General features: G+C 64.0%; 108 protein-coding genes (2 of these 108 running past the window's edge). 59 read left to right on the top strand and 49 right to left on the bottom strand.

Annotated features, from left to right (window positions below; translation table 11 throughout):
- From AC5RWO_RS01210 to AC5RWO_RS01225, 4 genes are all read left to right on the top strand, one after another.
- Positions 1-52 carry the 3' end of a M1 family aminopeptidase gene (locus tag AC5RWO_RS01210; RefSeq protein ID WP_498728750.1) on the top strand. The gene continues 2,048 nt to the left of window position 1, outside the view, so 52 of the gene's 2,100 nt are visible here — the last part of the coding sequence; its start codon lies off the left edge, out of view; it ends in the stop codon at positions 50-52.
- A 115-nt stretch (positions 53-167) separates the two neighbouring features.
- Entirely contained in the window at positions 168-377 is a 210-nt protein-coding gene (locus AC5RWO_RS01215; RefSeq protein WP_498728751.1) for a helix-turn-helix domain-containing protein, read from the top strand.
- A gap of 74 nt (positions 378-451) precedes the next feature.
- Entirely contained in the window at positions 452-952 is a 501-nt protein-coding gene (locus AC5RWO_RS01220) for a DUF2505 domain-containing protein (protein ID WP_498728753.1), read from the top strand.
- 13 nt (positions 953-965) lie between these two features.
- Positions 966-1,187: an SCO4848 family membrane protein gene (locus AC5RWO_RS01225; protein ID WP_498728754.1), complete on the top strand. Its 222-nt coding sequence runs from the start codon at positions 966-968 to the stop codon at positions 1,185-1,187.
- Between the two features lie 175 nt (positions 1,188-1,362).
- Here AC5RWO_RS01225 and AC5RWO_RS01230 read toward each other — a convergent pair whose 3' ends face one another.
- Complete coding sequence (locus AC5RWO_RS01230) at positions 1,363-2,022, bottom strand: TMEM175 family protein (protein WP_498728756.1); 660 nt, start codon at positions 2,020-2,022, stop codon at positions 1,363-1,365.
- Positions 2,023-2,067: 45 nt separating this feature from the next.
- Positions 2,068-3,327: a S8 family peptidase gene (locus AC5RWO_RS01235; RefSeq protein WP_498728757.1), complete on the bottom strand. Its 1,260-nt coding sequence runs from the start codon at positions 3,325-3,327 to the stop codon at positions 2,068-2,070.
- A gap of 384 nt (positions 3,328-3,711) precedes the next feature.
- On the opposite strand from AC5RWO_RS01235, the gene AC5RWO_RS01240 reads away from it, so the two are divergent.
- Both AC5RWO_RS01240 and AC5RWO_RS01245 read left to right on the top strand, forming a co-directional pair.
- Complete coding sequence (locus AC5RWO_RS01240) at positions 3,712-4,002, top strand: DUF1540 domain-containing protein (protein WP_498728758.1); 291 nt, start codon at positions 3,712-3,714, stop codon at positions 4,000-4,002.
- Between the two features lie 420 nt (positions 4,003-4,422).
- On the top strand, positions 4,423-4,893 hold the full coding sequence (locus AC5RWO_RS01245) for a DUF4383 domain-containing protein (protein ID WP_498728759.1): 471 nt from the start codon (positions 4,423-4,425) through the stop codon (positions 4,891-4,893).
- Positions 4,894-4,950: 57 nt separating this feature from the next.
- Here AC5RWO_RS01245 and AC5RWO_RS01250 read toward each other — a convergent pair whose 3' ends face one another.
- The 4 genes from AC5RWO_RS01250 to AC5RWO_RS01265 all read right to left on the bottom strand — a co-directional run bounded on the left by AC5RWO_RS01250 (position 4,951) and on the right by AC5RWO_RS01265 (position 11,339).
- Complete coding sequence (locus AC5RWO_RS01250) at positions 4,951-6,603, bottom strand: LpqB family beta-propeller domain-containing protein (protein WP_498728760.1); 1,653 nt, start codon at positions 6,601-6,603, stop codon at positions 4,951-4,953.
- Between the two features lie 288 nt (positions 6,604-6,891).
- Positions 6,892-7,740, bottom strand: coding sequence for an LssY C-terminal domain-containing protein (locus tag AC5RWO_RS01255; protein ID WP_498728761.1), 849 nt, complete (start codon positions 7,738-7,740; stop codon positions 6,892-6,894).
- Between the two features lie 7 nt (positions 7,741-7,747).
- Positions 7,748-8,230, bottom strand: a complete 483-nt coding sequence (locus tag AC5RWO_RS01260; protein WP_498728762.1) for an SRPBCC family protein — start codon at positions 8,228-8,230, stop codon at positions 7,748-7,750.
- Positions 8,231-8,408: 178 nt separating this feature from the next.
- Entirely contained in the window at positions 8,409-11,339 is a 2,931-nt protein-coding gene (locus AC5RWO_RS01265) for a GH25 family lysozyme (protein ID WP_498728764.1), read from the bottom strand.
- A gap of 236 nt (positions 11,340-11,575) precedes the next feature.
- Between AC5RWO_RS01265 and AC5RWO_RS01270 the strand changes: the two genes are divergently transcribed.
- Entirely contained in the window at positions 11,576-11,821 is a 246-nt protein-coding gene (locus tag AC5RWO_RS01270) for a hypothetical protein (protein ID WP_498728766.1), read from the top strand.
- A 67-nt stretch (positions 11,822-11,888) separates the two neighbouring features.
- Complete coding sequence (locus tag AC5RWO_RS01275) at positions 11,889-12,926, top strand: matrixin family metalloprotease (RefSeq protein ID WP_498728767.1); 1,038 nt, start codon at positions 11,889-11,891, stop codon at positions 12,924-12,926.
- Positions 12,927-12,995: 69 nt separating this feature from the next.
- Here AC5RWO_RS01275 and AC5RWO_RS01280 read toward each other — a convergent pair whose 3' ends face one another.
- The gene (locus tag AC5RWO_RS01280) at positions 12,996-14,429 is read right to left on the bottom strand and encodes an SLC13 family permease (RefSeq protein WP_498728769.1); all 1,434 of its coding nucleotides are present in this window, start codon (positions 14,427-14,429) and stop codon (positions 12,996-12,998) included.
- A 322-nt stretch (positions 14,430-14,751) separates the two neighbouring features.
- Positions 14,752-14,892 carry a hypothetical protein gene (locus AC5RWO_RS01285; RefSeq protein WP_498728770.1) on the bottom strand — a complete coding sequence of 47 codons (141 nt, stop codon included), beginning with the start codon at positions 14,890-14,892 and terminating at the stop codon, positions 14,752-14,754.
- A gap of 410 nt (positions 14,893-15,302) precedes the next feature.
- Here AC5RWO_RS01285 and AC5RWO_RS01290 point away from each other — a divergent pair, with 410 nt between their 5' ends.
- Positions 15,303-15,728: a hypothetical protein gene (locus AC5RWO_RS01290; protein WP_498728772.1), complete on the top strand. Its 426-nt coding sequence runs from the start codon at positions 15,303-15,305 to the stop codon at positions 15,726-15,728.
- Here AC5RWO_RS01290 and AC5RWO_RS01295 read toward each other — a convergent pair.
- The 3 genes from AC5RWO_RS01295 to AC5RWO_RS01305 all read right to left on the bottom strand — a co-directional run bounded on the left by AC5RWO_RS01295 (position 15,725) and on the right by AC5RWO_RS01305 (position 19,863).
- Positions 15,725-17,815 (bottom strand): transglycosylase domain-containing protein, encoded by a 2,091-nt coding sequence (locus AC5RWO_RS01295; protein WP_498728773.1) that lies wholly within the window; start codon positions 17,813-17,815, stop codon positions 15,725-15,727. The genes AC5RWO_RS01290 and AC5RWO_RS01295 overlap by 4 nt on opposite strands.
- 86 nt (positions 17,816-17,901) lie before the next feature.
- Entirely contained in the window at positions 17,902-19,272 is a 1,371-nt protein-coding gene (locus tag AC5RWO_RS01300) for a DUF2254 domain-containing protein (RefSeq protein ID WP_498728775.1), read from the bottom strand.
- Between the two features lie 36 nt (positions 19,273-19,308).
- A complete protein-coding gene (locus AC5RWO_RS01305) occupies positions 19,309-19,863 on the bottom strand; it encodes a hypothetical protein (protein WP_498728777.1) in 555 nt (184 codons plus the stop codon).
- A 233-nt stretch (positions 19,864-20,096) separates the two neighbouring features.
- On the opposite strand from AC5RWO_RS01305, the gene AC5RWO_RS01310 reads away from it, so the two are divergent.
- Positions 20,097-20,588, top strand: coding sequence for a hypothetical protein (locus AC5RWO_RS01310; RefSeq protein WP_498728779.1), 492 nt, complete (start codon positions 20,097-20,099; stop codon positions 20,586-20,588).
- 31 nt (positions 20,589-20,619) lie between these two features.
- Here the strand turns inward: AC5RWO_RS01310 and AC5RWO_RS01315 are convergent, their stop codons facing one another.
- Both AC5RWO_RS01315 and AC5RWO_RS01320 read right to left on the bottom strand, forming a co-directional pair.
- Positions 20,620-20,970, bottom strand: coding sequence for a hypothetical protein (locus tag AC5RWO_RS01315; RefSeq protein ID WP_498728780.1), 351 nt, complete (start codon positions 20,968-20,970; stop codon positions 20,620-20,622).
- A 241-nt stretch (positions 20,971-21,211) separates the two neighbouring features.
- Entirely contained in the window at positions 21,212-21,469 is a 258-nt protein-coding gene (locus AC5RWO_RS01320) for a hypothetical protein (RefSeq protein ID WP_498728781.1), read from the bottom strand.
- Positions 21,470-21,848: 379 nt separating this feature from the next.
- Here AC5RWO_RS01320 and AC5RWO_RS01325 point away from each other — a divergent pair, with 379 nt between their 5' ends.
- A complete protein-coding gene (locus AC5RWO_RS01325) occupies positions 21,849-23,423 on the top strand; it encodes a GAF domain-containing sensor histidine kinase (RefSeq protein ID WP_498728783.1) in 1,575 nt (524 codons plus the stop codon).
- A 65-nt stretch (positions 23,424-23,488) separates the two neighbouring features.
- Here AC5RWO_RS01325 and AC5RWO_RS01330 read toward each other — a convergent pair whose 3' ends face one another.
- On the bottom strand, positions 23,489-24,226 hold the full coding sequence (locus AC5RWO_RS01330; protein WP_498728784.1) for a response regulator: 738 nt from the start codon (positions 24,224-24,226) through the stop codon (positions 23,489-23,491).
- Between the two features lie 179 nt (positions 24,227-24,405).
- Here AC5RWO_RS01330 and AC5RWO_RS01335 point away from each other — a divergent pair, with 179 nt between their 5' ends.
- On the top strand, positions 24,406-24,753 hold the full coding sequence (locus AC5RWO_RS01335) for a hypothetical protein (RefSeq protein WP_498728785.1): 348 nt from the start codon (positions 24,406-24,408) through the stop codon (positions 24,751-24,753).
- Positions 24,754-24,779: 26 nt separating this feature from the next.
- On the opposite strand, the gene AC5RWO_RS01340 is transcribed toward AC5RWO_RS01335, so the two are convergent.
- The gene (locus tag AC5RWO_RS01340; RefSeq protein WP_498728786.1) at positions 24,780-25,334 is read right to left on the bottom strand and encodes a hypothetical protein; all 555 of its coding nucleotides are present in this window, start codon (positions 25,332-25,334) and stop codon (positions 24,780-24,782) included.
- Positions 25,335-25,407: 73 nt separating this feature from the next.
- Positions 25,408-25,869, bottom strand: a complete 462-nt coding sequence (locus tag AC5RWO_RS01345) for a MarR family winged helix-turn-helix transcriptional regulator (RefSeq protein WP_498728787.1) — start codon at positions 25,867-25,869, stop codon at positions 25,408-25,410.
- 125 nt (positions 25,870-25,994) lie between these two features.
- On the opposite strand from AC5RWO_RS01345, the gene AC5RWO_RS01350 reads away from it, so the two are divergent.
- The 4 genes from AC5RWO_RS01350 to AC5RWO_RS01365 all read left to right on the top strand — a co-directional run bounded on the left by AC5RWO_RS01350 (position 25,995) and on the right by AC5RWO_RS01365 (position 30,456).
- Entirely contained in the window at positions 25,995-27,821 is a 1,827-nt protein-coding gene (locus AC5RWO_RS01350; RefSeq protein WP_498728788.1) for an ABC transporter ATP-binding protein, read from the top strand.
- A 36-nt stretch (positions 27,822-27,857) separates the two neighbouring features.
- Complete coding sequence (locus AC5RWO_RS01355; protein WP_170064961.1) at positions 27,858-28,010, top strand: hypothetical protein; 153 nt, start codon at positions 27,858-27,860, stop codon at positions 28,008-28,010.
- 92 nt (positions 28,011-28,102) lie between these two features.
- Positions 28,103-28,543: an Hsp20/alpha crystallin family protein gene (locus AC5RWO_RS01360; protein ID WP_498728790.1), complete on the top strand. Its 441-nt coding sequence runs from the start codon at positions 28,103-28,105 to the stop codon at positions 28,541-28,543.
- A gap of 257 nt (positions 28,544-28,800) precedes the next feature.
- Positions 28,801-30,456, top strand: coding sequence for a RecQ family ATP-dependent DNA helicase (locus AC5RWO_RS01365; RefSeq protein WP_498728792.1), 1,656 nt, complete (start codon positions 28,801-28,803; stop codon positions 30,454-30,456).
- Positions 30,457-30,512: 56 nt separating this feature from the next.
- Here the strand turns inward: AC5RWO_RS01365 and AC5RWO_RS01370 are convergent, their stop codons facing one another.
- Positions 30,513-31,832, bottom strand: a complete 1,320-nt coding sequence (locus tag AC5RWO_RS01370) for an alanine racemase (protein ID WP_498728794.1) — start codon at positions 31,830-31,832, stop codon at positions 30,513-30,515.
- 48 nt (positions 31,833-31,880) lie between these two features.
- Positions 31,881-32,816: a polyphosphate kinase 2 gene (ppk2, locus tag AC5RWO_RS01375; RefSeq protein ID WP_498728796.1), complete on the bottom strand. Its 936-nt coding sequence runs from the start codon at positions 32,814-32,816 to the stop codon at positions 31,881-31,883.
- 119 nt (positions 32,817-32,935) lie between these two features.
- Between ppk2 and AC5RWO_RS01380 the strand changes: the two genes are divergently transcribed.
- The 4 genes from AC5RWO_RS01380 (at position 32,936) to AC5RWO_RS01395 (ending at position 36,120) form a co-directional block, all read left to right on the top strand.
- Entirely contained in the window at positions 32,936-33,400 is a 465-nt protein-coding gene (locus AC5RWO_RS01380) for a GNAT family N-acetyltransferase (RefSeq protein ID WP_498728797.1), read from the top strand.
- Between the two features lie 15 nt (positions 33,401-33,415).
- Positions 33,416-34,060, top strand: a complete 645-nt coding sequence (locus tag AC5RWO_RS01385) for a DUF998 domain-containing protein (protein WP_498728799.1) — start codon at positions 33,416-33,418, stop codon at positions 34,058-34,060.
- Positions 34,061-34,122: 62 nt separating this feature from the next.
- On the top strand, positions 34,123-35,187 hold the full coding sequence (locus tag AC5RWO_RS01390) for an ROK family glucokinase (protein WP_498728800.1): 1,065 nt from the start codon (positions 34,123-34,125) through the stop codon (positions 35,185-35,187).
- A 69-nt stretch (positions 35,188-35,256) separates the two neighbouring features.
- Positions 35,257-36,120 carry a potassium channel family protein gene (locus AC5RWO_RS01395; protein WP_498728802.1) on the top strand — a complete coding sequence of 288 codons (864 nt, stop codon included), beginning with the start codon at positions 35,257-35,259 and terminating at the stop codon, positions 36,118-36,120.
- A gap of 54 nt (positions 36,121-36,174) precedes the next feature.
- On the opposite strand, the gene AC5RWO_RS01400 is transcribed toward AC5RWO_RS01395, so the two are convergent.
- Positions 36,175-36,972, bottom strand: a complete 798-nt coding sequence (locus AC5RWO_RS01400) for an alpha/beta fold hydrolase (protein WP_498728804.1) — start codon at positions 36,970-36,972, stop codon at positions 36,175-36,177.
- Between the two features lie 140 nt (positions 36,973-37,112).
- Between AC5RWO_RS01400 and AC5RWO_RS01405 the strand changes: the two genes are divergently transcribed.
- The gene (locus AC5RWO_RS01405) at positions 37,113-37,844 is read left to right on the top strand and encodes a GAF and ANTAR domain-containing protein (protein WP_498728806.1); all 732 of its coding nucleotides are present in this window, start codon (positions 37,113-37,115) and stop codon (positions 37,842-37,844) included.
- Positions 37,845-37,868: 24 nt separating this feature from the next.
- On the opposite strand, the gene AC5RWO_RS01410 is transcribed toward AC5RWO_RS01405, so the two are convergent.
- From AC5RWO_RS01410 to AC5RWO_RS01425, 4 genes are all read right to left on the bottom strand, one after another.
- A complete protein-coding gene (locus AC5RWO_RS01410) occupies positions 37,869-38,192 on the bottom strand; it encodes a hypothetical protein (protein WP_498728808.1) in 324 nt (107 codons plus the stop codon).
- Between the two features lie 53 nt (positions 38,193-38,245).
- Complete coding sequence (surE, locus tag AC5RWO_RS01415) at positions 38,246-39,031, bottom strand: 5'/3'-nucleotidase SurE (RefSeq protein WP_498728810.1); 786 nt, start codon at positions 39,029-39,031, stop codon at positions 38,246-38,248.
- A complete protein-coding gene (locus tag AC5RWO_RS01420) occupies positions 39,028-40,014 on the bottom strand; it encodes a 1-phosphofructokinase family hexose kinase (protein ID WP_498728812.1) in 987 nt (328 codons plus the stop codon). The genes surE and AC5RWO_RS01420 overlap by 4 nt, the downstream gene beginning before the upstream one ends.
- Before the next feature lie 155 nt (positions 40,015-40,169).
- Positions 40,170-40,823 (bottom strand): DUF2278 family protein, encoded by a 654-nt coding sequence (locus AC5RWO_RS01425; RefSeq protein ID WP_498728815.1) that lies wholly within the window; start codon positions 40,821-40,823, stop codon positions 40,170-40,172.
- 652 nt (positions 40,824-41,475) lie between these two features.
- On the opposite strand from AC5RWO_RS01425, the gene AC5RWO_RS01430 reads away from it, so the two are divergent.
- A complete protein-coding gene (locus AC5RWO_RS01430) occupies positions 41,476-42,474 on the top strand; it encodes a S1C family serine protease (protein ID WP_498728817.1) in 999 nt (332 codons plus the stop codon).
- A gap of 21 nt (positions 42,475-42,495) precedes the next feature.
- On the opposite strand, the gene AC5RWO_RS01435 is transcribed toward AC5RWO_RS01430, so the two are convergent.
- The 3 genes from AC5RWO_RS01435 to AC5RWO_RS01445 all read right to left on the bottom strand — a co-directional run bounded on the left by AC5RWO_RS01435 (position 42,496) and on the right by AC5RWO_RS01445 (position 47,575).
- Entirely contained in the window at positions 42,496-42,627 is a 132-nt protein-coding gene (locus AC5RWO_RS01435) for a hypothetical protein (protein ID WP_498728818.1), read from the bottom strand.
- Between the two features lie 347 nt (positions 42,628-42,974).
- Positions 42,975-45,842: a S8 family serine peptidase gene (locus AC5RWO_RS01440; protein WP_498728819.1), complete on the bottom strand. Its 2,868-nt coding sequence runs from the start codon at positions 45,840-45,842 to the stop codon at positions 42,975-42,977.
- Positions 45,843-46,072: 230 nt separating this feature from the next.
- On the bottom strand, positions 46,073-47,575 hold the full coding sequence (locus AC5RWO_RS01445) for an amino acid permease (RefSeq protein WP_498728821.1): 1,503 nt from the start codon (positions 47,573-47,575) through the stop codon (positions 46,073-46,075).
- Positions 47,576-47,867: 292 nt separating this feature from the next.
- On the opposite strand from AC5RWO_RS01445, the gene AC5RWO_RS01450 reads away from it, so the two are divergent.
- Complete coding sequence (locus AC5RWO_RS01450) at positions 47,868-49,238, top strand: DUF6421 family protein (protein WP_498729310.1); 1,371 nt, start codon at positions 47,868-47,870, stop codon at positions 49,236-49,238.
- Between the two features lie 317 nt (positions 49,239-49,555).
- On the opposite strand, the gene AC5RWO_RS01455 is transcribed toward AC5RWO_RS01450, so the two are convergent.
- Entirely contained in the window at positions 49,556-50,152 is a 597-nt protein-coding gene (locus AC5RWO_RS01455) for a hypothetical protein (protein ID WP_498728823.1), read from the bottom strand.
- Between the two features lie 180 nt (positions 50,153-50,332).
- Between AC5RWO_RS01455 and AC5RWO_RS01460 the strand changes: the two genes are divergently transcribed.
- From AC5RWO_RS01460 to AC5RWO_RS01480, 5 genes are all read left to right on the top strand, one after another.
- Entirely contained in the window at positions 50,333-52,153 is a 1,821-nt protein-coding gene (locus AC5RWO_RS01460; RefSeq protein WP_498728824.1) for a calcineurin-like phosphoesterase C-terminal domain-containing protein, read from the top strand.
- 88 nt (positions 52,154-52,241) lie between these two features.
- Entirely contained in the window at positions 52,242-54,068 is a 1,827-nt protein-coding gene (locus AC5RWO_RS01465) for a calcineurin-like phosphoesterase C-terminal domain-containing protein (protein WP_498728826.1), read from the top strand.
- Positions 54,069-54,220: 152 nt separating this feature from the next.
- The gene (locus AC5RWO_RS01470; RefSeq protein WP_498728828.1) at positions 54,221-55,573 is read left to right on the top strand and encodes a hypothetical protein; all 1,353 of its coding nucleotides are present in this window, start codon (positions 54,221-54,223) and stop codon (positions 55,571-55,573) included.
- Between the two features lie 93 nt (positions 55,574-55,666).
- On the top strand, positions 55,667-55,948 hold the full coding sequence (locus AC5RWO_RS01475) for a type II toxin-antitoxin system RelE/ParE family toxin (protein WP_498728829.1): 282 nt from the start codon (positions 55,667-55,669) through the stop codon (positions 55,946-55,948).
- A gap of 13 nt (positions 55,949-55,961) precedes the next feature.
- Positions 55,962-56,258, top strand: a complete 297-nt coding sequence (locus AC5RWO_RS01480; protein WP_264668202.1) for a HigA family addiction module antitoxin — start codon at positions 55,962-55,964, stop codon at positions 56,256-56,258.
- A 70-nt stretch (positions 56,259-56,328) separates the two neighbouring features.
- On the opposite strand, the gene AC5RWO_RS01485 is transcribed toward AC5RWO_RS01480, so the two are convergent.
- Both AC5RWO_RS01485 and AC5RWO_RS01490 read right to left on the bottom strand, forming a co-directional pair.
- A complete protein-coding gene (locus tag AC5RWO_RS01485) occupies positions 56,329-56,808 on the bottom strand; it encodes a universal stress protein (protein ID WP_498728831.1) in 480 nt (159 codons plus the stop codon).
- Between the two features lie 178 nt (positions 56,809-56,986).
- Complete coding sequence (locus AC5RWO_RS01490; RefSeq protein WP_498728833.1) at positions 56,987-59,803, bottom strand: hypothetical protein; 2,817 nt, start codon at positions 59,801-59,803, stop codon at positions 56,987-56,989.
- 279 nt (positions 59,804-60,082) lie between these two features.
- Between AC5RWO_RS01490 and AC5RWO_RS01495 the strand changes: the two genes are divergently transcribed.
- Entirely contained in the window at positions 60,083-60,892 is an 810-nt protein-coding gene (locus tag AC5RWO_RS01495) for a hypothetical protein (protein ID WP_498728834.1), read from the top strand.
- Between the two features lie 196 nt (positions 60,893-61,088).
- Here AC5RWO_RS01495 and AC5RWO_RS01500 read toward each other — a convergent pair whose 3' ends face one another.
- On the bottom strand, positions 61,089-61,433 hold the full coding sequence (locus AC5RWO_RS01500) for a hypothetical protein (RefSeq protein WP_498728836.1): 345 nt from the start codon (positions 61,431-61,433) through the stop codon (positions 61,089-61,091).
- A gap of 275 nt (positions 61,434-61,708) precedes the next feature.
- Between AC5RWO_RS01500 and AC5RWO_RS01505 the strand changes: the two genes are divergently transcribed.
- Entirely contained in the window at positions 61,709-63,130 is a 1,422-nt protein-coding gene (locus AC5RWO_RS01505) for an alpha/beta hydrolase family protein (protein ID WP_498728838.1), read from the top strand.
- Positions 63,131-63,209: 79 nt separating this feature from the next.
- On the opposite strand, the gene AC5RWO_RS01510 is transcribed toward AC5RWO_RS01505, so the two are convergent.
- The 6 genes from AC5RWO_RS01510 to AC5RWO_RS01535 form a co-directional block, all read right to left on the bottom strand.
- Complete coding sequence (locus tag AC5RWO_RS01510; RefSeq protein WP_498728840.1) at positions 63,210-64,553, bottom strand: mannitol dehydrogenase family protein; 1,344 nt, start codon at positions 64,551-64,553, stop codon at positions 63,210-63,212.
- Positions 64,554-64,770: 217 nt separating this feature from the next.
- On the bottom strand, positions 64,771-65,646 hold the full coding sequence (locus AC5RWO_RS01515; protein ID WP_498728841.1) for an ABC transporter permease: 876 nt from the start codon (positions 65,644-65,646) through the stop codon (positions 64,771-64,773).
- On the bottom strand, positions 65,646-66,572 hold the full coding sequence (locus AC5RWO_RS01520) for an ABC transporter permease (protein ID WP_498728842.1): 927 nt from the start codon (positions 66,570-66,572) through the stop codon (positions 65,646-65,648). Before AC5RWO_RS01520 ends, AC5RWO_RS01515 begins: the two co-directional genes overlap by 1 nt.
- Positions 66,569-67,702 carry an ABC transporter ATP-binding protein gene (locus AC5RWO_RS01525; protein ID WP_498728844.1) on the bottom strand — a complete coding sequence of 378 codons (1,134 nt, stop codon included), beginning with the start codon at positions 67,700-67,702 and terminating at the stop codon, positions 66,569-66,571. Before AC5RWO_RS01525 ends, AC5RWO_RS01520 begins: the two co-directional genes overlap by 4 nt.
- The gene (locus AC5RWO_RS01530; protein WP_498728846.1) at positions 67,699-68,925 is read right to left on the bottom strand and encodes an extracellular solute-binding protein; all 1,227 of its coding nucleotides are present in this window, start codon (positions 68,923-68,925) and stop codon (positions 67,699-67,701) included. The genes AC5RWO_RS01525 and AC5RWO_RS01530 overlap by 4 nt, the downstream gene beginning before the upstream one ends.
- A 2-nt stretch (positions 68,926-68,927) precedes the next feature.
- Complete coding sequence (locus tag AC5RWO_RS01535) at positions 68,928-69,968, bottom strand: LacI family DNA-binding transcriptional regulator (RefSeq protein WP_498728848.1); 1,041 nt, start codon at positions 69,966-69,968, stop codon at positions 68,928-68,930.
- Between the two features lie 240 nt (positions 69,969-70,208).
- Here AC5RWO_RS01535 and uxaC point away from each other — a divergent pair, with 240 nt between their 5' ends.
- From uxaC to AC5RWO_RS01560, 5 genes are read left to right on the top strand one after another with little or no spacing between them, the layout of a single operon-like run.
- Positions 70,209-71,633 carry a glucuronate isomerase gene (gene uxaC, locus AC5RWO_RS01540; RefSeq protein WP_498728850.1) on the top strand — a complete coding sequence of 475 codons (1,425 nt, stop codon included), beginning with the start codon at positions 70,209-70,211 and terminating at the stop codon, positions 71,631-71,633.
- A 40-nt stretch (positions 71,634-71,673) separates the two neighbouring features.
- On the top strand, positions 71,674-72,900 hold the full coding sequence (gene manD / locus AC5RWO_RS01545) for a D-mannonate dehydratase ManD (protein WP_498728852.1): 1,227 nt from the start codon (positions 71,674-71,676) through the stop codon (positions 72,898-72,900).
- The gene (locus AC5RWO_RS01550; protein WP_498728854.1) at positions 72,897-74,441 is read left to right on the top strand and encodes a UxaA family hydrolase; all 1,545 of its coding nucleotides are present in this window, start codon (positions 72,897-72,899) and stop codon (positions 74,439-74,441) included. The genes manD and AC5RWO_RS01550 overlap by 4 nt, the downstream gene beginning before the upstream one ends.
- On the top strand, positions 74,438-75,109 hold the full coding sequence (locus AC5RWO_RS01555) for a bifunctional 4-hydroxy-2-oxoglutarate aldolase/2-dehydro-3-deoxy-phosphogluconate aldolase (protein WP_498728856.1): 672 nt from the start codon (positions 74,438-74,440) through the stop codon (positions 75,107-75,109). Before AC5RWO_RS01550 ends, AC5RWO_RS01555 begins: the two co-directional genes overlap by 4 nt.
- A complete protein-coding gene (locus AC5RWO_RS01560; RefSeq protein WP_498728857.1) occupies positions 75,106-76,074 on the top strand; it encodes a sugar kinase in 969 nt (322 codons plus the stop codon). Before AC5RWO_RS01555 ends, AC5RWO_RS01560 begins: the two co-directional genes overlap by 4 nt.
- A gap of 111 nt (positions 76,075-76,185) precedes the next feature.
- Here the strand turns inward: AC5RWO_RS01560 and AC5RWO_RS01565 are convergent, their stop codons facing one another.
- Positions 76,186-76,482, bottom strand: a complete 297-nt coding sequence (locus AC5RWO_RS01565; protein WP_139006189.1) for a hypothetical protein — start codon at positions 76,480-76,482, stop codon at positions 76,186-76,188.
- Between the two features lie 343 nt (positions 76,483-76,825).
- Here AC5RWO_RS01565 and AC5RWO_RS01570 point away from each other — a divergent pair, with 343 nt between their 5' ends.
- From AC5RWO_RS01570 to AC5RWO_RS01580, 3 genes are all read left to right on the top strand, one after another.
- Positions 76,826-77,440 (top strand): TetR/AcrR family transcriptional regulator C-terminal domain-containing protein, encoded by a 615-nt coding sequence (locus AC5RWO_RS01570; protein ID WP_498728859.1) that lies wholly within the window; start codon positions 76,826-76,828, stop codon positions 77,438-77,440.
- Positions 77,441-77,549: 109 nt separating this feature from the next.
- Positions 77,550-78,791 (top strand): MFS transporter, encoded by a 1,242-nt coding sequence (locus AC5RWO_RS01575; protein WP_498728861.1) that lies wholly within the window; start codon positions 77,550-77,552, stop codon positions 78,789-78,791.
- A gap of 32 nt (positions 78,792-78,823) precedes the next feature.
- Positions 78,824-80,467, top strand: coding sequence for an amidohydrolase (locus AC5RWO_RS01580; RefSeq protein ID WP_498728863.1), 1,644 nt, complete (start codon positions 78,824-78,826; stop codon positions 80,465-80,467).
- 93 nt (positions 80,468-80,560) lie between these two features.
- Here the strand turns inward: AC5RWO_RS01580 and AC5RWO_RS01585 are convergent, their stop codons facing one another.
- Together AC5RWO_RS01585 and AC5RWO_RS01590 are read right to left on the bottom strand one after the other, a co-directional pair.
- Complete coding sequence (locus tag AC5RWO_RS01585; protein WP_498728865.1) at positions 80,561-81,520, bottom strand: 2-hydroxyacid dehydrogenase; 960 nt, start codon at positions 81,518-81,520, stop codon at positions 80,561-80,563.
- Positions 81,521-81,571: 51 nt separating this feature from the next.
- Positions 81,572-82,312 carry a GntR family transcriptional regulator gene (locus AC5RWO_RS01590; RefSeq protein ID WP_498728866.1) on the bottom strand — a complete coding sequence of 247 codons (741 nt, stop codon included), beginning with the start codon at positions 82,310-82,312 and terminating at the stop codon, positions 81,572-81,574.
- A gap of 146 nt (positions 82,313-82,458) precedes the next feature.
- Here AC5RWO_RS01590 and AC5RWO_RS01595 point away from each other — a divergent pair, with 146 nt between their 5' ends.
- The 11 genes from AC5RWO_RS01595 to AC5RWO_RS01645 all read left to right on the top strand — a co-directional run bounded on the left by AC5RWO_RS01595 (position 82,459) and on the right by AC5RWO_RS01645 (position 93,478).
- Complete coding sequence (locus AC5RWO_RS01595) at positions 82,459-83,523, top strand: Ldh family oxidoreductase (RefSeq protein WP_498728868.1); 1,065 nt, start codon at positions 82,459-82,461, stop codon at positions 83,521-83,523.
- Positions 83,524-83,571: 48 nt separating this feature from the next.
- Positions 83,572-84,636, top strand: coding sequence for a sialic acid TRAP transporter substrate-binding protein SiaP (locus AC5RWO_RS01600; RefSeq protein ID WP_498728869.1), 1,065 nt, complete (start codon positions 83,572-83,574; stop codon positions 84,634-84,636).
- Complete coding sequence (locus AC5RWO_RS01605) at positions 84,633-85,184, top strand: TRAP transporter small permease (RefSeq protein ID WP_498728871.1); 552 nt, start codon at positions 84,633-84,635, stop codon at positions 85,182-85,184. Before AC5RWO_RS01600 ends, AC5RWO_RS01605 begins: the two co-directional genes overlap by 4 nt.
- A 10-nt stretch (positions 85,185-85,194) precedes the next feature.
- On the top strand, positions 85,195-86,475 hold the full coding sequence (locus AC5RWO_RS01610; protein WP_498728873.1) for a TRAP transporter large permease: 1,281 nt from the start codon (positions 85,195-85,197) through the stop codon (positions 86,473-86,475).
- A gap of 23 nt (positions 86,476-86,498) precedes the next feature.
- Entirely contained in the window at positions 86,499-87,827 is a 1,329-nt protein-coding gene (locus AC5RWO_RS01615; RefSeq protein WP_498728874.1) for an enolase C-terminal domain-like protein, read from the top strand.
- Positions 87,824-89,293, top strand: a complete 1,470-nt coding sequence (locus AC5RWO_RS01620) for an aldehyde dehydrogenase (NADP(+)) (RefSeq protein ID WP_498728875.1) — start codon at positions 87,824-87,826, stop codon at positions 89,291-89,293. Before AC5RWO_RS01615 ends, AC5RWO_RS01620 begins: the two co-directional genes overlap by 4 nt.
- Before the next feature lies 1 nt (position 89,294).
- A complete protein-coding gene (locus AC5RWO_RS01625) occupies positions 89,295-90,491 on the top strand; it encodes a fumarylacetoacetate hydrolase family protein (RefSeq protein WP_498728877.1) in 1,197 nt (398 codons plus the stop codon).
- Entirely contained in the window at positions 90,488-91,348 is an 861-nt protein-coding gene (locus AC5RWO_RS01630) for a fumarylacetoacetate hydrolase family protein (RefSeq protein WP_498728878.1), read from the top strand. Before AC5RWO_RS01625 ends, AC5RWO_RS01630 begins: the two co-directional genes overlap by 4 nt.
- A 26-nt stretch (positions 91,349-91,374) precedes the next feature.
- Positions 91,375-92,130 (top strand): SDR family NAD(P)-dependent oxidoreductase, encoded by a 756-nt coding sequence (locus AC5RWO_RS01635; protein ID WP_498728880.1) that lies wholly within the window; start codon positions 91,375-91,377, stop codon positions 92,128-92,130.
- 72 nt (positions 92,131-92,202) lie between these two features.
- Complete coding sequence (locus AC5RWO_RS01640) at positions 92,203-92,481, top strand: PfkB family carbohydrate kinase (protein ID WP_498728882.1); 279 nt, start codon at positions 92,203-92,205, stop codon at positions 92,479-92,481.
- A 355-nt stretch (positions 92,482-92,836) separates the two neighbouring features.
- The gene (locus AC5RWO_RS01645; protein WP_498728883.1) at positions 92,837-93,478 is read left to right on the top strand and encodes a hypothetical protein; all 642 of its coding nucleotides are present in this window, start codon (positions 92,837-92,839) and stop codon (positions 93,476-93,478) included.
- Position 93,479: 1 nt separating this feature from the next.
- On the opposite strand, the gene AC5RWO_RS01650 is transcribed toward AC5RWO_RS01645, so the two are convergent.
- A complete protein-coding gene (locus tag AC5RWO_RS01650; protein WP_498728885.1) occupies positions 93,480-94,727 on the bottom strand; it encodes a cytochrome P450 family protein in 1,248 nt (415 codons plus the stop codon).
- 113 nt (positions 94,728-94,840) lie between these two features.
- On the opposite strand from AC5RWO_RS01650, the gene AC5RWO_RS01655 reads away from it, so the two are divergent.
- Together AC5RWO_RS01655 and AC5RWO_RS01660 are read left to right on the top strand one after the other, a co-directional pair.
- On the top strand, positions 94,841-95,236 hold the full coding sequence (locus AC5RWO_RS01655) for a DMT family transporter (protein WP_498728887.1): 396 nt from the start codon (positions 94,841-94,843) through the stop codon (positions 95,234-95,236).
- A complete protein-coding gene (locus AC5RWO_RS01660; RefSeq protein ID WP_498728888.1) occupies positions 95,236-95,559 on the top strand; it encodes a DMT family transporter in 324 nt (107 codons plus the stop codon). The genes AC5RWO_RS01655 and AC5RWO_RS01660 overlap by 1 nt, the downstream gene beginning before the upstream one ends.
- 24 nt (positions 95,560-95,583) lie before the next feature.
- Here AC5RWO_RS01660 and AC5RWO_RS01665 read toward each other — a convergent pair whose 3' ends face one another.
- Genes AC5RWO_RS01665 through AC5RWO_RS01695 form a run of 7 tightly spaced genes read right to left on the bottom strand, consistent with a single transcriptional unit; the run spans position 95,584 to position 101,746 of the window.
- Positions 95,584-96,558: a LysR family transcriptional regulator gene (locus tag AC5RWO_RS01665; RefSeq protein WP_498728889.1), complete on the bottom strand. Its 975-nt coding sequence runs from the start codon at positions 96,556-96,558 to the stop codon at positions 95,584-95,586.
- Between the two features lie 29 nt (positions 96,559-96,587).
- Positions 96,588-97,244, bottom strand: coding sequence for an aspartate/glutamate racemase family protein (locus AC5RWO_RS01670; RefSeq protein ID WP_498728891.1), 657 nt, complete (start codon positions 97,242-97,244; stop codon positions 96,588-96,590).
- A gap of 3 nt (positions 97,245-97,247) precedes the next feature.
- Positions 97,248-98,726, bottom strand: coding sequence for a TRAP transporter large permease subunit (locus tag AC5RWO_RS01675; protein WP_498728893.1), 1,479 nt, complete (start codon positions 98,724-98,726; stop codon positions 97,248-97,250).
- A gap of 26 nt (positions 98,727-98,752) precedes the next feature.
- The gene (locus AC5RWO_RS01680; RefSeq protein WP_498728895.1) at positions 98,753-99,925 is read right to left on the bottom strand and encodes an NAD(P)/FAD-dependent oxidoreductase; all 1,173 of its coding nucleotides are present in this window, start codon (positions 99,923-99,925) and stop codon (positions 98,753-98,755) included.
- Positions 99,922-101,145, bottom strand: a complete 1,224-nt coding sequence (locus AC5RWO_RS01685) for an NAD(P)/FAD-dependent oxidoreductase (protein ID WP_498728898.1) — start codon at positions 101,143-101,145, stop codon at positions 99,922-99,924. The genes AC5RWO_RS01680 and AC5RWO_RS01685 overlap by 4 nt, the downstream gene beginning before the upstream one ends.
- Positions 101,142-101,456 carry a (2Fe-2S)-binding protein gene (locus AC5RWO_RS01690; protein WP_498728900.1) on the bottom strand — a complete coding sequence of 105 codons (315 nt, stop codon included), beginning with the start codon at positions 101,454-101,456 and terminating at the stop codon, positions 101,142-101,144. Before AC5RWO_RS01690 ends, AC5RWO_RS01685 begins: the two co-directional genes overlap by 4 nt.
- Positions 101,453-101,746 carry a (2Fe-2S)-binding protein gene (locus tag AC5RWO_RS01695; protein WP_498728902.1) on the bottom strand — a complete coding sequence of 98 codons (294 nt, stop codon included), beginning with the start codon at positions 101,744-101,746 and terminating at the stop codon, positions 101,453-101,455. The genes AC5RWO_RS01690 and AC5RWO_RS01695 overlap by 4 nt, the downstream gene beginning before the upstream one ends.
- A 203-nt stretch (positions 101,747-101,949) precedes the next feature.
- Between AC5RWO_RS01695 and AC5RWO_RS01700 the strand changes: the two genes are divergently transcribed.
- Positions 101,950-102,546 carry a flavin reductase family protein gene (locus tag AC5RWO_RS01700; RefSeq protein ID WP_498728904.1) on the top strand — a complete coding sequence of 199 codons (597 nt, stop codon included), beginning with the start codon at positions 101,950-101,952 and terminating at the stop codon, positions 102,544-102,546.
- Between the two features lie 63 nt (positions 102,547-102,609).
- On the opposite strand, the gene AC5RWO_RS01705 is transcribed toward AC5RWO_RS01700, so the two are convergent.
- A complete protein-coding gene (locus AC5RWO_RS01705; RefSeq protein WP_498728906.1) occupies positions 102,610-103,533 on the bottom strand; it encodes an Lrp/AsnC family transcriptional regulator in 924 nt (307 codons plus the stop codon).
- 235 nt (positions 103,534-103,768) lie between these two features.
- Here AC5RWO_RS01705 and AC5RWO_RS01710 point away from each other — a divergent pair, with 235 nt between their 5' ends.
- Genes AC5RWO_RS01710 through AC5RWO_RS01740 form a run of 7 tightly spaced genes read left to right on the top strand, consistent with a single transcriptional unit; the run spans position 103,769 to position 112,275 of the window.
- Complete coding sequence (locus AC5RWO_RS01710) at positions 103,769-104,617, top strand: ABC transporter substrate-binding protein (protein WP_498728908.1); 849 nt, start codon at positions 103,769-103,771, stop codon at positions 104,615-104,617.
- Positions 104,618-104,677: 60 nt separating this feature from the next.
- A complete protein-coding gene (locus AC5RWO_RS01715) occupies positions 104,678-105,409 on the top strand; it encodes an amino acid ABC transporter permease (RefSeq protein ID WP_498728910.1) in 732 nt (243 codons plus the stop codon).
- Complete coding sequence (locus tag AC5RWO_RS01720; RefSeq protein WP_498728912.1) at positions 105,409-106,212, top strand: amino acid ABC transporter ATP-binding protein; 804 nt, start codon at positions 105,409-105,411, stop codon at positions 106,210-106,212. Before AC5RWO_RS01715 ends, AC5RWO_RS01720 begins: the two co-directional genes overlap by 1 nt.
- Positions 106,202-107,215 carry a C-terminal binding protein gene (locus AC5RWO_RS01725; RefSeq protein WP_498728914.1) on the top strand — a complete coding sequence of 338 codons (1,014 nt, stop codon included), beginning with the start codon at positions 106,202-106,204 and terminating at the stop codon, positions 107,213-107,215. The genes AC5RWO_RS01720 and AC5RWO_RS01725 overlap by 11 nt, the downstream gene beginning before the upstream one ends.
- Before the next feature lie 33 nt (positions 107,216-107,248).
- Entirely contained in the window at positions 107,249-108,979 is a 1,731-nt protein-coding gene (locus AC5RWO_RS01730) for an amidohydrolase (RefSeq protein WP_498728916.1), read from the top strand.
- Between the two features lie 12 nt (positions 108,980-108,991).
- Positions 108,992-110,635, top strand: a complete 1,644-nt coding sequence (locus AC5RWO_RS01735) for a thiamine pyrophosphate-binding protein (RefSeq protein WP_498728918.1) — start codon at positions 108,992-108,994, stop codon at positions 110,633-110,635.
- A 23-nt stretch (positions 110,636-110,658) separates the two neighbouring features.
- Positions 110,659-112,275, top strand: a complete 1,617-nt coding sequence (locus tag AC5RWO_RS01740; protein ID WP_498728920.1) for a zinc-binding metallopeptidase family protein — start codon at positions 110,659-110,661, stop codon at positions 112,273-112,275.
- Between the two features lie 71 nt (positions 112,276-112,346).
- On the opposite strand, the gene AC5RWO_RS01745 is transcribed toward AC5RWO_RS01740, so the two are convergent.
- A protein-coding gene (locus tag AC5RWO_RS01745; RefSeq protein WP_498728922.1) for a M20 family metallopeptidase crosses the window boundary here: on the bottom strand, positions 112,347-113,326 show its 3' portion. Its footprint extends 196 nt past the window's final position; 980 of the gene's 1,176 nt are visible here — the last part of the coding sequence; the start codon falls outside the window, past its right edge; its stop codon occupies positions 112,347-112,349.

Raw genomic sequence — 113,326 nt, forward strand, 5'->3', positions numbered from 1 at the left:
GGAGCTGTTCGACACCTGGCTCTTCACTCCGGGGAAGCCCGGCGCCCTGTGACGCGATCAGGTAACGGCGGGCCACCCGCGGTATCGAAACGACAACACCAGCGTGTTTCCGCCACCCACGCCACGGCCGAGGCCTACAGTGGCTTTACCTTTCCTGGGGAGGAAAAATGTCACGTGAACAGAATCTGGACATCGGCAACTTCCTGACAGTTTCGGACGTCGCAGCCCGGCTCAATGTCAGCAAGATGACCGTGTACCGCCTGGTGCATTCCGGCGAGATGCCAGCCGTGCACATCGGCCACTCGTTCCGGATCAACGAGACGGCGGTCGCGGACTATCTGGCGGAGGCCGCGGTGGAGGCGGATCCGTCGAGCTGACGCGGGGGCGCCGCATCCGTACAAGACAGTAGGATGGACTCTGATCCCAACCGACCGATCTTTGGAGTCCACCTATGGCCTTGAGCGCCTCCACCAACCTGTCCCACCCCGTTGCCCAGGTCACCGAGACCTTTGTCAGCGCGGACTTCCTCCGCCACATCAGCGAGATGGTCGGCGGCAGCCTGGTCTCCGTGGAGCAGGAGGGCGACGTCGATGGTCCCTTCACCCTGACTGTGGTCCGGAACATTCCCACCACCCGGCTCCCGGACATTGCACGCAAGATGCTGGGCGAGTTCCTGAACGTGACGCAGACCGAGCAGTGGCAGGCCCCGGAGGCCGATGGCTCCCGTACCGTCAACGTCGGCGTCAAGATCGCCGGTGCGCCGGTTGACGTGGCGGCCGTGCAGAAGCTGGTTTCCGAGGGCGGTTCCACCCGCGTGGATCTAGAAGGCGAAGTTTCCTCCGGCATCCCGTTCCTCGGCGGCAAGATCGCTTCGGCGGCCGAGCCCATGCTGGGCAAGGCGCTGAGGATCCAGGCGGAGCAGGCCGAAGCCTGGATCGCCGGCCGGGCATAGGGGCTTACCGACTGTGAACGTACCTGCTGCCCTGGCCTGGATCCTGGTCTTCGCCGGCTTCTGGAGCGTCATCGCCTGGGTGCCGTTCCTGCTCCAAGTCTGGAAGGACCCGCGGTCCAAGGACGACAAGGGCAATATGACCAGTTACCTCAACACGCGGTTTATGCTGATCACCACGTCGATGATCCTCGGGATTGCCACGCTGGTGATCGGTTTCCGGCTGATGGCGGGCTAGCTTCAGTCGCTGGCGGCTAGCTTCAGCCCGCTGGCGGGCTAGCTTCTGCCCTCTCCGCCGTGGTTTTTTCGCGACATCGTCCCTGCCGCACCAGATCGTCCCTCCCACGAGGTGTCTGTACCGGCAGGGACGATCTCGCGTTTTCAAGGGGCGGGTTGCGTTTGCAAGGGGCGGGTTATGGGGACTCAGCCCCTTTCCGGCCAATTCTCCGGGTGATCACCACGGCGGGGATGATGAGCAGCCACATATACATGGCGGCATCCGTGTGGAAGAACGCCACCGGGATGCTCAGCACGAAAACCAGCGGCACCGGCAGGATGGACCAGAACACGTACCGGTACATGGCCCGGTCCACGTCCTTGGTCATCAACTGTGCCCGCCACGCATGCATCCAGATCAGGTTCAGCATCACGAAGACAGCCGCCGTCACGCTCGCGTAGAGCACTGCGGGCCACGGCGAAATTTCCCCGCCATAGTTGCTCAGGAAACTGGTAGGCATCGGCAGGACCGCAATGAAGAACAGCAGCAGCAGGTTCAGCCACTGCAGACGGGCGTCGTAGCGCCGGATGACAATGAATTTCCGGTGGTGGTTCATCCACGCAGTGCTGATCACGGCGAAGCTCACGGCATAGGCAAAGAACTCCAGCATCGCCGCCAGCAGGGCAGCGCCCAGATGCTCCTGGTCCAGCCCTTCGGGAATGATGATCTCCAGGACCAACAGCGTCATGGCAATGGCAAAGACGGCGTCGCTGAAAAAGACGAGCCGCTCGAGCGAGGCACCGGAGCCGAAGAGCCTCCGATGCCGTTCCCGCAATCCCTCGTGGCGCTCCGGCACTCCCTCCTGCCCGGCGCCGGCGCCCTCCGTCAAAGCCGGACTAGGTTAGAACAGCGAACCGCGGATGAGGTGGCCGTAGTAGATCGAGCCCGGCCGCTGGGGATCCCCCTCGTAGCCGTGGTCCGAGTTGTCGTTGTTGTACTGCTCGGTCGCCTCCACAAAGCTGTCCACCACATCCGCCACGGATCCGGTGCAGGTGCCCTGGTTCAGGCAAAGCGCCACGGTTCCGGCCACTGCAGGCGAGGCGAAGCTGGTGCCGTGAGGGGAGGCTGTTCCACCGCCGCGGGCTGTCGTTTCAACGCAGACGCCCGGTCCCGCGACGGTGTGCTCCTGGTCGTCGCCCTGTGTGGCGAAGTTGGAGAAGCTCGCGGGCCTGTCGTCGTTGGCGTAGGCACTCACGTCCTGGCCCAGGCACACCGGCGATGCCTCTCCGCCGGGCCTTCCGTCGAAGTCGCCGATCGCCGTCGCGGTCAGCACCTCGTCGTAGGCGGCAGGAACCACGCCGGCCACATCGGTCGCGCCATTGCCGGCCGCCACCACGTAAGTCACGCCGGCTTCCACCGAACGGCAGATCGCCGCATGCATGGGGTCCCCGCTCTGGCTGCCGCAGGCGCCGTCGTCGGTCCCGGGTCCGGCGATGCTCACGTTGGCGACCGCGATGTCGTTGTCCGCATTGTTATCGGTCCGCGTCCCGGTCACCCAGTCATACGCACAGATCAGGCTGGACTCCGAGATTGTCCCGGCGTCGCTCAGCACCCGCACGGACCAGATCGGTGCGCCGGGAGCCATGCCCACCACGCCAAGATCATTGTCGCGGGCCGCCGCCACACCGGCCACCGACGTTCCGTGGCCCATCACGTCCACGGGCGCCGGTACGTTTACCGCGGAGCCGCTGCTGCAGTCGACGCCGCCGCGGACGTTGAGGTCCGGATGCGTAGCATCCACGCCGGTGTCGATGACGGCAATGTTCACGTCGACGGAACCCGCTCCGTCACCGGCTTTGGCGCTGGACTGATCGGCCCCGGTGCGCGTCACGCTGACCGGCGTCTTCTGCGCTGCCAAGGTGAATTGCCGGTCCAGGGCGACATACGCCACCGCCGGATCATTGCCCAGTTGCTCGGCGTTGGTCGCGGTCATGCTCGCGGCGTAGCCGGAGATGGCCTCGCTGTACGTCGAGGTTTCGTCGACGTCGAATTCCTCCTGATGGTCCGCCGCGATGTCCTCTACATCGGCAGCGGAGTCCTTTAGCACGACGATGTAGTCGTCTTCGGTCTCGGCCAGTGCCGGCGATCCGAGAAAAGCCATTCCGGCCGTAGCGGTTGCTGATGCAGCCACAATGGCTAGCAAACGGCGTGCTGCTGGATGCAGACTCCCCATGATTTCCTCCGAAGCAGGTTCGATCCCAATATCCCCAAAATCGATATGCGGCCACCTGCCCCAAGCGCTTCACCATATCGTTATAAACCCCTTTGGAATCACAGTATGGACCTCGGAGGAAGAAGCGTCCATAGCTGAGGCAAAATCATGTGCCGCATTACGAAACCGCCAGTAATCGGGCCCTAATTCCTCCAGTTTGTTCGGGCAGCGGGAAATAGGGCATTAAATCAGCACTAATTATTCAGCTCCATCCGGGCTTACCGTGGAAAGAGGTGTCGTCCGTCCCGGACGACCTGACATGGAGGTTCTGTCGTGACTGTTACCACCAGTGTTGCCGACTGCAGCGTGACCCGCTGCGGGTTCAATGATCATGAAGGCTGTACCGCGGTTGCCATTACCGTTGGCGGGGGCGAGGACCACGCCGAGTGTGCAACCTTTGTAGACATCGGAAAGCATGGCGGCTTGCCCAAGGTCCTCGCCCAAGTGGGTGCCTGCCAGCGGGCGGAGTGCGTCCACAACGACCATCTGCTCTGCAACGCATCCGAAGTCCACGTCGGCCCCGGCGCGGACAACGCGGACTGTCTGACCTACTCACACAAGTAGTAGCGAGCCCGCCCGATCACGGGCTTCCGGCACCGCAACGCTCATAGCCTTGCCCTTGCGCTGGAGCGGTTCTCCGACCGCTCCAGCGCATTGTCGTGCCGAAAATCAGCGGACGATCACGATTCCGCCCGGGAAACGATGCATCGGAAGCCTGCGCGGCGGATGGAGTCACAGGTGGATAACATGCGTTGCAGCCGCTCTGCGCCGTCCGTAACGTGAAAAAACAGGGCATTAAAAGACGGCCGGCCCGGGATGGAGGAATCCGCCACAACATGCTGCCGAACCCGCCCGATACTGACGTGCCGACGAGGAGGCACCATGACAGGTGAAGTCGGAACCGGCCGGGTAAACAACGGATAGTGGGGCTGGTCAACAGACAGAAGCACGGCCTTGCCGGTCGCCATCCGAGGGGAGAAGGAAATGGTCAACATCAACAAACCGCGTCCGGACGAGCGGCGGGCCCACGCAACGCCGGTGCAGAAAACCGCGCGGATCGTCGCGATAGTCCTGGGCCTCTTGGGAATCCTTGGCTTCATCCCGGGCATTACCACCGAGTACGGCCAGCTGGAGGTAACAGGTATCGGCACCGATGCCCTCCTCTTCGGGCTGGTGCCGGTCACCATTACGCACAATGTTCTGCTGCTGCTGTTCGCTGCCGGCATTTTTGCTTCTGCCCAGCGCAGCGCCGGTGCTGCTAAAGCCACCCTGATCGGGCTGGGGTTGTTCAATGTCGCTTGCGCGGCCTACGGACTCATCAATGTCAGGTACGGGTCTACCTTGTGGGTGCCCGCGGGCGAAGGGGACAACTGGTTCCATCTGGTGCTCGGCGCGCTGCTGATCGGTCTCGGCCTGATCAGAGGTCCGAAGAACCTGGACCGCGAAAGGCCGTGATTCCGGCGCCCTTGAGCGTGGGCAGCTGCCCCTGGCCCTGACGCTGGCCGCTCCCGCTTAGCCGGGGAAGGCCGGATCCAGGACCACCGGGGGTGGCTGCGCCGCCCAGCTGTGTCCCACGCGCGAGTAGACCGCATCGGAGGTCTGGAGGAAGATGTCGTCCGGCCCGTTCCCTGCACTGATTTCTGCCATGCCGTCCAGCTCCCCCAGTTCCTCGGAGCTGCCGTCGAGCCGGAGCATGGCTGTCTCGCTTCCGCCGGAGTCCAGGACCGCTACGGTAGTCTCGTCTGCCCAGGCTGCGCTGTCGGCGGCGACGGGGGAACGCAGTTCGTTAGCCTCGCCCAGCCGGAGCGGGGCTCCGTCCCCGTCCCGGACGATGCCCGCCACCAGTACCTTGCTGTCCCCGCCCTCCTGCGTGATCAGCAGGGCACGGGTTCCGTCGCGCGAAATCCTCAAGTCCGTCACTTCCGCACCTGCCAGCCACTCCGCAGCAACAGGCACCGCAGGCCCGCCGCTCCGGTCCAGCGGAACCGCCGACACCGTGCCGCCGTGACCGGAGGCGGTCCAGACCCAGCCGAACGGCCCGATGCTCGGACCGGTCAGTTCCGTGCTGGCAACCACGTTCTTTACTGTTCCGTCCGCACCGATTGTGAACAGTCCACCGTCGCCGAGGAAGGCTGCTTCGTCCCCGTAGGGAGCCAGCGCCGGTTCGCGCGGATGCAGCTGCGCAACCTCCGGCAGCTGCGTCTCCGGCACGACAGCCGATCCTTCATAGAAGACCAGCTCGCCGTCGCGCACGGCAATCTGCCTGCTGCCGACCGCCGGATCCTTCACCGCCGGTTCGAATCCGGACGCGGCCCGGTCGCCGATTTCAACATCACGCTGGCCCACCGACATCCTGATGCTGCTCACCGTGTTCAGCGGACCAAGGGTCAGTTCCAGTTGCTGCTGCATCCGCTGCCGGTCCAGGAAGGTCGTGCCGTCAAGGGCATCAGACGTCAGGTCCACGCCGGCCACACCCGATTCGACCGGCACCGCTTGTTGCGCGAGCCGGGTGCCTTCGGGGAAGGCGCTCACCACGGCCTCGGCTAAGTACGGCGCGGGACCTTCGAGCATCAACGTTGCCAGGCTCGCCGCGACTCCCTGGCGGCTGGCTAGCCACCGGATGTCGGGTACCGCATAGCTGTAGGTGGGGTCGAAGAAATACGCGGTATACCCCTCGAACAGCGAGGGGAAGTCCGAGGCGGAGACCATCGTCCCGTGCGGAATACCGGAAATGCGCCACTGGCCGTCCACCTGTTCGAGCTGCACGGGCACGGAACGCGTGGTGCCGGGATCCGCGATTACCCTGATGCCGCTTGCGTCGATGACGGAGGCAACCTCGAAGTTCAGGACATAAGCGTTCTCCCCGGCCGCCTTGGTGATCTTCACCCCGCCGTCGTAGACCAGCGTCCGCTCGGTGGGCCACCATGCGCCCGCGAGCTTCGGGGCGAGGAATTGCCGGGCCGTACCGTAATCATCCTGGGTCGCGGTACCCGCCAGCAGGAAGCCTTCGATGACCTGCTCCGGTCCGGCACCAGGTTCGGGTCCCGGCGGATTGAACGTGTACTCCCCGACCGGAGCCCCTTCGGTCGGCGGTTCGACCTTATCCACCGGCCCCATTTCCGGAATGGAAGAACATCCCGCGAGGGCCAGTCCAAACAGCAACACGGCAGCCAGTGTCCTGAACGCTGAACGCAAAACGATAGGGTCCTTCCAACAACGACGTCGGCCGCTCGCCTTGGCAGCGGAAGCTCACCTTCCACGCGGGTAATCGTCCGGCAGTGGCCGGTCATCACCCTAGGCGGTCAAACTTCGGGCGCGCTCCATACATGCTGGGAGGCGGCTGTGCGCCTGCACCGTTCTTTCGACAGATTCGTCTGGCCGCTCAGCGCCGTCGGCACTGTGGTCGAATTCGAGCAGGAGCTGGTTGTCGTCGCCGACGAGGTCCAGGAAACCTTAGCCAGTCAAGGTGATGATGGGCAGGTCGCCGTCCGTTTCGATGGCATCTCCTCCGCCGTTCCTGCTGTGGTACCCGGTGGAGAAGTGCCTGACTGTGTGGACGGCGGCACCGGCTGATTGCAGCGCGGACGTAATCAGATCCCGCTCGTTGTCCGTGTTCTCTGCGATCTTATGGGTGATCTGGAAGGTGAACAGGGACAGCCCCACCCGGCGGTCGAATGTGGCTGCGCCCACCAGATCAACCTTGAAGCCGCCGGGCAGCCGCCATCCCGGCGGACAGTTCCAGAACCGGACATGGTGGCGTTCCGCCGGGCTGCCTGCTACCTCCCGTTCAAACACCAGCGTTTGCTTGTGCCCGAAAACAAACAACGGGCTGACGGGTGCAGCGGGATAGCTGCGCCGCAACAGGGAGGCCCGGACAATATGCCAGCCCGTTCGCCAGGTCAGCGGATCCGCTTCCGGCCACCCGGCGGACAGCATGGCGGTCCGTAGCTGCGTGGCAGTGCCGATGACCGCTAGGTTCACCGGATCACCGAGCAAGCCGTCCGCGGTGCGTGTCCGGCCGATGAAATAGCTGGGCACGTAGATCCTCGTCAGTAACCGGTTCAGTCGTGGCAACAGCACGTAAGCCGCCAGCACCCAGATGGGCAGGAACAGCCAAAACCGGCGCCCGCCGTCGTCAATTTCCTCAAGCAGCAGTTCGTAAACAGCCCATCCTGCCAGCGCAGTGGTGAGGAAAAAGAACGACCGCTGCAGCCAGAGCAGGGCAGTTGCCTCTATCCGGCGGTACCAGCGCAGGTCTGAAATCAGGTGGTTCGGTTCCCGGTCCCCGCCCTGCGTATTCATCGTCCGGTCAGCGCGGCTGGCCTTCGACCAGTGCCTTGAGCCGCTGGAGGCTTTGGGCCATGCCTGCGTGCATGACCGCCCGCCGGTTCTTGTTTTCCTTGCTGCCGGACTCGATGATCCACCAGCCGATCCGCGTGATCGGACGCACCACTTCGTAGAATTCGGTCACCCGGGTTCCTGATCCTTCCGGCTCGAACCGGTAGCGCCAGACCAGGGTCCCGGCGAACGGTTCGGTCCGGGCGAACGCGAACTCCCGGCCCGGCTCCGCCGTGGTGATCACCGGCTTATTGTGCCAACTGGCCCGGCCGACGGTGTTGCGGGCCTTGAACCTCGCACCGACCTCGGCCCCTGAAGCGCCGTCAAGCCAGACGCATTCGGCCACCTCCGGGCTGTATTCAGGTGTCCTGGTGACGTCCGCGACGATGGCGTACACGGCCTCGGGCGCAGCGTCGATATAGGTGGTGAGCTCGTCCCGGTCCAGGGTCTGCACAGCAAAGCTCCTCCATTGAACTTCCGCACCCCGGACGGGGCACTAGTGAAGTTCAGCATCCGCCTGCCGGGCGGTGCGGTCAAGGATTCCGGCAGCACAAAGCGGCGGCCCCGGGCCCAATGCCCGGAACCGCCGCCTGGTGTTGCCGCTGGCTGCTGCCGAATCCTGCGAGGGACTCTTACAGCGTGCCCTTGAGCACCCCTGGCTTCACGCCGTTGTTCGTGAAGCGCGTGCCGGCGTAGTAGTACAGGGCGCCCGTCGGCCGGGTGGCCAGCAGATCCGGCTTGTTGTCCGTGCCGGCGTCTCCGGGCCCGAGGATACGGTTGTACTGGGACCAGCCGCTGTTGCCGATCTTGCGTTCCGCCGCGAACCAACCGCCCGAGGAGGCCGCTGTGCGTCCGGCCAGCAGCCACAGTGTGCCGTCAGGCTTGCGGGCCGTCAGGTCGCCGGTCCCGCCGTCGTCGTAATCGCCGACGGCGGTGAGGTGGTCGTATTTGTTCCAGCCGGTGGCGATCCGGCTGCGCGCGGAAACCTTGCCCGTCCCGGTTCCCGGATAGAGCCACGCCGTTCCGTCCGGGCGCACGCCGATCAGGTCCTTCTTGCCGTCCCGGTTCACGTCGCCGGCGCCCAGCAGCGAGTTGAACTGGTTCCAGCCGCTGGCGCCGATGCGAATCCGGGGCATGTAGCCTTCGCTGATGGAGTTGACCCGGCCTGTGCCCTTGTAGAGCCACAGCGAGCCGTCTGACTCGCGGGCCAGCAGGTCGTTGGCGCCGTCCCGGTTGAAGTCGCCCACGCCGACCAGTGCGGTGTAGATCTGCCAGCCGGTGCCGATGCGTACCGCTGCGGCGTGCCCGCCCCTGCCGTTGCCGGCGGCGAACCACAAGGTGCCGTTGGACTTGCTGGCCACCAGGTCGGCCCTGCCGTCGCCGTTGAAATCGCCCGGCGTTGCCACCAGGTTGTAGGCGTTCCAGCCCGTTCCGGCGGCCACGCGCGGCAGCATGCCGGACGTGTCCTGCATCTGGGTGCCGGCGTAGAAACGCAGCGACTTGTCGGGGTAGATGCCCAGCAGGTCCGGCTTCCTGTCGCCGTTGTTGTCGCCCGCGCCGAGGACCTGGCTGAACTTCTGCCAGCCGCTGGAGCCGACCTTCTGCGGCACGCCGAACGAGGCATTCAGAGCCGCTTTCCGGCCGGTCCCCCGGTACAGCCATAGCGTGCCGTCGGACTTGACCGCGAGGACGTCGGCCTTGCCGTCGCCGGAATAGTCGCCCGGCGCAGCAAGCTTGGTGTACTGCCAGCCCGAGGCCACTTGGACCCGGGAGCCGGTCTTCCCGGTGCCCAGGCCCGGGTAGAACCACACGGTCCCGTCCGGGCGCGTGGCCAGCACGTCCGCCCGGCGGTCCCCGTTCAGATCGCCGGCGGCGATGACCTCGGTGAACTGGTTCCAGCCGCTCGAGCCGACCTGGACTCTGGGCATGAAGGCCTTGGCGCCGACGGCGCCGGTGCCCTTGTAGAGCCAGAGCGAGCCGTCCCGGTGGCGGGCCAGCAGGTCAGGGTAAGCATCGCCGTCGTAATTTCCTGCGCCGATCAGCTTGTTGTAGATGTGCCAGCCGCCGCCGATCTTCACGGCCGTGCCGTAGCCGCCTGCCCCGTTACCAGGGTAGTACCAGAGGCTGCCGTCGGTGCGGCGCGAGACCATGTCGGTCTTGCCGTCCCGGTTCAGGTCGCCGGGGACCGCGCTGGTGACCGTGTAGTCACCGGCCGGCGCCGGCGCCACGGCGGGCGCCGGCGCGCTCACGCCGTTGGGGTACTTGGCGAAAGCGACGAGCTCCGCCTGCGTGCCGCGCCAAACGTTGGAGTCGCCGAGGAAGGGACCGGATTCGCTGTACTGCCAGATGTCGTAGCGGGTCCAGCCGGCGGGCAGCCACGGGTAGGTGACGTTGCCGGTAGAAAAGTGCGCGACGTGCAGCGGGTGGTCCTTGAAGGCGCTGCTGTAGCCCAGGCACTGGTTCCACCAGCTGCCGTTGGTGTAGATGGCCGGCACGCGGCCGGTCCGGGCCTTGATCTGGTTGGAGAAGTCGCGTACCCAGTTGACCAGCTGCGAGGGGCTCATGTTGTAGCAGGTGTTGCCCAGCTCGGGGTACGGGTTGAACTCGATGTCCAGCAGTGGCGGCAGCGTCCTGCCGTCGGCGGACCAGCCGCCGCCGTTGTTGACGAAGTAATCCGCCTGGACCTTGCCGCTGGTGACGTTTGGAATCGCGAAGTGGTACGCACCGCGGATCATGCCCACGTTGTAGGAGCCGGCGTACTGGCTGCCGAAACTGGGGTTCTTGTAGCTGGTCGCCTCGGTGGCCTTCACATAGGCGAAGCGGGCGCCGAGGTTCCACTCGGTCTGCCAGTTCACGCTCGGCTGCCAGCCGGAGACGTCCATGCCCTGGACTCCCTTTGGCCGCCAGTGGCTGCGGTTGGTGGCCGCGGCGATGGTGACGGCCGCCGTCCGCTCGATCTCGAGGACGTCGAGCGTTTCGGCGAGTTCCTCCTGCGCGTCTTCCTGCTTGAGTTCGGCTTCGCGCTCCTGACGCATCTCCAGGCCCTTGCCCATCTCGGCGCCGTGTTCGCCCTGCAGCTCTTCCAGCAGGGCCAACTTCTGCGCCTGGGTCAGCTTGTCCACGTCCACCTCGACGGGGGTATCCGACGCCGACGTGCCCGTATCTTCGGCGGGTTCGGTGACGGTTTGGCCCGGCTCGAGGACCTCCGGCGCTTCAATGGCCGGCGCACCTGACGGCTCATCGGCGGGATCGGCGGCGGGTTTTTCCGCCGGTGCGGCGTCTTCCACCGGTTCCGCGGACTCGAGCACGTCCGGCAGCGTTTGTGGTTCGGCCAAGCCGGTGTCAACCGACGACGGCGGCGCCTGGGTTTCGGTTGGTTCCGTCACCGTGACGGCCGGAGCGGGGAGGGATTCGGCCGCGGCTGCCGGCTGCATGATGAGCACTCCGGCAACGCTAATGGTCAGGGCGGTGGCGCCGGAGACAGCGCGCTGCCAGGCCTTCCGCGAGGTCAATCGTTTATATAAGGGGCCGCAGGAAGGCCGGCGCGAATGAACTATGTTCACAGGTAACTCCAGGTAGCGAGACTTGGTGCACCGCCCCAATCCGAGACACGCGGCGCCGAATAAGAGTAACCGATTCACCACGTGCTTGGGTTACGGTTTGGTCACGCTCGCGCGCCTCACTGGCGCCCGGAAGTGTTGTGGCTTGTCAGGGGCTGCAAGGTATTTCCAAGGTGACCCAAGTAACTTTTCACCTGACCACTGCAACCTATGCCGGTCGCCGGCTGAAAGACAGGTTCATGAGCTACGCGACAAACACCTTGGCTTATCCGCGCCGCCGCGACATCCGCCTCGGTACCGCCGATCCCGTTCCGCCCACGGCAATGATGGCCGCCGTCCCGCTGGTCAAGGTACCCTCCGGCGCCCCGCTGCCGATGCGACGGGACCTGCGGACGGGCCCCCGGCTGCGGCAGGTCCGGACAATTACGGCAGCATTCGCCGTCGCCGCGTGTGTAGGGGCCCTTTGGTTGCTGCTGGGCCGGTAGCTGCCGGCCGCGGAAATGTCCTGGCCCCGGGCTAGGCTGGGGTGAATCAGGCAGTTGGGGGAAACAAATGCCGCAAAGCTGTGGGGATGGACCGTACCCTCCGCCCGCCGAAAACGTCAGCCGCAGGATCACCGGTACACCGGAGACCCTGCGCCGTTCCGCGTCCGGTCGCATCCCGCAATGGGCGCTGGACGAGGCCCTCGGTCAGGCACCGGCGGGCTGGGGGACTCCCCCGGTTCCCGCTGCTTCCCCGGTTTCCCGGCGCAATCAACGCCGCGCCCGACGCCGCAGGAACCAGGGTGGCCTCCACCGGAACCGCCGGTACCCTCTCTGGCTGACCACCGCAGTGTCCATCACTGTCGTCGGCGCCCTGCTGCTTGCCCCGACCATGGGGAGCCGGGTGCTCAACGCCCTACCGGGGTTTTTAGCGGCAGCCGAGATGCCGCCGTCGGGCGTTGAAGCTGCGGATGCGCCGCTGGGCACGCCGCCGGCCGCCACCGGCTCGGACCAGTACCGGTTCCTCGAATTCGATGGGCTGGACCAGCCCTTCGTCGCCTTCGACCCCTGCCGGCCGATCCACTATGTTGTCCGCGCGGAGGGCGCGCCGGCAGGCGGAGCGGAAATGATCGAGGAGGCCGTCGGCATTGTCTCCAAGGCTTCCGGACTGCAGTTCATTAACGACGGCGAAACCACCGAAGCGCCTCAGGCCCGCCGGCCGAAGTACCAACCGGACCGCTACGGTGAGCGCTGGGCGCCGGTACTCATAGCCTGGTCAACGCCCGCGGACAATCCGGATCTGGACGGCGACACCATCGGCCTGGGCGGCAGCTCCCCGGTCGGCCTCGAGGGCGAAACGATGGTTTATGTCACCGGGCAGGTGGAGCTGGACGGCCCGCAGATGCGCGAGGTGCTGCAGTACCCCGGCGGCTGGGAAGGTGCGCGGTCTGTTGTCGTGCATGAACTGGGCCATGTCCTCGGGCTGGACCATGTGGATGATCCGGGCCAGCTGATGTACGCGGGCGGCAACTCCCGAACACAACTCGCCGACGGGGACCGTGCCGGCCTTGCCCTCCTCGGCCAAGGCGAGTGCGTTCCCGAGCTTTGACGCAAACACCGACGGCGGCGCCTCCCTTATGCGGGAAGCGCCGCCGTCGGCTTCATTCAGCGGGAGTTGTTAAAGGCCCACGCCGAACACGAATGGCACGAGAGTCATCAGGACGACCGGAATCATGACGATGCTGACGATATTCAGCCAGATGCCGCCCCGAACCATGCTCTTGATCGAAACACCGCCGGCGGCGAAAGCCACAGCGTTGGATGGCGTACCAACTGGAAGCATGTAAGCGCCGGAAACTGCGAGGGTGACCGTGATGGCCATAACCAGCGGGTCAATACCCACTCCGACGCCCACGGAGGCCATGATCGGCATGAAGGCCGCGGCGGTTGCCGTGTTGCTGGTCATCTCCGTGATCGCCAGCAGGATAATGACGATGATCAGAATCAAGATGATGGGCGGTACGTCCGCCAAGCCCGACACACTGTTACCGATCCATTCGCTCAGTCCCGTGGCTGTTACTTGTGCGGACAGGGACAATCCACCACCGAAGAGCAGCAGTAGGCCCCAGGGAACTTCCTTCGTCGCGGACCACTCGAGCAAGGGGCCGTTCTTGGGCTTATCGCCAGGAACCACAAAGACGAGCAGAGCGGCGAGAACAGCGATGGAGGTGTCATTGAAGTTCGCCGCAAAAGGAACCACGTCAGCAATCGCCGGGACTTTGGCGATGAACGGCAGGAAGATCCAGCAGAAAGCAGCCCCGGCAAAGATGGCGATGACGCGCTTCTCCTGGCTGGTCAGCCCGCCCAGTTTGCGCAGTTCCTCACGCATGATTTCCTTGCCGCCGGGAATTTCGTCGACCTCGGACCGGAAAACGATCTTGGTCAGCACAAGCCACGCCGTGGCCAGCATGAATGCCGCAAAAGGCACGCCGACCAGCATCCATTGGCCGAAACCGACGGTGATCTCGTAATTATCAGCCAGGTATGCCTTCATCAGAGCCATGGGAGGCTGGCCAATCAAGGTTCCCATGGAACCAATCGTCACTGCATACGCAATGCCTAACAGCATGGAGGCCGCAAGCTTGGGCGTCACTTTGGAATTTTCCAGAGAGTTGATCAATGCCAGGATGGCGCCGCCAATGGGAACCATGATGACGGCTGTGGCGGTATTGCTCACCCACATCGTGATCATGGCACTGGCGAGCATCAAACCGAAGACAATCTGGCTCGGTCTCGTACCCACCGCCAGAATGATCAGCAGGGCCACACGGCGATGCAGGTTCCATCGTTGGGTCGCGAGCCCCAGGATCACACCACCCAGAACCAGGTAGATGACGTTGTTCGCATAAGGAGCAGCCGCCGCTCCGATGTCTGCAACTCCTGTAATCGGAAACAAGACCAGCGGCAACAGCGACGTGACTTCCAGCGGAACGGCTTCAGTCATCCACCAAGCGGCCATCAGAATTCCGATTGCGGCAACACCGCGGGCCTGCACAGACAGGTTGTCCGGTAACAGGAAGAATGCTGCCACGGCCAGAATCAGGCCGGCCACAACAATCGGCCACTTGATCTTCGTAACCTTTGCGGCGGGCGGCGAGACTGGCGCCTCTACCGCATCATGTTCTCTTACTGTGGTCATACTTCGCTCCTTGGGGGAAGCCCCTTGAAATCTGTCGCTAGGACAGTAGGAGCTCAAGAAAGATGGAGCGCCGGCTACTGCGGCGCAAGTCACATCGATCTACCGTAGAGGAAGGATTGCCTGCTGAGAAATACCTAAAACGCCGTGATTGGTAGGCACCAGATATAACTCATAGTGGATCGGGGTAATGTCGCGAGCCTGCTGGGAAATAAAAACGCGGATACTCTGCCTAAGTTCAGTCCGTTTCCGGACCTTCGCAGTAGGGGCAGCGGCCGGAGCCGAAACCGCAGGCGTCCGGAAACGCGTCTGCGGCAATGCCGTCGGTTGAATCGAGGGTGATCTCGGTCGGTTTGTCTTCCAGAACAGTGTGGGTCATTGCCAGTCCTTAATGCGGCTTCTCATCCTGCAGCCGGGAGGGTCAGATGCGGTGCCACGGCAGGGTTTGCTGCCGCGGCACCGTTCGGTTCCAGGACTTCAGGGCAAGAGGTCGGTCGAGGCCCTGGACCTGCACTCCCGGACGGAGTGCGGACCGGTCTTCCGGTTGAGGATTGCGGTCTTGGTCACAGACTATGGGAGGCAGTGGCACTCCGTCAGTGTGCAAGTGCATAGCATCAGGGAGGAGGCTATGTGCTGCTGACAAGGACTTTTCCTCCCCCTCGCCGGGGGCGGAACGGACGGATAAAATGGCGGAACAAGTGGCACACTGCGCTCCGGCTCAGCGGAACCATGCCTTCTTAGGCGACCTCCCCAAATTCCCGCTCTTTTGTCGCATCGGACTTCCCCATCATGAAAACCCTGTCACGCGCTTTGGCTGCGGCCGGAGCCGCCGCACTCCTGACCGCCTTTTCCGTCGCCGCACCCGCGAGCGCAGCCGGCACCATCACCGCTCCCGACGAGGGCGAACTTCTCGGTGACGGCGCGGCTGTCACCTTGTCCATCACCTATGAGTGCGACACCGGGCAGAATGCGAACGTCTTCGCCGAAATCGCCCAAGCCATCGATGATGACCGTGTCGCCACCGGCAACGGATTCGCCGCTCCGGTCGACTGCACCGGCGCAGAGCAAAGCGTCGAGGTGTCCGTGCTGGCGTCCGGCGGCTTCTTCGCGTTCACCGAAGGAACCGCCGTCGCCCGCATCTTCCTGGCCACCTGCACCGTGGGTGCCTGCGAGCAGGTGACGGCCACCGCGGAGCTGGAACTGGTGGATGATTAGCGCATGCTGAAGGGAATCTCGCCGAAGTCCCCGGTCTCGTAGAGCGGAGCCACTTCGCGCATGTACTCGGTCCACTGCGCCCCGGCGATGGTGGAACCGTCCACATAATCGCGGACCACGCCGTTGATCGGGACGTAGTTCAGCGACGAGTAGGACGTCCAGTTGCCCACCCAGGACGCGGTGGAAATGCCCTTGGTGTAGCCAACGGTCCAGGTCTGCTCGGAGAGGTCGGTGGTGCCGGTCTTCGCTGCGGCCGGCACCCCGATGGGCGTGATGTTGCCCGGCATCTCCTGCACCAGGTCCTGCAGCGGCCTACTTATGGCTGCCGCGACACCCGGTGCCAGAACCTGCTCGCACGCCGGTTCCGGGATCTCGTAGCTCTTGCCTTCAGAGTCAGTGACCTCGGTCAGGGCGATCGGTTCGCAGTACTCTCCCCCGCTGGCGAAGGTGGCGAACGCGGCGGCCATGGTCAGCGGGGAAACTTCCTGCCCGCCGATCACGAAGGACGGATTGTTCACGACCATCGGCTCACCGTCCACCGCGCGGTGGACGCCCAGCTTGGTATACACATCACGGATTTCGCACAGGTCCAGCATGGCTGCCTGGGCCGCGGTCGCCGAGTTGACCGACGAGGTCAGCCCCTCGCTCACGGTCATCGGACGGTCGTAGCCGGGCAGCGCGTTCTTGAAATCCCACTCGCTGAAGTACGCGGTAGCCGGCAGGCAGCTGGCCGTCCAGTTGTACCCGCCGGGATAGTAGGTGCGGCTGGCGTCCACCACGTCGCTCAACGCGTTCCCGGCCTCGAGCCAGGCAACGGTGGTGAACGGCTTCACGGTCGAGCCCGGCTGAAAGCCGTACGGCGTTCCGCCCATATCCGGGTCCACGTTGAAGTTCAGCTCGGTGTTGCCCTCGCCTGCTTCGGGCGTGTAGTTGGTGTTCTGCGCCATCGCGAGGATCTTCCCTGTACCCGGTTCAACCGAGACCATGGCCGAGCCGGCGCCGGACGCGTCGCCCACGGGCACCTGCTCCTCGATCTGCTCCTGAGCTTCCTCCTGCAGACGCGAATCCAGCGTGGTCTGGATCTTGAGGCCGCCGCGGGCCAGCAGCTTGGCGCGCTCTGCGGCATCTTCGCCGAAGGCGTCGGACTGCATCACCAGATTTTCCACGTAGTTGCAGAAGTAGGCGGCGGACTCGGCCCCCACGCAGCCCGACTGCACCGTTTGCAGGTCAATCTCCAGATCCGAGGCGACGGCGTCGTCGTACTCTTTCTGGGTGATCTTCCCGTTGCGCAGCATCGCCCCCAGCACCGTGTCCCGGCGCTCCTTGGTGGCCTCCGGATTGGTGACCGGGTTGAAGTAGTTCGGCGACTGCACCATGCCGGCGAGCATGGCGGACTGCGCGATGTTCAGCTCGGCGGCCGGAATCCCGAAGTAGGTCTGCGCGGCGGCCTCCACACCGTAGGTCTGGCCGCTGAACAGCACAATGTTCAGGTAGCCCTGCAGGATTTCCTCTTTCGAGTACTCCCGTTCGACGGCGATAGCCAGCTTGGCCTCCCGCAGTTTGTCCGTGATGTTCTTGGTGCCGCTGATGGTCAGCTCATCGACACTCTTTCCCGCTTCCACGCCGTTGTCGATCAGCACGTTGTTCACGTACTGCATGGTCAGTGTGGACGCTCCCTGCAGGCTGCCGCCGGCGAGGTTGCTGGCCGCGGCGCGCATGATGCCCTGCAGGTCCACGCCGTTGTGCTCGTAGTACCGCGTGTCCTCGATGGAGATGATGGCATCCTGCATGTGCTGCGACACCTCGTCCAGCGTCACGGGCACCCGGTTCTCCGCATAGAAGGTGGCAATGAGCTCGCCGTCCGCAGAATAGATGGTGGAAGGCTCATCCATGGGACTGGTCTCGAGATCGCTTGGCAGCTGATCGAAAATGTCCACCGAAGTGTTGGCTCCCGCGGCGGCCACGGCGACGGACGGGACCAGGAGCCCGGCCGCCAGGACGCCGCACAGCACGCTCACCCCGAAGAAGAGGGCCAGTTTGCCCAGCTTCGTCGAGCTGTCCAGCAAAGGAGTTTTGTGAATGCGCATGGTTTTAACTGTAAGGTGCAACCCTGACCGTTTGCTTCGAGTAAGCAACCACTGTGAATTACAATCCGAGAACGAGGACGGGACGCTCAGTCTGCGAGCAGCGCGGCAGTTTCGTTCGCCGCCTGCATAAGGCGGTTGCGCTCGGCGTCCTCCAACGAGGCCGCTTCGACAGCGCTGCGCAACTGGTCCAACTGCAGTGCGAGGGCGTCACGGTAGCGCCGGTCTTTGTCGCACCAGGCTACTTCCCGCAGCAGCTCGATCAGCCGCGCGGCCACCATCGGGTCCTTGGCGCCGTACAGGCGCGGTTGGCTGACGGCCAGGTCCAGCAGCTCCTCGAGATCCGGCAGCGCAAGCACCACGCGGACCCGGCCGCCGTCGTCGTTGTTGTGGCCGTCGCCTTTGCCACGGCCGCCGTCGTCGTCGTCAGTCATCATGCGCGGTCCCGGATTCCGGTCCACCAGGGTGCACAGCAGGCTGGACAGGTGGCCCAGCACATGGATCGCCGTGGTCGGGTCATTGATCCCCGGCGACAGCGCGCGTGCCGCCACGTCCACCAGCTGACGGAAGCCGAACGCCACATCCTGCACATTGGTGCGCTCGAAGCCGGTGGCCACCGCCTCGTTCACCAGCTTCTCCAGCTCAGCGGCTTCCTCGGCACCAGGTGCGCCGCCGGAACCGCTCTTCCAAGCGCGGGCAAAGGGCACGCCTTGGATCAGCGAGCTGCCCGGATCCCGGTCGATCCGCACCACAGTCCCGGTCTCCCGCGCCGCCTCCAGCAGCGCTTCTTCGTCGATGCTGGTCAGGAATCCCGAGCGGGCGGAGACGATGGGAATGCTGCCCGGACCCGGTTCGGGCTCCTGCGGTTGGGGCGGGGCGCCGGCGGGAAAGATCCGGTCAATGGTGACTTTGGTTTCCTCGTGCACGTTGCGCATCATCGTTTCTACCCGGATTTCGCGCGTCAGGTGCGCCAGGAACAGGACGAGGCCCATCACGCTGGCCAGCGACAGCACAAATGAAACCGTGACGGAGATTTCCGGGACGAACGGCCCGTCCTCGTCCTGCTGGGTCCGCACACTCCGCAGCACGGTCAGCGCGAAGACGAACGTGGCCAGGAACAAAGCAAGCGTCACGTGCACAAACCTGTCCCGCGTGAACGTACGGAGCAGCCGCGGGGAGAACTGGCTGCTGGCCAGCTGCAGCGTGACCACTGTGAGGGAAAAGGTCAGCGAGGTAACCGTGATCAGGGACCCGGAAATGGCCTCCAGCACCGAACGCGCGGCCTCAGGCCCGCCGCCGAACAGCAGAGCCGTCACTGTCGGCGGCAGGTCGTCGTCGACAGCTGAATCGAGGCGGGGAAGGAAAACGCCAAGTCCCACCGAGAGAACGACGGCGACCGCCGGCACCGGCCAAAGCTGGGTCCGCAGGGCGTCCCGGATGCGTTCGCTGCGCCTCTTCATGCCCTCATTCTGCCCCAGCCGGGGCTGCTGTCAGTCTCAGGGGCTCATATCCACATTGACTGCCATGATGTACGGTTCCTGGTCCCATGCGGCGTAGAGGGGGTCGTCGAGGTCCGCGCCGAGATCGTCTTCGACGTACGGCAGGTCCAGCACCGTGTGGACCACGCCTTTGACCTGCACAGGTTCGCCTGGCTCAAGGTCGGCCAGATCGCCGTCGTAAATCACCAGCAGCGGCTCAACCGCCGTATCCTCGGTCCCGGCGATGGTGAAGGCCTCCGGCGCCACCATCTCGTTCACGTCGGCCGAGACCGTGACGGTCTGGCCTTCGAGCGAGTCCAGCTCGTCAACGAACTTCTGGTCATACAGTCCCTCATAGGGGCGGCCGGGCACCAACGGCGGCGCCGAGCGCGGCGCCTCGGCGCCCAAGGGATCGTCGGCAGCCTCCTGGACGTCCTCAACGTCGACCCCGCTCTCGGGTCCTGACGTTGAGCAGCCGGCCAGGCCAAGTGACGCGAAAACGACGGCGCCAGGAAGCCCCAGGCGAACCATCCAGCTCCCGACGTGTTCACTCTTGGAATGATGAATCGACATGGCCCTGCTCCTTCGGTGTGCAGTTGTTTCAGCTGTTTCACCGTAGAAACTCTCCCGAAGAGCGGTCAACGGACGTGACGGAACCGGAACCAGGGAACACGCGGCGTTATCTCCCCGTTCTGCGTCCGCGCCAGGCCGGTTACGATCCGGTCAATTCCGTTGTCCGGATTGATCAGTGTGCTTATGTTGGGCATATACGTACCTGTTGGACGACCAGCGTTAGGACCCCCGTCATGAGAAAACCAGGCACCGCCCTGCGGCATCTGATCGCCGTGCTGGCCGCTCTCGCCATGGCCTTCACGCTCTCAAGCTGCGCAGAAACGGACGTGGAAGAAACAGATCCGGTAGCCAACGGGGTCAATGCGGACATTGGACCCATGCAGGTGCGGAGCCTGCTGATCGTCGCCGCGGCCGAAGGTCAGCCGGGCCGCCTGCTGGGCACGCTCTCCAACACGGCCGACGAGCCCACCGGGGTCACCATCAAGGATGCCAACAGTGAAGTGACGGTGACAGTCGACGGCGGCACCGACTACGGCTTCGACACGAACCCCCACCAGCTCTCGACTGTCGCCGAACCCCCGGGCTCGCGCGTGCCGGTCACCGTCACGGTCGGCTCCGAGAGTACCGAACTGCTGGTCCCGGTCTTCGACGGCACATTGGAACCCTACCGCCAGTACCTGCCGCCGGGCGCTCCGTCCCCCAATGCCTCGGAGACGGCCTCTTAGATCGGCCGTCGTCCTGCCGCCCGGCGGATATCTAAGCTGCCAGGGGCTCCAGCACCTGCAGCCGGCATTCGGAATGCAGCGGGTCGGATTTCTCCGGCAGGCAGCCGCGCTCTACCGCGGTCTGCAGATCCGCCAGTGCTTCGGCACCGGCGTGGGCCTTGGACAGATCAACAACTATTTCCATGCCGGGCACCAGCGCGTTGGTGCGCCGGGCAATGGCGTAGAGCGCCTTGAGGTTTTGGACCGTCACCGTTCCGCCCACCTGGATCCGAGCGGACTGCATCGTGGTGTCCAGGCGCACCAGCACCTTGAGTTTCCGGCTGGCAGCGCCGGCGAATCCGGTCTGGCCCGAAGCGTTCCGTACTAGCTGTGTGGTTGTCATACCCGTCCTTCTGAGATCTCCGGGGAACTGCTGATGGCTGCCGTGGACCGCCGATAGCCTAGGCGGTCCACGGCTGCATTTCCGTGCTGGGACCCCGGGCGCCTTTGCTCGGGACCGGTACGGAATCGGGATTGCCACTTACGTGGTGCGGCCAGTCCCCCCTGCTGGCTCCCGAGATGCACCTCCTACAGACTCCCGTGCCCCGCCCATTGCCAATAGGGCCCAAAGTCCCGCCTTCGGGTCAGGCGTACCAGAACCACCCCGGCGGTTCCCAGTCCGAGGGCACATCGTGACCGCTGAATTGCCCGCATTTGAGACAGCTGTAGCTGGCTTCGGCTGACGTAAGGCCGGTCCCGGGCTGCAGCCGGGGCGGAACGAACTCCTCAATAATCAGATACTGGTCCGAGCGGCAGGTCTCGCAGAAGGGCAGTTCCGGCCCGGTCCCGATCGTGGGGACCGCTGTTGCCGCTTCGTCATCTTGCCAGGCGGGTAGAACCATAGGGGGTTTCCTCCGGTCTTGCTCAAGCCTTGTGCCGGACGTCATTGTTCCGGCGCAGCAGCCGTCAGAGGCCGCATGACCAAGAGTCTGCCTTAGCCACCTTGGAAAGAGGAGGGCCTTTCGTCCCCCAATTGTTATAAGGGTGCAAATAGTCCCTGATTGAACCATTCAGCACGTACGACGGCGGGTGGTTGCCGCATACCGGACGTCTCTGTATAAGGACGACGGCATGATCCGGTGCCGTAAGAGCTTGACGGGTGTTGCCCCGGCAACTTAGATAACAGTCCAGAGCTTTAGCGCAACAGCCGGGCTGCAGAGTACGAACATCGGTTGGGGGACGTATGGGGATTCCCGATTCGCCGGTTGAAGGTAGGACCGGATGAAGCACCTCCTCGCGGCCGTGATGGCGGTTGCCGAAGACCTGAGTCTGGAAACCGTCCTGCGGAGGGTGGTGGAATCGGCGTGCCAGCTCGTGGACGCCCAGTACGGCGCCCTGGGCGTTGCCGCTGAAGACGGCACGTCGCTGAGCCACTTCATTACGGTTGGTCTCGATGAGGAAGAACACCGCCGCATCGGAGACCTGCCAACCGGGCACGGCGTGCTCGGGCTGCTGCTGCGCGAACCCGTGGCGTTGCGGCTCAACCCGCTCAGCGGACACGCGGACGCCCATGGCTTTCCACCCAACCATCCGCCGATGCAGTCTTTTCTCGGAGTGCCGATACGCGTCCGCGGCGCCGTCTTTGGCAGCCTGTACCTGACGGAGAAGAGAGGTGGCGGCAGCTTCACCGAGCGGGACGAAGAATTCGTCTCCACCCTGGCCGCGGCGGCAGGCGTGGCGATCCAGAATGCCCGCCTGTTCGAGGCCCTGCGCCGCCGTGAGCGGTGGCTGCAGGCCTCGATGGAATTGAGCATGAGGCTGCCTTCCAAGTCGCAGGACCCGCGCGACCTGATCGTTGACCACGCGCTGGCACCGTCCGGAGCTGCGCTCGCGGTGTTCGCGACTCCAGCCCAGGACGGGATGATCGCCCGGTGCGAAGCTGCCGCGGGCGAGCGAGCGGGGGAAATTGTCCGCCAGAGTGTCCCGGTCTCGCTCACCGTTCTCCACTCCGTGCTGGAGACCGGAAAGCCCGTGCTGTGTGAAGCGGCAGATCTGGTGGATCCGGAAAAAGCGGAGGGGCTGGGGGCTGCGCTGGTGGCCAGACTGTCCCCGCGCGGCGGCGAACCCAGCCTGCTGGTGCTCTGCAGAGAGGCCGGTGCCGACGGTTTCCACCCCGTTGATCTGGGTATGGCCGAAATCTTCTGCACGCATGCTTCGCTCACCATGGAGCTGGCGCAGGGCCAGCGGCTGCGTGAACAGTTGGTACTCTTTGCCGACCGGGACCGCATTGCCAGGGACTTGCATGACGTCGTCATCCAGCGTTTGTTCGCCGCCGGCCTGAACCTGCAAAGCCTGCGCCGCTACGCCATGGAGGACAGCGCCCAGGAGCGGATCTCCGACGTCACCCGGGAACTCGACGAAGCCATTCGCGAGCTGCGCGACACCATCTACTCCCTGCGTGCCGATACCCAGGAGGAAGTCCTCAGCAGCAGGATTGTCCGGGCTGTCCAGGAAGGCACCCGCGCATCAGCCTTCACGCCCCGGCTCGAAATTTCCGGTCCCATCGACTCGGACGTGCCGGACAAGGTGGCCGAACACCTGCTGGCGGTGATCCGGGAAGGGCTCAGCAATGCGGTGCGGCATTCGGATGCCGACCATATCGAGGTCTCAGTGGCAGCTATCGACAACCGCATCCGGCTGGCCATCGAGGACAACGGCCGCGGCTTCACTAATCCCCTGCGCCGCAGCGGTCTGGCCAACCTGGAGCAGCGAGCGGAGGAACTTCACGGAACGCTGGAAATAATGAGCGCGCCGGGCAAGGGAACAAGCGTGGTCTGGACGGCACCGCTGGCATAGCCGCCAATGACAAGGTCGGAAGTCATCCGGCGACCGCCACCCGGGTGCTACTTTCCCGCCTGCAGCTACTGCCCGGCCCCCTCCGGCTGCGCTTCGCCGGCGGCCTTCGCCACGAACACCGCCGCCTGCGTCCGTCGTTCAAACCCAAGTTTGGCCAGGATGGAGGACACATAGTTCTTGACCGTCTTCTCGGCCAGGAACAGCTGGTCGCCGATCTGCCGGTTGGTCAGGCCCTCGCCGATCAGCGCCAGGATGCGCAGCTCCTGCGGGCTCAGCGCTTCCAGCCGCGGGTCCGCCGCCTCGGGCCGGGCCAGGCCCTGCAGGATCCGGGCCTTCAGATCCGGCTCGAAAAGCGACTCCCCGCTGGCGGCCTTGCGCAGCTCCGCCACGAGATCAGTCCCAACGATCTGCTTGAGCACATAGCCCAGCGCTCCGGCGATGACCGCGCTGCGCAGGGAGCGTTCGTCGTCGTAACTTGTCAGAATCACGCACCGCAGCGACGGATCCACCGAGAGCACGTCCCGGCAGACCTCGATCCCGGTACCGTCCGGCAGCCGAGCATCGAGAATGGACACGTCCGGACGCAGGACCGGAATCAGGCCGGTCGCCTCCCGCGCCGAGCCCGACTGGCCGATGACTTCGAAGCCCTCGCCCTCCAGCAGGTCCTGGAGGCCGCGCCTAACCAGCTCGTGGTCATCGAGAATAAAAACCTTGATGGTGCGGTCCGCCGAATCCGGCTGAGCGCGCGCTGCCTCGTCCACCTGTTCCCCAATCACGATGGCACCCCCCATGTGCTCCGTCATACGGTCCGGTCCCCTAGTTCATTCTTACCGGATCCACCGGATTCTCCAAGTGGCGAAGGTCCTCTATGCAAATGTGATCGAAACGCTATCTGGCTAGGGCATTTGAGGTGGGCCCGGCCCATAGGATGGAGAAAACACTCCCATCCGACGTCCGGCTTGCCCGGCTGAAAGTCGAGTTGATGACTCCCCCGGCTGAAAACGCCCCTTACCCCCGCCGGCGCGACATCCGCAGCGGTGCTGCCGATCCGGTACCCCCAACCGGCATGATCCCCGTGGTCCCCTTGCCGGCCAAGCTATCCGTACCGGCCCAGCCTGCCCTGCCCGCCCGCAAGGAACTGCGGACCGGAATGATCCAGATCGTCCCGCCCGCGCAAGGCCAGCCCTCCTCGGCAACGCGCTATGTACCGGCGCCAAAACCTGAAACAACGACGGCGGAGCCGGCCTCGCGCCGCAAACCGCTCTGGATCGCCGGCGGCGCGGCCGTGGTGGTGGGGCTGGTCGCCGCGACGTTCCTCTTCTGGCTCTGACGCTCCTGGCGGCACCCCCCTAGTTGCTAGGGCAGGGTCCGCCGGGGCCTGGACCTTCTCACGAAGCGCGCGATGGCCACGGCAAACAGCGTCGCCAGGATGGGGATGAGGACAAGCGGACCGACTCCTGCCAGTCCGTTGCCGGCGGCCAGCAGACCCATCATGCCGATCCAGCAGAGCACTGCCGCGTAGGCTGCGACCACCGCAAGGCCGTTGAAGAAGCGGGGGTGGCTGGCCGGGTACCGGCCGAGTTTCGTCGTCGGACCGGACTGCCGGTGCTGCTGCCGCCCCGCAATCTTCCGGTGTTGGCCCTGCGGAGGCTTCCGGTGCCGCCCGTCTGCAGAAACGTCAACCGGCTCTCTCAGCCAGAGCCGCCAGGCTGCGTATAGCCCTGAACTGAACAGCACGGGGAAGAACAATAGATGCGGTATCGCATAGACAAGTCCGGGCACTGTGAACAGCAGTGCAATGGCCCCGAACCAGCACAGGCCTACGCCGTACACGCCGATGACCAGAAGGGTTTTCTTGGCGCCCTGGCTGAGTGCCGGAAGCTTTACGGGGATGAGTTCCTGGCTGGACATATCCGCTCCGCTGCGAGACTGGGACGATCTGGAGTCATTCCATCACAGCACGGATAGCCCGCATTGGCGAGACCTACTGGCCGCGGTTCTCGGACGCCCGATCGGCGGCCAGGGCGGCGTCTTCTTCGGCCCGCAGGAGCCGGCCAAGGGTGGCCGCGAGCTCTGCGCGCTCCTCGTGGGCCAGGACCGCGAAGAACTTCTCGGCCTGCTCCAGCTGGGCCGCACGAATGGCCTCGGACAGCTCGCGGCCGGCGTCGGTCAGGGTGACAACGGTGGCACGGCGGTCGGCGGGGTCCGGCTGGCGCACGCACCAGCCGCGCTCCTGCAGTCCGTCCACGACTTCGGTGGCGGAGCGCGGAACAATGTGAAGCCGTTCGGAGAGTTCCCCCAGCCGCAGCTGGCCGTGGCGCCTGAGCATGCCCAGCGCCCGTGACTGTGATGGGGCAACATCCCAAGGCGCCAGCGCGTCCCGGGAGAGGTGCCGCAGCCGCCGGGCTACGGCCCAAAAAGAATCCAGCAGGTTTTCATCAGCCACGGGAATAGACTATCAGCGGTAGCGGTTGTACCCTCATAGTGAGGTTACCTCAGCAATTCTGCTGGTTCCTCAGTCATCAACCGGCCGTCCATCAGAACGGCCTGGCACCCCTCGAGAGAAACGGGGTGGTTCCCACGGAATCCATCAATACCATCAGCTTCGGCCCCGGCGGCGGCCGAGGCGGCGGACCGGGCCGCGCGCCCACTGCTACCGAACGCGACCAGGCGCAGCACGTTTCGCTGCGGCGCATCGCGGCGCTGTTCCGCCCCTACCGCTGGCAGCTCACGCTGGTCACCGCCATCATCATCGCGTCCTCCGTGGTCTCGATGGCCTCGCCCTTCCTGCTGCGCGCCGTCATCGACACCGCGCTGCCCGAGCAGGACGTCCGGCTGCTGGTTTTCCTGACCGCCGGAATGCTGGCCGTCGCCGTCATCACGGCCGCCTTCGGTGTGGTCCAGACCTGGATCAGCACCCGGATCGGGCAGCAGGTCATGCATCGGCTGCGCTCTGACGTGTTCGCGCACCTGCAGCGCCAGTCGATCGGCTTCTTCACCCGGACCCGCGGCGGCGAAGTGCAGTCCCGCATCACCAACGACATCGGCGGCATGCAGACGGTTGTCACCTCCACGGCCACAAGCATCGCGGCGAACCTGACCACCGTGGTGGCCACCGCCGTCGCCATGGTAGCCCTGTCCTGGCAGCTGAGCCTGATCTCGCTGCTGGTGATGCCGCCGGCCGTGATCCTCACCCGCAAGGTCGCCACCATGCGGCGCGAAATCACCGCCCGCAAGCAGCGCGAGCTGGCGAACATGAACGTCACCATCGAAGAGTCGCTCTCCGTCAGCGGCATCCAGCTCAGCAAGACCCTGGGTACCGGAGCGGCGCTGTCCGCCCGGTTCACCGAGTCCTCCGGGCGGCTCACGGACCTGGAACTGCGCTCCGAACTTGCCGGCCGCTGGCGGATGGCCACCATGAGCATCATCTTCGCGGCTGTTCCCGCCGTCATCTACCTCGCCGCCGGCCTGCCTGCCACCGCCGGGAACATGACCATCGGTACCGTGGTGGCGTTCACCGCGCTGCAGAGCGGACTGTTCCGGCCCCTGATGGGACTGCTGAACGTCGGCATCACGCTGACCAGCTCGCTGGCCCTGTTCGCGCGCATCTTCGAGTACCTCGACCTGCCGGTGGAGATCAAGGATCCGGCCTCCCCCGCCGTCGTTGTTCCTGCCGAACTCAAGGGCCATGTCCGTTTCGAGGACGTCAGCTTCAGCTACCCGGGCAGCGAACTTCCCGCGATCGACGGCGTCAGCCTGGACGTCCCGGCCGGCACTACCCTGGCGCTGGTGGGGCAGACCGGTTCGGGCAAGAGCACGCTCGCTTCCATGGCCGCCCGCCTGCACGATCCCGGTGCCGGCCGCATCACCATCGACGGGGTGGATATCCGCACCATGGCGCTGGCGGACCTGGCCTCCGTGGTCGGCATGGTCAGCCAGGACACCTACCTGCTGCACACCACCGTGCGCGAAAATCTGCGCTATGCCAAGCCGGACGCCACCGATGCACAGATCGAACAGGCCGCCCGCGATGCGCAGATCCACGAGCACATCATGGCGCTGCCGGACGGCTACGACACCATGGTCGGCTCCCGCGGCCACCGCTTCTCCGGCGGCGAAAAGCAGCGCATCGCGATCGCCCGGACGCTGCTGCGCAACCCGCAGGTGCTCATCCTCGACGAGGCCACCAGCGCGCTGGACACCCGGACCGAACGAGCCGTGCAGGAAGCCTTCGACCGGCTGGCGCAGGGCCGGACCACCATCACCATCGCGCACCGGCTCTCCACCGTCCGCAAAGCTGATCAGATTGCAGTGCTCGACGGCGGACGGATCGTTGAGACCGGGACGCACCATACGCTGGTGGAAGAAAACGGCCGCTACGCCGCGCTGGCTGCCTGAGCGGCCCGGCGCGATGGGCTGCGGCATACTGGGACCATGAAGCAATTGCTGACCGTCCTCCTGATTGCGGCCATCGTCCTGCTGGTGCTGGGCATCGCCGTCCAGGCCGTGAAGTTCCTGCTCTACGTTGGCTTGGCCGTGCTGGTGGTCTCCGGCGCCGTCCTCCTGCTCACCCGCGAACAGGACTGACGGCCGGGCCCGTATCACGGTCGGGAGCTTGTCCTTGTCACCGCATGCCTCCGGTGGGAATCTAGAAGAAACCCCGTTGAAAGGACACGGCCATGGCTGAGCAGCACAAGAGGCTTCCGTTCGACCCCCGCAGGTCCCCCGGCGAACTGCTGGAACCGCTCCGCCGCCTGTTCGATACGGAAATGGAATCCTCTTCCGGCATCCGGGTCGAGGAGTTCGTGGACGGGCAGACCATGGTGGTGCGCGCCGAACTGCCGGGCATCGACCCGGACCAGGACGTGGACGTTTCCGTCTCGGACGGCGTCCTGCACATCAGGGCCGAGCGCAGGGAACAGACCGAGCACCGGGACAAGGACACTTACCGCTCGGAGTTCAGGTACGGCTCGTTCACCCGCGATGTCACGCTGCCGGATGGCGTGAACCCGGATGACATCAACGCCACCTACCGCGACGGCGTACTGGAAGTCCGGACGCCGATGCCGCCCAAGCCGGCTGGAACTCCGCCGCGCAAGGTGCAGATCAACCGCGGGTGAGTTAAGAAGCGAAGACCCCCGCCAGTCTCGGAGCGGGGGCCTTCGGGGCGTCCCGGCCGGATGAATGGGGGAAAGCATCCGGTCCGGAAGCGGCCAATATCTCGGGGGAAGATAATCGCGGCCAGCTGTGCCTCGTACAGTCTGCCAATTCACCGCACACAATGGTGAATCGTTTGTTACAAATGACGTAATGTTGCGCGCTTGGCCAATATCGCCCTATTCCCCCATCCCGGTCGGTCACGGGAGAAGATCGAGAAGTGGCAAACGTAGATCAAAAAACTTCAGAACAGCCGACGGCGGAGCAGCTGCGGGACATCGCCGAGCACTCCTTCGGCATCGAGACCCTCCGCGAGGGCCAGCTCGAAGCCATGGAGGCAGCCGCCGGCGGCAGGGACGTTCTCGCCGTCATGCCCACCGGGCATGGAAAGTCGGCCGTGTATCAGGTGCCGGGCGTGGCGATGCCGGGCACCGCCGTCGTTGTTTCGCCGCTTTTGGCACTCCAGCGCGACCAGGTGCAGGCCATCAACGCGGACCTGCAGGCGGAGCGGGCCTTCGCGATCAACTCGCAGGTGCGGGCCAAGGCCGAGCGGGCGGCGTGGGAGGCACTGGAGAACGGGGAGGCGAAGTTCATTTTCCTGGCGCCGGAGCAGCTGGCGCGCGAGGAGACCATGGCGCGGCTCGCCAAGCAGGACATCAGCCTGTTTGTGGTGGACGAGGCGCACTGCATCTCGTCGTGGGGCCACGATTTCCGGCCGGACTACCTCACCCTGACCGCGGTGGTGAAGCGGCTGGGCCATCCGCCGGTGATCGCGCTGACCGCCACCGCCTCGCCGCAGACGCGCAACGAGATTGTGGACCGGCTGGGCATGCGCGATCCGCACACCTTTGTGCACAGTTTCGACCGGCCAAACCTGAACCTGAGCGTGCAGCGGCACCACGAGGAACGCGGCAAGCAGGACGCCGTGCTGGACCAGCTCGCAGAGCTCCAGGGACCGGGGCTGCTCTACGCCGCCACGCGCAAGGACACCGAGTTCTACGCCGCGGAGCTCGCCGAGCGCGGACTGCGGACGGACGCCTACCACGCCGGCCGCAAAGCCTCGGAGCGGAAGGCCATCCACAAGCGTTTCCACGCGAACGAGGTTGATGTCGTAGTGGCCACTACCGCGTTCGGCATGGGGATCGACAAACCGGACGTGCGGTTTGTGGTGCACGCGGACATCACCGACTCGCTGGACAGCTACTACCAGGAGATCGGCCGGGCCGGGCGGGACGGCGAGCCCGCCCGCGCCGTGCTGCACTACCGCTCCGAGGACCTGGGGATGCAGCAGTTCTTTGTCGGCGGCACCCCGGCCGAAGAGGATCTGGCCGCAGTGTTCGAGGCCGTCCGGGACCACTCCCCCATCCGCGCCGCCGGGCTGCGCGAGCACATCGGGCTAACGCCGCGGAAACAGACGCGGGTGCTGAACCTGCTCGAGCACAGCGGCAGCATCGCGGTGAACCGCAGGGGCTACCGCGCCGTCGGCTCCGTCAGTACCGAGGAAGCGGTGGAGAAGGCACTGGCCGAATCCGAATCGCGCCGGCTGATCGACAAGTCGCGCATCGAAATGGCGCGCGGCTACGCCGAGACGGACACCTGCCGGCGGGACTGGCTGCTCAACTACTTCGGCGAGGAGACGGACGGCTACTGCGGCAACTGCGACAACTGCGAAGAGGGCTCCAGGGCCGAGGCGGAGGCGCACGAGGCCGCCATGCCGGAGGGCTACGAGATCCAGCGGCCGGTGACGCACCGCGAATGGGGCCACGGCATTGTCATGGGCACCCAGCCGGACCGCATCACCGTGCTCTTCGACTCCGTGGGCTACCGGGATCTGGCCTTGAAGGCCATCGAGGAAGATGAGGGGCTGTTGACATAGGACGGCGGCGGCGCGGCTTAGTCCCGCGGGTCCCGTTCCGCAGCTGCCCGCCCTGCTTAGAAGAACGTCTCGATCAGGCGGGTGACCTTGGCACTGGCTCCGGGTGTGAAGGTCTCAACCGCGGGGATGAGCCGCCATTTGTCGAACATGGTGCACGGGTGCGACAGCCCCAGCACCACCAGATCCCCCACGGCGGGCTCGGCGCCGTCGGCCGTCCGCAGGAACGAGTGCTGGTCATTCATCCCGCTCACTGTGGCCCCGCGCAGGTCGGAAGTCTGACCCGTTGTCCGGGACACGGCAGTCAGCGGGATCGGAAAACCCTCGTCGTAGGGAAAATCCCGCTTGCCGCCGTCAAGCAGGGCAAGGCCGGGCTCCGGCTGGGACAGCACCCGGCAGACGGCGCGGGCAGCCGGCACTAGAGTCTCATCACCAGTGGACGCGCGGTCCGGGTCGAAGGGCGACAGCGCATGGTAGATCCCGTGGTCATGGGTGATGTACGCGCCGGACCGCAGGACGTACCGCGCCGTGTCGGACTTCCGCGCCTGCGCGAACAGTTCGCTGACGACGTCGGGATAGTTGCTGCCACCGCACGTCACCAGCACGTCGCCGTCGTCGTACAGATGGCCGACCCGCCGGTGCAGCTCCAACAGATCCGAAACGTAGCGGTGGAGGAAGTCCAGCGTCGCCTTGTCCCGGTCGTGCCCGAGCGCTCCCTCGTAGCCGGCCACCCCAGCCAGCCGCAGGACCGGTGAGGCGTTCACCGCTTCGGCTAGCGCAACCGCCTCGTCCACACTGCGGCAGCCGGTCCGTCCTCCCGGCGCGCCGAGCTCCACCAGCACGGACAGCGGCCGGGCCAGCGTGACCCCGGCCAGGGCTTCTTCGGCAACGCCGATGGCAGCGGGATTATCCAGCCAGGACCAGATGGAGCACTCGGGATCCTGAAGCTCGCCGGCGACCCAGCGGATGGCGTTCGGGTCCGTGAGCTGGTTGGCCAGCAGGAGCGCGTTGAAGGAACGGGCCCGCCCCACCCGCAGCTGGCTCGGATTGGCCACGGTGATGCCCGTGGCGCCCGCATCGAGCTGCTGCTGCCACAGCTGCGGCGCCATGGTGGTCTTGCCGTGCGGCATCAGTTCCAGGTCCCGCTCGCCCAACCAGCCGGCCATGAACGCGACGTTGTGCGCCAGGGCTTCCTCATCCAGCACCAGCAAGGGAGTCCAGAAATCCGCCAGATCCGGACCGGCCGCAATGTACTCCTCAACCGTCCGGCCGGCCGCGTCTCCCGGCAACCCCTTGTCGTCCGCGCTGATCATCCGGGCCTGCTGTACCTGCTGCTGTGGGTTCAACGTCGCCCCGCCTTTCGTCGTCGTCGTTGGCATTTGTCTCCAGCGTAGTGGGCCAACGACGGCGGGGCTCACCTTTGCGGGTCAGTCGCCAACTGACTCGCGGCCGCGGCGCACAATCAGCGGATCCGGCTCGTAAACTACAGAGCTGTCCTTGTCCTCGTAGTCGAACTGGTTGAGGAAAAAGCGCATCGCGTTGACCCGCGCCCGCTTCTTGTCATTGGACTTGATGGTGATCCACGGCGCGTGGTCCGAATCGGTGCGCAGGAATGTGTCTTCCTTCGCCTGGGTGTAGTCCTCCCAGCGGTCCAGGGACGCAAGGTCCATCGGCGAGAGCTTCCAGCGGCGCACCGGGTCGATCTGGCGGATCGCGAAACGGGTACGTTGTTCGTGCCGCGTCACCGAGAACCAGAACTTGGTGAGGTGGATTCCGGAGTCCACCAGCATCCGTTCGAAGACCGGCGCCTGGTCCATGAAGGTCTCGTATTCCTCCGCACTGCAGAACTCCATCACACGCTCCACGTTGGCCCGGTTGTACCAGGAGCGGTCGAACAGCACGATCTCGCCGGCCGTGGGCAGATAGTGGATGTAGCGCTGGAAATACCACTGGCCCTGTTCGCGGTCCGAGGGTTTTCCCAGCGCCACCGTCCGGGCGGCCCGAGGATTCAGATGCTCGGCGAAGCGCTTGATCGTCCCGCCCTTGCCCGCCGCGTCGCGGCCTTCGAACGCGATCACGTGCTTGAGGTCATGGTCCTGGCTCCAGTACTGGAACTTCAGCAGTTCCACCTGCAGCCGGTATTTCTCCAGCTCGTATTCTTCCCGGGACATCCGTTCGTCGTACGGGTAGTCATCCCGCCACGTCTCCACCGCCGAACCACCGGGATCAATAAGCTCCGGGTCCTCGCCCTGCCCGCCCCTGACCGAGTAGCCCAGCTTCACCAGCTGGTCGATGGCCTCGCGCAGGTTCTCCCTGACCCAGCCTTGATTCTCAATCGACCAATGTTTGCCGTCCTGAGTCATCCCACCACCCCTTCCGGCTCGCGAATTCACGGCACTCTAACAACGCCGGGTGAACGGTTGGTGAACTCGCTCCGCCTGCGACGACGACCGGCGGCCGCAGGGCGTGATGGAATCAGGGGATGGAGATCCGCCCCTACGCCGAAACCGATGCCGCAGCGACGCTGGGCGTATTCCTGGCGGCGGTGACGGAGACGGCTTCAGTGCACTACTCAAGGGAGCAGATCGCGGCATGGGCGCGGCCAGCTGAACGGGATGCCGTCCAATGGAACTTGGCGAGGAAGGCACGCAATACCTACGTGGCCACGATCGGAGGCGAGGTCGCCGGATTCTCCGACGTCGGAGACGATGGCTACATCGACATGATGTTTGTCGCCCCCAAGTTCAGTCGGCGCGGTGTCGCCGGCGCCCTCCTGACGCATCTCCACGGCATTGCGGTAGGAGCCGGCGCATCCGAGCTGTATACCAATGCGAGCATCACGGCGCGGCCGTTCTTCGAGCAGCATGGCTTCGCCGTCGTCGCAGAGCAGCACCCCGTCACACACGGCGTAGCGATGACCAACTACAAGATGGTGCTCCCGCTTTAATGGAATGCTGGGCCTATGACAACGCAGCCGCTCACTGCAGGCCGACGCCGATACGCGGCGGCTGCGATGGCCGGCGCCGTGATCTACGCCGTGGTGGATATTGTCCTTCACCTGCTGCCGCCGCACTACAACCCGATCAGCGACGCCGAGAGCAACCTCGCGGTGGGCCCGTTCGGCTGGGTCATGAACCTCAATTTCCTCGGCCGCGCCGCCATGACTTTCTGCGTGATTGCGGCCATCGGCAGTATGGGGCAGGCGACGGGACTGCGGCGTACCGGTTCCTGGCTCCTGACAGTCGGAGGCGTGTGCTCGGCTGTTCTGGCGTTCTTTTCGGCCGATGTCGATGCTGCCGGCGCATCCGGCCTGCGGGTTTCCACTGTCGAAGGCACCATCCACCTTTACGTCGCGAGTCTCGGGTTCCTCGCCGCGTTGGCGGCCTTCGTCCTGCTGACACTGTGGATCCGGAACAGTCCGCAACTGCGCAGCGCCTATCCGGCAGCACTGGCCTTCACACTGCTGGCCGGCGCCGGACTCGCGTCTCTTGGCATGACCATTAGCTTTGCTCCGGACCTGCTCGGCTTGGCGGAGCGGATCTGTTTGGTCGGCATCCTCGGCTGGGCTTTCGCCGTCGCCGCCGCTATCCGCCGGTCCGACCCCTGACCTGTTGGATCGCCCCGCCCGGCTCCCGCGTCGCCCAGCCGCGTACCCCTAATATGGGACAAATGAGAGCTGATCCGGACCGACCGAGCACCCTCAGGGTACATTCCGGTGCCCTGCGTCGCGACCGGGTTCCGCGTGCACGCCCCCAGCTCCGGCTGCCCAGCAGACTGACCCGCCGGGGCCTTTCCATCGGGATCGATATCGGGGGCACCAAAGTCGCCGCCGGCGTGGTCGATGCGGACGGCCGCATCCTCGCCGAAGAAATCCGTGCCACCCCGGGGCACGATCCCCGCGAAGTCGAGCACGTCATCGTCTCCCTTGTCCGCTCCTTGTCCGCTAACCACCGCATCCTGTCGGTCGGCATCGGCGCCGCCGGCTGGATGGACCGCAGCGGCAGCACCGTGCTGTTTAGCCCGCATCTGGCCTGGCGCAACGAGCCCGTCCGCACCAACCTAGAAAAGCTGCTGCACCGCAGGGTTTCGCTGGCCAACGACGCCGATGCCGCAGCCTGGGCGGAATGCCGTTTCGGCGCGGGCAGCGGCCAGAGCCGGCTGGTCTGCATCACGCTGGGAACCGGTATCGGAGGTTCCATCGTCATCGACGGGCGGCTCGAACGGGGCAACTGGGGCGTGGCCGGCGAGTTCGGCCACCAGGTCATCGTTCCGCACGGCCACCGCTGTGAATGCGGGAACCGCGGCTGCTGGGAACAATACGCCTCAGGCAACGCCCTCGGCCGCGAGGCGCGGGAACTTGCTCGCGCCAACTCCCCGGTTGCCCATGAGTGGCTCCGCGCAGTGGATGGCCGCGCGGAGGAGATTACGGGCGCCGTCGTTACTTCCCTGGCCCGCGAGGGCGATCCGGCCAGCATCCAGTTGATCGAAGACATCGGCGAGTGGCTCGGCCTGGGCCTGGCCAACCTTGCGGCGGCCCTGGACCCCGGGATGTTCGTGATCGGTGGCGGACTCTCCGAAGCAGGCGAGCTGCTGCTGGAACCGACCCGCCGTGCATTCGGACGCAACCTCACCGGCCGCGGTTTCCGTCCAGCAGCGCCCATCGACCTGGCGGCACTGGGACCGAAGGCGGGACTGATCGGCGCCGCCGACATTGCCCGCTTCTCCTGGCGTTGAACCCCTGAGACAGAGCGCCCGCTCCGCCGATCTGCCCCACCCGCAGGAACGGCGTGCTAGACAGTAGAGATGATGTGGCTCTTCACTTTGCTGGGCGTCGTTCTGATTGTTGCCGGGCTGAACGACGTTTTCCACACCCTGCTCCGGCCAACGGGGCGGGGACATTTGAGCCACTTCGTGGTCCAAGCAATGTGGCGGCTGTTCAGAGGCAAAGAAGCGAGCCGGAAGTATGCCGGCCCGGTGGCGATCGTCTCCGTGATCCTTTCGTGGACCGCGCTGCAGGCGGTGGGCTGGGCGCTCATCTACTACCCGCACTTTCCCGACGGGTTCTCCTATTCACCCGGACTTGATGAATCCAGGTATTCGAATGTCGCCGAAGCAATGTACGTGTCGGTCATGACGCTGTCCACGCTCGGCTACGGCGACGTCGTTCCCATCGACAACTGGATCCGCTGGGCCTCTCCCCTTCAGGCAGTCACCGGATTCGGGCTGCTCACTGCAGCGGTTTCGTGGTTCATGCAGATTTATCCTTCCCTTTCGCGCCGCCGGACGCTGGCACTGAAGCTGTCCTCGATGAGCAAGAGCGGGTACAAGGACAAACTGTTGCAGCTGGAACCTGCCGTGGTCTGCAGCGCGCTGGAATCTGTCGCGGAGAGCATTTCCGAAGCCCGCATTGACCTCAGCCAGACCACTGAGACCTATTACTTCCGCGACACCCCTGATGCCTCTCTTGCCGTTTCCCTCACCTATGCACTGGAGCTTTCCGCGGCCGGACAGGAGTCTCCCAGCAAGGATGTCAGCCTCACCGCCGAGGTGCTGGAGACTTCGCTGACAGAGCTGGCAGGGTACCTGCGGGATGAATTTGCCCTGGAGGGCGCGACCACACGGGAAGTTTTCCTGGCGTTCGCGGCAGACCACGGCCACCGGGACTGATGCATCTCCCCTCAACCCAAATTCCTGGTTCAGCGCCGACAGAGCTGACCTGGCCTAGCGCCCTTCGCTACCTGCCAGTTGCCCGTCGAGAAACGCCAGCACTTCGGCGGAAGCCGGATTGATGAGATGCCCGCCCTCCACGACCTCGTGGCCTGCCCCGGGGATCAGGTCGGCCAGAACATTGTCGACGGCGCGGAAGACCGGCGGCGACGCGGCACCGGAAACAATCAGCACGGGCTTTCGCACGTGGGCCAACTGCTCGTGGTCCGGCCTGGAGGACCCGCCCTTCAGTTCGGCCATAACGGCAGGAGCGTTATCGAGCACCATGCGCCGCCAAGCATCGGGCAAGTGCGTCCAGCCCTCGTCGCCGAGGATCTCGCGGTAGAAACAGTCCGCCCCGGCCTCCGGTCCACCGGTTGCGGCAGCCGCGGCGACGTTTGCCTCCAGGGCACCCTCCCACGCATGGGCTTCCGCCGTCATGGTCACGATGGCCGGCTCCAGCAGGACCAGTGCGCGGACCAGTCCCGGGTAGCGTTGCACCAGGTCAACGGCGATCTCGCCGCCGTAACTGCGTCCAATAACGACGGCGGGGGTCGCCTTGAGTGCGTGCAGCAGCGCCGCGGCGTCCTCGGCATGTTCGCCCACCGAGGTCATCGTGTACGGTTCCGGCCGCTCGCTGCGGGTGCAGCCGCGCCGGTCGTAGATGATCGTCCGTCCGCGCTTGGCAAGCTCGTCCACCGCCTCACCCCAGACTTTCGCCGAGCTGCCGGTGCCGTGGATGCACAGGATCGGAACGCCGTCGCCATGTTCCTCGTAGTAGAGGGACACCCCGTTCACACGGATCTCGCTCATAGATACAACGCTACGCGCATCCCAAACCGCCCGTCCATGGCCCCGACAGGGCGAGGAACGCGGAGAACCCCGCGGCGACCGAGCCGACCCCGGCACAAAAGGCCCGTTCTTTTCAGGTCCGTGCACTTTAGACTTGAGCGATGACCAAGAACTACGCGGAGACTCCAGTCGCGGAACAACTCCAGGACCTGATCCTCAGCAGCGAGGATGTTGACGACTTCCTCGAGGATCTGGCCGTCTTTTCCTCCGACATCCTTGGCGGGGGCGTCGAGGTGCACTGCGGAGTGACTTTGAAGCGGGACAAGCGTGCCATCACGGTAGCCAGCAGCAGTGCCCAGGCCAAGCTGCTGGACGAGGTCCAGTACGGTTTCGGCGACGGGCCTTGCCTGCACGCCATTGCCACCGAACACACAACGGTCATATCCGATGTGCGCACGGATAACCGGTGGCCGGACTACTTCGCCGCCGTTGCCGAGTTCGGCTTCTACTCAATGATGGGAGTGCCGCTGATCCTGGGTCAAAGCGGCGGTGCCGCGTTGAACTTCTATGCGCGGGAACCGGACACGTTCGGGCCGGATGCAGTCCGGATTGCAGAAGGCTATGCCGCGCAGGCGTCGCGGGCGCTGCAGCTGGCTCTGCGTCTCGCCCACAGGTCCGAAACTGCTGACCACCTGAAGCGGGCCATGGACTCGCGGACCACTATCGATCTGGCCGTCGGTATCATCATGGGCCAGAACCGCTGCAGCCAGGACGAAGCGTTCCGCATCCTGAAGAACGCCTCCAGCAGCCGGAACGTCAAGCTCCGCGAGATCGCAGCGGGAATCGTGTCCTCAATAGGCCAGGGACCGGCCCAAACAGTCTTCGATGACTAAACCGGGCACTGGCTAAAGCGGATCCTAGTAGCCGCTCCCCAACGAGGTGCACAAAGGCGTCTCGGCCAGCGCAGTTTCGTTCTGGCAACGCTCCTCCACATACCTGCTGGGAAGCGTATTGCCCAGAACGCCCTGATGCGCCTCGGACGCTGCCTCGAACTCGCTCAAATTGGAGCACGCGGTGAAAGCCGGCTCCAGGAACTTATCGGTGTCCTGCAGCTCCCGTTCCTTGTCGGCGGCGGCGAAGGCCTCCATGCAACCGGCGGACTCGTTGCCGGTGCTCTCGCCGCAGGCCGTCAGAGCCAGCGCGGCCACGGCGATGAGCGCCAATCCACGAGGAATGTCCATGGGCCGAGCATACGCCCGCCACCATCGCGGCGGGCGTAAACGGGCAAGAAAAGTCAGGTCCCCGCTGGCTTCGGCAGGCTCCGCTCCAGATCCGGAAGCTTGCTTTCGGTCACCGGCTGGACGCTGGTCACGGTGGCGTAGCCGGCTGCCAGCAGCGCGAAGTCGCTCTCCGGCGGCGCCTCCTCCTTGCTGTCCGCAATGGCCAGGCGAAGATGCTGCTGCCCGCGTTCGGCCATGGTGGTCTGGACGATACCGAATTCGGCAAGCGTGGCCGTCCGGTATTCGGGCAGTTCAGGCGAGTCCGTGTTGGGCACATTGAGGTTCAGCACCGTGCCGGCCTCCTGCTCCAGCAGGAACGGCAGCAGCCCGATCGCCAGCCGCGCGGCGTTGTCCCAGTACAGGTGCGCGGGATGCATGCCGGTATCCAACGACACTGCCATCCCGTGGCCGCCGTTGATGCCCGCGGTCAGCGCTGCACCAACCGTGCCGGAGTGCAGGATCACGCGTCCGACATTCGCGCCGCGGTTCACTCCGGAAAGTACGACGTCGGGCGGGTCGCCGAAGGCGCCGTGGGTAGCAATCATGGCAATGAAGCCTGGCGCACCGTGGACCGCGAACGCCGGAACACCGTCGAGGCCTTCCAGCTTCCGCTCTTCGATGCGGATGCGGCCCTCGTCCTCCCGGGCGGTGATGGAAGCGCTGCTACCGCTGGCTTCCACCACCGGTGCGGCAACCGTGACGTTGAGCCCGGCCTCAACCGCACCGGCAGCCAAAGCATGCAGCCCCGGGGAGTCTATGCCGTCGTCGTTCGTGATCAGGACCATTTTCGGCTTGTTCATTGTTTCCGTATCTTCTGCGCGAGCTCGTCCGGACTAATTTGCTGCGACTGGTCTGCTTCGGCCTCGCCCTCGAAGGGGACCACCTTCACTAGGCTGCTCAGCTTGTGGATCGCCGCGGCCTCGCCGGTGCCCAGGCCGTGCCGGGTCACGTTCAGCGCGCCGGCAGCGGTTCCCAGCACCACTGCTTCGTGCATGGAGCCGCCGTCGGACAGCGTTGCCGCGACGCCGGCGGTCAGGGAATCGCCGGCTCCGCTGGTGTCCACGCTCTGCATCTCCGGCATGTGTATCTCGCTGACTTCGCCCTCGTCCAGCAGCAGCGACGGCAGGTGGGCGCGGGTGACGATCACCGTTTCCGCGCCTTCCTCGTTCAGCTTGCGCATCGCCTCGACAATGTCAGCCGGACTGGAGCTGGCGGCGCGGCCGGACTCAACGAGCTCGTCGTCGGCGATCTTGACCACGGCCAGGCCGCCGGCCAACGAAGCTGACAACCGCTCCCCCGTCAGGTCGGTAATGACCCTACACCCCGCGGTACGGAGGTCCGCCGCCAGCCGCCGGTACACGTCGGCCGGCACTGCGTCTTCCCGAGCGGCACCGCTCAGGATCACCGTGCCTGCGTCCATTCCCGCCTTGAGCGTCAGGCCGTACAACTCGTCGAGCTCGTGGCGGGAGAGCTTGTCGCCCGGAGATTCGGCGACAACTTTCCGGCCACCGTCCCGCCGGTCGTGGATGTAGGCGCCGCCGTTGCCTTGGCTCTCTACCGAGAGCACATGCACGCCTTCGTCAGCGATCAGATGGTGCACTATGCGGCCGGTCTCCCCGGAAAACACCCCGCACATCGTGACCGAAGCCCCCAGGGCGGTGAGCATTCGCGCCTGCCACACGCCCTGGCCGCCGGCGTGGAGGTGGATGTCGGCAGTCCCTTCGACATCCTCCACCGTCACGGTCAGCACCGGCGACGGAGCAAATATCACTACGGAGCCCATCGCAGGCTCCTCTCAGTCCGGCGTTCAGCCATGCCAGCCTCCTTGCCTCGGGCAGCCGCGCAACGACGCCCGCCCGATATTGATTGCGGTCACGGATGGAATGGATCCTGCTTCCGACACTAACCCCGCTTCAAGGACCGGACAATGGGGGTTCGCTATTTCCGCGGCTTGCCGTGCTCGTCCGTCCGGACCGACTGGGTGACGAACTTGTTGCAGAACATCGCAAACGAGCCGTCCTGCCGCTGCACCAGGGTGGCACCGTCCTGCCAGATGCCGTTTTCCGCCGACCACTGCGAATCGAGCGGATCGCCTTGGTTCTGGTGGATGTTGTGCACGCCAAGCCCGTTCTGGAACGGTTCGCCGAACACCCAGATCCGCTGCGAAACCTCAAGCAGCGGCTCGAGGTCGGCGAGCGCCTCGGTGCTCACGCCCGACTTCCACCGCACGGGAAAATGCACCCGGAACACCGCGGCAAGCAGGCCCGGAATACAGCCCAGGTGGTGCCGCCAGCTCAGGTCCTTGTTGCGGATGAAGTCCAGTGCACCGGAATCCGGTGTGGACTCCAGCCGATGCCAGCCGTCGGCAAGCTTGTCCACGCCCTGGAGCATTGAGGGCCGCAGCTCGATGACCCGCCACTGCACGCCGTTCGGGACGGCCTTGCTATCGACGTCGATCGCACAGCGGTAGACGCCCGCCGGCGTGCGCAGCCGCAGGTTCCCGTGGAAGTACTGCCCGTAGTCGTTCGGTGGATCCCGGAAGTAGTCCTCCTTGACTCCCGCGACCACCCCGTACCCATGATTCAGTGCCATAGGAACCACCTCACCTGCCCGACGCTGGGCTGTTCCTCACATCCTAGGCACGGATCCCGGCCTCCCGCCAGAACCTATCCCACACCGGACCTTGCCCCTGAGCAGGAAAAACAGTCAAAGCACGACGGCGGGTGGCTGGCTTATGCACACGCGCCTATACACACTGACTCCGAAAGTCGCCAATCTCCTACTGAAACCTAAAGCTCAGGCAAATACCTTTGGGGGGTGCCTGGCTCAACGTCACGGCCTCGTTCTGTAACGCTTCCGTCACGCGAAAATAACGCCGTATAAGCTACGTTTCCCGAGCGGCGAAGTTGCGCAAGTCTACGTACCCATCCAGGTTTGGACATTGACGTCCCCGATGAAGGAGTGCGCGATGATCTCCAAGAAAGCTTGTTCGAGCGCAGGCGGGGCTACAGCGGGTGTCCTGATTGTCTCGCTAGCTTCGGCATGCGCACCGGCGCAACAAAGTGAACCGGCCCCCGCTCCCGTCACCGTGACCCAGACGGTGGAGGCTCCGCAGGCGCCGGCCGCTCCTCCACCAACAACAGCGGCTCTTCACTCCACGGCCGCGGCTCCTGCCTCCACAGCCGCTTCGACTCCCGAGCAAGCGCAGGGCTGGCCGGAAATAGTGGAAGAAGTAAGTTCCGGGGTGGCCAGAATCAGCACCACCACATGCGAGGGCGACTTTACCGGTTCAGGCTTCCTCATTGACGAGGACCTGGTGGTCACGGCTGCCCACGTCGTCGAAGGGGCAACGGCAATCAACGTCGCTCTCGACGACCAACTGGTCGGGGCACAGGTCCTCGGTATCAACGAAGCAGCGGAGCTGGCCCTCGTGCGCACCAACAGCGATGTGGAGGGCTACCACTTCACTTTCAACGAGACCGAACCGGCGCTGGGCACAGATGTGGCGGCCCTTGGGTTCCCGCTCAACGCGGAACTGACCCTTACTAAGGGATCCGTCAGCGGCCTCGATCGCGAAATAGATCTCGGCGCTGGACCCATTGCCAATATGATCCAGACCGATGCTGCCATCAATCCCGGCAACAGCGGAGGTCCTTTGCTGACCGTCGACGGCCGCGTCGCCGGTGTGGTCAGCGCGATTCGACAGTTCTCGGATTCTGCGGGTACGCGGGCCGAGGGTACGGCCTTTGCCGTCACTGCACCACGGGCGGCCGCGGCAGCAGAAGAATGGCAGGCTCGGGCAACTCCAGTTCCCCCGGTCGACTGCGGCGCAGCTCCGGCTCCGGGCTTCGGTGACATCGTGTCCACGGTGCTCTCAGACCACGACCAGGCGTCCAATATCGCGCAGAGTCTCCTCGTCCATGGACAGGGCATCAACCGCGCCGCCTATGATGCGGCTTACGAGGTTTTCACTCCCGAAATGCAGGCGGAGTTCGGCGGCGTGGAGGCGTGGAGCAGCGGTCTCAGTTCCTCTTACTGGACGGACCTGACTGTCTTGGCTGTCAGCGGCGAAGAGGATACTCTGCTGGCCGACGTCGACCTGCGCACTATTCAGGATGCGGCCGACGGACCCCAGGGGCAGACCTGCTCGGACTGGAAAATCCAGTACACCATGCAGTGGGACGGCTTGTCATGGCGGATAGCCGGCTCGTCCTTGCCCCTCGGGGCCCCGACCGCGTGCTGAACGAACGGGCGCGCTGTGCGGTCACAGGGTGATGGAGTAGACTCCGGCGGCCAGGACCATCATGCCCAGGACCGCTACGGTTGCGTTCGCAATGCCGCGCTTCGCTTCGGGTTTCATCCGGCGCCATTTGCGCCGCAAACGTCGTATATTCATGCAGTTCCCCAACTGTCTGTTGCATCTTCCCAACGGGAGCACAATCAGTCTGAAGAGCCGGGCACGCGCTGACCCGATTTCGGGGGATCAAGTGAAGCACGTGCCCGGCAGTAACAGAACTGAGAGCCTCCCAGTACTTACACGCACTAGGGCACGGCAAGGAAATATCTATCCCCAACAGGAAGTATCGTTCCCCAACGCCCCAACTGCGCCGGCAGATGAAGGAAGCTGCACCAACATTTTCCTTCACTGCTGACAATAAACTACAGCATCGTGATACCCGCGCGAAAGATGCGGGATTAAACGTTAGCGTTCCGTGTCGCGGGAGCCGCCGTCGTTCTTCGGTTCTACTGCGCGGCCACGGTGTAGCTCGACCAGCCGGTACCGATGAGGTCCCGCTCGGCCCAGCTGCCCTTGTTGGCCTGGTAGTACCAGAGCCTGCCATCGCTGTCCCTGGCGATCAGCCCGGCGGTCCCCTCCCCTGCGTAGCCGTTGGAGGTGACGATGTTGCTCATCGAGTTCCAGCCGGAGCTGCCCACAATCTGGCGGTTCTCGCTGATGAACTTTCCGGAGCCGTTGCCGCGGTAGAGCTTGAGCTGCCCCGCCGGAGTCTTGGCGACGACGTCCTTCTGCCCGTCCCGGTCCCAGTCCATCGCGGTCAGCGTGTAGTCGCTCCAACCGCTGCTGCCCAGCACGTACCGCGGGGAAAGCCAGGTGCCGGAGTCGTTGGGGTACACGTAGAGCTTTCCGGTGGAACTGTTCTTGGCGATCACCACGGGGTACGTATCCCCCGTCCGCCACTTGGTGACAGTCAGGTCGTATGGTGCCCAGCCGCTGCTGCCGATGGTGTGGCGGGTGAAGTCGCCGTCGCGCTTGGCCTGGTAGTAGTAGAGCCTGCCGGACTTTGACTGGGCGATGATGTCGATGTACCCGTCGGCATTCCAGTCCACCGTGTGGATCTCATCCATGGTTGTCCAGCCGGACGCACCGATCATGACCCGGGTGGATCCGGTTCCACTGTGCCCGTAGTTCCAGAGCTGGCCGGAGGAATCGAAGGCCACGATCTCGCCCTGCGACGTGATCGAGGGGCTCGCCTCCGGCGCGGCATCGGCCGTGACCTCTACGCTGCCCAGGTTACGGAAGTCCCCGGACGAGTTGCCCAAGGTATCCCGCAACGGATACAGCGTCACGTCCCACGTGCCGGCAGCCGCTCCCTCGGGAAGCGTCATGGCCCGCTCCCAGGTGCCGTTCTTGACGTCGCCGGAGACCAGTTTCATCTCGCCGAAGCCCACGGTTTCACCGGCCCCCTGGTGCTCCAGTTGGACCGACGGCGGCACCGCACCGGTTGCGTCCGTCACTTGGACCTTCACGGTGACCGTGTTCGTACCGTCCGCGAGGTTCAGCGATTCCGGCGTCACGGTTGAGCCGGCCAGTGCCGGTGAGGCGGTGTCCACCTGGATGGCAGACGCGCTGAAGGAATGGGACCATTCCGTGGTGGAGCCTTCCCGCAGGGTGTACCCCGGCTGCGCAGCCGCGGTGACCACCACTGTGCCGCTGCCCGGGTGGCTGCCGGCAGCGACCGTCTTGCCGTTGGCCTGGTAGCGGACCCCCTCGACCGACGGAATCGTGTAGCTATCGGCGGCGGTGCCGTCTTTGTCGGCGAAGACCACGTCTTTCGGCACCACCTCAACGACCGGTGGCTCCGGGGTCGGCGACGGGGCAGACCCCAGCGCCGCGGCGGCATCCACCAGCCCCGCACCGCAACCCTGCGTGCAAGCACCCGGCAGCGGCCGCGCGGTATCCTTGAGCCGCTTTTCCACGGCGGCCGGCGTCATGGTTCCGCCGGAGCCGGCGATCATCAGCGCAGCCACCCCGGCCACATGCGGTGCCGCCATCGACGTGCCCTGCGAGTAGAAGTACGATTCGGTGCCGGGCGTGGTGGCGCCGTCGTTCAGTGTGGAGGCGATCCCGCTGCTGACATCCGTACTCATGTCCCCGCCCGGAGCGGTCACGTCCACCACCGAGCCGTAGTTCGAGTATTCGGCGCGGTTGCCCTCGCGGCCGCTGGCGCCCACGGTGATCACGTGTTCGCAGTTCGCCGGGGTCGCGTTCAGGGCGTCCCGGCTCTCGTTGCCGGCGGCGACCACCACGGCCGCTCCGGCGTTGTAGGCGTAGTCGATCGCGGCCTGCGAGGTGTTGGAGCAGATTCCGCTGCCGCCCAGGGACATGTTGACCACATCCGCCGGGGTCGGGTTGGCCGGCACACCGGGCACCGTGCCGCCGGCGGCCCAGATGATGCCGTCGGCGATGTCGGACATGTAGCCGCCGCACGCACCGAGCGCGCGGACCGGGAGGACCTTGGCGCCGGGGGCCACGCCGGCCACGCCCTTGCCGTTGCCGGTCACCGCGGCCACGATTCCGGCCACGTGGGTGCCGTGCCAGGACGAGCCAGCGCTGCCGGTGTTGGAGCCGCATTCGTAGGCACCGTACCAGTCCCCCGCGTCACGCGCGTCGGGGTCGCGGCCGTTGCCATCACGGGACATGGCGGGATCGGAGATCATGTCGTAGCCCGGCAGCACGTTCGCGTTCAGATCGCTGTGGTTCGTGATGCCGGTATCGACCACGGCGACCACGGCGCCCTCGCCGCGGCCGGCATCCCACGCGCCGGGCAAGCGCAGTCCGGCCCGCTCTTCCCAAAAGTTCCACTGCAGTTCATACAGCGGGTCATTCGGCGCCGCCGCTGCCGGCTGCAGCAGCGGGTCCGGCTCCACGTAGGCAACGTCGGGATTGGCCTCCAGCCCGGCCACGAGGTCCTCGGATGCGGTGGAGTCCAGCGTGGCGGCGGTTTCGATCACCTGTGCTCCGGTGGCGGTGGTCCGCACTTCCTTGACGGAGATGCCCAGGTCTTTGGCAGTCTTCCCGTAGGCATGGGCACGGCCGGCGGAACTGCGCCCGGCCTTCTCCTTGAACTTCACCACGTACCGGCCCGACGCCGGCACATCTTCCCGCTCGAGACCGGCTTCCGGCGCTACCGGAAGGGGTTCTTCGCCGTCGCCGGGGAGCAGCTTTTCAGCTGCGGCTCGCGGCTCTTCGGCGGCCGGGGCCGGTTTTTCGGCGGCGGCTGCCGCGGCGGGAAACAGCAGGCCGCCCAGCAGCGCCGCCGCGCAGAACGAGGCGGTTCCAGAAGTGAGCCGGCGGGGACGGAGCTGAGACATAGGCATCCTGTCAATGGTGCACCGCTGGGGAGACGGCGCAAAAAAAGCACTTCAAACGGAAGCGCCGCGAACACTTCCGGTATTGATTGTACGTTTTATCTCCGGCTTCGCACCATGGAGGAGCCAAATAATGGGGACCGAGATTACGACGTCGGGTGCCCGGCTTCCGCTGGCCGGGCACCCGACGTCGTAATCAAGACATTGGGCTACTTCAAGACGTCAGTGCTGGATCAGGAATCCCGCGCCTCTGTCCGCTCCCTGTGCAGGGGTTGTCCGGCCTTGCGCCGGCCGTACTTCACGTAGAAGAAGGCATAGCAGGCGCCGACAAACGGGATGCCGAAGTAGAGCGCACTGACTTGGTTGGGGTCGAATGCGAGGCCGATCAGGGAGACGACGCAGAGGCTGAAGGCCAGGATCGGCACCAGGGGGAACAGCGGTGCCCGGTAGGCCAGCGTGCCTACGTCGCCGCCGTTCCTGATGAACGCCCGCCGGTTGAAGAAGTGCGCTGCAGTGATGGACATCCACACGCCCACGGTCGCGAAGCCGGCTATCGAGACCAGCACAAGGAACACCGTGGAGGGTGCTACGAAACCGCTGACCAGGGAGGCAAGCCCGCCGAGCATGCTCACGCAGAGGGCTACCAGCGGGATCCCGCGCTTGGTCAGTTTCTTGAACACCTTGGGCGCATGGCCTTCGTCGGAGAGCGAAAAGAGCATGCGGGCGCAGGAGAACAGCCCGCAGTTTCCGGCAGACAGCAGGGCGGTGATGATCACAAAATTCATCAGATCCGCGGCGTACGGAATGCCGATTGTGGCGAAGACCGTCACGAACGGGCTTTCGTTCAGCGTCACCTGGTCGTACGGGATGGTCGCCGCGACCACGATGATCGCCCCGACAAAGAACACGGCCAGGCGGATGACGGTGGTCCGCATGGCTTTGGGAATGTTGGTGCCCGGATCGGCCGTCTCGCCGGCCGCGACGCCGATGAGTTCGGAGCCGGAAAAGGCATAGAACACCACCAGGCACGTCACCAGCACGCCCGTGAAGCCGTTGGGAAAGAGCCCTTCGGCCGTGTCGAAGTTCTCCGCCAGGAACGGATAGTTGCCTTCGGCCAGCGGATGGAAACCGAACAGCGCGGCCCCGCCCAGCACGATCAGCCCGATAACCGCGCTGACCTTGATCAGAGCGAACCAGAACTCCGATTCGCCGAAGACCCGCGACGAGATCGCGTTGAGGGTAAATAGCACGGTGGCGAAGACCAGGCACCAGATCCAGACATCCACGTCCGGGAACCAGCGCTGCATCAGCAGGCCGGCGGCCGTGAACTCCGAGCCGAGCGCCACGGCCCAGCACAGCCAGTAGAGCCAGGCCGTGGCAAAGCCGGTGGCCGGACCGATGGCGCGGGCAGCGTAGATGTGGAAGGCGCCGGAGACCGGGTAGATCACCGCGAGCTCGCCCAGGCAGGCCATCACCAGATAGACGACGACGGCGCCCACCAGATAGGCAAGGACGGCCCCGAGCGGTCCCGCCTGCGCGATGGTATAGCCCGAGCTCAGGAACAGTCCTGACCCGATGACCCCGCCCATCGCGATCATAACCAGATGTCGGGCCTCCATCGATCTGCGCAGCCCGGACTCGGGCGGATTCGGCGCAGAAAGCGGGTCTGGGATCGGCGAGGGCGAGCCGGATGTGTCGGCTGGAACGTCGGTATGCGAGGGGGAACTAGGTCCCATGGTGCCTCCGGGAAAGTAGCAGCGAGTGGTGGGGTGATCCGGTGGGCCTGCCGGAAAACAGTGATCAAGCTAACAGAAATAACCACGCGCCACCGGAGTTCGGGAATTGTTGCTGGCCAATCGGAAAAACCCTTATGGAAGGAGCGGAGAAAGCCGGCATGAGCATAAGAATTACTAACGGAAGGACATATTGAGGGTAAATACCTCTTGGACCTCTGCTAGCGTTCGAGCCGAATTCCCGTTGACGAGTTCCCAGTTGAAAGGACGTTTTGTGGAGACCACCCTTGAGCGCATCGAATACCCGGCAGTGTCGGATCGCGAATTGACCGGGCACCCTGCCTGGATCGCCCTGAAGCAGGCAGCGACGGAGCTGCAGCTTCTGCAGGCGCAGGACGGTTCCGTCCACGACCCGGCGCATCACGGCCAAGCGAGCAACGCCGTCGAGGTCATCGCGAACTCGGTCGGCGAGCTGGCCGGCTACTTCCCGCATGACACCGAGTACCTTTCACTCCTGCGGGCCGATCTGGAGAAGTGGGCCGCCTCGGACTTCCAGGTTCCGGACTTCCTCGACTCCCTGGTTGCCTTCCAACCCCAGCAGCACCGCGTGGACGGGCTCAAGCACCTTGTCGTCTTCCCGATGTACACCCAGAACGGCAGCAGCAATCGGTTCATGGAAGCCGTGCTGGTAGAAGTACTTTGGCCCGACTTCGTCGGCGAACTGGAGGCCGGCAGTTACTCCAACAAGCTCTTCGTCCCCATCCGCTTCCTCGACTTCACCCCCGGGTACAACACGAACTCGGCAGTGCTCTTCCCCGAAAGCGTTGCCGTCCGGAGCACCCCGCAGTTCAGCTGGGGCGGCATCTTCGCCGACCGCGAGGCCGCCCGGTTCCGCCGTGTGGTGCGGGCCGCCAGCGAGATCACGTCCCTTGAGCTTCCCGCCGAAGCGGAGGAACTGCTGCAGGACCAGCGCCTGGCCGAAGAAACCTTCGTGATGTGGGACCTGATCCATGACCGGACCCACATGCGCGGGGACCTGCCATTCGATCCCTTCATGATCAAGCAGCGCATGCCCTTCTTCCTCTACACGTTGGAGGAGCTGCGCTGCGACCTGACCGCCTTCCGCGAATCGGTCCTGATCGAGCGGGACGAAGAGTCCTCCCCCGAGGCCCGCTCGCACGCCAAACTCGTCCAGTACGCGGTCATCTTCGACCGCATCTTCCGGTTCGCGATCACCGGCAGCCGCACCCGCAACTACGACGGGTTGGGCGGGCAACTGCTCTTCGCCTGGCTGCACCAGCACAAGGTTCTCCACTGGACGGACAGCAAGCTCTCCATCGACTGGGCCGACGTCCCCGACGTCGTGATTGAACTGGGCAAACGGATCGAAGAGCTCTACTGGCGCTCCATCGACCGCCCCAAAACCGCCCACTGGCTCGCCGCCTACGAGCTGATCAGCGGAACCGTCACGCCGCATCCGGCGTCGGTCTGGGCACAGGGACCGGTGGCCCTCCCACTGGCCGGGCCGCCGCGCGGCCTGACCGACCAGGTGCTCGACGATGAGTTCCCGCTCTCCATGTTCTACGAGGCGCTGGAAAAGAAGATGCGCGCGGTGATTGAATCAACCGCCGGCATCACCGGCACCACGGACGTCCGGGAGGGCTGAAACGCACGAACAACGACGGCGGGTGCCCACCCGCCGTCGTAATCCCTGCTCCGCTCACCGGGGTACTGGGTCAGCGATCCTTTTTCCCCTGGCCCGATGGGAAGCCGCCGCGCCTGAAGGGGCACGGTGGCGCCGCGCAACGGGTTTGCCTTGCCGTATGTCGGGCCCGCAGATCAGCACCGCTAAAGGGGCGAAAGCGAGTGCGACGACGATGACGAAGAGGGAAAATTCCATAACCAGCTCCTGCCGTTGGAATCAACGGTAAGCGCCAAATGACCGGCACACAACGGGTTGAGGAACGGACCGGGTTGCCGCGCTTACTTTCCTTCGTGTCCGCCGGAACTACGATCGGGCTTGGCTCCTGAAACGGTCAGCAGGGCGTCTTCGTAACCGCCGCCGAAGCCGATGCGGGTGATGTCCTTGAGCCGGTACTTGGTCATCTCTGTATCCCAGCGGGCGTGCCTGTCGAGTTCGAGCAGCCAGACGCTTTTCCCGCCCCAGTCGACCGGGGCGCCGATAAAGCAGGCATCAGGCTTGTTCTTCTCCTGATGGATCGTGAGGGCTTCCCGGCTCTCGCCCGCCGCGCGGATGATGGCCTCTGCACTGGAGAGGCTGATGGGCTGCTTCGGTGCGGCCGGCGGCCATTGCTTGAGCTTCTTCAGCAGCTCCGGTTCGAACCCGTCAACCTTTTTGACCTTCGTGATGTCCTTGGTGCGCAGGGCAGTGAAGCCGTCCAGGTAGCCTCCGTCACGGGTGTCGGCGATGAGGATCCAGTCGTCGGAAAGCTGCACTACGTAGCCGTGGATGACGTCCGCGTCTTTGATTTTCCGGCGAATATCAACGTACGCCTTCTTATCCATGGCGCTCTGGAGGGCGGCAAGGACCTTACGCCTGGACTTCTTCTGCGACTTCATGCCACCAGCTTTCCACAGGCCCGCGGTTCCGGGAACGGGCGAGACTTCACCCGGGGTTGGGCGAGTCGCTACGTCTGCTTCCCATCCTTGTGGTCTGCCGGTGGTGAAACGTTCACCAAACCTTGGAACAGTGCCTTTGGCAGCGAGAACCGCTAGCCAACATCACTCGACCGAAGGAACATGGTGAACCCCATTACCACCCCGTCCAAGTCACCTTCTGCCAGACCCCTCGCCCTGACCGCCGGCACGCTGGCGCTGATTTTCGGCGGTGTCGTGCTCTCCCCCACGGCCACCGCCGCACCCGAAAGCGCCCCTGCCGACACCGGCTGGGCCGCGAGCGCCTACCGCGGCAGCGTCGAGGTGGTCGAAGGACCGGACGCCGACCAGGAGACCATCGACGGCAGCGTCTTCGACGACAAGAACCAAAACTCCGTGCAGGACGACGGCGAGCGCGGCCTCGGCGGCGTGACCGTCTCGAACGGCCGCGACGTCGTCACCACGGACAGCCAGGGCCGCTACGAACTGCCTGCGTTCGAGAACATGACCGTCTTCGCCACCCAGCCGCGCGGCTACCAGGTGCCCGTGGACGAGAACAACGTGGCGCAGTTCTACTACCACCACCTGCCCGAAGGCTCGCCGGAGCTGGAGCACGGCGGCATCGCCCCCACCGGCGCCCTGCCGGACGCGGTCAACTTCCCGCTGGCCAAGAGCTCGCTGACCCAGTCGCCCGAGCAGCACTGCCTGATCGGCGGCGACATCCAGACCTACACTGAAGAACAGGTGCCCTTCGCCCGCACCGGAGCCTTCGCGGATCTGGCCGAACGCAACGACTACACCGGCTGCGGCGCCCTCTTCATCGGCGACGTGGTGGGCGATGACCCCGGGCTGTACCCGCAGACCCGCGAGCTGACCAGCATGCTCAACGGCCCGGCCCGTTTCCTGCCCGGCAACCATGACCTGGACTTCGACGCCGCCAGCAGCGAGCACTCGTTCGATTCGTTCCGCGCCAACCTCGGCCCGGAGTACTACTCGTACGACGCCGGCAAAACCCACGTGGTGGCGCTGAACACCGTGGAGTACAAGTCGGGCACGCCCTACAACGGTGCGCTGGACGAGCGCCAGCTCGAGTGGCTGCGCAACGACATCGCCCAGGTGCCGGAGAACAAGCTGATCGTCCTCGCCGCGCACATCCCGCTGCTGGACTACGCCGACCAGGGCAGCTCCAAGCACCAGGTCGACCAGGTCAAGGAGATCTACCAGATCCTCGAAGGCCGCGAAGTGGTTGCCCTGGGCGGACACACGCACAGCATCGAGAACCTGCGCGAAGGCGACTCGCTGGCCGGCTGGTCCGACGTCTTCGGCGTCGACGGACTGCCGTTCACGCACATCACCGCGGGCGCCATCTCCGGCGACTGGTACTCCGGCCGCATGCTGCCCGAGGGCTACCCGCTCGCCGTCCAGCGCGACGGCGGCCTGCCGGGCGTGCTCACCCTCGACATCAAAAACACCGAAGTCAAGGAGCGCTTCACCGTCCGCGGCGAAGACGATTCCCTGCAGATGGCGCTGGGCCTGAACACCCCGCGCTACCGCGGCTGGTACGCCGAGAACGTGGACAACAAGGGCTCCGCTCCTGAGTTCACCGACCCGCTGACCGTCTCGCAGGAAGACCTGGCCAACCAGACCTGGCTGACCACCAACTTCTGGATGGGCAGCACCGGCTCCACCGTTGACGTGAAGATCGACGGCGGCGACACCACCGAGGCTGTCCGCACCCAGCAGATGCAGGGCGAAGGCCAGCTGGTCGGCGCCGAGTGGTCCGACCCGACCGCCGTCCAGGAGCAGCTGGTCCACGGCGGCAGCCTGGCCGACCGCATGATGCACCTCTGGCGGCTGGAACTGCCCACCGACCTCGCCGTCGGAGAGCACACCGCCGAGGTCACCGCGACCGACGTCCACGGCCGCGAGTTCACCGAAAGGCTGACCTTCCAGGTCACCAAGTAGTACTGCCCCGCACCGCAGCTGTCCGCCCAGCCAATCCGCTGGGCGGACAGCTGCTGCCCCAAGCCACACCATTCGACCGGAGAATCCATTGCATCCGAATGTCCATCCGAGAAAACCGCTCTCCAGCAGGCCTGCCCGCCTGACCGCCAGCACGCTGGCACTCGTCGTCGGCGGCGTCCTGCTCTCCCCCGCCGCCACCGCCACACCTGACAGCGCTCCCGTAGATGCCGGCGGAACCGTCGCCTACCAAGGCGCCGTCGACGTCGTTATTGGCGCTGACGAGGACCAGAATGTCCTCGATGGCACCGTGTTCAACGACAAGAACCGCAACTCCAAGCAGGACACCAACGAGCCCGGCGTCGCCGGCGCCACCGTGTCCAACGGCCGCGACGTCGTGGCCACCGACGAGCAGGGCCGCTACGAGCTGCCGGCGTTCAACAACATGACCGTCTTCGTCACCCAGCCCCGCGGCTACCAGGTTCCGGTGGACGGCGACAACGTTGCCCAGTTCTCCTACAACCACCTGCCCGAGGGCTCGCCCGAGCTGAAGTACGGCGGCATCGCCCCGACCGGCGCGCTGCCGGACGCCGTGAATTTCCCGCTGGCCCAAAGCAAGCTCACGCAGTCGCCCGAGCAGCACTGCGTGATCGGCGCCGATGTCCAGACGTATGACCAGGAAGAGGTGGAGTTCGCCAAGGCGGGCGTCTTCGCCGATCTGGCCGCCCGTGATGACTATGCCGGCTGCGGCGCCCTCTTCATTGGCGACGTGGTGGGCGATGATCTGTCCCTGTTCACCCAGACCCGGGAGCTGACGGGGATGCTGAACGGCCCCGCCCGCTTCCTGCCCGGCAACCACGACCTCGACTTCGACGCCCTGGACGGGGAACACGAGTTCGATACCTTCCGCGCCAAGCTGGGCCCGGAGTACTACTCCTACGACGCCGGCAAGGCACACGTCGTGGCGCTGAGCACCATCGAGTACCCCACGAAGGTGCCGGCCAAGAAGAGCAGCTACACGTACGGCCTCGGCGAGCGGCAGCTCGAATGGCTGCGCAACGACATCGCGCAGGTGCCCAAGAACAAGGTGATCGTGCTGGCATCGCACAGCCCGTTGCTCGAGTTCTTCTACAGCAACTCGCACACCACCAAGCAGCTCAAGGAGATTTACGAAATCCTCGAGGGCCGCGAGGTCATCGCGCTGGGCGGCCACACCCACATGTCGGAGAACCTGCGCGAAGGCGACCTGATGGCCGGCTGGATGGACGAGGTTGGCGAGCAGGGCCTGCCGTTCACGCACCTGACCGTCCCCGCCGTTTCCGGCCACTGGTACGGCGGACGCGTGGTCGAGGAGGGCTACCCCACGTCCATCCAGCGTGACGGAACCCCGCCCGGCGTCGTAACGCTGGACATCATGAACACGGATGTCACCGAACGCTTCACCGTCCGTGGCGGCGACGAATCCCAGCAGCTGGCCGTCGGCCTGAACGGCCCGCGCTACCGGACCTGGTACGCCGAGAACGTCGGCAAGCCCCGCGGCTCGGCACCGGAGTTCGGGAACCCGCTGACCGTCTCGCCGGAAGACCTGGCCAACCAGACCTGGCTGACCACCAACTTCTGGATGGGCAGCACCGGCTCCACCGTTGAAGCAAAGATCGACGGCGGCGAAACCGTTCCGGCAACCCGCACCCAGCAACTGCAGGGCGAGACCGTCCGCGTCGGCGCCGAATGGTCCGATCCCGTGGCCATCCAGGAGCAGTTCGTCCACGGCGGCGGCCTCGCCGACCGGTCGATGCACCTGTGGCGGCTGGAGCTGCCCACCGACCTCGCCATCGGAGAGCACACTGCCGAAGTCACCGCGACCGACGTCCACGGCCGCGAGTTCACCCAGACCCTGACCTTCGAGGTCACCGAGTAGCCCAACCCCACGAAGCCGTCCGCCCAGTCCAATCCGCTGGGCGGACGGCTTCGTGGTCGTTACCCCCTGTTTGGTGGATTGACGCGTGGGCGATGCTGAGTGAGTCTGAACACACGCGACGCGACGAGCGCCGCCTTGGGGAAGGACGCGTCATGAGGACTATGCGTGCGTCCACAGCCGTCCTACTTGCGACAGCCGCGCTGACTGCACTCTCATCCTGCACCCTCGGCGGACCGGAACCGCCCGACACCGTCCCCTCTACTTCTGCCAACGCCCCCGGGTCCACCGAGTCCTCGCGGGAGCCCCACAAGTCCTACCGGTCCACGAATTCCTTTGCGGCCCGGCTGCCTGACCCGTGGACTGGCGGAGCCTCGTGGGTGACCGAGGGCGGGGTGATCGGCACGTATGGCTTGGACACCGGCATTGCCGCGCTGTCCGAGGACGGCATCATGACCGTCTACGACAGACGCGGCGGCGTTGTCTCGCAGTCGGAGGAACCCAAGGAGCTAAGGCCCGACCAGACCAGAGGCACCGAGGTGGCCCAACTCTATGAAGGCGGGAAGAAGTTCCTCGCCATCTTCAGCCAAGGAACTCCACCGGAGGCAGACGGTACAAGTCCCTCCCCCGCCGCCCTTGCTGCCGTGATCACCGTGTTCGACGGCGCAAACGGCGAGCTGCTGCACCGAACGGTTCACACGTTCCCGTCCGACGGCGACCATAACACCGGGCTGCTCGGCCACAGCGGCTCCCTTCATCTGCCCGTAGCCGTGGCTCCGCTGGTGTTCGATCCGGTCAGCGGAGAGTTCGAAACCGTAGAAGTTCCCGAGGGCGATGAATGGATCCTGCGGGTGGACGGGGTGGACGTATTCAACAGGGTCGATGACCTGCCAACCATGGACCTTGGTGACCGCCGCCAGCTGGGCTATGAGGCGTTCACTGGGGATTGGCGTCACGAGGGGTTTATCGCCGTCGCCAACGCAGTAGGCCCCTATATCAATCTGGCCATCGGCAACGGTGGCGTCGCGACGGACAAGTGCCGCGTCGTCAACGTGCATACCGGCGAAAGCATCGGCGCGTCGGAGCAGCTGAACAACGGGTGCCTGCGGACGGGCTCCAACCACATCCACGGCTTCAACGGGCTCCTGTTCGTGGGGCATCGGGGCCGCGGGTTCGCGTCTTTTGAGGAGGGCACCGTCCTGGTTTCCATGTTCGACCCGGAGACCGGGCGGCAGTGGGTGGAAAACGCCGATCCGCGCGACACCGATTCGGAGGACTTCCGCCCCTACTTTGTCGGCGCCGACCGCATCGTCTACGGAAAGTACGCGGCACCGGACACCAGCGAGGGGCAAGCTGCCAGCTATGACCCTGCGCTGGGGACGGAACCTCGACCCTGGCACGAGGGCAATAAGACTGTGCTGCCCGCCGCAGTATCCGGCGACGGGATCGGAGCCTTCCCCGGCCTCGGCGGGAACGGGATGGCCTACATCGTGAAGGCCGCCCCTTGATCCGGATTCCAGCACCGCGACGGGCCGACTGGACTTCTGCCAGGGCCCCTAATAACGCTTGCCGGTAATAACGCGCAGCGTTATTATGGTTGCATGATCCTGTCATTCGCGGACAAAGACTCAGAACGCGTATGGCAACGGATGCATGTGCGCCGACTCGGACCGGATTTGCAGCGAGCGGCCAACAGAAAGCTGCTTCTCCTTGACGCCGCCGAAACCATCAACGACCTGTGCATCCCTCCCGGCAACCGGCTCGAACAACTGCAGGGCGACCGCAAAGGCCAGCACAGCATCCGTATCAACGATCAATGGCGTATCTGCTTCGTATGGACGCCAGCCGGACCAGCAAACGTCGAGATCACCGATTATCACTGAAAGAGACACCGCCATGGCCACCACTCATGACCCCATCCACCCGGGTGAGATACTGCTTGAAGAGTTTTTGAAGCCTCTGGGAATTAGTCAATATCGTCTTGCGACGGCGATTTCCGTTCCGCCCCGCCGCATCAACGAGATTGTTCATGGAAAGCGCGGCATCAGCCCTGACACTGCCCTGCGCTTGGCGCGGGCCCTAGGCACCTCTGAGCGGTTCTGGATGAATCTGCAGACGCGCTATGACCTCAGTGTGGAAGCCATCAAACACGAACAAGAGCTCAAGCGCATCCAACCTCTCCTGAGCGCGTGACGGCCGCCCTCAGAGTTCGCCGTCCTGGACCTCGAGACGGAGCGGCAGCAATTCCACGCCCGTTGCTCAATCAGTCGTGCTCCCGACGCCTCCGCCCCTGGCCGGAGCGGCCGTGGATCTTCCCGTCCTCGTGCAGCACCAGGACCGGACAGGCGGCATGGGATACGCAGGCCGAGCTCACCGACCCGAGGTGCATGCCGAGGAAACCGCCGTGCCCCCGTCGCCCAACCACCAGCATGACGGCCTCTCGGCCTGCCTCGACCAGTAGCTCGGGTGCCGGACCGCGCAATAGCTGGCTGGTCAGGTCTGCGGGCCTATTCTCACCGAAGGCCTGATCCAAGGCGGCCTCGAGTTCCTTCTTCGTCGAGGCCTCGAACGCCTCGAAATCCGGCGGAACATAGCCCTCGTAGATCGGGGGAAAATGCCAGCAGGAAATCGCATGAATGGACGCATCCAGGGCCGGAGCCAGGCGTGCGGCCATTCGCAGCGCCTCTACCGACCCCTCGGAACCATCCACACCGACAACAATCTTGCCGCTTGCCGACACCATCGCCGCTCTCCTTCGTTCACGAATCCGCCCCGCAACTACAGAATGACAGGGAATGCGAGGCGTGGAAAGACATCGGCGATCTCCGCGGGCGTTGCCCCCTGAAAACGACGACGGCGGGTGGCTGCGTTGTGCAGCCACCCGCCTACGTGGTCGTCACTAAATGGTCGTCCCGTTAGGTTCAGGAACCGAGCCGCAGAGTCTCCCAGCCGCCTTGGCCGATGATGATCCGCTTGTTGATCCGGTTCTTGGTCACCGCGTAGTGGTACAGCGTGCCGTTCATGTCCCGGGCGAGGATACCCATCCCGCCGTCGGCCACATGATTGGGAATGGCCGAGAGGTGGCCCATGGCGTTCCAGCCGGACCTGCCGACTACCCGGCGCTCTTCCGAGATGAAGCGGCCGGCACCATTGGAGCGGTACAGCTTCAGCTGGCCGGTGGTCATCTTGACTACCAGGTCCATCTTGGCGTCCTGGTCGTAGTCCATGGCCATCAGGTCCAGATTCCGCCACCCAGAGGAGCCGATCAGCGTGCGGGGACCGTGGTTCTCGCCTGTCGGGTTGGTGTAGGCGTAGAGTTTGCCGTCGCGGAGGTTCTTGGCGATGACACCGGGGAACTTATCGCCGCTGCGCCAGTTGGTCACCAGGACGTCGTAGCCCTGCCAGCCGCCGCTGCCGATGACCGCTCGTTGGAAGCCCCCGGTTGCCCTGCCGTAATCGACGGTCAGCTGGCCGTTCTTCCAGTTGGCAATCAGGTCCTGGACGCCGTCGTTGTTCCAGTCCGCCACATCCACGTTGAGCGCGTTCTGCCAGCCGGCGGACACGAAGGTCCGGGTGGCCAGGTCGCCGCCCTTTGCCGAGGGGTACGAGTACAGGGAACCGTCGCCCGCCACCGCGGCAATGTCACCGGGCAGGATCTTCGCGGTCTTGTTGGCCGCGGGGAGGCGGTCCGGCAGCACCCGCAGGTCACGGGCCAGCAGGGCCGGCATGTCGTAGGACCAGTGGTTGACGCCGGGCAGGACCGTCATGGTGGTCTTGGTGAAGCCCTTGTCGGAGTAGATCTGCTCGGCACGTTGGGCGGTGCCGAGTGCGGACCAGGTGGCCAGCGTGGTGCCGCCCATGCCGTCCAGGCTGCCGGCGATCCAGTTGAGGTTCATGTTCTTGACTGCGGTGGACGGGGCCGTGGGCATGCTTCGGTATCCGCCGCCGCCCACGATGGTGGCGCCGCCGCCCTTGATCCAGTTCTGCCGGTCGGAGAGCACTTCCATGCTGGTGAACTCTGCGCCGCCGGAGTAGCCGTGGAACCAGACCCGGCTCGGGTCGACGTCGTACTTGGCAATCAGCATGGCCGCGAGCGATCGGAAGTAGTCGCCGTTGCGGTCGATGTCTTCCCACCAGGTGATGCCGCCGACCTTGTCCGGGGTGATGACCGGGACCATGATCATGTTCTTCTTGGCCGCCTCGGCCGCCATGCCCTTCATGATCGAGCCGGTGGGCTGGTGGACGTAGGACTGCGCCGGGTAGCTGTAGTCGCCGTGAAAGACGAACACAATTCCCACCGGCTGCGAGGTGTCCACGTTGTTGCCGAGCACGTGGTACTGGCTGGTCAGGCCGTTGGGCGCGGTGTAGTTCCGGTAGGTCAAGGTGCCGGGCGCGGGCGCGTAGGCCACGATCGCGGTCTGGGCCGTAGTGACCGTCCGCGACCGGTAGTTGGTCTTCGAGCCCGTGATCCGCACCGAAAGCTTCGTCCCGGCGTCGGTGGTGGTCACCTTGTAGGTTGCGGCAGTGGCGCCGGTGATGTTCCGGCCGTCGCGCAGCCACTGGTAGGTCAGGGTGGCCCCGGTGGTCCAGGTGCCCTTCGCGGTGAGGGTGCTGCCCACAAGTGCGCTGCCGCTGATGGTCGCGGCCACGCTGTTGGCCACCGTGCCCAGGATGACCTTGGCTGTTAGCGCCGAGGTGGCGGAGGTGGCGGTCATGCCGGACTTAGTTCCGGTCACGCGGACGCTGATCCGCTTGCCCGCGTCCGCGGTGGTCACCTTATAGGTAGCAGCGGTGGCGCCCGTGATCGGCTGGCCCTCGCGCAGCCACTGATAGGCGAAGGTGGCGCCGGTGGTCCAGGTGCCCGCCTTGGCGGTCAGGGTCTGGCCCAGGACCGCGCTGCCGGAAATGGTCGGAAGGACGCTGTTGACGACCGGCTGAGGAGTGGCCTTGACGGTGGCCGGGGCCTCAGTAGTAGTGGTCGGCGAAGGGGCCGGCGCAGGTGCTTCGATGGTCGGTGTTGTCTCCGGCGATTCCGTGGCGGGAGCTTCCGTGGCGGGAGCTTCCGTGGTCGGAGCCGGCGCCGGCGTTTCTGTTTCCGGAACGTCAGTGCTCGGGGCAGGCGTCGCCGCATCGGTGGCCGGGGCTGATTCGTCCGCTTCCGGAACCTCCGTCAGCGGTGCCTCCTTGGCTGGCTCGCCCGTAGCGGAGCCGGTTGCCTCGGGGGCGGGCTTCGTCGACGCCGCCTCATCGGTCCACTCCGCCTTCACAATCTCGGACACCGTCGTGCTGCCTTCGACAGCAGCGCGGAACCGGAGCTCGGCGGCCTCGGTGAACTTGAACGTGCGCTGGAAGGCCTCATCGCCGGTTTCCAGAGCATCCGATGTCCACAGCTTGGCCCACTCGCCGTCCCAGAACACCTGGAGCTCGATGGTCTTGCCGGCTGCGTTAGTAGCCTGGCCCTCGAACTTGAGCTCCGGGTCGCTTGCCTCGCGCTTCAGGATTTCCAGCTTCACAACCGGTTCTGCGGCAGCGTCCGCAGCGCCGGACGGCGCGGGATCAGGTGTGGCAAGGACAGATGCGGGAGCAGAGCTGCCGGTCGCATCGCCGGTTGCCACCGAGGTCGCATCGGTTGTCGACAGTGCGGTCTCGTCTCCCGCGTAGGCCGGCGTCGCGGCCGGGATGATGAATCCCGCTGCCAGTATTCCGGCAGCCGCCAGCGCAACAAAGCGTTCTTTCACAGTTTCGCCCCTCAAAAAACGATCGGCGGAACCGTGATACCGGCTCCGAGCTAAGGTAGGTGCCCGGCGAGCCGTGACCCTTCCCCCGGGAGAAGCGTAACGTTTCACTTAAAGCTTTCATACCCCAGTTAAACCCCAGTCTTGCTTTGCGTTCCAACACGGGAGTCCGCATGTGATCCACGGCATCGGACGCCGAGAACCAATTTGCGAAGCACTCTCCAGGCTTCGCATTTCTTCCGCTACTATTGCGTCACGTTAATCACTCGCTGGGGAGAATAATTGAACAACAAGATACTTTTTGTGGCTCCGCTTTTAGCGGTCGCTCTATCAACTCTGACCGCGTGTGGTGGAACAGAGGAATCTGGGGCTACATCCGAAACCATTGCCGCGCCTACCACAAGTACGGCGGCAGTCGTTGTTTCCACGGACACCACCTGCGAGCAGCTAATGGGATCCGGCTCTAACGGACCGATCTTCGAGGGCGTCGACTTCGTCATGACATTGACGTCACATGAAGGCATTGATCCCGAAGACATCGCTTCAGCGCGAACGGTCGCGGACCGGCTCAGGCCGATCGTCGACCGTTCGGGACAAGAGTTGAAACCATATCTAGAAGCGTTCATTGAACCGGCGGAAGCTCTGGTCGAGGCCGCCGATGGCAGCGGCGAATATGATCAGAACTTCGATGACTGGCAAGCGTCGTCAACCGAGCTCCTCACTAAGTGTGGGGAAAAGGCCGATAGCAGCGAGACAAAGGAAAATTCGGATCAAACCCTTGTTGTATCTGAAGCGGCAACTTGCATGCAATTGGTGGGTCCAGATGAAGATGGCCCGCTCATCCGAGGCGTGGACGCCGTTACGTCTGTGACAGACGGCAATCCGGACGTAGAACTGGCGGAAGAGGTCCTCGCAGAACTGGAATCGGTCATGGAGCATTCCAACGAAGAACTGACACCGTATATCGATGCCTTTGCGGCACCAATTGAAGCCTTAGTTGCAGCATCAAACGGCGAATTACCCGCCGATTGGGAAGCAGACATTGATGAGTGGCAAGCAGCCGGAACAGAGCTGCTGACGCGTTGCCAGTGAGCCTCTACGGCCCTCATTTTCACAAGGGTCGTGCCGACTGGGTCGAGCAGCGCAAGCAGGCCGGCTAACGTGCCATTCCGGCCTGCTCAAAACGCTATTTCAGCTCGCTAGTTATTTCCCACCAGTTGCTATGCCCGGCCCTTTCCTGAGAAGGAAAGGGCCGCCAGTCATTGCACCGCCTTCTGGCGCTAAAGAGTCACTGATTGAGCCGTGGGCAAGTGTCACTCACTTGATTCATCGCCGCCTCGTCTTCCTCCGTAAAGCTCTGCCTGGCCAAGTCACCCTCGGCAAACCGAGCGGAAAGGCGTTCCAGAGGAGATTCGAGGGGCGCTGCTACCCGTTCAGAAAGATCTTTAATAGTGCGACTAAGCTCATCGGCACTCTCATCGGATATCGCGCCTTCTCCGTTGGAGGCCATCGCCGCCACCATAACAGCCTGAATTTCGTCACATGAATCTGCAACGGTCATGCGCTCTGGAGCGCATGCGATTAGCCCGGCAGCGGCCACGATTAACGTGGTGGCGGCAGAAAACTTTCTCATCTATTCCCCCAAAAAATGAATGTGCCAGTGAGCAGTAAGATTACAGCTTTATCCCAATACTGCGAGACAACTACGCGAAATTCCCTTGCGCAAATTGGCTGCAAGTTCATGTATGGCCGCACGGACACACATGAGATGCATGTCTAGGGCGCTGGAGACCCTCGCTAACGCTTCTCCGAGTACTCGCAGGCGAAACCAGTAGAACCATTGACTTCCTCAATCGTTCAGACAAGCATTAGTTGTCCGATTAAACGATCTACAGTGAGGTTTCCCCAATGACCCGCACCATGCGTCAACGCTGCCGCACGATTGTTTCAACGTCCGCCCTTACCCTCCTGCTGGCGACGGCGGCCGTCTCCCCCACCGCCGTGGCTGGCCCGCCGGCATCCGACGCCGGCAGCGCAATCAAAACCGATGCGCAGCAAGCACCGTCCACTGTCGCCACCGGTACCCTGGACAACGGAGCCACCTGGCGCGCCGAAGTGCCCGCGGACTGGAACGGCAAGCTGGTGCTCTTCGCCCACGGCTTCCGCGGCGGCACCGACAACCCGGCCTGGGACAAAGGATTCGCCCCCACCGCGACAGAACTGATCAAGCGCGGGTATGCCGTCGCATCGTCGTCGTACTCCGAAACCGGCTGGGCGCTGGAGACGGCGGCGCAGGACCAGCTCGACACCATGACCGCGTTCGAGAAGCAGTTCGGCGAAGCGGACCGCGTGATTGCCGTGGGCCGGTCCATGGGCGGCCTCGTGACCAGCATGATGGCCGAGATTCCGGGAGCCGGTATCGACGGCGCCGTGAGCACCTGCGGTCTGGTCGGCGGCGGAGTGGCCCTGAACAACTACCAGCTCGACGCGGCCCACGCGGCGGCCGAACTCCTCCTCCCCGGGCAGGACATCCGGCTGACCGGCTTCACTACGCCAGTCCAGTCGGATGCGACCATCGCCAGCCTAAAGGCGGCGCTGCAGGAAGCCACGGAATCAGCCGCGGGCAGGGCCCGGATCGCACTGGTGGCGGCACTGCTGAACACTCCTACCGAGCTCGACGACGTCGACCCGACGGATCCGGAGGCGCTGGCCGCCGCCCAGGCAGAGCTCGTGCTGGACACCCTGCCGACCGTGATCGAGCGTCGGCACACCATCGTCAGCGCGGCCGGCGGGGACAGCGGCTGGACCGCGGGCGTCGACTACGCCAAGCTTCTGCGCTCCTCCGACCAGCGCAAGCAGGTGGAGCACATGTATGGCCTGTCCGGTCTGGATCTGTCTGCCGACCTCGCCACCATCACCGCCAACGCCGGCATCGAGCCCAATAAAGGCGGCCTTGAGTGGATGCTGCGAACCTCCACCCCCACCGGCGAACTGCAGGTGCCGCTGCTGGCAACGCACACCCTCGTAGACCTGTTGGCGCCCGTGGAGTACCAGGAGGAATACGCCGAAACCGTCCGTCAGGCCGGCGAGCGCTCCTTGTTCCGCCAGGCCTTCGTGGACCGCGAGGGACACTGCAGCTTCACCGTGGCCGAGAACGTCGCCTCGGTCGAAGCCATGGACCAGCGGCTGGAGACCGGCTATTGGGCCGACGTGGCCAAGACCTCTGTATTGCAGGAGAACGCCGAGGAAATGGGTCTCGACGGCGCCGCCTTCGTCGACTTCCGGCCCGGCGAGTTCATCAATGACCGCGACTGGACCGCTGATTCCTGAGGGCGTCCAACAACGACGGCGGGTGACTGCTTTGTGCAGCCACCCGCCAAGTTCGTTCGGGGCCATCGCCTAATTGCTTTTACAGAACATCGGTGAGGATCTTCGCTACATGTTCTTCCACCGCGTTCCGGAAACCTTCATGAGAGGCGATGCTGTCAGGAAAGATCGACGACAGGCCAAGGAGCCGATTCACCAAACCGGCGTCACTCCCCCGGGAAGCTGCCTGCAGCTGGGCTGCCATCGGATCATCAAGAACCAGTTCCCTGCCGTTGATATCGCGTCCCCGGTGAACAAATACCATCCAAGCTGCGACAGCAAGGGCCGTGGCATAGGGCACTTCCCCGGCCACCAAACGGTCTTGCACCGTTCCCAAAATCCGGACGGGAAGTTTTTGCGACCCGTCCATGGCAACCTGAATCGTCGTATGCCCAAGGTTGGGATTGGCAAAGCGGCTGAGGATGGCCTCTCCATAATCGGCCAAGTCCAGACCAGGCGGAGGAGTCAACGTTGGAATAACGTCTTCCTTCTGCAACCGCCGTGCAGCGTCGGTCAGCCTATCGTCCGCCACGGCCGCGGAAATAGTCGAGAACCCATAGAGGGCTCCCAGATACGCCAGCAATGAATGCGTGGCATTGAGCATTCGTAGTTTGGCGATCTCGAAGGGCGCCACCTCGGCCGTGAGCGTAGCGCCAGCGCCCTCCCAAGCTGGTCGGGGTCCCGCGAAATTGTCTTCGATGACCCATTGCCCGAAGGGCTCTGCTACGACGAGCCCCTCATCCCGTTGGCCAAGAATCTGCTGGCCCTCGGCGAGGTTGTGCGCGGTAGTGGCAGGAACGATCCTATCCACCATGGTGCTGGGGAAGGCCACCGACTGCAGCAACCACTCTTGAAAGCCCGGAATGCATGCCGCCTCTGCGAGCGAACTTACGAGATCCCTGGTCAAGGCACCGTTGGAAGTCAGGTTGTCGCAGGGAAGAACTGTCATGGGCGCTCCGGAAACCGCATAACGCCGCGCGAGTCCCCGGGTAAGCAACCCGATGGCAGTTTTGGCGTTAGTTGCCGCTGAGCGAGTTGCAGCTTCCGCTTTAAGGCTTCTGATATCGGCAGCGACCCCCGTATGGCTAACGTCCAATTGCCCCTGATCCGTCCGGGGGTAACCCTTTTCCGTGATCGTCAGTGAGGCGATGTGCGTTGTTTCGACCGCAAGGCTCTGGATTACCCTCTCGGAATCGGTTCCTGGAAAGGCAAGCCCACGCAGGGAACCGATGAGCCTCAAGGAATGCGATTCCTTCGCCTTCGTCAGGACCGAATACAACCCGTCCTGTGGCAGTAACTGATCGACGACACGGGCGGAGCGGCCCGTTACACCGAGGATGCCCCACCGGCTGTCACCGGAAATTGCAGCGGCGTCTTCTGTATACACCGCTTGGTGCGCACGGTGGAAGGCGCCAACCCCTAGGTGGACGATACCTATGTTCAGGGACCGGGGGTCGACGGCGGGTCCACGGACACCGGTGCGTGCCGCCGCCTTGGGCAACTTAGCCAGTGAAAGGCGCTCTGGGTCATTGGAGCCAAGGCTCGTCATTGTCTTCTCATACTTCCGTGCGTGGGAATGGATGTTTTTCTGATGCTTCCGTCTGTCAGTCGTTGTCTTCCTTCACCTGGGATACCAACTGCGTCGGATTTACAAAACGCAGGGCGACCACCAGCAGTGCCATCATCATGAGCATGTAGATCACGGCCATCGCGTCGACACTTTGTTGTGCACGGATCCCGGCGCCGGTCATCGCGTTGAACAGGGCCACCACCAGGGTGTCGGAACTGGAATCGGACGTGAGGAAGGTCAGTTCGAACATGCCGACTGTCCTTACCAGTACCAGAACGGCTGCGGCAAGGATGCCCGGGATCAGCAGCGGGGCCAGGATCTTGGCGAAGAGCTTCGTCATGTTGGCTCCGCACATTCTGGCCGCAGACTCGATGGACGGGTTGATCTGTTCGATGAACGGCGTCATAGTCAGGATCACGAAAGGCACTGAGGGAACCAGGTTTGCCAAGATGACGCCGGTCAAACCGGGTGCCAGGTGGTAGTACGTCAGCAACGTTGCCAGCGGAATGCCATAGGTAATGGGCGGCATCATGATCGGCAGCAGGAAGATCAGCATGACAATGCTCTTGCCTGGAAAGTTGCGTCGGGCCAATACGTAGGAGGCGGGCGCGCCAATCAGGACCGAAAGGCCCACGACCGCAATCGATACGATCAAAGTGGTGCTGACAACCTGGGCAAGGTCATATTGCTTCCAGGCCTCGCCATACCAGGACGCGGTGTAATTGGCGGGTAGCCACGTGTCGAACCATTCTCCTGCGAAGGAGTTGACAACAACAGAGGAAACGACGCCGAGCAGGAGCAGGAGGAAGATCCCCATGCCGCCCCAGACCAGGAACGTTCCCGGTGTCGCGGCCAGCGCCCGCTTAGTTGGCGCCTTGGGCGCGCGGGTTTCTTTGACGGCGGTGCTCATCAGCCTTTACCTCCGGTTGAACCTTTGTACATTCTCGAACGCCAGATCAGAACCAGGACGATGACGATCAGCTCCACCGCTCCCATGATGACGGCGGCGGCGGATGCAAGTGGATAGTCGAACTGCTGGCCCCAAGCGTTGTAAGCCACGTAGGCAATAACTCTGGTGGACCCGGTTGGGTCACCAACCAGAATGGCCGATGGGAACACGCTGAAAGCCAGGACGAAGGTCAGACAGAAGGTAATGGCCAGTCCTGGAGCTAGCAGCGGAAGGATGATACGGCGGAAGCGCTGCTTCCAGTCCGCGCCCAGAGTCTTAGCGGCTGCCTCCAGTGTGGGATCGATCCCTGAGAGATACGAGAGAATCAGCAGGAATGCGAAGGGGAATCCAGAGATGATCAGGGACCACAGCACGCCCCAGTAGTTCTGGACGAGATCCATCGGACCCAGGCCAAAGATGTCCAGGAACCGGTTGAACCAGCCCCGCTGACCGAAGAAGTTGAGCAGGCCTTCGGCCGTCAGGACGGTGCCGAGCGTGATCGGGATGACCAGTACGGTGGTGAGTGCCCGTTTGCCACGAAACTTGACCCGCATCTTGTAAGCGATAGGGACAGCGGCCAGGACGTTAATCAGCGCCGCGGGAACGGCCAGCTGCAGCGTGACCCAGATGGATTCCATGCCGCGCATCGAAGGGTCTGTGAAGAATTTGATGTATGCCCCGAACAACCCGCCCTCTTTGGGCTGGAAGGACAGCCCGACACCATAGAGGAACGGATAGACGAACAAGAGCAGCGCGAAAAGTACGGCCGGGACCAGCAGGAAAAGCAGCCTGTCCACCCCGCGTTCGGCAAGGCGGTGAGACAGCGCGGCGCGTTGTTTCGGCTGGCCAGCACCAGCTTCGGGCCTGCGTTTGGTGTCCAGACTCATGATGCTGCCTCTTCAAACTGTGGAACGGTCATAGGCGCCGGGCCCAGCTCCGAGGGGTATACCAAGACCCGTTCGCTGGCTGCTACCAGGACAACGTGCTGTCCCGGATCAACATGCCGCGGAGTACGAATATGCAGCGGCTGCCCGCTCGCGGACCGCGCTTCGACGGCAAATTCCCGCCCTTGGTATTCCACTACCTCTACGGTTGCTTCAATATGGCAGGCATCTTCTGCCGATACGCCGGCAGCGGCAATCTCCAGGTCCTCAGGCCGCACTGCGACCTTCACGGTGTCGCCCGCATTGAAGTGGTGCTTGCTTGACCCGCTGACGGTGGTGCCCAAAGCCGAGACCGAGACTGCGCCGCCATGCATCCGTTCAACAGTTCCCTCAAACAGGTTGCGGTAGCCCATGAAATCGGCAACATGCCAGTTGGCAGGTTCTTCGTGGAGTTCGCGGGGCGTTCCCACCTGCTGGACTTCACCGAGCCGGAGAACCACGAGCCGGTCGGCCAGGGACAGGGCCTCTTCCTGGTCATGGGTGACGTAGATAGTCGTCAGGCCCAGCGACTGGTGCAACCTGCGGATCTCCGTACGCATCTCCAGCCGGAGTTTTGCATCCAGGTTCGACAACGGTTCGTCCATGAGCACAAGCGGCGGCCGCAGTACTACGGCCCTGGCAATAGCGACGCGTTGCTGCTGGCCGCCGGACATCTGGCCGGGCAGCTTCTTCGCGTGCGGGCCGAGCTGGACCAACTCGATAGCCTCAGCCACCCGCTTTTTGATTTCGTTCCTAGGCACGTTGCGCATTTCCAGTCCGAAGGAAATGTTCTTTTCCACTGATAGGTGGGGAAACAGTGCGTAGTTCTGAAAGACCATGCCGAACCCCCGCTTCTCAGGCGGCAGTTGATCGATTTGTTTGTCATCCATGAGGATTCGTCCGCCGGTCAGGGGAAGTAACCCGGCCAGGCAATTCAAGGCCGTGGACTTACCGCAGCCCGACGGGCCCAGCAGCGCGATGAACTCGCCGCTGTTGATGGTCAGGTCGAGATCGCGGAGAGCCGCTTGTCCGCCGAAGTTGCGGGCGACATTTTCCAGCCGGAGGGTGTTGAATGCGCTTGCGTGGATACTCATTGTTTCTCCTCAATTTTTCCGCTCGCGACTTCGGTGTCCCACTTGTTGAAGGCGGTGACCAGGTCAGCGGCATCAATCGGAGTGGCCTTTGGATTGTCTTCGATCAACTTGTCGTATTCCGGCCGGCCGAACTCTTTGATGACATCACGGCTGCTTTGCGGAGCCATGTCGATGGCGACGTCCTTGATGGCCGGACCCGGGTAGAAGTATCCGGTGTCAAAAGTTTTCGCCTGCTGCTCGGGAGTCAGGGCATATTGGAGGACCTGCAATATTGCGGACATCTTGTCGGCGGAAACGCCCTTGGGGATCGCGGCGTAGTGCGCGTCAGTAACCCACGTGAAGCCTTCGAGCTCCTGAACCTCGAAGCCGGCCGGGACTTGGCCCAGCGCGCGGGGGTTGATATCCCATCCTGTGGTGGTAACGGCCATGTCCCAAGTCCCGTTTTTCAGGTTGTTCATGGTGACGCCAGTTCCTGTGGGGTAACCGGATACGTGCTGGTTCAGCTGCTTGAGATAGTCCCAGGTCTTGTCCCAGCCTGCTTCGGGATCCTTAGGATCCGAGTCACCAAGAATGTAGGGCAGGCCCATCAGGAATGTTCGTCCTGGACCAGAGTTGGCTGGCCGCGCGTAGCCGAACTTACCGGGGTGTTCCTCGGCCCAAGCCAGCAGCTCTTCGGCGGTTTTCGGAGGATTTGGGACCTTCTCGGGGTTGTACTCCAGCAGCGGGCCCGAGGGGTAGTAGGTCAAGGCGACGCCATGGCCCTCAGCCAATTCCTGCATGTTGGCCGCAGGCTCCTGATAGTTGTCCATGTTGGACAAACGGTCTTTGAAGTCCTCGGTAACCGGCAGGAACAAGTCCTCGCTAATGCCGGCGGACATGCCATCGGTTCCGGTCAGTACCAGGTCGATCTGCAGGTTCCCCGCCTGCTGCTGCGCCTTAATTTTCCCCGCCATATCCGGCGCACCGGCCGTTTGCCAGGTGACATCGGAGATGATTTCCGGGTTTTCCTCGGCGAAAGCCTCGAAGATTCCTTCCGTCAACTGCTTATTGCCTGCGACGTCGAGGATATTTAGGGTTACGGCCTCCGAAGGTGCTTCCGGCACATCGGCAGAATTGAGCGGTTCTGCCGTGTTGGCTCCGCCCCCTGGCGCTGCACAGCCTGCTGCCAGCAGGCCAGTGACGGCGATCGTTGCGGCCCACTGGACGTTTCTGGTTTTTCGCATTGCTATCCTTCCGTGTCGCCCTGCATCGGCGCTGGACGATTGTTGAATCCGGATGATGGGGGTGTTGCGGTTGACTGACGCACTACTAGGTCGACTGGCAGGTATTCGGAGTGATCCGGGCCCGCGGTCTGCGACAGTTTGTCGATAAGCAGATCAACGGCCGTGTGTCCGAATTTGCGGAGCGGCGCCCGCACGGTCGTAAGGGTGGGGTTGACGAGCATCCCTGCTTCAATGCCGTCGATGCCGACAACGGAGATATCCCTCGGTACCTCGATCCCTCGGTTTCCCAGACGGGAAATGATTCCCAGGGCGACCAGATCGTTGTACGCGAGGACCGCCGTTACCCCGCTAGCCACGACGAGGTCTGCAGCAGAGCGGCCTCCGCCGAAGACAGGGGCAAAGGCCCCGATGGAAGTGACGTCCAGACCCGACAGTTTCGGGACGACGCTTTCAATTCCTTTTCTACGCTGCTTGTCCGAATAGGAACCGGAAGGCCCGCCCACATAGCCAACATGTCGATGTCCCAAAGCGTAGAGATGCTCCAGTGCCTGGCGCACCACATCGCTGTCATCGGCTGAAATGCTGGTCAGCCCTTCCAGATTACGATTGACGACGACGGCAGGGGTCTCCTGCGCGGCTTCCGTCAGATCCGCATCGGACATACGTGGCGAGCATAGGATGAGTCCGTCTACCTGAGCGGCCAGCCTGCGCACCAGATCCAGCTCCGTCCGAGCATCTTCGTCCGAATCTGCAACGAAAACGGCGTAGCCCTGGGTTAGGGCACGGGCTTGCACGCCCTTCGTGACGGAAGCGAAGTAGGGATTTTCCAAATCCGGAACTACCAGGCCGAAGTTTCCAGTCCGTTTGGGCTGAGCTCCCCTGACCAAGGTTGTGGTGTTATACCCGAGCAGTTCCGCAACCTCAAGAATGCGCGTACGTGTATGCGCCGCTACCAGATCTGGCGAGGAAAGCGCCCTTGAGACTGTCGCAGCCGAGACTTTGGCCTCTCTTGCCACGTCCCGCACTGTCACAGATCCTGCCATGGTTGCTCCGCCTCACTTCACTGTTGATGCCTTGATTGGATGCCACACTGTGCGGTCCATCACATCCTGTAATGATTTCATGAAACTGTCAATAGCAATTTCACCAGTGATTCATTTCTACTTCCATCAGGCATTTCCATCCCACGAGAACCCTTGTTTTGTGGGGTAATTTGGTGAATAGTTGACCGCAGCGCCGTTTCATTCTTGTTTCATTTTGTTTCAAAGGAGAGGCAGTTTCGCATGAATAACTCCATTTCCGAGCTCGATCCAGACCGGGCCCTACCCGCCGACCAAATGATCCGGCCACTGGCCAGAGAAATCTATGCACAGGTGGCGAATCTCCCCATCGTCTCCATGCATGGGCATGTGGAGGCGGAGGTATTCCTGAGCAATGAGCCGTTTGGAACCCCGACTGAAATGCTGGTCATTCCGGATCACTACTTGGTTCGAATGCTGGTTTCGCAAGGACTGACGCATGCGGAACTGGGCGTAGCACGTCAGGACGGCTCACCAGTCGAGCAGGACGCGCGCGCCATCTGGCGACGCTTCTGTGAGAACTGGAAACTTTTCCGCGGAACTCCCACCCGATTCTGGCTTGAGCACGAGCTTGCCGTTGTCTTCGGCACCTCCCTTCGGCCTTCGGTGGAGAACGCCGATGCTCTCTTCGACGCGCTCTCCGCGGCTCTGGAAACAGAGGCTTTCCGTCCCCGCGCCTTCCTGGACCGATTCAACGTCGAAATCCTAGCCACTACGGACTCGGCACTCTCTGACCTGACAGCCCATCACAAATTGCGCGAATTGACCGGACCGGACCGGATTGTTCCTACGTTCCGTCCGGATTCGCTGCTGCACGTGAACCATGCAGCTTGGAGAAAGGAAATCGGACAACTCTCGGATGTCTCAGGCATCGAAGTCGGCGATTATCGTTCCTTCCTCGCCGCACTGCGCCAGCGCCGGGACGCTTTCCTTGCCGCCGGTGCCCGCGCCACCGACCATGGACACCTGTCTGCCGACACGTCGCCCCTATCTGTGGCTGAGGCCAACCGGATCTTCGCGGCGGCGCTGCGCGGTGAGGCGACGACCGAGGAAGCAGAGGCTTTCTCCGGCAACATGCTCTTTGAAATGGCCCGGATGTCGGTGGAAGACGGTCTGGTCATGCAGCTTCATCCCGGAGTGTTGCGCAACCACTGCGACGCCGTCCAGGACGTGTACGGCGCGGACAAAGGCTTCGACATGCCGGTCAAGGTGGAGTTCACCCGGTCGCTGCGGCCAATGTTGAACAGCTTCGGGATGAACAAGGACTTCCGGTTCATCGCCTTCACGACCGACGAGACCGTATACTCCCGCGAGCTGGCACCGCTGGCCGGCGCTTACCCGGCCATGAAGCTCGGCGCCCCGTGGTGGTTCCTGGACAGCCCCGAGCAGATGCGCCGCTTCCGTGAATCCGCCATAGAAACAGCGGGCTTCTACAACACGAGCGGCTTCGTCGACGACACTCGCGCCCTCGCCTCCATCCCGGCCCGGCATGACTTGGCCCGTCGCATCGACTCTGGATATCTGGGCAGGCTCGTCGCCGAAGGCAGACTTTCCCTAGCCGAGGCAGTGGAGACCGCCGTCGACCTGACCTACAACCTGCCGCTGCAGTCCTACGCCCCTCGCAGCTGAACGACAGTCAACCACCAGCTGCGCCACTGAAGGAGAACCCATGGCCATCAGGTCAGTCGAAGTACTCATCACCAGTCCGGGACGGAATTTCGTCACGCTTCGCGTCACCACAGAGGACGGCGCCGTCGGCCTCGGTGACGCCACCGTCAACGGGCGCGAGCTCTCCGTAGCCGCCTACTTGAAAGAGCACGTTGCTCCGCTCCTTATAGGCCGTGACGAAACCCGGATCGAAGATACGTGGCAGTACCTTTACCGCAGCGCATACTGGCGCCGCGGACCTATCACCATGGCGGCCATCGCCGCTGTCGATATCGCTCTGTGGGATATCAAGGCCAAGACGGCGGGCATGCCGCTGTACCAGCTCCTCGGTGGGGCCTCCCGGGTGGGCTGCCTGGCCTACGGGCATGCCTCGGGCAGCGATGCAGCAGCCCTGTTCGTTTCCATCAGAAACCACTTGGAACAGGGATTCAAAGCCATCCGCATCCAAACGGGCGTGCCGAGTCTGGGACAAATCTACGGCGTAGCCACGGACCAACAGCCGGGCCAGCGCTATGACTATGAACCAGCCAAACGGCTGCCGCTGCCGGCAGAGGAAGTCTGGGATACGCGGGCCTACCTCCGTCATCTGCCCACGGTTTTCGAAGCCGTCCGAGAAGAATTCGGGCCGGAACTGACCCTCCTACACGACGGCCACCACCGGATGACGCCTAACCAGGCTGCCTCACTTGGCAAAGCGCTTGAGCCCTACGACCTCTTCTGGCTCGAAGACTGCACTCCAGGCGAAAACCAGGAGGGCCTGCGCCGTGTCCGGTCCCAGACAACTACACCGCTGGCCATAGGCGAAGTGTTCAACACCGTCTACGATTACCAGACGCTGATCACCGAGCAACTTATCGACTACGTCCGCTCAGCGGTCACACATACCGGCGGCATTACCGCACTGCGTAAGCTCATGGATTTTGCCGCGATCTATCAGATCAAGTCCGGCTTCCACGGCCCCACTGACATCTCCCCCGTCGGCCAGGCCGCCCAACTGCATCTTGGCTTGGCCATTCACAACTTCGGCATCCAGGAGTACATGAAGCACTCGGAGGAAACACTGAGCGTTTTCCGGACCAGTTATACCTTTGACAACGGGCTGTTGCATCCGGGAGACAAGCCCGGCCTCGGCGTGGATTACGACGACGACTTGGCGGCAACATTTGAATACACCCCGGCGTATCTGCCGGTGAATCGGCTCTTGGACGGGACGGTGCATGACTGGTGACCTCCTCATCTGCCCTCCCCCTGGCCACCGCTGTCCTCCAGCTCTCCGGGAAGGATGACGTCGCCGTAGCCGTCCGCGACCTGCCTGCTGGAACCGAGCTGGAGACGGGCACAGCCGAAACGTTGACGGTGCTCTCCGATGTACCCCGTGGGCATAAGATCGCCCTGACAGAAATCAATGCCGGCTCCCCCATCCACAAGTACGGCCAATCTATCGGGCAAGCCCTGACGGCAATTCGGCCAGGCGAGCACGTGCATACCCACAATCTCGGTATGGGCGAGGTGGCTCACCGCTATGAATTCGGCACCGCCAGGATCCCGCAGCCGTCCCCGATTGGACCGCGCCCGGTGTTCCAGGGCTACCGCCGCTCCAACGGCAAGACCGGAACGCGCAATTACATCGGCATCATCACCTCGGTAAACTGTTCGGCCAGCACTGCGCGAATGGTAGCTGACCAATTCCGCGGTTCCGTGCTGGACGACTACCCGAATGTTGATGGAGTGGTGGCACTCACGCATGGAAGCGGCTGTGGGATGGTCCTCGGCAGCGACGGGGCCGAGGTACTGACCCGCACTCTGCGTGGTTACTCCCATCACCCTAATTTCGCAGGACTCCTTGTCCTCGGACTGGGATGCGAAATGCTACAGACCGAGCGCTTCATGGATGACGGCGTCTCTGCACAGCTGGTTGAACGTCTGACAATCCAGGAGTCCGGCGGCGTGCGCGCAACTGTTCGGGCTGCCGTCGAAAAGATCCTGGCGATGCTGCCGACAATCAACGAAATCGGGCGGGAACCTGTTGACGCCTCCGAACTGGTGCTCGGGCTCAACTGCGGCGGCTCTGACGGTTACTCCGGCATCACCGCCAACCCAGCCCTCGGCATCGCCTCGGATCTGCTCGTTTCATACGGCGGCACGTCGGTTCTAGCCGAAACTCCGGAAGTATTCGGAGCCGAACACCTGCTGACGAAGCGTGCCGTATCGGACAAGGTCGGCCAACGACTGCTGGATCGAATTCGTTGGTGGCAGGACTATGCGAGCGCCGGTGGAGGAAGTTTGGATAATAACCCATCACCGGGCAACAAGGCCGGCGGCCTGACCACCATTCTGGAGAAGTCGCTGGGCGCCGTGGCAAAAGCCGGCCAGTCGGAATTGGCAGGTGTGTACGAGTACGCCGAGCCGATTGTGGACCGCGGGTTGGTTTTCATGGACACTCCGGGATACGACCCCGTGTCCGTCACCGGTTTGGTAGCCGGGGGTGCAAATGTCGTCTGCTTCACCACGGGACGCGGGTCAGTGTTCGGCTGCAAGCCGGTACCCAGCATTAAGCTGGCGACCAATTCGGAGCTCTACCGGCGCATGCCGGAAGACATGGACATCAACTGCGGAACGATCGTCGACGGCGAGGCAACGGTCCAAGAGGTCGGCGAGCTCATATTTCAGCGCATCCTCGCCGTTGCATCCGGCGAGCAGACCGTCAGCGAAGAACTGGATTTGGGACAGGAAGAATTTGTGCCGTGGCAACTAGGAGCAGTGACGTGACGGTTGAACAGGCCAAGCGCGCCTCCCCCAGCGCGATCCTCCGGCAGAATCCGGTGATCGCTGTGCTGCGCGCCCGCCACGCAAGCGAGTATGCACCGGTCATTGCCAGCCTTGCCAAGGGAGGCGTTCGATCCATCGAGCTCACGCTTAGTACCGCGGGCGTGTTCGAGGAGCTTCCTTCCCTTCTCCGTTCCTTCGGGACCGACATTGAGATAGGCGTGGGAACTGTTACCTGCATTGACCAGGCCGAAGCGGCGCTTGACGCCGGTGCCCAGTTCCTTGTCACCCCGGTCATGGACACCGAAGTGGTTCGCTGCGGCACTTCCCACGGAGTCCCTGTCTTCCCCGGCGGCCTCACTCCCACAGAGTTGCTCGCAGGGTGGCGTGCCGGAGCAACGGCGGTGAAGATCTTCCCCGCATCAACGGTCGGACCGGGCTATGTTTCGCAGCTGCGCGGGCCGTTCCCGGACATCCAGGTAGTGCCGTCCGGCGGCGTCGATATTGAGGACGCACCCGCATGGATACAGGCGGGCGCCCTCGCTGTTAGCCTCGGCGGCCCATTACTCGGTGACGCGCTGAAGGGCGGGGACCTGGCCGCCCTTACGGAGCGTGCCCGACGCGTTTCCGGATTAGTGGCGGATGCCTTGGCCGAACGGACAGGTAAATGATTCAGCACGGAATGACCAAAGACCTCGACGTTGTCACGCTTGGGGAGACAATGGCGCTTTTCAAGGCCGAGACGCCCGGCCCTCTCGCCCACGCCGGCGCGGTGAGCATGGGGATGGGCGGCGCTGAAAGCAACGTCGCCATCGCATTGCGGCGGCTCGAAACATCCGCTGCCTGGGTAGGACGATTGGGCGCGGATAGCCTAGGAGACCTCGTCCTGCGTGAGCTCCTGGCCGAGGGTGTCGAAGTGACCGCCGTCCGTGACGACGCCGCATCCACCGGGCTTATGGTGAAGGAACGACGCACGGCAGAATCGATCAAGGTCTGGTATTACCGATCAGGTAGCGCCGGCTCGCGGCTCAATCCGGTTGATGTACCCGAAGGCCTCATCGCCCGGGCCCGTCTGCTCCATCTGACCGGCATCACCCCGGCCCTCTCCAAGACGGCCGCAGCGGCCGTGGATCAAGCTGTCGACGCGGCGAAGGCAGCCGGAACCTTGGTCTCCTTCGACCTTAACTACCGCGCCGCGCTATGGTCTCGGGGGACAGCAGGACCTGTCTATCGCAATCTGATCTCAAGGGCCGATGTGGTCTTCGCTGGTGACGACGAGGCTGCCATTGCCGTCGGCGGCAAAGCAAGCCCGTTGGAACTGGCCAAGCGCCTTGCTGATCTGGGGCCGTCCCAGTCAGTCATCAAGCTCGGAGCGGATGGCTGCGTTGCCCTTATAGACGGAACGGAATACCAGCAGGCTGCCATCCCTGTAAGAACCGTCGATACAGTCGGCGCGGGAGACGCCTTCGTAGCCGGCTATCTCTCGGAGCTGCTCCGCGGGGAGCCAGTAGAGCAACGTCTGCTCACCGCAGTCCGTACCGGGGCTTTCGCTTGCTTGGTACCAGGAGATTGGGAGGGAATGCCTCGCCGTGCCGAGCTTGCGCTGCTGGAAGCCGCTGAACCCGTTTCTAGATGATTCGATTTTTTGACCCTCTCGAAAGCGTCCTTACGCTGACCGGAGCTGTTCCGATTCAATAACGACGTCGGTGCCCGGCTTCCGCCGGGCACCGCCTCCGTCTCTGCCCACCTACATCAGCAGGTTGTGCAGCGGTATCTCCGTGGCTTCCGGCATGGTGGTGAACCCGCCCTCCACTCCCTTCTGCAGCAAGGGCATCAGAGTGCTGTCACGGAAGGACTCCCAGCTCTCCTTCGACTCGTGGACGGCGATGACCCTCCAGCCGCCGTCGGACGGTCCCGCGGCGTGGAAGATCTGCCCCGGCGGCCGCTGGCCCTCACCCGGATGGGCCGCGGCCACCGATGCCTCGTACTGGTCCTTGGTGCCACCGGGAAAGAAATGCACGATTGCGTAGGCCGACGTTTCCATGAGTGCCTCCTTCAATTGTTGGAATGAACCAATGGTGGCCCTGCAGCGCCGGGCAGACAATAGGTTTTCCGCCAGACCACGACCCCCACATCATTGCCAGTCATGGCTAGGACTAAAGTCCCTAGTAATCCGCGGTGCTGAATCGTTATCCTGATCGTGACGCATCAACAAACCACGGCTTCGTTGGGGAGGCCGTGGTTTATTGATGAAGGTTGGGGGAATCCGTGTGGGGCCTGGCGTGTTGGGGAACAACAGGCTCCACACGCCCCTTGCGCAGTAAGGCCATCGGCATTCTGGCATTCACGTTAGATTGATAGGACCATCGCTGCGCAAGGAGTTCTTCATGGCCCGCCCCCGTTCCCCGCTCTTGTCGGTCGACGCCATCGTTGATACGGCACTGGAACTAGTGGACGAGGAAGGGGACTTCAGCTTTCCCAAGGTCGCGCGGCGCCTGGGCGTGAGCCAGTCTGCGTTGTACAACCACATTGATAACCGGGAGCACATCATTGAGTTGATGCGTGGAAAGACGTTTTCCCGTGTTGTAGGAGTGGATCTTGACCATATGTCCTGGGAGGACGCGCTGCGGACGCTGGTGCGCAACTACCGCGACTGCCTACTCCCCCACCCCCGACTGGTCCCGATGTTGATTACCCAGACGGTGCAGGATCTGGGCGTGATCGCATCCTACGAAGACATGGCCCAGGTGCTGGGACGAGCGGGCGTACCCAACGAGGAGGTCGTTCCCGCCATTAACACGATCGACTATCTGGCATTGGGATCGGCTCTTGAGCTCACCGCGCCGGAAGTAGTCTGGAATCTGCCACCGGGACGCTTCCCTGCGTTCACCCAGGCGATCTCCAATCTAGGCACCCCCGAGGAACGCGCGGAGGCAGCGTTCGTCTTCGGGCTGGATCTCCTCATCGCCGGCGTGCGTGAGAAGGCGTTGAAAATTTTCTGAAAGCCTTTCACTAACCTCTTGAAATCCGAGAAGTGTGCCCACATAATAATGAAAGCCTTTCATTTAGTGATATGGCTCCCACATCTTCTCCCACCGATGGAGGACAGCTATGTCCAACGACTCCTCAACTACGCATTCGACACGCGTACCGCTGACTGCCACCCGCGCAGTTTCAATTTTCGGCATCAGCGTGGTCGGATTCATGACCGCGAACCTGGTCCCGATCATGCTCGTAGCCCTCATCGAGGAGCTCGCATTCTCAGCAACAGCCGCCGGCACGCTGCTGACTGGTTCCCTGCTGGCCTGTGCAGCCATCTGCCTCCTGACGTCGCGTTGGGCATCCCTCGACGGACGTTATGTCATCGCACGGAGCGGACTCGCATTATCGGCTTTAGGTTTCGGTGCCGCAGCCTTCATCCCCTCCGCTCCGGTGGTCATCGCAGGCGTGCTCCTCGGCGGCTTGGGAAGTGGCGGCGCTGTTTCCGCAAGTGGAGCCGCTTTGGGTGCCTTACGCAATCCTGACCGGGCTTCGGGCATCAGCGGATTCGCCAACCGGGCGTTGGTCTCCGTGGTCCTCTTCGCCATACCGGCACTGGGCGCCGGAATGGGCAGCGCCTTCGGCCTGCTGGCCGGCCTGGCCCTGGCCGCGCTCTTCACCACAGGATGGCTTCCGGATCGCCCCGCCGTCAAATCCCCCGCTGTTGTAGCAGCAGCAACCACCTCGCCCGCGGCGTCGCAGCGCAAGACAACTATCGCGGGCCTTGGCCTGCTGGCTTGCTTCGCTCTCTGGGCACTGAGCGAAGATTCGCTGTGGGCCGTGGCGGCCACGATGGGTGCCGAACAGGCACGGCTCGACGAAACGGGAATGGGCCTGGTGTTGAGCCTGTCAACGCTCGGCGGGTTGATCGCTTCCGCCCTGGTCGGAGTGGCCGGCGGACGCTTGGGCCGGACCGTTCCCCTTGCCGTCGCCCTGATAGCCGGCGGCGCCCTGAAATTCGTTTCCGGCATGGTTACCGATCCCGGCTGGTACATGGTGGTCATCATCGCGTGGAACACCATCTACATGCTCTCCTTCATCTACGTCGTCGCTACTGCGGCAGCTCTCGACGCGACGGGCCGCTGGTCGGCACCGGTTCTCGGCGTCTACCTCATAGGTTCCTCGTTCGCCCCCGTCTTCGGCACCTCCATTTCAACAGCCGCCGGCTATACCACCCTGGGAATGGTATTGGCAGGCATGACCTTCGTCCTGCTGGTTCCCTTCCTCATCATCTCCAGGTTCTCCGTGCGCGCTGAAGCCGCCCAGGGCGCAACCACCCCCGAAACAAACCTCAACCAGGCAGCGATTGCCTGATGTCCCATACCCACCAGTTAGGAAGCTTCCCTATGCGCACGCTCTACGCCAACGGCACCGTCTTTACCGCGGATGGAGGCAATGCCGAAGCTTTCGTCGTCGAAGGTTCCCGCTTCGCGTACGTCGGCGATGAGGCCGGCGCCCGTGAGTTTGCCGGAGTAGAGGGTGACGAGGTCGATCTCGAAGGCGGCTTTGCCCTCCCGGGTTTCATCGACGCGCACACCCACCTGCTGATGACGGGACAGGCCCTGCAAAAGGTCGCCCTGCGCGACGCGGCGAACCTGGCCGAGCTGCAGGATCGCCTGCGCCAGGCCGTCCTGGATTCCCCGGAAGCGCCGCGCATCCTCGGCGCCGGCTGGCTCTACAGCACCCTTGCCGGCCACGCACCCACCAAGGGATTGCTTGATGCCGCCGTTCCGGACCGTCCGGTCTACCTGGACGCGAATGATCTGCACTCGATGTGGCTCAACAGCGCGGCCTTGAAAGAACTGGGGATAGATGACTCGACGCCGGATCCGATCGGCGGCCGGATAGGACGGGACCCCGTCACCGGTGCGGCGGACGGCATGCTGTACGAAACGGCTGCCCAGCAGATTGCTTGGCCTGTTCTGGCCCGGATGGCCTCCGATGCGGACCGGGACTCGCAGTTAGAGGAAGCGTTCAGGAACTACCTTGCCTCCGGCGTGACCAGCGCAGTGGACATGGCGGTGCAAGAGGACGATCTGGCCGCATTTCAACGCGCTCAGCAGCGACACGGCGGCCGCTTGCCGTTGCGCGTCAAGGGACACTGGCTGGTCTCGCGCCGGGAGTCCACGGACCAGAATCTCGCCCAGGTTGCCGAGGCTGTGCGCCTGGCTGAGGAGGTTTCGGGCGACTGGCTGCGCATGTGCGGGATCAAGATCGTGGTGGACGGCGTCATCGACAGCTGCACCGCGGCCATGAAGGAGCCGTACAGCGACGGCAGCACCTGCGAGCCCATCTGGGACCGGACATCCCTGACTCCCGTCGTGGTCGCCGCCGACGCCGCCGGGCTGCAAATCGCCCTGCACGCCATCGGCGACGAGGCGTCCGACATCGCGCTGGATGCCCTCGAGGAGGCCTACCGGATCAACGGTCCCCGCGACCGCCGGCACCGGATCGAGCACTTGGAAGCGGTGACCGAGGCCAATGTCCGCCGGCTGGCCCGCCTGGGCGTGGTCGCCTCCATGCAACCGGTCCATGCCGACCCGTCGATCCAGGAGAACTGGCAGGCCATGCTGGGCGACCACCGGACGGAGCGGGCCTATCCGTGGACCGAGTTCACGGATGCCGGCGCCACCCTGGCCTTGAGCAGCGACGCTCCCACGGCCCCACACCACCCGCTGCCCAACATGTACGTAGCCGCGACGCGACGCTCCGCTTTGGACCCTGCCCTGCCGGCCAACCTGCCCGGCTACGCCCTGGACCTGGCCGACGCCCTGTGCCATGCCACCCGCGACGCGGCCTACTCCTGCCGGTCGGAGAACAAGGAAGGCCGCATCGCCGTCGGCCATTTCGCCGATTTCACCGTTCTCGATACCAACCCGCTCGCCGCTGAGCCTGCCGAGCTCCTGACCAACCGCGTCCGCCTCACCGTCGTTGGAGGACGCGTCGCCTACCGCGCCGCCACCGACGAGCTTGTGTCGGGGATGAAGTGATTCTGGTTCTCGCGACGGACTAAGTACGACGACGGGTGGTTGCGTTGCGCAGCCACCCGTCGAGTCGCTCTGAAAACCCCAAGACCACGGGCGTCAAGACCAGGCTGTGCCCCGCTGGACCAGGTTTTCCGGTTCGGTCCCGGCACTGAGCGCGGCGAGCTGGCGCTTGAGCAGCCGCACTATGCGCGGAAAGAACGCGGAGGTGTTGCCACCGATGTGCGGCGTGATGAGGGCGTTGTCTGCCCGCCATAGCGGATGGTCAGCCGGAATCGGTTCGGGATCGAAGACGTCGATGGCGCAGCTGATCCGTCCGGATACCACCTCCGCAGTCAGTGCCTCGGAGTCAACGACGGCGCCACGGGCGACATTCACCACCAGCGCACCGTCGGGCAATGCCGCCAATACCTCCCGGCCAATCAAGCCCCGCGTCGCCTCAGTCAGCGGCGTAATGACGATAAGCACGTCGGCATTCCGTGCGAGCTCGACCAGCTCCTCCGTGCCATGGACATGTCCTTCACTGTCCTCGCGGGCCTTCGAGCCAACGCGGGTCAATTCCACTTCAAAAGGCGCCAGCCGCCTTGAGATCTCGGCCCCGATGCCGCCTACTCCGACGAGGAGGACACGCCGGTCCGCCAAGGAGAGCCGACGCTCGTGCCGCCACCGGCCCTCGAGCTGGTCCTGTGCTGCCTTGCCGATGCCTCGCAGCGAGGCAAGCGTAAGGCCGACGGCCAGCTCAGCCGTCGCCGCCGCGTGAACGCCGGCGGCGCTGGCAACCGCTACGTCTTCGCCGACAGCCTCCCGGACGCCGTCGATCCCGGTGGTCTGCGCCTGCACGAGCTTCACGTTCCCAGCCTTGTCCAGCTCCCCCAGCACCGCCCCGGCATTCAAGTACGGGAGGACTACGGCATCGAGGTCCGCCAGGCCCGCCCCCTCTGGGTCACCTTCAAAGTCCCAGACCACGCCGCGCATGCCGCTGGGCAGCGGCTGCGCCGAATTCAACAGATCTTGGTCGGGAAAACTGATCGTTTTGATATCGCTCGTCGTCGGGCTCATGGTTGTCCTCCCATGGTTGGTTGAATGGAATCTTGCGGCCGAACGGCGTGCTTACCGGTCGCCCTTGGACGGGACATGCGTCAATGCCGAAGCGGCCGACCTGAGTTCCTGTGGCCCGGCACCGTCTTCGAAGGCCTTGGCAAAACGCATGTAAGCGCTCGTGAGGTGCTGCTGCATCGCTTCCTCCGCTCGGCCCGGATCGCAGTCCCGGATGGCCTGCCAGACCTGGCGATGTTCTTCCAAGGTGATAGCTCCGCCGATGTCCGCCGGGTAAAGGCGGAAAATGTGCAGGTGGCAGTGTGTCTGGCTGTAGGCATTTGCCACCACCTTATTGTGCGTGGCGGAGAGGATGAGGTCATGAAACCTCGTGTCGTGACTGACCAGTTCCTGCCGGATGTCGTCCTTCGATTCGGTCTGCTCGCGGAACCCGTCCAGCTCCCGTTCGAGGCGGCGGGCGGGGTTTTCGAGCCGGTCCACGGCGGCTGAGCGGGCCGCCCACGGTTCAACCAGCAGGCGGAATTCAAACAAGTCCCGCAACGCTTTCAGGTCCAGCAGCGGCGTGGTGCTGTAGCCGCGGCCCGACGTAGCCACCACCAGATTGTCGCCCTGGAGTCGATGTAGCGCCTCGCGGACAGGTGTGGGCGAGACACCCAACTGCCGAGATACCGCGTCGATATTGACCCGGGTCCCGGGTGGAATCCGGTTTTCCAGGATCTGCGCGCGCAGCTCCTCATAGACCTCCCCGGTCGACAACTTTGTCCTGCTCTGCTCCGGCGACTCTGCCACATGCATCCCTTTCATCCCCTAGCAGGTTATCCCTGCCCGCTCCTTTTGCCCGAGCGGCTCATTTCGATCCTTTTGGAAGGATCACTTGCATTGTGCGATAAATCATATAGGGTTTTCATCGATCCTATATGAAGAGTAACGAGGAACACACTTTGAAACTTCAGAGCTACTCACCTTACGACCTCATCCGATTCGCCTCCAAGGCCTTGCAAGCCGTCGGGGTACCTGTTGCGGATGCGGACCTCACCGGCGAGTCCCTGGTCGAAGCAGACCGACGCGGCATCAACTCGCACGGCCTGCTGCGACTGCCGCTTTACGTAGCGGCCATCGAGGAGGGCGGCATCAACCCGCGTCCGCAGCCGCGGTGGCTAAGGGATACCGGCTCCGCTGCCCTGCTCGACGCCGACGGCGCCTTGGGACAAGTCGCGATGCGGGCCGCCACGGACTACGCGGCGACCCACGCCTCCGAACGCGGCATCGCTGCCGTAGCGGTCCAGAACAGCAGCCACTACGGCGCCGGCATTTTCTGGACCGACCGCATGGCTGCCCGTGGCCTGATTGCCATTTTGACGTCCACCACCGGACCCACCGTGGCGCCTTACGGGGGTGTCGCCAAGGTGTTCGGAACCAATCCCTTGACCATCGCCGCTCCCAGCGCCGGCGACCACCCCTTGACCGCAGACATGGCGACCAGCACCGGTGCCTACGGAAAAGTCATTGCCGCAAAGAACGAGGGAACCAGCATTCCCGAAGGCTGGGCTGTAGACGCCCAGGGCATCCCGACCACCGATCCGGTCGAGGCGATGGCGGGAGCGCTGATACCGTTCGGCGGCCACAAGGGCTCCGCTGTGTCCGCCCTGCTCGAAGCGATCGCGGCCTCCCTCGGCTCCGGAACCTTCGCCCATGAAACCGAGGACATCTGGTCCAACCCCGGATCACGGATGAACACGGGCCACCTGCTGATCGCCCTGGACACAGAGGCATTCGCAGGCCGGCAGCACACCGAGGACCGAGTGTCCCGGCTGCAGGAGCGGATACGCGAGTCAGGTGTCAGCGGTGCAACGGTCCATGCACCGGGCGACATCGAGTATGCCAGGGGAAACCGGAACAGCGAGACGGTGGCGCTCACTGCCTCCACCACCCGCCTGCTCAACGAGTTGGCCGAAAAACTCAACGTTGCCCAGGCCGCCCAAGCAGCCGAAGAACCCGCCCACTAGCTAGACCCAAACTACGACAGAGTTCACAAACCGTTCGAAGGAGAACCAATGATGTTGGATTCACAGCACACCGATTTCCGCAGTGCAGGCCGTGGCCACCGTGTTGCCAAGGCCCTGACCCTTTCCGTCACTGCGGCCGCAGCCGTGATGCTCGCTGGTTGCGGCGTGGGCGGCCCCGTAGAAGCGGGCGCCACCAATGCCGCCGGCGCCGACGGAGACCAGGTCCTGCGCCTGGCACACGTCTACGAGGCGGGGCACCCGGTCGAGAAATGCGGCGTCGCAACGCTCAAGGAAGAGCTGGAAGGCAGCGGCATCACGGTGGAGAGCTACCCGGCAGCCCAGCTCGGCAGCGAGGCCGAATCTCTCGAGCAAGTAGCCACCGGAGGCCTGGACATGGCCATCGCCGGCCCCTCCTTCCTGGGTGTCTGGCACGAACCGGCGGCCGTCCTGGACGGCGCCTACCTCTTCGAGGACGTCGACCACTTCGTGGAAACCATCGAAGGACCCGAGATGCAGAAGGTCTACGACGACATGAACGCGGAGACCGGCATCAAGGTCCTCTCGGGCTGGTACTACGGAACGCGCCACGTCACCTCGAACAAGGAAATCCACGGCCCCGAGGATATGCAGGGCATCAAGATCCGCACACCGGATGCGCCGCTTTACCTGACAAACACCAAGATCATGGGCGGCACGGCCACCCCGATGGCCCTCGACGAGGTCTACCTCGCCCTGCAGCAGGGCGTCATCGACGCACAGGAGAACCCGATCCCCACGATCGCCTCGGCCAAGCTCAACGAGGTCCAGGACTACATCAACCTCACCGGCCACATGATCCAGGGCATCAATATCGTAACGGGGTCTGCCCTCTACGACTCGCTGCCCGAGGACCAGAAGACAGCACTCGATTCGGCCATGGACGCTGCCTCGGACAAGGTCCGTGAATGCGTCGAGACCGAGGAGAAGGAGACCCTCGAAGAGTGGAAGAAGGGCGACGGCATCAAGGTCAACGAGGATGTCGACCGCGAGGTCTTCGCGGAGCGCGCCCGCCAGATGCTGCCGGGCGAAGTTTCCTGGGGCGACCTCTACAAGCAGATCCAGGATGCTAAATGATTCCCGAACACCCCGACGAGCCTGACTTCCTTGAGTCCAAGAGTCCTGTCCTGCGAAGCCTTGTGAACGTCGAGCGGCTGGCAGCAGCTGGCCTACTGAGCCTCACGCTCGTCCTGGTACTGGTGCAGGTTGTCAGCCGGTATGTCTTCTCAAGTCCGTTGTCCTGGACCGAGGAGCTGGCCCGCTTTGCACTGGTGTGGCTGACGTTCATTTCGGCCGGATTCGTCATGGCGAGACGCCTGCACGTCACCGTCGACCTTCTTGCGGCCAAACTCAACAAGCGGGCGGCAGTGCTGATGGATTCCTTCGCCATGCTGGTGGTCCTGGTCGTCTCGGCGGCGATGACCATCGCCGGGACCCAGTTCGCGATCTCCGCAGCGAAGCTGAACGCCCCTGCGACGGACATTCCGATGAGCGTGGTGTACACGGCCGCCGTCCTGGGATTCGCACTCATCTTCGTACATGGCCTGCTGAATACTTTGGTCAACCTGCGGCATCCGGAGGAAGTGCCGGAAGCCATGGACAATCTCGAAAAAGAATCCTTCTGAGGAAACCCATATGACATTGACCCTCATGCTCGTAGGCCTTCTGGTTCTCCTGGCCCTCCGAGTTCCCGTTGCGATAGCCCTGCTGGTGCCCTCGCTGATCTACGTCACGATGGACCCGACCGCGTCCCTGGGCATTGCAGTGCAGCAGACTACATCCGGCGTCAACAGTTTCGCCATCCTTGCCGTGCCCCTCTTCATCCTGCTCGGTAACGTCGCGAACGTTTCCGGCGTCTCGGACCGGCTGTATACAACTGCCGTGGCCTACTTGGGCCACATCCGCGGCAGTCTCGGCTATGTAAACATCGCCACTAGCTTTGGCTTCTCGTGGATGAGCGGTGCCGCAATTGCTGACGCCGCTGCCATGGGCAAGATCCAGGTCCCCGCTATGAAGCAGCGCGGGTACAAGGAGGAATTCAGCCTCGGCATCACCGGTGCGTCCTCTTTGATCGCCCCGATGATCCCCCCAAGCATTCCGGCCATCATCTACGCGGTGACGGCCGGGGTATCCGTCGGAGCCCTGTTCATGGCCGGCATCATTCCGGCCCTGGTACTGATCCTCTGCCTGACGTTCATGGTCTGGTGGCTGACCCGCACCGAGCACCACCTCACCCTGCCCAAGGCTTCCTGGGGCGAACGCGGGCGTTCCCTGCTGGCAGCCCTTCCGGCCTTCGGCGCCGGCGTGGTCATCCTCGGCGGCATCCTCAGCGGAATCTTCACGCCCACGGAGGCCTCCGGAATCGGCGTTCTCTACATCTTCATCCTTGCCCTCATCTACGGATCATTGACGTGGCGCAAAACCTATCGGATCCTCTTAGGCTCCGTCGAAACGTCGGGTTCAGTCCTCCTGATTGTCGCCGCGGCGGCGTTGTTCGGCTGGGTACTCGCCCGTGAACAGGCTCCCCAGCTCGCAGCGGACTTCATCCTGAACTTCACCAACCATCCGATTGTCTTCCTGATCCTGGTCAACCTACTGCTGCTGGTTATCGGCTGTGTATTGGAGCCGACGGCCGCCATCCTGATCCTGGTACCGGTGCTTGGACCGGTCGCCGAGACCTTTGGCCTTAGCCCGATCCATTTCGGCGTCGTCGTGATCTTCAACCTGCTGATCGGTTTGTTGACGCCGCCCGTCGGATTGGTGCTGTTTGTCCTGTCCAGCGTCACCAACATCCCGGTCCCCAAGGTCATCAAGGGCGTGCTGCCGTTCTTCGTGCCCATGCTGATCACCCTCTTTGTCATCACCTTCGTCCCGGCACTGAGCCTCTGGCTTCCTTCAGTGCTTGGCTTCGTCTAGACCCGCCCGAAAGGCCCTACAAAATGTCGAAAATCACCTCCGTCCGCACCGAAGACATTCGGTTCCCCACCTCGCTTGACCTCGACGGATCGGACGCCGTCAACGTAGACCCGGATTACTCCGCCGCCTACGTCAGCATCAACACCGACGACGAATCCGGCCACGGCTTCGTCTTCACCTGCGGCCGCGGAAACGAGATCGTCACCGCGGCCATCGAGTCCTATGGCCAGCTGCTGGTCGGCCGGGACCTGGACGAGCTCGTAAGCGATCTGGGCGAGGCGTCGCGCCGGCTCATCCACGACTCCCAGCTCCGCTGGCTCGGCCCAGAGAAGGGCGTGTCCCACATGGCCGCCGGCGCCCTGGTCAACGCGCTCTGGGACATCCGCGCCAAGCGCGAGCAGAAGCCGCTGTGGCTGCTCCTGAGCGAAATGCCCGCAGAGGAGATCGTCAACGCCGTCGACTTCACGCACATCCGCAATGCCCTCACTCCCCGCGACGCACTCGAGATCCTGCGACGAGCAGAAGCCGGCAAGGCCGAGCGGATCGCCGAGCTGCAGCGTTCCGGCTACCCCGCCTACACCACGACGCCGGGCTGGCTCGGTTACAGCGACGAGAAGCTGGTGCGCCTGAGCAAGGAAGCCGTCGCGGACGGGTTCGGCATGATCAAGCTCAAGGTCGGCGGGGACCTGAACGAGGACCGCCGCCGCATGAAGTTGGCCCGCGAAGCCGTGGGCGAGAACGTGAAGATCTCCATCGACGCCAACCAGCGCTGGGAAGTCCAGGAGGCTATCGACTGGGTCAACGAGCTCGCCGAGTTCAACCCGTGGTGGATTGAAGAGCCCACCAGCACGGACGAGATCCTGGGCCACGCCGCGATCCGCAAGGGCGTCTCCCCAGTCAAGGTCGCCACCGGCGAGGCTGTTGCCAGCCGCATCATCTTCAAGCAGCTGCTCCAGGCCGGCGCCATCGACGTCATGCAGATCGACTCGACCCGTGTGGCCGGCGTCAACGAGAACATCGCCAACCTGCTGCTGGCCGCCCGCTTCGAGACTCCCGTCTGCCCCCATGCCGGGGGCGTGGGCCTCTGCGAACTGGTGCAGCACTTCTCCTTCTTCGATTACGCGGCCATCAGCGGCACCATGGAGAACCGAATGATCGAATTCGTCGACCATCTGCACGAGCACTTCATCGAACCGGTCCATGTGGAAGGCGGCCGCTACCTGGCGCCGCAGAAGCCGGGCACCGGCGCTGAGATGCTGCAGGACTCCCGCGACAAGTGGACTTTCCCCGGAGGCCAGGGCTGGCAACAGGTCGGCGACCGGGCAGCGGTAACCGGGAGCAGCAACCGATGACAACCACCTCAGCAGAACAGGCCGCTGCACAGATCGAGGCGGCCCACGCCGCCTACCAGCGGTCCCGGGATGAAACCCCGCAGACCCGCGCCGCCTGGCTCGAAGCCCTTGCGGCCGGGCTGGAGCAGCACGCCGACGAGCTCGTGGAGATCGCCGGGCGCGAGACGCACCTGGCCGAGGGCCGGCTCCGGTTCGAGCTCAAGCGCTCCGTCTTCCAGTTGCGCCTCTTCGGTGACGAGGTCAGCCGCGGCGAAAACCTGGACGCCACCATCGACCACGCAGATCCTGAGTGGGGCATGGGCCCCCGCCCTGACATCCGCAAGGTCAATGTACCCCTCGGCGTCGTCGGCGTCTTCGGCGCGTCCAACTTCCCGTTTGCCTTCAGCGTGATGGGCGGCGACAGCGCCTCGGCACTGGCGGCAGGCTGCGCCGTCGTGCATAAAATCCACGGCGGGCACACGGAACTGGGCCTGCGCACGGGGGAAATCGCCACCGAGGCGCTGGCCACAGCGGGTGCACCCGCCGGCCTCTTCTCCACCGTCACCGGCCGGGAGGCCGCCGAGGCCCTCGTGGACCACCCATTGGTGATGGCCATTGGCTTCACCGGCTCCACCGCCGGCGGCCGCGCGTTGTTCAACCGCGCGGCAAGCAGGCCCGTGCCCATCCCCTTCTATGGCGAACTCGGCAGCATCAACCCCGTGTTCGTGACCGAAGCAGCGTGGAACCTGCGCCGGGATGAAATCCTCGCAGGTTACGCTGGCTCGTTCACCATGGGCATGGGACAGTTCTGCACCAAGCCCGGTCTGCTATTCGCGCCCGCGGAAAATGAGGAGGACATCGCGCAGATCCTCGGCCGCGAACTGGCGGGCAAGCCCACCGCTCCCCTGCTCAGCCCCCGGCTCCGGGAAGGCTTCGACGAGGCCCTGGCCGGCGTCCGGGACACCGAGGGCGTGGAAGTGCTCATCGCAGGAAACGACGACGACGCCCCGGCCCCAACGGTACTTGCCACCACGGCGGACGCGGTCCGCCAGCGGCCCGAGCTCCTCGAGCAGGAGATGTTCGGGCCGGCCACCCTGGTGATCACCTACAAGCCCGGGACAGATCTGGCCGAGCTGGCCTCGCTCGTTCAAGGCCAGCTCACCGCCACGGTTCAGGCTCAGCCGGAGGAAGACCTCAACGACCTGCTGACGGTGCTGCGGGAGAAGAGCGGCCGTGTCCTCTGGAACGCTTGGCCCACGGGCGTTACCGTGACCTACGCGCAGCAGCACGGCGGCCCCTATCCGGCAACCACTGCACCGAACACCACTTCGGTGGGAACCGCGGCGATCCGCCGGTTCATGCGTCCGGTGGCCTACGACTCCTTCCCGTCCGCTCAGCTGCCCCTTGCACTGCGGGACGAGAACCCGTGGGGCATCGGCCGCCGCGTGGACGGCCGCTGGGAGCACCCCGTCGAAGGAGGCAACTGACATGGAGACTTTCCCCCTACAGGACATCCTGCCCTCGGATGCGGGCAATGCCCAGCTGGTCGGCCGGGTCTGGGACCCGGAAACCGGCGGCCCCCGCGTCGTCGCGGTCAAGGGCCACGACATCTACGACATCACGGACAGCGCACGCACCGTCGCGGACCTGATGGAACATGAGGACCCCGCCGAGCTCGTGGCCGCCGCCCTCGACCGCCCGCGCTGGACCCTGGCCGAACTGGTCGATGCCTCGTGGGCCAAGGAGACGCGCCTGCCTCACGTTCTCGCGCCGGTGGACCTGCAGGTCATCAAGGCCTGCGGCGTTACTTTCGTGGAAAGCATGGTCGAGCGGGTCATCGAGGAACGCTGCAGCGGCGACTTCAACAAGGCCGCCGAGGTCCGGGAGCTGGTGGGCAAAGCCCTGGGTGGCAGCATCTCCTCGCTGCGCCCCGGTTCGGACGCCGCGAAGCAGGCCAAGGAGGTGCTGATCCGGGAGGGGATGTGGTCCCAGTACCTGGAGGTGGGCATCGGCCCGGACCCCGAGGTCTTCACCAAGGCACCCGTCCTCTCGGCAGTTGGCTTCGGCACGGACATTGGGCTGCCCACGTTCTCGTCCTGGAACAACCCGGAACCGGAACTGGTACTCGTGGTCGATTCGGCCGGACGAGTCCGCGGCGCCACGCTGGGCAACGACGTAAACCTCCGCGATGTCGAGGGACGCAGCGCTCTCCTGCTCGGCAAGGCAAAGGACAACAACGCCTCCGCCGCCCTGGGCCCGTTCATCCGCCTCTTCGACCAGGACTTCACCCTGGACACCCTGCGCCAGGAGGAGATCACGCTTCAGGTGCGGGGCCGGGACGGCTACACGCTCGAGGGCCGCAACAACGTCGCCAAGATCAGCCGCCCCTTCGAGGAACTTGTCGATGCCACTCACGGCAGCCATCACCAGTACCCGGACGGCTTTGTCCTCTTCACCGGCACGCTGTTCGCGCCCACCCAGGACCGGGACACCACCGGGCAGGGGTTCACGCACAAGCCTGGCGACATCGTCAGCATCCGCAGTGAGCACCTCGGCTCGCTGGTCAACCGCACCGGCGTCACCGAGGAGCTTCCTCCGTGGACCTTCGGCATCCGCGCCCTGATCGAATACCTGCAGAGCCCGGCGGCCGTCGGCGCTCCCCAAGAAGCTGGAAGGAACGCATGAAACTCGTACGCTATGGCGCACCTGGTAGTGAAAAGCCCGCCGTGTTGCATCTAAACGGAGACGGCACGGAGCACGCCTATGACCTCTCGGCCCTCACCGAGGACATCACGGGTGGCTTCCTGGCCGCCGGTGGACTGGACACTGTGAGGAAGGCCTTTGACGCTGGGGAACTGCCGCCCATCGAGCTGGACGGCGAGCGTCTCGGCGCCCCGGTCGCCCGCCCGTCAGCCATCATCTGCGTCGGCATGAACTATGCCGAGCATGCGGCGGAGTCCGGGTCGGCCCCGCCCACCGTGCCGATCATCTTCTTCAAGACCCCCAACACGGTCGCGGGCCCGGATGACGAGGCATACATTCCCCGCAACAGCACCAAGACCGACTGGGAGGTTGAGCTCGGGGTCGTTATCGGAAAGCGCGCAAGCTACCTGGACTCCCCCGAGCAGGCAGCTGAACACATCGCCGGCTATCTGACCGCCAACGACCTGTCCGAGCGCACCTTCCAGATCGAGGACTCCGGCGGGCAGTGGTCCAAGGGCAAATGCGCCCCCGGTTTCTCGCCCCTCGGCCCCTGGCTGGTGCCCGCCTCGGACGTCGATGCCAACAACCTGCGCCTGCGCAGCTGGGTAAACGGGGAACCCCGCCAGGACTCCACCACTGCCGACATGATTTTCCCGGTTGACTTTCTGGTGCACCACCTCAGCCAGTACCTGACCATGGAGCCGGGCGACATAATTCTGACGGGTACGCCTCAAGGGGTCGCGCTCTCCGGAAAGTACCCGTACCTCAAGGCCGGCGACGTAGTCGAAATCGAGATCGAAGGACTAGGCCGCCAACGCCAGGTCTTCGCCCAGGCTTAGGCAGCAAACAACAAGCAAGGAGCGGTATGAGCAAGGATATGGAAGGACTGGCGGCCATTGTTACCGGCGGTGCTTCGGGCATCGGCGCGGCTACCGCGGACCGGCTTGCGGACCTCGGCGCACGGGTTGCTGTGCTGGATCTGGCCCCTGAGGCGGCCAGCGGTCGGCACTTCGCCGTGCCTTGCGATGTCTCCGACGACGCCTCCGTAAAGTCCGCGGTCCAGGCCGTTGTTGACCGTTACGGGAGGTTGGACGTGGTGGTCAATAATGCCGGGATCGGCGCCCAGGGAACCATCGAGGACAACGACGACGACGAATGGCACCGCGTCTTCGACATCAACGTTGTCGGCATGGTGCGCATCAGCCGCGCTGCGCTGCCCCACCTGCGGAAGTCGCCCGCCGCGGCCATCGTCAACACCTGTTCCATCGCGGCCACAGCAGGGCTGCCCGCCCGCGTATTGTATGGCGCGTCGAAGGGAGCAGTGCTGTCGATGACCATGGCGATGGCGGCGGATCATCTGCGCGAAGGCATCCGGGTCAACTGCGTCAATCCGGGTACAGCCGACACACCGTGGGTGGGGCGGTTGCTGGAGAAGGCCGAAGATCCGGAGGCCGAGCGGTCCGCCCTCGAGGCTCGGCAGCCGCACGGCAGGCTGGTCCAGCCCGATGAAGTGGCCGCCGCGGTGGCGTATCTGGCCTCCCCCGCAGCCGGGTCCACCACGGGAACGGCCCTGGCGGTGGACGGCGGCATGCAGGCATTGAGGCTGCGGCCTGCCGGATAAGAAGTCGGCGAAGAACTGGCCCTCGGGCAGGAAGCATTTGTAGCATGACAATTAGGAGCAGCGACGTGACCATTGAGCAGAGCACCAACCGCATTGGAACTGGCCAAGCGTCTTGCCGATCTGGGGCCGTCCCAAGCGGTCATCAAACTCGGTGCGGATGACTACGCTCGTGTAGACGGAGCTGAGTACCAACAGGCTGCGATCCCCATTAGAGCAGTTGATACGGCCGGCGCCGGAGACGCCTTCGGAGCCGGTTATCTCTCGGAACTGCTCCGCGGGAAGGCTATGGAGCAGCGTCTGCTCACCGCAGTCCGCACCGGCGCTTTCGCTTGCCTGGTTCCGAGAGATTAGGAGGCGCATGCCTCGCCGTTCGGAGCTTGCCCTGCTGGATGCCGCTGAACCCGTTTCTAGATGACGTGGAACCGTCGGCCCCTCGGCACTCCCACGGCCTCGGCGGCAGACTAAGTACGACGGCGGGTGGTTACCGTTGCGGCCATCAGCAGAATCGATTCGGGCACGCGAGAAGCCGGATCCGGACCTCGGCCATGGCCTATTTTATCGCCGAGGCGTCACGACCACATCAAGAATTCCAGTGCGAATCACGACTGCATAACTGTCCTTGTGGGCCCGATTCGGGCGTGCCTACTCTGGAATTCAGGGACGTACAGCAGGGCTGTGGGGCCCTTGACCCGCAGGAGGAATTGCCATGAAAGCAGAAACCGCAGGGGCAGGCCACTACGAAAGCGGCCGGGACCATCCGGCTCGGCAAACCAGGCTTGGCGGGGTGAAAATCGGCTCCGCTTTCTTCGGTTGGATGACAGCCACGGGCATTTTCGTCCTGCTGGCCGGACTCGCTGCTGGAATCGGGGCCCTCTTCGGCGTCGCCGGCAGCGCCGACCCGAGCACCATTGCCGAGCAAGCGGGACAAGACTTGATGAGCGTCAGCATTGTCGGGGCGGTGATCCTCGCGGCCATCATCTTCCTCGCCTACTTTTCGGGCGGCTACGTGGCGGGCCGCATGGCGCGTTACGACGGAGCCAAGCAAGGCGTCGCCGTCTGGCTTTGGGCCGTCGTCGTGGCGGGAATCATCGCCGCGCTCGGAACTGTGACCGGCACGGTGTCCGGAGCGCCACTGGACGTCCCGGCCCTCCTTGCCAGCTTCCCCGGAGTTCCGCTCAACGAGGGCACAATGACAACCGGCGGAATCGTGGTGCTCATCGGCATCGGACTGCTGTCGCTGGTGGCTGCCGTCCTGGGCGGCAAGGCCGGCATGCACTATCACCGCAAGGTCGATCAGACCGAGGCGAGCGGCTATGCAGATTGGAACGCCGACGGCAGCGGCGCCTGACCTACCCGAACCGGACCGGCAGCGTTTGGTAGCGCGTCCACAACGGCAGCGGTTCAAGTGTGAGCTCGGAGCGGTCGACGGCCAGCCGCAGGTTGGGATTACGTTCAAACAGGATGCCCAGCGCCACCCGGGTCTCCAAGCGGGCCAGGTTCGCCCCGAGGCAGTAGTGCACCCCGTGGCCGAACGCGAGGTGGTTGTTGGGCCGGCGATCAATATCGAAGCGATCCGGGTCCTCGAACACTTCCGGGTCGCGGTTGGCCGCCTGCGTCAGCGGCACGGCTGAAGCCCCGGCTGGAATAGTGGTGCCGTGCAAAACCACGTCGGTGACCGCGGTGACCGGCTCGGTTCCCCCGACCGGACTGTTGTAGCGCAGGACTTCGTCGACGGCGCCACGCCAGAGTTCGTCGTCGTTGGTCGCGGAGCGCAGCCGCCCAAGCTCATCCGGGTGGTCAAGCAGTGTGACGACGGCGTTGGCGATCAGGTTGTAGGTGGTCTCGTATCCCGCGGTGATCAGCAGGAACGCCATGGCCACCAGCTCATGCTCGTCGAGCCGATCGCCTTCTTCTTCGGCATGGATCAGACCGGTCAGGATGTCCTCACCAGGCTCGGTCCGCTTATGTTCGATCAGCTCACGGACCAGTTCGGTCATCTCGTTGACTTCCCGGACCCAACTGTCCTTGCCGTAGTCGAACCCACCGGCGATCAGTGCCTGCGCGCCCTTTTGGAAGCGGTTCTGGTCGACGTGCGGAACCCCCATCATCTCGTTGATGACGGTGGAAGGGATGGGCAGCGCGAACTGCTCGCGCAGATCTGCGGTCCCATCCTGTTCGAGCCGGTCAAGCAGGCCGTGGGCCAGCTCGGCCACCCGCTCACCGATCCGAGCAATCGCCCTCGGCGTGAAGGGCTTCACCACGAGCATACGCAGCCTCCGGTGAGCCGGATCGTCCATCATGATCATGCTGTAGGTGGTCAGCAGCTTCATCGGCTCCCGCGCCGCCTCCGGGAACTGCTCCAGGAATCCCGGGCCTTGCCCGCCCGGCGACCGCTGGAACCGCTCGTCGGTGAGCAGTGCCCGGCAGTCCGCGTATCGGGAGACCATCCACAGATCATGGTCGCTCAGATACGCCAATCGTCCGCGGTAAACAGGGGCGTTTTCCCGCAGCCACGCGTAGTGGGCATAGGGGTCGGCCAAGAACTCCGGGCTCCCCACCGTGATCGGATGTCTGACTACGTCTTGAGGAGTTGCCATGGTGGCTCCCGGAAAATCGCTTGGAAGGCGTCTGCTGGTTGGGTATCACCATTGTGGCCCCGGGCCCTCGTGGTTCCAAGGGCACATGCGCTGAAGCCTCCCGATTACCGGCCATGCGTATGGTACGTTTCTGGCGTGGTACGACACCCCGCAAGGGCGCGCTCTTGCTCGCCGGCGCGATTATCACGGAGGTAGCGGGCTCGCTGTCGCTTAAGGGTGCCTTGACCAACCCTCTGCTCTACGCCGTAGTTGTGGTCGGCTACGTCGCCGCCTTCGTGTTGCTGGCCGCTGTTCTCCGCACAGGCATGGCTATCGGCGTCGCGTATGGAATTTGGGGCGCCACAGGGGTGGCGCTCACGGCGATCATGTCACTGATCATTTTTGGCGAGCCCCTCACCCTGCTGATGGCGATTGGCATCCTCGTGATCATCGCGGGAGTGCTGTGCGTCGAACTGGGCTCCCAAGCTGCTCACAGGAGGGCAGCACCAGTGAACAGCGAAGTGGTTTGATGGCCTGGCTGTTCCTGATCGGTGCCATCATATTCGAAGTCGCCGGTACGCTCTCACTGCGCATGGCGGTCACGGCAGCAAAGCGCTGGTACATCAGCGTGGTTGCCGGCTACCTGCTCGCCTTCAGCTTGCTTGCGCTTACGCTCGCCAACGGCATAGCTCTGGGCGTGGCTTACGGGATCTGGACCGCGGCAGGTGTAGCCCTCACTGCGGTGCTCGGCAAATTCCTGTTCGACGAACCCTTCACCTGGCTGATGGGTCTCGGCATTGTTCTCATCATCGGCGGCGTGCTGCTCATAGAACTGGGCAACCCCGCCCAGTAAGCACGGCAGCCCGCACACCCGCCTTCAACCTCGGCTCGTCGCGAGGGGCGAATCCAGGCGGGTGAGGAAAGCTGTTGTCGTCCACTCCAGGAAAGTCGCCGCCGCAGCATCGAGCGCCTGCAGCATCTCCGGCAGCACAGGGTTCGCGTCGGATGCACGGCGTACCGCATAAATTCTGCGGCGCGGAGGATCGCCCGCCAGCCGGTGCATGCGGATATTTCGGTCAATCCCCAATGCCAGCGCCGGAACCAGGCCAACGGCCAACTGTTCGCTGACCAGTCCCCGGATTACGTCGAAGTCATTGCTGTTGAAGCGGATCCGCGGGGCAAAACCTGCCTCTGCACAGAGCATCTCCAGTACCTGCTCGCCGTCGGACCCGGTTGCGCTGGTCGCCCAGACTTCCTCGGCAAGGGACTCCAGCGGAATCCTCTCGTCCTGTTCAATATTGGGGCCGCCCTGAAGAATTACCAGTTCCTCGTCCAGGACGAGTCGGTATTTCAAATCTGCATGACGGTTCACCGGGAGTAGCGCATACTCGTAGACGATTCCCAGGTCGACTTCCCCATTGAGGATGACGTTCGGCAAGTTCGCCGACTCGAGGTCTTCCACGAGCAACTCAGTTTCCGGTTGCATATCGAGCAACCGGGAAATGGCCTTGGGCAGCAGTTGCGCCGCAACGGTCCCGGAGGCGCCAATTCTCAGCCGGCCGCGCGCTCCGTTCGCATAGGACTGCATGTCATCTTCTGCCTGGGCGAGCTGCTTCAGGAGTACCTGGGCGTGCTCCGCCATGGCCATACCTGCCGGCGTGGGCCAGAGATTACGTGGGCCTCGTTCGAAGAGGGCCACGCCAAGGGCCTTCTCAAGAGCGGCGACCTGTTGGGAGACGGCCGAAGTAGTGTAGCCCAGCTCTTTGGCCGCCGCGCTGTGCGAACCGGATTCAAGTACCGCCTGCAATGTCCGAAGGTGGACGAAACTGTTGGTACTGGTCATCCGCTGCATTCCGGCCTCCATGATTCACTCCCGCCGCCTCATCGGGACACGTTCATCAGCTTCAGGCAAAGGGTCGTTGAATCATATACTGGCAGACCGGACACATTCCTGACCGCTACGGCGTACGGCGGCAGGTTCGTGCATTCCAGGACTATTGCCCGTACTTCAGGTCGCCTCTTAAGCATGGCTTCCGTAACCGCAGCAACCTCCCGCTCCACGGCGCGTTCATTGAGGGGCACCTTGCCCTCAATGATGGCGCCGGTAAACGCCGGGCTTGAATCCATGCCTTCCACCGCCGCGGGCATGCCGGAGCATCCTGCAGCCGTGAAGTGCCGTTCGGTCAAACTTGCTGCTCGTGCGGTGATGACTCCTACCTGCCCATGCAGCCTCTCGGCCGCGGGAATTTGCAGCAGGCTCGAGGCGGCGAATGGTACCGAGAGCTGTGCCTGGATGTCGGCTTGATACAGGGACAGGAAACCGCAGCTTGTGGCGATGGCTTTAGCACCCCGTTGCTCGAGAAGCTGGCCTGCTGCAATGAACTCTCCGATTAACGCCGGGTCCGGATCCAGAACAACTCTCCGCACGGACGCGGTCGGCACTGTTTCATAGAGGACCGGAAACGGAAACGTAGCGGGATTGCCGATATCTCCTACCGGACGCCCGAACGTCGTGGCGAGCATGAGGACACCGAGCATGCGCTAGATGAACCAGACCAGCAGGCCGATAAGGAGGAAGTAGATGGAATTCGGCAGCGCCAGGATCATGACCTTGACAGGGTCGACTTTGGTGTTGAGCGCCGATCCAACGAGACCGCAGACCACGAAGGCTGTCAGTCCAACCGGCGGCATGTTTTGTCCCGCCGCGGCAACGTGGGATGCGCCGAGGGCTGCGTTGACCGGGTCCACTCCGAGGCCAACCAGAATGGGGCCGAGAAAGGTGACCAGTACAGTTTGAGCCGCGGTCTGGGAGCCTGTCAGCATCCCGACGGCGACGATTCCGGCGGCTCCTCCCAGTTTTAACTCCGGTCCGGCGAGTGATTCTGCTGCGGCGGCCACCATGTCGACGGCTCCCACTGCATAGAAGATTCCGATCATCGCTGCAGCACAGAGCTGGATCTGAACGGTTCCGCTGACCTTGCTCAAGCCTGTGGAAATGGTACCCAGCGTGTCACGTCGGACGCTCTTGAACAGGAAGCTGACCGCAATGGCAACGATGATGGCCATGACAACCGGGAAGGCAATGCCCTTGAGCACTGGGATGTTTCCCAGCCACGACGTGGTTGCGGCCAGCGGAGGAATCTCGGTAAAAACGTCGAACCCGAAGCCGGATTTCGCTACCACGATAACAATCAGAACGGCGAGAGGAATGAGGGTCTTCCATCGTTCGGCCATGAGTGTCATGAAGGCTTTGGGCCCGGTGGCATCGAGGGACCCGAATCCTGCCACCGACGATCCCGCCTGAGAACTGTTTTCCGGCCCGGTTGCTGCTGCGGACCTTGAGCCCGTAGAAGGAGATCCTCCTACAGACTGCGCTGCCGGGGCGAGTTTGGCAGCGATTCCCCGTTTGGCGCGGACGAACCTGAATGACTCGAGTATTGCGAAAAGGGCGCCGCCGCCGACCGTCAGGTACGCGATATTGGTGACCGGAGTAGGGTCTACTCCGACGAGGGACGCGGAGAGGAAAACGCCTTGGGAGATTGGCGGCATGATTGAGCCGATGGAGGCCCCGACGAGGATCATCATACCGATCTGAACGGGCTTGATTTTCAATTCGCTCAGTGCGTGGATGACCAGGAAGCCGATGACTGTTGCCGCAGCGATCGCGTCACCCAGCAGTGAACCGGCAAGGATCAAGGTCACGAAAACGGCTGCGATCAATGCGCGCGGAGATTTCCCGAACAGTGCCCGCAGGCCGAAGAGCGTTGTTTCCATCGCTCCCAAACGGACCTGTGCCTCGGCGTAGATGCTGCCAAACAAGGACAGGGCAATCACCCAGGCGAGGCGGTCAGCTCCGTCGACGAGGGCGTTGACCCATCCCAAGGGAGAGAGTCCGCCGATAATTCCGGCTGATACTGCGGCAGCCAGCAGGGCAGCGCGTATGTCACCGCCGATCCAGGGGATCTTTTTGATAAGTGCTATGGCGAACAGCAGTACCAGGGGGACGATGACGACAAGCATGCAGTGGCTCCTCGATCGGGCGGTGTCTAAGTGTGAACGGATCCAGCGAAGCGATTTATCGACAATGCATCCAGAAACGGGTCAGGGCTCGCTTTGTCGTCGAGGAGATCCCGGACCAGGACTCCAGTGATCGGGGCGAGGGCGATTCCGTCGCCCTCGTGGCCGGCGGCGATGATGTAGCCACCAACTTCCGGCGCGCGGTCGATGATCGGCAGTCCGTCCCCAGTGTATGGACGGAAGCCTGTCATCGACCGGATGATACGCAGCTGCGCAAGCAACGGCACAATCCTCGCCGCATGTCGGGCAATGGCAGCCATGATTTCCGGGCCCCGCGGCTTCTCGAAGCCGGTGAATTCCCTGCTGCCGCCGATTAGCAGGTTGCCCGAGTCGGTCTGGCCCAGTGACAGGCCTACGCCGTAAGGCGGAGTATTTCCGGCGTCAACCGCCGCCAGGTGTTTTGCAGCGATGTATTGGGCGCACAGCATGCTCCCATTTACCAATGGTTCCACGGCCTCGGATATCAAAATGGTTCCTCTACGCGGCTTTACCGGAACATGTACTCCAGCCAGCTCGCCCACCCGGCCCGCGAAGGGACCGGCCGCGTTGACCACCAGATCCGTCGATATGCGGCCGTGCGTGGTGTCGACGGAACTGACGCGGCCCCTCACTACGTTAATAGCGGTGACCTCGCAGTGTGTCCGGACTACAGCACCGCATCGCGCCGCGGCCCGGTACAGCGCTGTATTGAGTGCGAGGGGATTTACTTCCGCGTCATCTGGGCTATAGGACGCACCCAGCACGTGCGGGGCGAGGCAAGGCTGGCGCTCCCGCGCAGCATCCCCGTCGAGCAGCGACACCGAGATGCCGGCCTCCTGCTGCCGTCCAACGAAATCGCGCATGAAATCCAGATGCTCCGGCGTTTCAATCACGACCATGCCGCCGTCGTTCTTCAACTCGAGGTTGGCGCCTAGTTCAGCCTCGAGGAAGTCGTACATGCGACGGCTGGCCAGGGCGAGCTCCATGTGGATACCGGGCCGTTTGGACTGGAGAAAGATGGCTTTGTCACAGGAACCGGACGCACCTGATCCGGGCCCGTTTTTCTCCACGAGAACGACGCGGCGCCCCTGTTCTGCCAGGCGGAAGGCTATCGAGGCACCAATCACTCCGGCACCAATCACCACCACATCTGTGGTCATCATGAGTAGACCCCCGGGCTCAGGGCCGGCATCTCCCCGACAGTACGCGCCCAGGATTCCGTGGCCCGGCGCCTGCCCTGGAGGATATCGGGCTGGAAGGTTATGGAACTGGTTTCCCTGGCTTGGCCGACCCGGCCGGCCGCGAACGTCACCGCTGCTGCATCGAGCAGACCCAAACGGGCTGCTGCGGCGGATCCGGCCAGGCTTCCCTGTGCCATGGCAATTTTGGCCCCCTCAATACCGGCGATGTTTCCAGCCACGAACAGGTTCCTGCGGGAGGTCTCCAGTTCCAGACTGTGAAGCGGCACCTGTCCGCCCAGTTCGTCGATCCGCTCGATAGAGCAGCCGGCGGTCAGCTCCTGCACCGGATACAAGCCGCCGGAGAGGCAGACACAGTCCACTTCCAATAAACGGGAGCGGCCTGTTGGCCTGCCGTTGCGGTCAACGTCGTCTATCCCGACACCGGTTACGCGGTCGTCTCCGTGTATCGAGCTGACGCGTTGACGAAGTTTCAACTTCGCTCCGAGGACGGGAATCCCGTCTTTCGGATATAGGGCTGCGGCGAGTTTCCGCAAGGCCGGCACTCCAGCTAGCTTGGCGCCGGCGCGCAAGAAGGCGTTGGGAGCCAAATCTGCCATCCCTGCAAGGTAGCCAAGGGTGTACCGGGGATCACCTTTTTCCTTGCTGAAAAGATCGGCAGGAGGAAGGTAGATCCCAACTACCTCAGCGCCGGCCATAGTGAGCTCATGGGCAACCGTGAGTGACAAAGGATCAACACCGACGACGGCGACGCGCTTACCGGGAAGAACCCGATAGTAGTTTGTGAGGGTCTGGGCGGCGCCGATGGTCATTGCCCCTGGCAGTGTCCATCCTGGAATCGGCAGTGCCCGCTCCGCTGCACCCGAGGCCAGCACCACGCAGGAGGCAGCCAGCGTTTCTCCACCGTCGAGGGCGAGTTTCCACTGCGGGTACATTCCCCACACTTCCCGGCGTTCCAGCAACTGGACACCGGCGGCTGCCGCGCGGTCGGCGAGCTCTGCAGCTACGTCCTTGCCGATCCACCACTTTCCATCGGACTCCTGGTGGAGCTGTCCCAGCAACCTGCCCCCAGGTGCCGGATTTTCGTCGATGACGGTGACTCGGGCGCCGGCTTCAGCCGCGGCGATCGCGGCAGACAGGCCTGCCGGGCCAGCGCCCACAACGGCGACGTCGGTGGCGATCATGCTTCCGTCTCTGGCTGGGTCTGGCCGTGCGACTCGACAATCATCCCGTCGACGACGGGCGTAATGCACGCTCGCACGCTCACCGCCCCATCGACCGTGACACGGCACTCATAGCAGTGCCCGATGCCACAATAGATGCCCCGCGGCTCCTCGCGTTGTTGGGAATACCGGAGGGTTCTGACATTGTTGGCCAAGAGCGCGGAGGCGACGGAATCTCCCTCATTGGCGGGAAAGCTCGTGCCATTGAACTCGAACGTGATGGCCTTTTCGCTCAGAGGGCCGAGGACCGGATGCTCGCTGATGCGTTTCATTCTGCTTCGCCCCGCTCCGGCTCCGAGGCCAAATTCATCAGGTCGGCCATGACGATGGGTCGGATTGGTTGGTTCCTCGCCAGTCCTGCATCGTTGCTCAACCCGCGGCCCGAGGCGTCCGCGATCGCCGTCAGAAGGGGCATACATGTGCGTCCTTGGCAGATTCCCATACCCGCGCGGGTCTGCAGCTTGAGTTCCCGGAGGGAAACGGAAGTACCTTGCACAGTCAGACAATTTTCTATCTGACGGAGCGTGACACCTTCGCACCTGCAGATCGTCGGGTCGTTCATGATGCCTGCCGTTCATAAAGAGTTGTAGAGCGTTCCATCTAATTTCCAGCAAACGCCGGTTGTGAACAATAGGTTGAGTTACAGAAGGAATCCACCGTGCCTGCAGAAAATCTTTCGCTCAAAGGCCGCCACTTGCGTGAAATAGATGGTCAGCTTTGTAACGTGGTTTACTACTCGTCGTTGCCTTCTACGTGAGGAGCCGGATGACTGCTAGCTGGGCGCAAGACAGAGTGAAAGTCGCTCCTGACCATTGGCTGGAAATCGCGAGGCCGACTTCCGCTCTGTCCCTCATCACCACGGTTGACGCAGCTGGATCGATGAATGCGGCGCCCTTCGCCACGCTTGTGCGTGTCAGTCACGATCCCTTGCAGCTAGCCTTTACTGCTGCAGAAGACAGCGACACCTGTGCCAACATCAGGGCAACGGGAGAGTTCGCAGTGAACTTCGTACCGTTTGAGGAAGAGCTGTTGAAGCAGGTTCTCGTGGCCGCCCGCCCCTGGCCGGGCGGTGTCGATGAAATTGCCCAAGCAAGGCTAACAGCCTTTCCTGCCATCAAAATTGCGCCGCCGCTGTTGGCGCAATGCTACGCACATCTCGAACTCGAGACTGAATGGATCAAGCCCTGGTCAGGCCGTTGCATGATTGTGGGTCGCGTGGTGGCTGTCTCCGCCCGAGCCGATTGCCTCAACGACAGCCAAGAACTCATCTGGGAGAAAACACAGCCAGTGCACTTCTGGGGAAGCAAGCGCGGACCTTCGTTCTCCCAAATGGGCGCACCGGTGACGGTCCTGCCCGATTGAGCAATAGATCTCTTGCCCGCTCTTCCAGAACCACGAATGCATTACCGTTCATGTCATAGGTGATTACGCGACCTGTGAACCGGCAATCGCCCCGACCAAGGTATCAAGCGGTTTCTCATAACGTTCGCGAACAATGTCGGCGTGGAGCCAAGTATCGACAGTCATTACGGAACCGAGTTGACGGAGCCCGCCAGCGATACGGTTGAATTCCCCTAGGGACGCTACCCCCACTGTTGCAATCAGGTTGTAGTGCCCGAAACATTTCACGATGAACTCGGCACCTGGCACAGCCTCGAGATATCGGACCGCTTCTTCGACGCCGGAGGTGCTGAGGCCAAACCCAAACGCCATGGCCTGGGATGTGTCCGCCCGGCGCCGGATAGCGCCTATCTGCATGACATTGGCGTTAATCAGCTTGAGTACCCTTGTTCGGCAGGCACTTAACGACAGCCCTACTTCTGCCGCCATTTCAGCGAAGGACGCACGGCCATCACGTTGGAGAAGATTCATCAGCCGTAAGTCGTACTCATCCAGTTCAAGATCCATCAGTTTTGGTTCCGCCCCAAGGAAGAAACTGCGGATGACCTGCTCGTAGACGGTGACGTTAACGGAAGCGACTTGAGGCAGGGCACGAATCAGCTCAGTCTGCTCGTACATGGAAGCCAGCGTTGGCATACGCAGTTCAGCTGCCAAATGATACGGGCCAGTCGTCTGGGAGATGAAAACCGGGCTCTCCATGGCTTCCATAGCTTCGAGCACAGGAACAGGATCCCCAGTTAGCTGGACGGCAATGTGCGCGAGACAGTTTAGCCCCAGCACACGCGGGTGTACGGCAGCAACGATTCGTATCTCTCCTGACTCCAGCAGAGCATTCACATGAGCCGCAACTGTTGCACGGTTGGTATCCAAGGCCTTGGCCAGTTCGCTGAAGGAGGCACGCCCGTCTTGCTGCAGGTGCCGCACTAATCGCTCTTCAAGATCGCCCATCCACTGTTTATACCAACAAAGTTTCAGCTTCACCAGCAAATTTGCAGTTGAAACGCGAATCTACCCGTCATGCGTCGCAAAGATGACCAATACATTCAGCATTTAAGTCGCAGAATCATTGTAGGACAAAAAAACTGCTTGACGGATCGTGGCAAGTGTCACAGAATCATCTGCATACCGTTCAGCGGGCGCCTGTCAGCAATAGTTGCCCACTACCTGTACCCAGGAGATTTCCATGCGCAAGTCGATCTATTCCACAGTTGCAGCGTCAGCAGCGTTGCTGGCACTGGCAAGCTGCGGATCTTCCGCCGGCGGCGAAGGAGCCGCTGCTTCATCGGAGAATGCACCGTCCGGGCTCGTCAACGACGGTCAGGCAACGCTGTGCATCGATCCCGAATACCCTCCCCTTGAGTACTACTCGGACGGCTCGGGCGGTGACATCATCGGTTTCGACGCCGACGCCGGCCGCGCTTTGGCCGAGCACTGGGGCGTCGAGGTGAAGTTCGAGGTCACCGCGTTCGACGGCCTGATGCCGGGATTGCAGACCCGGCGTTGCGACATGATTCTCGGCGGTCTTTACATGAGCGAAGAACGGCTCCAGGTCGCTGATGCTGCACCGATTATGAACGCAGGTCCGGCGGTCCTCACAGCACCGGCAAAGGCGAGCGAATTGGCCTCCCCCACAGACCTCTGCGGACTGACCGTGGCGGCACAGGCCGCTTCCAGCAACGCGGCCAGGATCACGGCCCTCGCCGACGAGTGCGAGGCTGAAGGCAAAGAGGCACCGCGCTTGACGGAATACCCCAAGACGGCCGAGACGGTCCTCGCAGTCCTCAACGGCAAGGCCGACGCTCTTGTCGAAACGAACGTAGCAGCTTCATACATGGAGACGCAGAACGAAGGCAAGCTGCAGGTTGCTCCCGGAGTATTCAAGACCGATACCCAGTTCGGCGTCTTCAGCCGCAAGGGCAATGAACTGACTCCTGCGATCTCCGAGGGGCTCAAGGCACTGTACGAGAACGGCAAGCTGGCGGACATCGCCGAGAAGTACAACCTCGATCCCGCAATCCTCGACGTCTACTGATCCCGCTGATGGGAGCGCCGGCACATTCATCGGCGCTCCCATCCATGAGGAAGTGAAATCATGCTGTTCGATCCCGATATCTTTTTCCAACAACTGGTCAGCACCGAATACATGTGGGGTGCCCTGATCTCAGTGGCAGTAGCAGTACTGTCACTCATCCTTGCCACCGTCATCGGCTTCTTCCTTGCGCTCGGAAGGACTTCCCGCAGGAAGAGTCTCCAGGCACCGGCCAGCATCTATGTCTGGTTTTTCCGCGCCATTCCCGCGCTCCTGGTTCTGCTGATCATGTGGAACGCCTTGCCGCAGATCATTCCCGCCCTGCGCCAAGACTGGTTCACCCCGTTTATTGCGGCCTTCGTCGGACTCGGACTGGTGGAAGCGGCCTTCATGGCGGAAATTGTGCGCTCTGCCCTGTTGAGCGTGGATGAGGGCCAGGCTTTGGCCGGCCGCGCGCTGGGTATGTCGCCGACGAAGGTCATGCTCAAGATCACTCTCCCCCAGGCCATCCGGATTGCGCTGCCTCCTACCGGAAACGAGTTCATTGGGCTCGTAAAGTATTCATCCCTGGCCTCGGTCATCTCCCTGCGGGAGTTGCTGACCACGGCGCAGGTCGGCGTTAACATCACCTTCCGCTACGCCGAGTACTACGCCGCGGCGATCATCTACTACCTGATCATCGTGACGCTGCTGACGCTGGCCCAGAGTGCCTTGGAAAAGAAGTTCGCCTGGACCTCGAAGGCGAAAGTAAAGAAGAGCCGCGTTCTGGCTCCCGCCGCGAAAGCAGGCCTGTGATGACCCAAAGTGCCGAGATTGTTCAGGAGGCCGCTGTCGTGGACCAGCCCATCCTGCAGGTCAAGAACCTGCACAAGTCGTATCAGGGGCAGGAAGTGCTCAAGGGTGTCGAGTTCGACATCCGCAAAGGCCAGGTCAAGGCGGTCCTAGGCCCGTCGGGGTCCGGTAAATCAACGATGCTCAGGCTCATGGCGCTTTTGGAGCCGGCCGACCACGGATCCATCCAGCTCCGAGGCGAAACCATCGGCACCAAGCTCCAGCATGGGCGTACCGTCCACCTGCCCGAGCGCCTCTTGGCCAGGCAACGGCAGGAAATCGGCATGGTGTTCCAGAAGTTCAATCTTTTCCCGCACTTGTCGGCCGTGCGGAACGTGATGCTGGGGATGACCTCGGTCAAGGGAATCTCGCACCATGCGGCGCGGGAACAGGCCATGGAGATGCTCAACCGCGTCGGCCTGGACCATCGCGCGGAGCACTACCCCTCGGAGCTCTCCGGCGGACAGCAGCAGCGCGTCGCCATTGCCCGGGCCCTGGTCCTGAACCCATCGGTCATGCTCTTCGACGAACCCACCTCCGCGCTGGATCCTGAGCTGGTCGGCGAGGTCCTCGATGTGATGGAAAAGCTCGCGGCCGACGGCATGACGATGATTGTGGTCACGCACGAGACACGTTTCGCCAGCCGTGTGGCCAGTGAAGTGAGTCTGTTCGATGGCGGCGTCATCGTAGAGCAGGCCGCCCCCGACCAATTCTTTAACAACCCCCAGCACGAACGCACAAGGAAGTTCCTGAGCCATGTCCACTGAGAGCCATGAACAGTACCGTCCATTGGCTGTCTACACGGACATGGACGACACCGACTTCGCTGCCGGTGTGAGCCACCTCGAGGTGGCCGGATTCGACGTGCGCTACGCGGACAGCCAGGATCCCGCAGTTATCGCCCGTGAAGCAGCGAAAGCCACGGCTCTCCTCGTCGGATACGCACAGATCGACGCAGAACTCATGGACAAGCTGCCGAATCTGCGCATCATCGCGCTGATGTCCGTGGGCTACAACAATGTTGACCTCGCAGAAGCCCGCCGCCGCGGCATCTGGCTGACGAACATTCCGGCAGCGGCCACCGAGGAAGTGGCCACCCACGCGTTGGCTCTGGCCTTGGCCGCAGTCCGCGATCTCCCCTTTTTCGCCCAGGCTGTAAACAACGGCGAATGGAACATCCGTAATGACCGGGCGCCCGTGCGGTTGAGCGCCCGCCGGCTCGGGCTGGTAGGACTTGGCCGGATCGGCAGGCGCTTCGGCCAGCTTGCTTCCCCCATCTTCGGCGAGGTCATCGGCTACGATCCGATGCTTCCTGATACACCCGAAACGGAGGCGGAGCTCAAGGCGGCAGGAATCAGGCGCACCGGGCTGGACGAGGTCTTGGAGGCCTCGCATGTGCTCTCGCTCCATGTACCGCTGACGCCGGAGACGGACCAGTTAATGAACGCGGAGGCCATCAAACGCATGCCCGCCGGCAGCTTCCTGGTCAACGTCAGCCGCGGCCAGTTGATCGACGTCGAGGCCGTGGTGGAAGCGCTCAATTCCGGGCACCTCGCCGGCGTCGCCGTGGACGTGCTGGAGCAGGAACCTCCGGCTGCCGACCACCCGTTACTGACCCATCCACGCGCTCTGGTGACTCCGCATGTGGCCTACTTCTCGGACCACACCGACTCTGAATACGTCCGGCAGCAGGCCCAGAACGTGGCCAGATGGTACGCCACCGGCACGCCGGACACCCCCATTTTTCCGCTGGAGCCGGCCCGGACCTAGTCCGGCCGGCAAGCACCCTACAGGAGCAACATCTTGCGCAAACTCAAGCATTTCGAACAGCAGTCCTACGGCCATGTTCCCGTGATCGTGACGGCCAGGACCATCCACACGCTCGCGGATGGCGAACAGGCACCTGAGGCGATGCTCGTCCTCGGCGGGGACATCGTCGCTACCGGTTCCCTCGAGCACTGCCGGGCAATCGCGGCCAACGTCTCCACCGTGGAACCGCAACTGCAGGACTTCGGCGATGCCGCCGTCGTTCCCGGTTTCATCGATCCCCACGCCCACCCGCTCATGCTGGGACAAATGATGAGCTGGGTGGACTGCGGTCCGGGCAAAGCCGCGAGCATTCCGGAGATCGTCGCGCTGCTGCAAGCTGCCGCCCGCAACACTCCGACCGGGCAGCCGGTGCGTGGTTACGGTTACGAACACCGCAATCTTGCCGAGGGCCGCCACCCCACCCGCCACGAACTGGACCAGGTGGCCACGGACCGCGAGGTCTACCTGATGAACGCCTCTGGCCACGGCGGCGTGGTCAACTCCTACACTTTCCAACTGCATGGAGTCACGAACGCAACGCCGGATCCGAAGGGCGGGGTGTTTTTCCGGGACAACGACGGCGAGCTGACCGGCGAGCTCTCGGACGCTGCCTGTAACATCCTGACCGGCCTCGAGGGCGTGAAGGTAGGCCACCACGGTCCGAACTTCCACCTTGCCGACGAGCCCGCGGAGCACCTGCGCCAGCTGCGCGCTGCGCAGGAGAACTTCCTGGCCGGCGGCGTGACGGCCATCGGCGACTGCCAGGTATCCAAGCGCGAGTTCGACATGTACCTGCGGCTGGCTGAGGAAGACCAGCTCAAGACCCGCGTCAGCATGTACCTGCTCTCCCACCTGCTCGACGACGCGCTGGACATGGGTCTGCAGGGGCAGTTCGGCAACGCCCACCTGAGCTTCGCCGGTATCAAGTTCTACGCCGACGGCACGCTGGGCGGCTGGACCGCCTACTTCCCCGACGGCTATGTGGGCGACCCCTGCCGCACCGGCCAGCTCTACCATGACCCGGCCGACTACGCCGACCTGATCCGCAAGGCCCACCTTGCCGGGCTCCAGACGGCCACCCATGCCCAGTCCCCCACCGCGCTGGAAATGGTCATCTCCGCCATCGAGCAAGCCCAGGCAGAACGCCCGGACGCGGACGCCCGGCACCGGATCGAGCATTGCGGACTGCCCACCTTGGACCAGATCCGGCGCATGGCGGCCGCGGGCATCTACCCGGTGAACCAGCCGCAGCACTACTACAACTGGGGCGAAGGGGTCACGGCCGCCATCGGCACCCCCGGCGAGCGCTTCAACCCGCTGGGCGAATTCATCGCCGAAGGCGTTACCGTGACCCTGAGCTCCGACGCCCCGGTGGCGGAACCGCGTCCCCTCGAGGCAATCCAGGCAGCAGTCACCCGCGTGACCCGGCTGGGCCACCGGCTCGGCGCCGACAACCTCCGCATCTCGGCCTACGATGCGCTCGTCGGCCATACCCTCAACGGCGCCAAAGCGCTCGGCCGCGAGGACGAGCTCGGTTCGCTGGAGGCCGGTAAGCGCGCGGACTTCGCCGTGCTCTCCGCTGATCCGCTGGCCGTGGCTCCCGAGGAGATCGGCGGCATCGCCGTGCTGCAGACTTGGATCAACGGCATCTGCCAGTACGCCACCCCGTCGGGTGACGCAGCAGAAGCAGCAGACGCCCAATTGACCGCTACGGCATCGGCTTAGGAGGCCACAAACATGGAAACACTGGATCAGGAAACGTCCGTGGCGCCGGTGCAGATCCCTGTGGACAACGCGGGCCTCGCCATCATGAGCGTGCTGCGCAACTACGGGATCAACACGATTTTCGGCATTCCCGGCACTCACAACCTGGAGTTCTACCGCCATCTGGAGCCCTTGGGCATCCGGCCTGTCACCACCCGGCATGAGCAGGGCGCCGGCTACGGCGCGGACGGCTGGGCCCAGCAGACGGGACTTCCCGGCGTCGTTATCACCACCTCCGGGCCGGGGCTGCTGAACGCCCTCTCCGCCGCGGGGACTGCCTACTGCGAATCCCGCCCGCTGATTGTCCTTTCCCCCGGGGTGCCCGAGGGCGCGGAGTTCTCCGACAACGGCTCGCTGCACGAGACCAAGGACGCCTCCGCCGCTGCCGGCGCCATCATGGAGTGGAGCCGGCGCGTGCACAGCGCGCAGGAAGCGGTGCAAGCCGTCCACGACGCGTTCGAACTCTTCCGCTACGGCCGCCCCCGCCCGGTCCACATAGAAGTTCCCCTCAATATCCTCGAAAGCCGTCACACCTGCCCGCCCGAATCGCTGGAGGCCCTGCCGCTGCTTGAGCCCGTTCAGGCGGACGACGGCGCCGTGGCAGTTGCCGCTGCTGCCTTGCGTTCCGCGGTGCGTCCCGTGATTTTGGCCGGCGGCGGTTCGCTCCAGGCGGGCGACAACTTGCGCAGGCTGGCCGAGAGGCTTCAGGCGCCGGTGGTCACCACGCTCAACGGCAAGGCTGCCATTCCGGAAGACTACCCGCTTTCCCTTGGCTCCAACATCAGGTTGCCCCGTGCCCAGCAGCTGGCCGACGACGCGGACGTGCTTCTGGTCATCGGATCCAAGGTGGGCGAGGCGGAAATGTGGGGCGGGGCCGTCACCCCGCGCGGCAGCGTAATCCGCGTCGACATCCTTGGCACCCAACTGGATAAGAACATTCCGGCGGACATCGGGCTGGTAGGCGACGCCGCCGCCGTCGTGCCCCAGCTTCTGGCAGAACTCGAGGGGCATCAGGCTCCGGTAACCGACTTCACCGCCCTGCGGACCGAACTCGAGCAGCAGGCCCGCTCCCTCTCGCCCGAGCTCGCCGCGGTCAGCGAGACCATTGCCGCCAACGTGGCGGCGGACGCAATCATCGGAGGGGACTCCTCCCAGATCACCTACTTCGGTACGTCGTCGTTCATCCCGCAGCAGCAGCCGCACAGCCTGCTTTACACCCCCGCCTACGCCACGCTCGGCTACGGCCTGCCGGCGTCGATCGGCGCCAAGATCGCGGCGCCGGAGCGCCAGGTGGTGTGCGTGGCCGGTGACGGAGCCTTGATGTTCGCCATCCAGGAACTCATCACCGCCGTGGAACAGGGACTGGACCTAACCGTGGTCTGCGTGGACAACGGCGGCTATGCGGAGATCCGCCAAAACGAACGCGACCGCGGCATGGAGCCGGTGGGCGTCAACCTGGCCCAGCCGAACTGGCCTGCCCTGGCCGATGCCTTCGGCGGACACGGCCAGCGGGCCGCGACCCTCGCTGAACTCGGCGCCGCCCTGCGCTCTGCCTCGGCCAGCGGCGGCCTGCAGCTCATCCATGTCCCGCTCGCCGAGATCGCCGCGAGCCTTTAACTACTGCATCCGAAGGAACAGTCATGACAGAAGTACTCTCCGGTCAGTCCGCTGGTCCGGCCGGTCTGACCGACGAAGCTAAGGCCTCCGCCCGTGCCTGGATCGACGCCAATATGGACCGGCTGAGCCAATGGCACCGGCACATCTGGGAGCTGGCCGAGCCGGCGTGGCGCGAGTTCCAGTCTGCTGCCTGGTACGTGGACCGCCTGCGTGCGGAAGGCTTCATCGTGGAAGCCGGCAGCGGCGGCATGCCCACGGCCTTCGCCGCGGAATGGACCAACGGCCAGGGCGGGCCGGTGCTCCTGACCTACGCCGAGTACGACGCCGTGCCCGGCAACTGCCAGGCCGCCGGCCACCAGGAGGAACCGCGCGACGGCCTCAGCGAATTCGCCCCGGGCCATACGGACCCGCATTCGGCGCTGGGCATCTCCACCCTCGCCGGGCTGCTGGCCACCAAGCACGCCATGGAAGTACATGGGATCACAGGCACGCTCAAGTACACCGGGGAACCCGCCGAAAAGGTCCAGGGCTCCAAGGTGGTGCATGGCCTGCGCGGCTACTACGACGGCGTGGATGCCATCGTCAGCTTCCACCCCTTCTACATGCTGCCGCTGTGCAACACCGCCCGCTGGGATACCCAGTGCGGCAGTTACTACAGCAAGGTCTACACCTTCGTGTGCGACCAGCCCGAAACCTGGCAGCTCTCCGCCAACCCCAACTCCCCCATTCCCGCCTCGCACTCCGCCGCCCGCGCGCCGGGAGCCAACGTGGCCCTGATGAGCATGTACAGCTCGTCGCGGATCATGCAGGATGCCATGCTGCCCAGCTTCGGCGGCTGGTCCCTCTCCGATGCCATCTTCACCCACGGCCAGGCCACCGCGGATAACCTGCCGGCGCGGATCGCGCAGATCCAGTACTCCTGGCGCTGCCCCACCATCGAGATGGCCGAACATGTCCTTACCGTGCTGGACCGCAACGCCGAGCATGCCGCCGCAATGGCTCACTGCCGGCTGGAAACCACGTGGGTGGCGCGGAACCGGCCGGGACGGACCAACCACGTGCTGGCCCAAACGCTCTACGACAACCTCGAAGCCGTCGGCGCCCCACGCTACGGACCCGACGCTGTCGCGGCCGCGCAGAACATCCAGCAGAACCTCGGCCTAGAGCCCATGAACAAGCCGTTCCTGGACGAGTGCGAACAGCTGATCACGCCGCAGGACGCGGAGGCGGCGCTGCGCGAGCACATGGCGCCCTGGCAGAAGAACTGGACCAGCGATGACTACGTGGAGATGACGCACTACGCGCCCACGGTCCGGTTCTATGTCTCCCGTCCAGCGCTGAAACCCGCCCCGGGCCAGGGCGCCTACCCCGGCTGGGTCATGAACGCCCTCGGCGGCATCCCGGAAACCATCGATCCCACCATTGAGACCGCAGGCAAGACGATTACCGGCACCTTCCTGGACCTGCTCACCCGGCCCGAAGTCCTGGCCGAAGCCCGGACCGAGTTCGACCGCCGGGTGGCAGAAGATCCCATGCCAGCTGTGCTGGAAGCTGACTTCATGCCGCCCACCGAGCTGGCCTGGCCGGACTACACCAAGGACACCAGCGGCTCACGCGTCTGGCACCCGAAGTCCATCTAGAACAACGACGACGGGTGGTTGCGTTTCATACGCAACCACCCGTCGTTTCGTTGCGATAATTTGCCAAACAGCTAAGCGTCTCCCATTCGCGTTCCCGTCAGCAGCTGCCGCCGGTGTGCCGGATCGGTGGCGAGATCGATACAAGTCCATGCCAAGGCAAGGGCACCGTCCCGAACAGCCTGGTCGCCGGCGCGGGAGACGGCGAAGTCCGAGAATTCGGCGCTGTGGATCGTTGGGCAGGCGTCGCCGAGTCCGATCATGGGATGGATCGTGGGAAAGTACTGCGACACGTTACCCATATCCGTCGATCCTCCCAACAGCGCTTCCTCGCGGGGATTCCTGCCCAGCAATATGGCATTGGCGTTGTACAGGCTGGCCATAGGACCGTCGGTCTTGAGGTTTGCGAAGCTGTGGCCCGTCTGGTCGATTTCCAGCTGGCAGCCGCTGGCAACTGCACCTGCTTCAAGGCAGCGTTGGAGCACTTTCGTTACCTGGGCGAGGGACTCCATCGAGTCCGCACGTACCATCCATTCGCCGATGGCTCTTTCGGGGATGACGTTGGGTGCGGAGCCGGCGTTGAGGACGTAGCCGTGGATCTGTTGGTTCGGTTTCAGCTGCTGGCGGGCGAGACCGATGGCAGTCAGGGCGACTGTCATGGCGTCGAGTGCATTGATGCCCTCGTGGGGTGCCGCGGATGCGTGGGCGCTTTGGCCACGGAAGGTGGCCCTGTAGCCGGAGCATGCGTATGGTTTCATGGCGGATTCGTCATGTGCGTTCGGGTGGACCATCATGGCGGCGTGGGTTCCGTCGAAGTCACCCTGCAGGAGCATGATGATCTTGCCGCCCACAGTTTCTTCCGCGGGCGTTCCCAGCAGGCGGACGGTGACGCCAAGCTCGTCGGCCAGCGGGGCCAAGGCGGTGAACGCACCAAGGGCTGCGGCGGCGATGATGTTGTGTCCGCACGCGTGGCCGATCCCGGGGAGCGCGTCATACTCCGCGCAGATGGTTAGGACGAGTTCGCCATGGCCGGCCTCGGCCCGCACAGCTGTGG

It is taken from the genome of Arthrobacter sp. B055-34 (genome assembly GCF_059090425.1).

Coding starts and splice junctions, on each gene's coding strand:
- AC5RWO_RS01710 (WP_498728908.1), top strand. CDS start 103,769: ATGCGCAAGTCGATCTATTCCACAGTTGCAGCGTCAGCAGCGTTGCTG.
- AC5RWO_RS01390 (WP_498728800.1), top strand. CDS start 34,123: ATGAGAGCTGATCCGGACCGACCGAGCACCCTCAGGGTACATTCCGGT.
- AC5RWO_RS01570 (WP_498728859.1), top strand. CDS start 76,826: ATGGCCCGCCCCCGTTCCCCGCTCTTGTCGGTCGACGCCATCGTTGAT.
- AC5RWO_RS01725 (WP_498728914.1), top strand. CDS start 106,202: ATGTCCACTGAGAGCCATGAACAGTACCGTCCATTGGCTGTCTACACG.
- AC5RWO_RS01295 (WP_498728773.1), bottom strand. CDS start 17,815: ATGCGCATTCACAAAACTCCTTTGCTGGACAGCTCGACGAAGCTGGGC.
- AC5RWO_RS01670 (WP_498728891.1), bottom strand. CDS start 97,244: ATGCTCGGTGTCCTCATGCTCGCCACGACGTTCGGGCGTCCGGTAGGA.
- AC5RWO_RS01435 (WP_498728818.1), bottom strand. CDS start 42,627: ATGAATATACGACGTTTGCGGCGCAAATGGCGCCGGATGAAACCCGAA.
- AC5RWO_RS01355 (WP_170064961.1), top strand. CDS start 27,858: ATGAAGCAATTGCTGACCGTCCTCCTGATTGCGGCCATCGTCCTGCTG.
- AC5RWO_RS01475 (WP_498728829.1), top strand. CDS start 55,667: ATGATCCTGTCATTCGCGGACAAAGACTCAGAACGCGTATGGCAACGG.
- AC5RWO_RS01425 (WP_498728815.1), bottom strand. CDS start 40,823: ATGGCACTGAATCATGGGTACGGGGTGGTCGCGGGAGTCAAGGAGGAC.
- AC5RWO_RS01600 (WP_498728869.1), top strand. CDS start 83,572: ATGATGTTGGATTCACAGCACACCGATTTCCGCAGTGCAGGCCGTGGC.
- AC5RWO_RS01310 (WP_498728779.1), top strand. CDS start 20,097: ATGAGAAAACCAGGCACCGCCCTGCGGCATCTGATCGCCGTGCTGGCC.
- AC5RWO_RS01530 (WP_498728846.1), bottom strand. CDS start 68,925: ATGCGAAAAACCAGAAACGTCCAGTGGGCCGCAACGATCGCCGTCACT.
- AC5RWO_RS01480 (WP_264668202.1), top strand. CDS start 55,962: ATGGCCACCACTCATGACCCCATCCACCCGGGTGAGATACTGCTTGAA.
- AC5RWO_RS01685 (WP_498728898.1), bottom strand. CDS start 101,145: ATGATCGCCACCGACGTCGCCGTTGTGGGCGCTGGCCCGGCAGGCCTG.
- surE (WP_498728810.1), bottom strand. CDS start 39,031: ATGAACAAGCCGAAAATGGTCCTGATCACGAACGACGACGGCATAGAC.
- AC5RWO_RS01500 (WP_498728836.1), bottom strand. CDS start 61,433: ATGAGAAAGTTTTCTGCCGCCACCACGTTAATCGTGGCCGCTGCCGGG.
- AC5RWO_RS01410 (WP_498728808.1), bottom strand. CDS start 38,192: ATGGACATTCCTCGTGGATTGGCGCTCATCGCCGTGGCCGCGCTGGCT.
- AC5RWO_RS01735 (WP_498728918.1), top strand. CDS start 108,992: ATGGAAACACTGGATCAGGAAACGTCCGTGGCGCCGGTGCAGATCCCT.
- AC5RWO_RS01455 (WP_498728823.1), bottom strand. CDS start 50,152: ATGAAGTCGCAGAAGAAGTCCAGGCGTAAGGTCCTTGCCGCCCTCCAG.
- AC5RWO_RS01660 (WP_498728888.1), top strand. CDS start 95,236: ATGGCCTGGCTGTTCCTGATCGGTGCCATCATATTCGAAGTCGCCGGT.
- AC5RWO_RS01275 (WP_498728767.1), top strand. CDS start 11,889: ATGCCGCAAAGCTGTGGGGATGGACCGTACCCTCCGCCCGCCGAAAAC.
- AC5RWO_RS01370 (WP_498728794.1), bottom strand. CDS start 31,832: ATGCCAACGACGACGACGAAAGGCGGGGCGACGTTGAACCCACAGCAG.
- AC5RWO_RS01270 (WP_498728766.1), top strand. CDS start 11,576: ATGAGCTACGCGACAAACACCTTGGCTTATCCGCGCCGCCGCGACATC.
- AC5RWO_RS01445 (WP_498728821.1), bottom strand. CDS start 47,575: ATGGGACCTAGTTCCCCCTCGCATACCGACGTTCCAGCCGACACATCC.
- AC5RWO_RS01515 (WP_498728841.1), bottom strand. CDS start 65,646: ATGAGCACCGCCGTCAAAGAAACCCGCGCGCCCAAGGCGCCAACTAAG.
- AC5RWO_RS01505 (WP_498728838.1), top strand. CDS start 61,709: ATGACCCGCACCATGCGTCAACGCTGCCGCACGATTGTTTCAACGTCC.
- AC5RWO_RS01560 (WP_498728857.1), top strand. CDS start 75,106: ATGATTCAGCACGGAATGACCAAAGACCTCGACGTTGTCACGCTTGGG.
- AC5RWO_RS01320 (WP_498728781.1), bottom strand. CDS start 21,469: ATGGTTCTACCCGCCTGGCAAGATGACGAAGCGGCAACAGCGGTCCCC.
- AC5RWO_RS01665 (WP_498728889.1), bottom strand. CDS start 96,558: ATGCAGCGGATGACCAGTACCAACAGTTTCGTCCACCTTCGGACATTG.
- AC5RWO_RS01420 (WP_498728812.1), bottom strand. CDS start 40,014: ATGGGCTCCGTAGTGATATTTGCTCCGTCGCCGGTGCTGACCGTGACG.
- AC5RWO_RS01675 (WP_498728893.1), bottom strand. CDS start 98,726: ATGCTTGTCGTCATCGTCCCCCTGGTACTGCTGTTCGCCATAGCACTT.
- AC5RWO_RS01680 (WP_498728895.1), bottom strand. CDS start 99,925: ATGATGACCACAGATGTGGTGGTGATTGGTGCCGGAGTGATTGGTGCC.
- AC5RWO_RS01520 (WP_498728842.1), bottom strand. CDS start 66,572: ATGAGTCTGGACACCAAACGCAGGCCCGAAGCTGGTGCTGGCCAGCCG.
- AC5RWO_RS01245 (WP_498728759.1), top strand. CDS start 4,423: ATGGTCAACATCAACAAACCGCGTCCGGACGAGCGGCGGGCCCACGCA.
- AC5RWO_RS01385 (WP_498728799.1), top strand. CDS start 33,416: ATGACAACGCAGCCGCTCACTGCAGGCCGACGCCGATACGCGGCGGCT.
- AC5RWO_RS01335 (WP_498728785.1), top strand. CDS start 24,406: ATGACTCCCCCGGCTGAAAACGCCCCTTACCCCCGCCGGCGCGACATC.
- AC5RWO_RS01610 (WP_498728873.1), top strand. CDS start 85,195: ATGACATTGACCCTCATGCTCGTAGGCCTTCTGGTTCTCCTGGCCCTC.
- AC5RWO_RS01620 (WP_498728875.1), top strand. CDS start 87,824: ATGACAACCACCTCAGCAGAACAGGCCGCTGCACAGATCGAGGCGGCC.
- AC5RWO_RS01635 (WP_498728880.1), top strand. CDS start 91,375: ATGAGCAAGGATATGGAAGGACTGGCGGCCATTGTTACCGGCGGTGCT.
- AC5RWO_RS01235 (WP_498728757.1), bottom strand. CDS start 3,327: ATGGCTTTTCTCGGATCGCCGGCACTGGCCGAGACCGAAGACGACTAC.
- AC5RWO_RS01315 (WP_498728780.1), bottom strand. CDS start 20,970: ATGACAACCACACAGCTAGTACGGAACGCTTCGGGCCAGACCGGATTC.
- AC5RWO_RS01590 (WP_498728866.1), bottom strand. CDS start 82,312: ATGCATGTGGCAGAGTCGCCGGAGCAGAGCAGGACAAAGTTGTCGACC.
- AC5RWO_RS01715 (WP_498728910.1), top strand. CDS start 104,678: ATGCTGTTCGATCCCGATATCTTTTTCCAACAACTGGTCAGCACCGAA.
- AC5RWO_RS01535 (WP_498728848.1), bottom strand. CDS start 69,968: ATGGCAGGATCTGTGACAGTGCGGGACGTGGCAAGAGAGGCCAAAGTC.
- AC5RWO_RS01470 (WP_498728828.1), top strand. CDS start 54,221: ATGAGGACTATGCGTGCGTCCACAGCCGTCCTACTTGCGACAGCCGCG.
- AC5RWO_RS01380 (WP_498728797.1), top strand. CDS start 32,936: ATGGAGATCCGCCCCTACGCCGAAACCGATGCCGCAGCGACGCTGGGC.
- AC5RWO_RS01705 (WP_498728906.1), bottom strand. CDS start 103,533: ATGGGCGATCTTGAAGAGCGATTAGTGCGGCACCTGCAGCAAGACGGG.
- AC5RWO_RS01255 (WP_498728761.1), bottom strand. CDS start 7,740: ATGAATACGCAGGGCGGGGACCGGGAACCGAACCACCTGATTTCAGAC.
- AC5RWO_RS01485 (WP_498728831.1), bottom strand. CDS start 56,808: ATGGTGTCGGCAAGCGGCAAGATTGTTGTCGGTGTGGATGGTTCCGAG.
- AC5RWO_RS01300 (WP_498728775.1), bottom strand. CDS start 19,272: ATGAAGAGGCGCAGCGAACGCATCCGGGACGCCCTGCGGACCCAGCTT.
- AC5RWO_RS01625 (WP_498728877.1), top strand. CDS start 89,295: ATGGAGACTTTCCCCCTACAGGACATCCTGCCCTCGGATGCGGGCAAT.
- AC5RWO_RS01325 (WP_498728783.1), top strand. CDS start 21,849: ATGAAGCACCTCCTCGCGGCCGTGATGGCGGTTGCCGAAGACCTGAGT.
- AC5RWO_RS01580 (WP_498728863.1), top strand. CDS start 78,824: ATGCGCACGCTCTACGCCAACGGCACCGTCTTTACCGCGGATGGAGGC.
- AC5RWO_RS01460 (WP_498728824.1), top strand. CDS start 50,333: ATGGTGAACCCCATTACCACCCCGTCCAAGTCACCTTCTGCCAGACCC.
- AC5RWO_RS01405 (WP_498728806.1), top strand. CDS start 37,113: ATGACCAAGAACTACGCGGAGACTCCAGTCGCGGAACAACTCCAGGAC.
- AC5RWO_RS01650 (WP_498728885.1), bottom strand. CDS start 94,727: ATGGCAACTCCTCAAGACGTAGTCAGACATCCGATCACGGTGGGGAGC.
- AC5RWO_RS01395 (WP_498728802.1), top strand. CDS start 35,257: ATGATGTGGCTCTTCACTTTGCTGGGCGTCGTTCTGATTGTTGCCGGG.
- AC5RWO_RS01440 (WP_498728819.1), bottom strand. CDS start 45,842: ATGTCTCAGCTCCGTCCCCGCCGGCTCACTTCTGGAACCGCCTCGTTC.
- AC5RWO_RS01565 (WP_139006189.1), bottom strand. CDS start 76,482: ATGGAAACGTCGGCCTACGCAATCGTGCATTTCTTTCCCGGTGGCACC.
- AC5RWO_RS01740 (WP_498728920.1), top strand. CDS start 110,659: ATGACAGAAGTACTCTCCGGTCAGTCCGCTGGTCCGGCCGGTCTGACC.
- AC5RWO_RS01360 (WP_498728790.1), top strand. CDS start 28,103: ATGGCTGAGCAGCACAAGAGGCTTCCGTTCGACCCCCGCAGGTCCCCC.
- AC5RWO_RS01575 (WP_498728861.1), top strand. CDS start 77,550: ATGTCCAACGACTCCTCAACTACGCATTCGACACGCGTACCGCTGACT.
- AC5RWO_RS01305 (WP_498728777.1), bottom strand. CDS start 19,863: ATGTCGATTCATCATTCCAAGAGTGAACACGTCGGGAGCTGGATGGTT.
- AC5RWO_RS01220 (WP_498728753.1), top strand. CDS start 452: ATGGCCTTGAGCGCCTCCACCAACCTGTCCCACCCCGTTGCCCAGGTC.
- AC5RWO_RS01525 (WP_498728844.1), bottom strand. CDS start 67,702: ATGAGTATCCACGCAAGCGCATTCAACACCCTCCGGCTGGAAAATGTC.
- AC5RWO_RS01290 (WP_498728772.1), top strand. CDS start 15,303: ATGAAAACCCTGTCACGCGCTTTGGCTGCGGCCGGAGCCGCCGCACTC.
- AC5RWO_RS01690 (WP_498728900.1), bottom strand. CDS start 101,456: ATGAAACGCATCAGCGAGCATCCGGTCCTCGGCCCTCTGAGCGAAAAG.
- manD (WP_498728852.1), top strand. CDS start 71,674: ATGGCCATCAGGTCAGTCGAAGTACTCATCACCAGTCCGGGACGGAAT.
- AC5RWO_RS01330 (WP_498728784.1), bottom strand. CDS start 24,226: ATGACGGAGCACATGGGGGGTGCCATCGTGATTGGGGAACAGGTGGAC.
- AC5RWO_RS01645 (WP_498728883.1), top strand. CDS start 92,837: ATGAAAGCAGAAACCGCAGGGGCAGGCCACTACGAAAGCGGCCGGGAC.
- AC5RWO_RS01215 (WP_498728751.1), top strand. CDS start 168: ATGTCACGTGAACAGAATCTGGACATCGGCAACTTCCTGACAGTTTCG.
- AC5RWO_RS01630 (WP_498728878.1), top strand. CDS start 90,488: ATGAAACTCGTACGCTATGGCGCACCTGGTAGTGAAAAGCCCGCCGTG.
- AC5RWO_RS01340 (WP_498728786.1), bottom strand. CDS start 25,334: ATGTCCAGCCAGGAACTCATCCCCGTAAAGCTTCCGGCACTCAGCCAG.
- AC5RWO_RS01615 (WP_498728874.1), top strand. CDS start 86,499: ATGTCGAAAATCACCTCCGTCCGCACCGAAGACATTCGGTTCCCCACC.
- ppk2 (WP_498728796.1), bottom strand. CDS start 32,816: ATGACTCAGGACGGCAAACATTGGTCGATTGAGAATCAAGGCTGGGTC.
- uxaC (WP_498728850.1), top strand. CDS start 70,209: ATGAATAACTCCATTTCCGAGCTCGATCCAGACCGGGCCCTACCCGCC.
- AC5RWO_RS01585 (WP_498728865.1), bottom strand. CDS start 81,520: ATGAGCCCGACGACGAGCGATATCAAAACGATCAGTTTTCCCGACCAA.
- AC5RWO_RS01720 (WP_498728912.1), top strand. CDS start 105,409: ATGACCCAAAGTGCCGAGATTGTTCAGGAGGCCGCTGTCGTGGACCAG.
- AC5RWO_RS01605 (WP_498728871.1), top strand. CDS start 84,633: ATGATTCCCGAACACCCCGACGAGCCTGACTTCCTTGAGTCCAAGAGT.
- AC5RWO_RS01285 (WP_498728770.1), bottom strand. CDS start 14,892: ATGACCCACACTGTTCTGGAAGACAAACCGACCGAGATCACCCTCGAT.
- AC5RWO_RS01695 (WP_498728902.1), bottom strand. CDS start 101,746: ATGAACGACCCGACGATCTGCAGGTGCGAAGGTGTCACGCTCCGTCAG.
- AC5RWO_RS01655 (WP_498728887.1), top strand. CDS start 94,841: ATGCGTATGGTACGTTTCTGGCGTGGTACGACACCCCGCAAGGGCGCG.
- AC5RWO_RS01400 (WP_498728804.1), bottom strand. CDS start 36,972: ATGAGCGAGATCCGTGTGAACGGGGTGTCCCTCTACTACGAGGAACAT.
- AC5RWO_RS01700 (WP_498728904.1), top strand. CDS start 101,950: ATGACTGCTAGCTGGGCGCAAGACAGAGTGAAAGTCGCTCCTGACCAT.